This is a genomic window from Anaerofustis sp. NSJ-163 (assembly GCF_024135845.1).
In the GTDB taxonomy this organism is placed as follows: domain Bacteria; phylum Bacillota; class Clostridia; order Eubacteriales; family Anaerofustaceae; genus Anaerofustis; species Anaerofustis butyriciformans.
Window position 1 is genome coordinate 287,172 of record NZ_JAMYJV010000001.1, and the last position, 115,343, is coordinate 402,514.

Consider the following 115,343-nt stretch of genomic DNA (forward strand, 5'->3'; position numbering starts at 1 on the left):
TAATACTCGCATATCTTCCCACGATGCTGATAATCGAACACGACAAAACATTTATAAACAAAATAAATACAGAAATAATAAAACTTTAAACCATTACTAGAATAAAATAAAGGGAAAAGACATAAAGGAAGTAAAAGCTCAATTGACTAGGAGTAGTAAGGTGAAGGTTAAAGTAAAATTAAAAAATATTTCTCCATATTCAAAAGGGCAACAAGTGAATAAAGAAGATATAGCTTATAATGCCAAATATAATTACTTAAATGAAAAAATTCGGGTAAAGTTAACTTGTATAATGTTGATATAAATGCCATTATGATTAGTGAATGCAATAATTCTTGCGTTTATGTAAACTATATAGATTATCTGGGCGTGGAACACATTGTTATTATCAGATGAAATATAAAATGATATTTTGTAGAAATTAATTAATCATGATTTATTTAGAAAACAAGTACAAAATATTTCAAGCGGTTCAGCAAAGTCAATGTATAATATATCTAAAGAAAGATTAAAAAATCTTTTAATATATTTATCCTAATAGAACTACAAAATCAATTTGCCGATTTTGTAAAACAAACAGAAGAAAGCAAAGAAAATATAAAGAAATCACTTGAAGAAACGCAGGTGTTGTTTGATAAGTTAATGCAAGATTATTTTTAGGGGGTGGGGTAACTTTTCCATCCGTAAAATGCGGGGAGCATTTTGCGAGATATTGAAAAGCGTTTAATCCTCTTCGCCTAGAAGCGTCCTTTTTATTCAACTTTTTTATGCGAGTAAAAAAATCGTGGGTTATTAAGGGTTGAAAACCCTTAAGGAAATTAAATATGAGGTTTATAAGGGGCTAAGCCCCTTAATAAATTTGTTATTCCACTAAAAAACAGCAAGCCAAACTTGCTGTTTTTTTATTTGATTATTTGCTCAACAAACCTTCTTTTAAAAATTCAACACCGGTATCCGTTGCATCTGCTATTGTCTTTTGAATGTCTTCCATAAGTCTAGCAAAATACATTTGAGATTCCAAGAAATCTTTAATGTCTGAAATATTTGACATTGTAGAATATAATAAGTTAAATTCACTTATCATTTTTTCGTCAGGTTGTTCACCTTTCATTTGAGCAACATAAGATTTATACTGCATATCCATAAAATCTTTAATCATCTTTTTATGCTCTTCGCTTTTATCAATCTTTTCACTTGCACTTTTGTATCTTTTGAATTCATCGCTTTCTTTTATAGCTCTTGCAAGTTCGTTTGCTTTATCATATACATTCATACTAAAATCCTCCTTTAAATGCTAATCTACTCTTACATACATAAGTATAGGTAAAATCATAGGTCTTCTCTTTGTGCTGTCATATAAATACTTTTCAAGATCATATTTCATATCAGCTTTAATACTGTTATAATCAAACAATCTGTCTTTGTATTTATCAAGAACCTTGTTTGCAATTTCCTTTGCTCCGTTTAAAAGCTCTTCGCTTTCTCTCATATATACAAACCCACGGGAAACTATCCCCGGTCCGCTTACTACTCTTTCTTTTGTTAAGGAAACAACAACAATAAATAGTCCGTCTTCGCTTAATTTCTTTCTGTCTTTTAATACTATGTTACCTACATCCCCTATGCCAAGTCCGTCAATAAGAGTCATTCCGTTTGGAACTTCTCCCTTGATTTTAGCCTTTTCAGGTCCGATTTCCAAAATATCCCCGTTTTTCATTACAAAGATATTTTCTTCTTTCATGCCAAGTTCCATAGCAAGTTCCTTATGCTTTGAAAGCATTTTGTATTCGCCGTGTGCAGGCATAAAATATTTGGCTTTGATAATGGAATGCATAAGTTTAAGTTCTTCTTTTTGAGCATGTCCGGAAACGTGTATTCCTTCCGCTCCTTGATAAACAACTTCAGCGCCAAGTTCAAACAAGCTGTTAATAACTTCGGCAACTGTCTTTTCATTTCCTGGAATAGGAGTTGCTGAAATAATAACAAAATCTTCGTTTGAAATTTTAAATTGTCTGTGTTCTCCGTTTGCCATTCTGCTAAGTGCAGCCATAGGCTCACCTTGAGAACCTGTTGTTAATATTACTACTCTTTCAGGTGGGTAATTATCAACTTCATTTAACTCAATCATTATGTTATCGTTAAATTTTAAATATTTAAGTTCTTTTGCTACCGATATAACATTGACCATACTTCTTCCGCTTATGGCAACTTTTCTTTTGAATTTTTTGGCAGCATCAAATATTTGTTGAACTCTGTGTACGTTTGTGGCAAAAGTGGCAACGATAATTCTCTTATCTATACCTTCTTTAAATAAAGACATAAAAGTTCTTCCAACACTTGCTTCAGACTTTGTAGCACCTTCTCTTTCGGCATTAGTGCTGTCTGCGATTAATAAATCAACCCCTTGTGCACCTATTGCAGCCATTCTTTGAAGGTTTATTTGTTGATTGTCAACAGGAGTATAATCAACTTTAAAGTCTCCCGTATGGAATACTTTTCCGTAAGGACTGGTTATATAAAGTGCGCAGCTGTCTGGAATAGAGTGGTTTGATGTTACGAATTCCACGCTAAAGCCTTTTACATGAACCGTATGACCTCTTTTTACGATATGAAGCTTTGTGCTTTCGTCAAGTTTGTGTTCAACAAGTTTATTTTTCAATAAACCCATTGTAAGTTTTGTTCCGTATATAGGAATATTGATTTGTTTTAATAAATAAGGTATTGCACCTATATGGTCTTCATGACCATGAGTTAAAAATAAACCTCTTATTTTGTTTCTTTTTTCTATTAAATAAGTAAACTCTGGAATAACAATATCTATTCCATACATATTTTCATCAGGGAATTTAAGCCCGCAGTCAACCAAAATTATATCTTCTTCAGTTTCAAAAACAGTAAGGTTTTTCCCTATTTCTCCAAGACCTCCAAGAGGTATTACTTTTAGTTTTCCGTTTATATTTGACACGTTATTCTCAGCTTTCTTTTGATTTTTGGTAGCTTTACGTTGAATATTATTCCTTTGTATTTTATTTTTGTTATCTTTATGCTCTAAATATTTACTCGAAGAAGAAAGCAGCTTTTTTTCTTTGCTTTCTATTCTTTTTACTCCCGATAAAGGAGTAGCTTCAAAATTATTTTTTCTAAAAGCCATTTCTTCCCCTATTAAAGCTCATTGTCATAATATTCACTTACTCTGTTAAATTCGTCTTCGTCAACAACTTCCATAACTACCAAATTTCCGTCTTCATCTTCATCAACTGTAAACAAATATGCATCTTCATCGTTATCTTCTTCATATAAAACTAAATATGATTTGTCTTCAAACTCAAACTCGTCTTCAACAAGGAAAGATATTTCTTTACCCTCCTCATCTTTTAAAACGATGACTTCTGTGTTTTTTTCTTCGCTCATTTAAAAACCTCCTAAATTATTATTATAATCAAGATATGACGATAAAATTATTTGTGCTGCCATCATATCAATAACTTCTCTTTTTTTTCTCCAGTTTACTCCCCCGGCTTCAAGGGCTCTTTCAGCCTCTTTGGTTGAAAGTCTTTCATCCCAAAGCTTAACTGGCACGTCTAATTCTTTTTTTAAAATTTCATAAAATTCTTCGGTGATTTGAGCTCTGGTACCTTTTTCTCCATTCAAATTAAGAGGATTACCTAAAATAACAAGCCCTGCGTCATAATCCTTGATGTGTTTTTTTATTTTTTCTATATCCTCTTGTATGTTTTTTGTTCTTTTTAAAACACATATACCCTGTGCGGTAATATGTAGTGCATCACTTACGGCTACCCCAATACGGGCTTCACCGTAATCAAGTGCCAATATTCTTTTATTCAATATATACTCCTTTTCCCCATTTGCAACTAAAACCTACTTATATTAAATAAGTAGGTTTTAATTAAATAAATCTTTAGTTTTCAAACGTACTGTATTTATTTTAAATCATTAAAATATTTTAATACTATTAATTCCAAAATTTCATCTCTTTCAACTTGTCTGATAAGTTTTCTTGCATCTTTATAAGAGGTAATATATGTTGGGTCACCACTCATAATATAACCTACCAACTGATTAACAGGATTATATCCCTTTTCCTCTAATGCTGTTTCTACTTTTTTTAATGTCTCTTCGATAAGTTTAGAACGATCGTTTTCTAAACTAAATTGCATAGTAAAATTACTGTTACTGTTATTTGTTCCCATAATATCACCACCTATATATAAATTTTAACCTATAAATTACGATTATTCAAGTTTTTTATTTATTAATTAATAATTATAATGTTTCTTTAATGAAATCTTTGGCATTATCAAGTGCCATATCGGCTTTAGAAATATCTTTAAGTCCGGCTTGAGCCATATCTGGTCTTCCGCCGCCGCCGCTTCCGATGCTTTGCGCTACTTTCTTGATGAATTGTCCACAGTTAAATCCACCTTTTACTGTTTCTTTATCGGCAGAACAAATCATAAATCCTTTTTCACCTTTAACGCTTACAAGGAATACGATAACTTTAGCTTCTTTGTCTTTTATTTTGTCGCTGAAATCTCTAAGTTCGTTCATGTCAAGACCGTCAACTTTTGCCATAACGCATTTAATACCATTTACGTCAAATGCTTCGTCAATGATATTTCCAACCTTATCTTTGTTAGCTTCTTTCTTAAATTTATCAAGTTCTTTTTCCAAAGATTTGTTTTTATTTATAAGTTCTTCTACTTTTTCAATTATATTATTGTTATTAAGTCTTAATTTGTCTTTTATTGTAAGAAGTTCATCATAATTTTTCATATTTTCTTCTATTGCAGCTTTACCTGTAATAGCTTCAATTCTTCTTACCCCGCTTGCAACTGAAGTTTCTGAAACAATTTTAAATAAACTTATGTCATTTGTGTTTTTAACATGACATCCACCGCAAAGCTCAGTTGAGTAATCACCCATTTTTACAACTCTTACAATGCTTCCGTATTTTTCTCCGAATAATGCAGTAGCACCAAGCTTTCTTGCTTCGTCAATGCTTGTTTCAAAATATTCAACTTTATCTTGATTTAATATTTCTTCATTTACTTTTCTTTCAACTTCTTTTAACTCTGCATCTGTCATTTTTTCAAAATGAGAGAAGTCAAATCTAAGTCTTTCACTGTCTACATAAGAACCTGCTTGGTTTACATGTTCCCCTAAAACTTCTTTTAAAGCTTTGTGAAGAAGATGTGTTGCAGAGTGGTTTCTTTGTATGTTTAGTCTGTCGGCTCTGTTTACTTTGAAGTTATATTCATTTCCTGCTTTTAATACGCCGTCTTTTACTAATACTTCATGAACGAATTTATCCCCGCTTTTTGTTACGTTTAATACTTCTCCTTTAAAGTCTTCTGATTCAATGATACCTGTATCATTTACTTGACCACCGCTTGTTGCATAGAATGAAGTCTTATCAAAAATAACAAGAGCTTTTCCTTCGTTTAACTCTTTAACCATTTCACCGTCTTTAATTATTTCGATAACTTTTCCGCTTCCGTTTAAATCTTCGTATCCGATGAATTTTGTGCTTTCAAGATTTGCGATAAAGTTTGTTAAATCCCCTTTATAACTTACTATATCTTTGCTTGATCTTGCGCTTCTTGCTTTGTCTTTTTGTTCTTTCATGGCTTTTTCAAAGCCTTCTTTATCAACTTTAATTCCCTTTTCTTCAAGGATTTCCATTGTAAGTTCAAGAGGGAATCCATAAGTATCGTAAAGTTTGAAAGCATCGTCACCTTTTAATGTGTCGCCTTCTAAGTTTTCCATTAATTCTTCGATTAAAGATAAACCTTCTTTTACGGTTTCGTTGAATTTTTCTTCTTCTATATTTATAAGTTTTAATATAGTTGTTTCTTTTTCTCTTAAAGCAGGATAAGCTTCTCCGGAAATTTCGATTACCTTTTTGGCAACCCCTTCCATAAAATGACCTTCAATACCAAGAAGTTTACCGTGTCTCATTGCTCTTCTTAAAATTCTTTTAAGAACATATCCTCTTCCTTCGTTTGAAGTTAGGATACCGTCACTTGCCATAAATACACTGCTTCTGATATGGTCTGTTATTACTCTTATTGAAATATCGTCTTTTTCATTTTCACCATATTTTTTACCTGATATTTCACAAATGTAATCAAGGATATATCTGATTGTATCAACTTCAAAAATATTATCAACCCCTTGAACGTATGCAGCAAGTCTTTCAAGCCCCATTCCTGTATCGATGTTTGGATGTTCAAGTCTGTTGTAGTTTCCGTCTTTGTCTTTGTCGAATTGTGTAAATACAAGGTTCCATACTTCCATGTATCTGTCGCAGTCACAACCTACACCGCAGTCAGGAGAATCACATCCGTATTCTTCTCCCCTGTCTACATAAATTTCACTACATGGTCCGCATGGTCCAAGACCGATTTCCCAGAAGTTATCATCTTTACCAAGTCTTGTAATTCTATCATCAGTTAAACCGATATCTTCTTTCCAAATTTGAGCTGCTTCATCATCATCTTCATAAACAGAAACATAAAGTTTATCTTTATCTATTCCTATTTTTTCTGTTAAAAATTCCCATGCAAAGTTAATTGCTTCTTTCTTGAAATAATCTCCAAAAGAGAAGTTTCCAAGCATTTCGAAGAATGTACCGTGTCTTGCTGTTTTACCTACGTTATCAATATCAGGTGTTCTGATACATTTTTGACAAGTTGTAACTCTCTTTCTTGGTGGAACTTCTTCCCCTATAAAATAAGGTTTCAAAGGAGCCATTCCTGAGTTAATTAAAAGCAGACTCTTGTCGTTGTGAGGAACAAGAGAAAAGCTTTCAAGTCTTAAATGTCCTTTGCTTTCATAAAATTCCAAAAACATTTTTCTTAGTTCGTTTAATGAGTATTTTTCCATATCTATCTCCCTGTGTTAGTATGTTATTTTATATCTCCTGATTTTTTAAGGCCCTGTGCCGTTAGGATAGGACCGACTATTTCAAAAACAAATGTTGCACCCATAATTATATTTAAAAACAGTGTACTGTATTCAGGCATCATTTTTGATGCCGCAACCGCGAGCCCTACTCCGACTCCGGCCATAGGCATAAGCCCCATTCCAAGATAATTCCTTGTAACTTTATCTGTCCTTGCCATACCGCACCCAAGAAAAGCACCAAGAATTTTACCTATAAATCTTGAAATTACAAAGGCTATTCCGATTGCACCTATACTTACTATTACATTTAAATCCAAACTGTATCCGGCAAGCACGAAAAATATAACGTAAATCGGGTTTACAGCTTCTTCCGTCATGGAAAAGACTTTGTCGTATCTAAAGCATAGATTAGCTATCACACTTCCTGTTGCCATACAAACAAGAATTGAAGAAAGTTCAAAATATGTACCTATTCCTGAACCTAAAAGAACGCTTGCACAAGCAACAATAAGCACTTGAGATTTATCCCTTCTGACTTTCTTTTCAATAAAGCAGAAAACAAGCCCTATAACTCCACCTACTATTAAAGATAATACAATCTCTTTTAAAGGAGCAAGTAAAGCAGAATTTATATTAAAATGTCCGCTTATCATTGACTGTGAAACTGCACATGCAATACTGAAAAGGAATAAACATACGGCATCATCAAGGGCAACAACCGTAAGAATTGTATTTGTAAGTTTTCCTTTTGCCTTATATTCGTTAATAACATTAACCGTTGCGGCAGGAGCTGTGGCAGCAGATAAAGCACCAAAGACTATTGATAACGGTAAATCTCCCGTTACAATATAAACTCCGATGGTTACGGCGATTATAGTAACGGTAGCTTGAACTATCGTTATTAAAATAACGCTTCCGCCAAGGCTTTTTATTTTATCCAAGTTAAAACTTTCCCCTATGTTAAAGGCAATAAAGCCAAGGGCTACATCTTGCAGAAATTCAAGTTCCAAAAGGATATCTTTTGGCAGAATATCTATAAATGATACTCCAAGGATTAAACCTGCAAGCAAATATCCCGTTACAGCGGGAAGTTTTAATTTTGAACACACTTTACTAATAGCAAATCCTACAAAAAGGAATAACCCAAGAGCCAATAATTCATCCATTTTTCTTCCTCAACTTTAGATGAAAAACTCTATTGTCACATCATATATGATTCTATTTCATCCGTTTCTTTCATAATATTCTTTGTTAAATTAATGTTTCCTTCTTTTGTTATTAAAATATTATCTTCAATGCGGATTCCAATTCCTTCTTCTTGTAAATAAAGTCCCGGTTCAACGGTAATAACATTACCGGCTTTAAGAGGTTTATCTTTATCGAATGGATCATGACAGTTAAGTCCTACAAAATGGGAAACGAAGTGATAATAATAATTATTTACTTCTTCTCTTTCTTCTATCAAACCTATTTTTTTAAGTTCCTCTTCATAAATATCAATTACAATATCGTTAAGTTCTTTTAAGGTTACACCTTCTTTTGCATTTTCAATAACGGTTTTGTTCGCCTTTAAAACGATATTATATATTATCTTTTGGAAATCAGTAAATTTTCCGTTTACGGGATAAGTTCTGCTTACGTCTGCACTGTATTTATTTACCGCACTTCCGCAGTCAAGAAGAACAAGATCTCCGTCTTTTACTTTATCCTTTCCTTTGATGTAATGAAGAGTAGTAGCATTTTTACCGCTTGCAACAATTGTCGGGAAAGGCAGTGTATCGCCGTTTTTCCTTGTAATATAATCAATTGTAGCGGCAATTTCAGCTTCTTTCACACCGGGTTTGGTAATCTTCATTGCCATGTTTATGGCATTTTTTAAATTCTTTGCACCTTTGTGAATACAATGCACTTCGTATTCACTTTTTACTTCTCTAAGTTCATTAAGGCATCTTTTGATATTATAAAATTCCAAGTTATCAAATACTTTATACATTTGTTTAAACATTCTAAGGTTTAAGTTATAATTCTCGCTGGTATTTGTATCATCCAAAGCAAAATAAATCTTCTCTAAAGTTTCATCATTGCCAAGTTCGTTTATATATTCTTCAAACTCATCAAGATAAAAAACATCTTCCATGTCGCTAAGTGCCATAACTTCAGGAATAGATAATTTTATCCCCGTCCATTTTGAAGAATACTCGTTGTTTTCAGGAATAAATAATTGTTCTTTTATTTCCTTATCATTCTTTGTTAAAATAAGCACACAGTCTTCTTCGTCAATGTTTGTAAGGTAATAAAAATCTCTGTTTACTTCAAATTCATAATCATTTCCGTTTTCACTTCTTACAAGTTCTCCGGAAAAGAAAACCGCAGCCGAATTATCGTCCATGTATTCAAGTACTTTTTCTCTTCGTTTTTTTAAATTTAGATTATTCATAACCTGCCTCATTTACCTTTATAATAACTAATTTATTTTACCATAGTAAAAAAATTTTATCAATATTTTAAACTTCTACATTTGCCCTTTTATCAATATTTTTCCATATATAAATCATATTGTAATACAATAACTTAAAAATATCAAACATACAAAATTTATTAAATTAAAATCAATATATATTTATTTATAAAAACCTCTTATTTAGTTAAATCCCAAATAATATTAAATTAAAATTTAGAAAAAATTTCCAATATATATATTTGTTTTTGGGGAAAAATTAATATAGAAAAAACAAAGGAGAAATAAAATGGCTAAGAAAAAAGAAAACAAAAACAATAAGCAAAACATGAATAAAAACGAACAATCTTATAACAACAAAAACGAACAAAAACAACAAAACAAAAACGATAAAAATTGTAAATAACTAAAAAAGACACTTTAAAAAGTGTCTTTATTTTTTTCTTTAAAAATAAACAATTTACTAAAAATATAATTTAAAATAACAACAATTATACTTACAGTTACTTTAGCAACCATTCCCTCAATACCCAATAAAATACAATTTAAAACAATATATGCAATTTTTATTATACTTATAAAATATTACAAAACTATATATTTTTTAATTAAAAACAAAATAACAATAAAAAATATTGTCATTTTATCATAACTGTAAACTATACAAACTTACAAAATTTTCTCAAAAAAAGACTCTTAAAGAGCCTTTTTCTTTTTATCAACAAATATATAAATCAAACACCCTAAAGCCGTAATTAATGTAATTATACCCCCTTCTTTAATCCCTGGAGTACAGTATTTAAACACTACTTCATTTGCCCCTTTTTGAAGTTCAACTCCCATAGAATCAACGTTTGCCTGTAATACATCAACTTCCTTACCATTCACATACGCCTTCCAGCCTTTTGAATAAGGAATAGATAAAACCCCTATTTTATCTTCTTTCGTATTTACATTTAAACTTACTGTATTTCCTTTTATGGTAAAGTTTTCTACCTTATCTTCCTTTAATTCATTTACATATTTATCATAGTTATCCATAGACTGAGATACTACTTTTAAATCAGAGAAGTTAAATTTTCCTTTTTTCGTAAAATTAAGTTTAATTTCATGTTCTCCATCTTCATAATATCCCAAATTTAATACATAATCATTTATACCTACATAATAAGTATCCGTTGTAGATCTAATAATATACTTATCATTATATTTTTTTGAAGAATCTATATATATTTCTATGTCTGATTGAGTTTCACTTGAGGATAATAGATATTTAACCTTATCTTTTATACCTGCATTTTTCTTTTCTTTTTTTTCAATAACTAAATTTAAATCATCTAAAACTAAATATGTTTCACTGTTTTTAATAGGTTTTATATTTAATGTTATAGATGAATTATCCTTTTTAACATTTATGCAATCATCTTTTAATTCTATATTTTTTTCATTATATTGGGCATTTTGTAATATATCTTCAAAATTCATAATAATTTTTGATTTAGGATATTTTTTCTCAGTTTTCAAATCAGTATTTTTTTCTAAATACACGCTTTGAAGCATAGCATATTCTCTATCATATACACTTAATGAATTTAATTCATTAGTGCCAATAGCCGAATCATAAGTATAAAAAAGTCCTAAATTATTTGTATTTTCATATAAAGTTTTATCATCAAATTCTTTTACTTTTTTATAGTCTTTAAAAATGTCATGTTTATTATTATCATATGCAATATAATATTTTACCCCTTTAAGTTCATTACTTATAAGATGGTTATCATATCCATGATTACCGGATAAACTAATTTTTGCCAGCATACCGGTAGAAAAGAAATAATCTACAGAATGTTTATTTTGTATACTAAAATAAGATGAAAGTCCGTTTATATTATTAATTAACCCATAATTTAATCGTTCTTTACTACTGGATACTCTGTATATATTTTCATCATTTTGTTTAATAAAATCATATGCATCATTATAAAGTTGTGCCTGTAAACTTTTATTTGTTTTCTTATATTCTCCCATATATGAACTTCCTAATGGAGTATAAAGCAAATAGGTACTCATTACAATTTGAAATCCATATATTAAAATTAATATTAAGTTTATATTTTTTATACAAATTTCTTTGTTAATGGCAAATGCAATAAAGAAAAAGCTCATACAAATAAATAATAAATTATATATATACATTTCATTATTTAAATCAACAACTTTTATAATTGCATTTATAAAAAAGTTAATTAAAAATAAAGTTATTAAAATAACATATGAATATTTTAAATGCTTATGAATTAAATATTTTATATCACATAATATATAGAAGTTTATAAATGATATTACAAAAGATACAATAAAGCACCATCTATTTGATACATAGCTAAAACCATTCATAATATATCCAAATAAAGGAAATAGAATAACAATAAATAAAATAATCAAAATATATTTTAAATATTTTGCAGCTTTACTTTTTTCTTTAAAAACAAGAAAAGTTGTAAATATCATTATTGTATTAAACCCTAAAAAAGTCCACTCTCCTATACTACCTGCAACAAACATATATTTAAATATATTTATATAGTAACTTATATTATAAAATAATGTTAAATTAGAAACCTGCCCATTTGCCCTTGCACTTCCTAAAAAACCAATTAAAACAGGTAGTAAAATTATTGCAGATAACAATATACCTATAAAGTAATAAAAAAGGAATTTAAAGAAATAATATACTAATTTTTTTAAAAACAATCCTTTTTCTTTATAAATATACATTACTCTTATAAAAGCATAAATAATAGTAGCAATTGTTAACATATATAAAAAGTAAAAACTGCTTATTGCACTTATTGTTATCATAATTATAAATAAATATGGTTTTTTACCTCTTAAAACATTTTCTACTCCAATTAATATTAAAGGAAGATATATCATTGGATTTATAAAAAACGGATGTCTTATTGATGCATATAAAGAATATCCACAAAAAACATACCCAATGGCACTTAAAATTGCAGACATTTTATTTTTATTGAATTTAAAACAAAATAATATAAAAAATAATCCTGATAAATAAAGTCTAAATACAATAAGAAAAGAATACATATAACCTGTATACTTTTCAGGTGTAAATATATAAAATACATTTAAAATATCACCAAGAGCATAATAATTAAGAGATGTTAAAATATCATACCCCGTTCCTACTGTTAAATCCCACATAGGAATTATAAGTTCATGATTAAAGATTAAATTTTTTATTATATCTCTAAAATAATTACCTAAATATGCTGCGGATGCATAATGCTGAGTAAAGCCATCACCGGCATTCATACCTTGAGTATCCCAAATTAATAATCTTCCGGTTACAATAAAAGGAAGGAAAACAAATAAAGCTGAAACTAAAAATAAAACAGTATACACAACATACCATCTTTTATACCATACTTCACTATCTTTAAGATTATTCTTCTTATTTTCTTTTACTATCTCTCTTTTTTCTTCTTTTTCCTCTTTGTTCTTAAATACAAACTTTGTAAAGAAATAATTTAAAATAACTACTATTATCGCAACTGCTACCTTAACTACCCCATCATTTAACTTTATAAGCTCCACGCCTAAAAATAAAAGAAATGTCTCTATCAAAAAGGAAAATCCCCTTGAAGAGGTAAACATAATAAATTCTTTTATATAATTTAACAGTTGTGTGTTATTCGCATTAAATACGTATTTTTTATTTGTAAAAAACGCAAAAATAACAGCACCTATCCATGCTATAAAATTGCTTACAAGATAATTTATAGATAATACATTCGTAAATACAAAATATATTACAAAATTTACAAGTGTCGTAAGACCCCCAAAAATTATATATAAAATAATTTCTTTATATTTTTCATATAAACCATTAATTTTTTCTATCATTATTTTCTCCTATTTTTCTTCTTCCTTCGCTGTTTTTGATACTATATATCTTGGTCTGCCTTTTACTTCTTCATAGATTTTTGCTATATAGTATCCTATTATTCCAAGGGATAGCATAACGATAGCTCCAAGTATCAATATTAAAAGTATTACTGTTGTAAAACCACCAAGAGCAATTCCTACAAAATATTGGTATACGGCTCTAATTCCAATCACTATTGCTAAAATACAAAATATTATTCCTGCAAAAGAAACTATCTGCATAGGAGCTGTTGAAAATGTCGTTATGTTTCTAACTGCATATTTAACAAGAGAAGAAAATGACCATTTAGATTCTCCCCCGATTCTTTCCTGAACCTCAAATTCTACATATGTTGTCTTATATCCTACCCATGATGATAAAGCTCTAAAAAACAAATGTCTTTCAGGTAAACTTATTATTGAGTCAACAACTTTTCTGTCCATTAATTTAAAATCTGATGATGTTGACATGTCTATACCTGTAGCATCTGATATTATCTTATAAAAACTTTTTGCACCTATTTTATAAACAATGCCTTCTTTTCCTCTTGAAGCTTTTATCCCTTCAATTACTTCATATCCTTCAAGCCATTTTTGATACATCTCAACAAGTGTTTCAGGCGGATGCTGCAAATCCGAATCCATTACTGCAACGCAGTCTCCTTTTGCATATTGAAGTCCTGCAAAAATAGCTGCTTCTTTTCCAAAATTTCTTGAAAAACATATTCCATCTATACAATCATATTCTTTTGATATTTTTCTTATTTTTTCCCATGTGTCATCTTTTGATCCATCATTTACAAATAGAACTTTAAATGGTATATTTGCTTCTTTTAAAATATTTACGACAACTTTCGCTGTATTTTCTATTATTTCAGATTCGTTATACGCAGGTATAACTAATGACATAGTACCACTATTCATGTTTCCCTCTTTATTCTTTAATTTAGAAATTTATAAAATTCATAATTTATTCTATACAAATATAAAGATTTTGTCAAATTAATAAAAACAATAAATGTTCGTTTAAAAATAGTTTAAATTAAACTTATGTTGCTTTATTAATATAAGTTTTAAATATTTCTTTTCTTTTTATTAATAAAAATATAAATCATACATAAAAATGCTGTAACAAGCGAAACAATAGCCCCCACTTTAAGCCCCGGAGTACAATATGTAAACACAACCTCATTTTCACCTTTGTTTAACTCTATCCCCATAGAGTCAATGTTTGCTTGTAAAATTTCTACTTCTTTACCATTCACATAAGCCTTCCAGCCTTTTGAATAAGGAATTGATAACACCCCTATTTTATCTTCTTTCGTATTTACTTTTAAACTTACTGTATTTCCTTTTATGGTAAAGTTCTCTACCTTGTCTTCTTTTAACTCATTTACATATTTATCATAATCATCCATAGGCTGAGATACTACTTTCATATCGGAAAAATTATACTCTCCTTTTTCATCAAAGTTAATCTTTATGTTGTGCAACCCATTTTTATAATACCCAAGATTCAATACATAATCTTCTATACCAAAGTAATAAGTATTATCAGATGTTTTTATGGAATATCTAAAAGAACTCTCTTCGCTTCCGTCAATTTTTATGTTCATGTAAGAATATTTTGCAGGGGTATAAAGCAAATGTCTTATCTTTCTCTTTAAGGAAGCATCTTTACTAATTTCACTGTCTAAATTTAAGTCAAAATCATCTATTACAAGATAACATTCACTGTTATTTACATCTATATTAAAACTAAGGTCACTGTCATCTTCCTTTACTATTATTTTGTCCTTTTTAATTTCTATTTTGTCTTTGTCATGCTTTGCATTTTCCATTATATCTTCTACATCTAATAAAGTCTTTGAAGAAGAAATAATATTATCATTTGAAACTATACTGTCTTTATCCAGATAAACGCTTTGAAGCATTGCCATTTCTCTGTCATATATATTTAAAGAATTAAATGTGCTTTGATTAATAGCGCTGTCATAGGTATAAAATAGCCCAAGTGCATTTTCGTTTTTATATACTTTGCTGTCTTCATATTCCTTTATAACCTTGTAATCTTTATACAAATCGGCATTATAATTTTTACCTGCAAAATACTTAACTCCTTTAAGTTCATTGCTTATAAGGTGGCAGTCATAACCGTGATTACCCGATAATGTAGCCTGTCCAACCTGACCGGTTAAAAAGAAATAGTTTACGCTGTTATTATTTTGAACGCTGAAATAAGAAGAAAGACCGTTTATATCGTTTATAAGTCCGTAATTCAGCCTGTTGTTGTTTATATCAACTCTGTATAATTCTTCTTCATCAATGCTTTTTATATAATTAAATTCCTTTTGGTTTATGGCACTATTTAACTTATCATAAGACTTAAACTCTTTAGGATAATTTAGAGTAAAAGGCGAATATTTTATATAAGCAGAAAAAGGAATTTGTATAAGAACAATAATAAGTAAAGCCATATATATGGTTTTTACCCTGTACTTTCTGTTTTTAATAAAAAACATGAATACAAATCCCATAAATATAAAGATATAATTAAATAAAACATATTTTATATCTTTATCTAAGTATATATATAAAACTGTCAAAGAAATATTTAAAAACAAAACAACACCAAGAAATATATTTATAAACTTAATGTTATTTTTAAAATTCTTCAATTCTCCCATTATATAAACACTTATAAATGATATGACAAATGAAAAAATAAAGGTCCATCTGTTTGACACAAAACTAAATCCATTCATTATATATCCAAAAAATGGAACTAAAAGAGAGATAATACAAATGCTTAATATAAACTTTAAATATTTTCCCTTTTTGCTTTTGTCTTTATATATAATCCCACCGCAAATAATACTTATAATATTAAATCCTAAAAATGCCCAAAGCCCTATATCATTAGCAGCAAACATATTTTTTATAACGTTAATATAATAACTTAAATTATAAACCAGTGTCAGATTGTTAGCCTGACCGCTCTGCCTTGAGCTGTTAAAAAAAGATATTATAACAGGAAGAAAAATAACTGCCGAAAGCAGAATGCCAATAATATAATAAAAAAGGAATTTAAAGAAGTAATATCTAAGTTTTTTTAAAAACACTCCTTTTTCTTTGTAAATATACATTACTCTTATAAAAGCGTAAATAATAACGGCAATGGTTAACATATATAAAAAGTAAAAATTACTTATAGCGCTTATGGTAACCATTATTATAAATAAATAAGGCTTACCTCCTTTAAATACTTTTTCAATGCCTAAAAGAAGCAAAGGAAGGTATATCATAGGGTTTATAAAAAATGGATGACGAATAGAGCAATACAAACTAAACCCGCAGAATACATAGCATAACGCCCCAATAATCACAGGCGTTTTCTTCATTTTAAAATTAAAACAGAAAAATGAAAAAAATAATCCCGATAAATAAAGTCTTAAAAATATAACAAAAGAAAAGGTATATCCCATAAATTTTTCCGGTGTAAATATGTAGAAAATGCTAAGTGGATCTCCAAAAGCATAATAATTAAGAGATGTTAAAACGTCATACCCCGTTCCGATACTTAAATCCCACATTGGAATAACCAGTTCGTGACTTTTTAATAAATTAAGTATTATATCTCTAAAGTAATTACCAAAATATACGGCAGAGGTAAAATGCTGAACAAATCCGTCTCCGGTATTAAGCCCTCCCGTATCCCATACAAAACTCTTACCGCTTATAAAAAACGGTAAAAAAATAACGAAACACAAGGATAAAAAAATAAAGGTATAAACTACATACCATCTTTTATACCATACTTCTTTATTTTTTAATTCTTTTCTATTGTTATTTTCCATGCTTTTCCCTTTTATAAAATTAATTTTGTTCAAAACTTATTATCTAAATTTCTCATTAAAACTATATATTTAACAAATCAAATAATTATTTAAATATAATTTGATTTAGAATAACATATGGATTATAACAAAAAAAGTAAAGGCATTTTCCTTTATTTCAAAGGATTTACTTTGCTTTTACAAAGAATATACATAAATAAAAAAAGACTCCCTCGAGTCTTTTTTATTATATTAATTAAATTTAACCCTAAAATAAAATGACAATAGTAAATATATCTTACTACTTTCCATTTATAATATGTTAAATCGAATAATAAATTTTAAATATAATTTTTACTTTAATTTATCACTACTTCTACAATAAAAATATATTAAATTTATATTATTAAAATACAATCTAAAATTACAATAAAAAAAAGCCTCTATAAAGAGGCTTTAATTTTCTATTATATGAACAATGGAGCAAATACTAATGCAACGATTGTCATTAATTTGATTAAGATATTTAATGAAGGACCTGAAGTATCTTTGAATGGGTCACCTACTGTATCCCCAACTACTGCAGCTTTGTGAGCTTCACTACCTTTACCGCCGTGAGCTCCACCTTCAATATATTTTTTAGCGTTATCCCAAGCACCACCTGAGTTAGCCATTTGAATAGCCATTAATACACCTGTTACAAGTGCACCTGCAAGAAGACCACCAAGAGCTGTTGCACCAAGGAAGTAACCTACAAGTAATGGAACTACTACTGCAAGAAGACCAGGAACGATCATTTCTTTTAATGCAGCTTTTGTAGAGATTTCTACACATGTAGAATATTCTGGTTTAGCTTTACCTTCCATGATACCAGGAATTTCTCTGAATTGTCTTCTAACTTCTTCAATCATTTGGTTAGCAGCTTTACCAACAGCTTCCATTGTGATTGCTGAGAATACATAAGGAAGCATACCACCGATGAATAAACCTGCAATAACTTTTACATCAAGTAAGTCAATAGCTTTGATACCAACAGCTGTTGAGTAAGATGCGAATAAAGCAAGAGCTGTTAAAGCAGCTGAACCGATAGCGAAACCTTTACCGATAGCAGCAGTTGTGTTACCTACACTATCAAGTTTATCTGTAATTTCTCTTACAGAATCATCAAGTTCAGACATTTCAGCGATACCACCAGCGTTATCAGCGATTGGACCGTAAGCATCAACGGCAATTGTCATACCTGCAGTTGAAAGCATACCAACAGCAGCAAGAGCAATACCATATAAACCTTCTGTTGATAACATATAAGAAAGTAAGATAGCAGCTACGATTAAGATAATTGGAATAGCAGTTGACATCATACCAACAGCAAGACCAGAAATAATTGTTGTAGCAGCACCTGTTTCACTTTGACTAGCAATTTTCTTAACTGATTTGTAATCTTCAGATGTGTAAACTTCTGTAACTTTACCGATTAAGATACCACAAACAAGACCGGCAATAATTGCATAGAAGTATGTAATATCTTTAAGTAAAGAAGTTGTTAAGAAGTAAGCAGCGATAATTACAAGAATACCACTTACATATGTACCAAGATTTAAGCTCTTATGAGGGTCAGCATTTTCTCCGCCTTTAACGAATAAAGAACCGATAATTGAAGAAATGATACCAACTGCAGCAAGAGCCAATGGGAACATAACAGCTTCCATGCTTCCAAGTAAAAGTCCACCAAGAGTCATAGCAGAAATAATAGAACCAACATATGATTCAAATAAGTCAGAACCCATACCTGCAACGTCCCCTACGTTATCACCTACGTTATCAGCGATAACAGCTGGGTTTCTTGGGTCATCTTCCGGAATACCGGCTTCAACTTTACCTACAAGGTCAGCTCCAACGTCAGCAGCTTTTGTATAGATACCACCACCAACTCTACCGAATAAAGCGATAGAAGAAGCACCAAGACCAAAACCTGTGATGATGTTTACATCAGCAAAGATCATGTATACGATACTAACACCGATAGCACCAAGACCTACAACACATAGACCCATAACGCTACCACCGTTAAAAGCAACTTTTAACGCAGCCCCCATGCCTTTGTCTTTAGCAGAAGCAGCTGTTCTTGAATTAGCTTTAGTAGCAACTTGCATACCAAAGAAACCAGCTAAAACTGAGAATAAAGCACCAATTAAGAAACAAACTGCTGTTTCCCAACCTATTAAGCCAAATAAAATAGCGAATAATACTACAGCAAAAACAACGATATATTTGTATTCACTTGTTAAGAAAGCCATAGCACCTTCGTGAATGTGAGATGAAATTTCTTTCATTCTATCTGTTCCTTGATCAACTTTATTGATCGAAGAAGCAAGATATAACGCAAAAAGAAGCGCTATAATACCCGCAACAGGGGCAAAAAACATTAAAGTTTCAACACTCATTTTTCTCCTCCGAAATTAATTTTATATATTGTTTTATTTTGTTAGAAGGTCAAAAACAAAAATTGATATAAAAAATACTACTGCTGATATTAAAGTAATCTTATTTAAAAGTCCTTGCATACCATGAGCTTTTTTCTTACCAAATAAACCTTCGGCACCGCCTGAAATAGCACCACCCATGCCTGCAGTAGAACCTTCTTGCAATACTACACTTGCAATTAAGCCAAGGCTTGATACTATTATCAACACCAATAATACTGTTTCCATTTTATCCTCCTAAATATAAATCTTGCAGTTTAGTATTATATCATACAAACCGCCTAAATCAAAGTATATTTTTATTTTTTTGAATAAATTTTTTATATTTTTTTCATAAATCCCTTTAAATATGCAAAATTTATGTTTTCCCTTTGATTTAGATACTTTTATTTATTTAATTATAATATTTTTTTATATTCCACAAATAGATTTTATAAATTTTATATATTTTTTTCATAAAACAAATCACTATTTTTCAAATTTTTATTTTATCTAAACTCTTACAAATAAAAAAAGATACCTTATACAAGGTATCTTTTAATTTACTTTAACAAAACTATTTACTAGCTTCTTCGATTGCAACAGAAACAGAAACAGTTGCACCAACCATAGGGTTGTTACCCATACCGATAAGTCCCATCATTTCTACGTGAGCAGGAACTGATGAAGAACCGGCGAATTGAGCGTCAGAGTGCATTCTTCCCATTGTATCTGTCATACCATAAGAAGCAGGACCTGCAGCCATGTTATCAGGATGAAGTGTTCTACCTGTACCACCACCGCTGGCTACTGAGAAGTATTTTTTACCTTCTTGGATACATTCTTTTTTGTATGTACCTGCAACTGGATGTTGGAATCTTGTTGGGTTTGTTGAGTTACCTGTAATAGATACATCAACACCTTCTTTGTGCATGATTGCAACACCTTCTCTAACATCGTCAGCACCGTAACATCTTACTTTAGCTCTTGGGCCGTCAGAGTAAGCTGTTTCGTTAACGATTGTTAATTCTCCTGTGAAGTAATCAAATTGAGTTTGAACATATGTAAATCCGTTGATTCTTGAAATGATTTGAGCAGCGTCTTTACCAAGACCGTTTAAGATAACTCTTAAGTCTTTGCTTCTAACTTTGTTTGCTGAGTTAGCGATACCGATAGCACCTTCAGCAGCAGCGAAAGATTCATGACCTGCAAGGAAAGCGAAACATTCTGTTTCTTCAGAAAGTAACATACTTGCAAGGTTACCATGACCAAGACCTACTTTTCTGTCATCAGCAACAGAACCAGGAATACAGAATGCTTGTAAACCTTCACCAATAATTTTTGCAGCTTCTACAGCAGTAGTAGCTCCTCTTTTAATAGCAAGTGCCGCACCTACTGTGTAAGCCCAACATGCGTTTTCAAAACAAATAGGTTGGATTCCTTTTACGATACCTGCAACATCGATACCTTTATCATCACAGATTTGTTTAGCTTCTTCTAATGATTTGATACCGTCTTTATTTAAAACTTCTTCGATTTGTTTAATTCTTCTTTCGTAACTTTCAAATAATGCCATTTTATTTCCTCCCTCCTACTCGTTTCTTGGGTCGATTGTTTTTACTGCATCGTCAAATCTACCGTATTTACCGCTAGCTTTTTCGATAGCTTCCATAGGATCGACACCTTTTTTAATGTTTTGCATCATAACGCCAAGATTTACATATTTGTAACCGATGATTTCATCATTTTTATCTAAACCGATTTCTGTTATGTAACCTTCAGATAATTCTAAGTATCTAGGTCCTTTTTTGCTTGTAGCATAGCAAGTACCTGTTTGACTTCTATGTCCTTTACCTAAATCTTCAAGACCAGCGCCGATAGCAAGACCACCTTCAGAGAAAGCAGATTGGCTTCTTCCGTAAACGATTTGTAGGAATAATTCTCTCATAGCTGTGTTGATAGCATCACAAACTAAGTCTGTGTTTAATGCTTCAAGTAAAGTTTTACCAATTAAAATTTCACTTGCCATAGCAGCTGAGTGAGTCATACCTGAACATCCAAGTGTTTCAACCAAAGCTTCTTCTATGATACCGTCTTTGATGTTTAATGTTAGTTTACAAGCTCCTTGTTGAGGTGCACACCAACCTACACCGTGTGTAAGACCGCTTATATCTTTGATTTCTTTTGATTTAACCCATTTACCTTCTTCAGGAATAGGTGCAGGGCCATGATTTGCGCCTTTTTTAACTACGCACATGTTTTCTACTTCTTGTGTATAAATCATATTAACCTCCTAAAAAAACTTCACAAATATCTATTTGTCTGTTAAAGTCAATTTATTTTAACATAATATTTAACTACTTGCAAATAATCTTTTGTCAAAAAAATAAAAAACAAAGAAAAACCCTTTGCTTCTTATTTATATATACATTTATTCTTTTATGAAATCACCGGCATGTTCTTTTATTTTTTCAAAGCTTTCTTTGCTTATAACATGCTCTATTCTACAAGCATCTTCAAATGCTGTTTCTTCACTTACTCCAAGTTTCATAAGCATATTACCGATTATTGTATGTCTTTCATAAATAGATTTTGCTACTTTTTCTCCAAGATCAGTAAGCTTTATTAGCCCGTTTTCTTCAACGGTTATATACTCATTTTCTTTCATCAATTTTATCGCTCTTGAAACACTTGGTCTTGAATAGTTAAGCTCGTTTGCAATATCTATGCTTCTTACGTTTCCAAGTCTTTTCTTTAAAATAAGTATAGTTTCCAAATAATCTTCTCTGGATTCATGTGTTTTCATACAAATCTCCCAATATTTTTGTTTTTATGATTTTCTATATATTTATATATTTTATTTACGTTTTCTATATATTTTATATTATCTCATAAAAAAAAACAATATTTTATTTATAAGATATTAAAACATTAAATTTAATCACTTTTATATTGTTATCAAAAATAAGATGCAGAAAAGTTTCTGCATCTAAGTAATTATATATTTTAGGGGGTTAAATTAAACAAGAGCTTTTCCAAGAGCTTTTAAATCTTCATTAGCTGAATCATCAGGAGCTCCACAGCATATTACACTTTCATGTGCCATAGTTGCACCGTCAGATGAACACTCATCTTCCCAGTTTCTCATCCACTCACCATCTCCCCAACCGTAAGAACCAAATAAAGCAATTTTCTTTCCGCTTAATTTGTCTTCTACTTCTCTAAACATTGGTTCAAATTCGCTTTCTTCAAGTTGTTCACTTCCCATTGAAGGACATCCAAATGCAATAGCATCGAATTCATCTACCATATCAGATGTAAATTCTGCGCTTGTCATCACACTTGCACTACCGCCTGCTTCAACAATACCTGCTTCAACCATTTGAGCCATCATTTCTGTATTACCTGTTCCGCTCCAGTATACAACTGCCACTTTACTCATTATATTTTATACCTCACTTATATTTATTTTAAATGCCAACAGCAAGTTTAGAAATTGACCTGCCGCCGTTAAAAAGCATTGAGTATACTTTTTTGCATTTATTGAACTTGTTAAACATTTTTATTTTTTCACACTCGTTTGAATAAACTTTCCAGCACCCCGAGCATTTTGAATTCTTACCGAGATTTTCTATAAATCCCTTAACATCTTCAAGGGGATAACCAAGAAACAAACCTATTTCATGAGGAAAATTATCGCTAAACTTAAGCCTTTCTTTTAATGTGTTTATTGCATAATCAATATTAGTGTTTTTATATCCGTAAATATTTAATATCTCACCTACTCCGTCCTTTTTTAAATCTTCTTCAAGTTTTTTTCTTCTGTATACATAAACAAGGGCTAAGTTATTTTTCACATTTAGCAAAGATAAATATATACCTTTTTCATTAAGCTCATAATTCCATGCCCTTATACTTTCATTTAATGTTTTAATGTCACCAACTTTAAATGAAAACAAATTTGCAGTTTTAAGATTTGCAAGAGTTGGAGAACAATGTTCAATTAAATATTTTTCAATCATAATAACCTCCATTTATAGAAAGTCATGGTACCGTGAAGGGAATAATTGGAAGGCTAAAACATATATGTCACGGTACCTTGAATTCTATAATGTAATGAAAAGAAATTTTTATAAATCGAAACATATCCGATTCATATATAAAAGAGATAAATATTGTTAGTCTTTGCTAACATGCGGTTAAAAAAATATGGGTATAATTCTTTCACCTTTATTTTTTTGTTAGTCATTGCTAACTTGTATATAAGATATCATTATTTTTAACCTTTGTCAACTGTTTTTTTAATTTTTTTTATAATATAAAATTTATTAATAAAAAGTTTATTCTATAAATACATTTCTATATGTACTTTATTGTTTTTAATGATAAAACATATTTTTTATTTACTTTTTTATTTACTTATAAAAAAGCATGATATCAAATAAATATCTTCTTTTAAATTCACAAACATACATTGTAAACATATCTTATAAATATAGTCAAAGTAATTATAAACTGTAATCTATTATTTACCTTATCCTTTATATCATTTATTTATCATAAAAACATTAAATTAACCTCATACATAATTTATATACAATAAAAAAAGAGGAGATCTCTCCTCTTTTTATAAACTGTAAAATCCAACTTTCTTTTTAACTTTTCTAAGTGTTTTGTTTGCAATGTAGCTTGCTTGTTCACTGCTTTTTTGTAAAACTTCGTTAACATATGCTTTATCTTTACAAAGTCTTTCAAATTCATCTTGAATAGGAGTAAGCCTGTCTGCGATACTTTCCCCTACAGCTGTTTTAAAGTATGCGTAATTCTTTCCTTCAAAATCTTTTACGGCTTCTTCTATTGTTTTGTTTGTAGCACAAGAATATATTTCAAGAAGATTTGAAACTCCAGGTTTGTTTTCTTTGTCGTAAATAATATTCATATCAGAATCTGTAACGGCTCTTTTACATTTTGCCATAATTACATCTTTTTTGTCTATCATTGAAATAAATCCGTTTTTGTTTTCGTCTGATTTAGACATTTTCTTACTTGGATCTTGAAGAGACATTATTCTTGCCCCGCTTTCACCATAATAACCTTCGGGAACTTTGAAAGTAGGTGAAAATGTATTGTTAAATCTGTTTGCTATTGTTCTGGTAAGTTCAAGATGTTGTTTTTGATCATCTCCCACAGGAACAAGATCCGCTTGATATAAAAGTATATCAGCAGCCATTAAAACAGGATAATCAAAAAGTCCTACTTTTATGTTTTCACCTTGATTTTTTGATTTATCTTTATATTGTGTCATTCTTGAAAGTTCGCCCATATGAGTAAAACAGTTAAGTATCCAGCCAAGTTCTGCATGTTGATGAACATGAGACTGAATGAATAAAAGAGATTTTTCAGGGTCAATACCGCTTGCAAGAAGCATTGCCGCACATTCAAAAGATCTCTTTCTTAAAGTCGCAGGAACTTGATTTACCGTTATTGCATGCATATCTGCTATAAAATACATACAGTTATAATCATCCTGACGTTCAACCCAGTTTTTTATTGCTCCGAAATAATTTCCTATTGTAAATTCTCCGCTTGATTGTATACCGCTTAAAATAGTTTTTTTATCTTCAGACATATCTATACCTCAATTTTTATTTGTTCAAAATGTTTTCTATAATAATAACAATATTTTTATGAATATGCAATATTGATTTGTTTTAATGTGTATTGATGTTTACGATGAGAGTATTATTTTATTTTTTTTTAATTAAATTAATATCAAAATCACTAAACAATGAATTGCTATTTACTGATAACTTACCATTATAAATAAAATTTATAAATTAAAAAATTTTATTCGGCAAACTGATTTTTATCTAAATCCAGCTTCATATATATTGAAGTATCCATAGGAGAATTATTGTAACTTTCAATCTCATAAAAACCAAATTTTTTATATAAATGAATAGCACTTTTTAAAAAAGGCAGAGTATCCAAAAACATATGCTTATACCCTATATGTACTGCATCATCTATAATTTTATTTATAAGTTTTTCGCTTATTTTCTTACCTCTGTATTCTTTTCTTACATAAAGCCTTTTCATCTCACAGTTTAACTTATCTATTTTTTTTAGCGCAATACACCCGCCAGGTTTATCATCACAAAAAAAATATAAAGCCTTCCCCATGGTTTAGAATATTTTAACTCTAAATCATGTAACTCTTCATCGTAGTTTTGAATTTCAAGATAATTTTTTAATTCTTCATCATTTTCCACAAGCATATTTGTATCTTCCCTAAAAAGTTCCTTTATTTCCTCTTTATACAAATATCCTTCTTCTATTCTAATATTCAAAATAAACACCTCTTTATATTATAATTTTATTAAATTTTTTTAGTTTTGTAAAATTTTGATTGATTTTAATAAATTTTTAATGTAAAATCTATAAAAGCGTAACAAATGTTACGGAATTTATTTCTATAATTTGTTACTATATAGAAAATTCATTAAACATGCTTTATGGTATTTGGGAGAAAAAGATGGATTATGGTTTAATAGCAAAATCCGAATTGTTTTATGATATTGACATAAAATCAATAGAAGAAATGATGATATGTTCAAAATCAAAAATAAAAGAGTATGCAGAAGATGAAATCATATTTAAAGAAGAAGACAAACCTAATTACTTATACGTTCTCTTAAAAGGCGAAGTAATGATAGTAAAAGATTATCCGTCGGGAAACAGAAACATATTTTATGAAATAAATGACGGAGAAATATTTGGAGATTTGTTTCAAGGTGAATCTAATGATTACAATTATTATGATGCAATATCAACAAAAAAATCAAAAGTACTCATAATTCCTTGGAATTTCTTCTTTAACGTATGCGAAAGAGCCTGTAAGTTTCATAAAATGTTAATAAGAAACATAATGCATCTTCAGGCAGATAAATCTCTTGCTCTTATGAAAAAAATACATATTCTCTCAGCAACGACTTTGGAAGAAAAAATATCTTTGTATTTACTTGAAAACAAAGATAGAAACAACAAAGTAAGAATATACATGACAAGAGAGGATATGGCTGATTTCTTCGGAGTAAAAAGGCCGTCTTTATCCAGAAGCTTAATGAAAATGCAAAAAGAAAATTTAATAAAAGTAAGCAAAAAGCATATAGAAATTTTGAATTTGGAAAAACTAGAACAACTATGTTTAAACAGTTAAGGGAAAGGAAATTTGTAAATTATGAAAAATGTCAGAAAAGTAAAAGAAGATTTATATTTTATTGGAGTAAACGACAGAAGAATTGAATTATTCGAAAACATTTATCCTGTTGAAAACGGAGTTTCTTACAACTCATACGTTTTACTTGATGAAAAAAATGTATTATTCGATACTGTTGACAAAACAGCAGGAGAAGATTTCATTGAAAATTTAACAGCAGTTTTAGACGGAAAAAATCTTGATTATATCGTTGTAAATCATATGGAACCTGACCACTGTGCTATGCTTAGCGAAGTAGTATACCGCTACCCTGAAGCAAAAGTTGTATGCAACCAAAAAACAGTTAACATGATTAAACAATTCTTTGATTTTGATATTGATTCAAGAGCTTTAATCGTAAAAGAAAATGATACTTTAAACACAGGTAAACATACTCTTGCTTTCGTTATGGCACCAATGGTTCACTGGCCAGAAGCTATGGTAACATATGATGTAACAGATAAAATTTTATTCTCAGCAGATGCTTTCGGTACATTCGGAGCAATTGACGGAAACTTATACACAGACGAAGTAAATTATGAAAACGGCTGGATTGATGAAAACAGAAGATATTTCACAAACATCGTTGGTAAATACGGTCCACAAGTTCAAGCTCTACTTAAAAAAGCTGCAACACTTGATATTGAACTAATTTGCCCTCTTCATGGACATCTTTGGAGAGATAAAGACGATATCGGAATGATTTTAGACAAATACAATCACTGGAGCACATATGAAGCAGAAGAAAATTCTGTAATGGTTGTTTATGCATCAGTTTACGGAAATACAGCTAAGGCTGCAAATGCTCTTGCAGACAAAATCGCTGATAAAGGCGTTAAAAATGTAAAAGTATACGATGCATCAAAAACTGATCCTTCATATATCTTATCTGATGCTTTCAAATATAAAACAATTGTATTTGCATCAGTAACTTACAACAACGAAATCTTCCCTAAAATGGAAACACTTCTTCATGAAATAGCAGCTCATAATCTTCAAAACAGAAACGTTGCATTCATTGAAAACGGAACATGGGGTCCAATGGCAACAAAGAAAATGAAAGCAATAGTTGAAAAACTTAAAAATATCAACTACATTGATGGAGATATTACAATAAAATCTGCATTAAGTGATGAAAATGTACAACAACTTGACGTATTAGCTGAAAACATAGTAAATGAAATTAATAAATAGCTACATTTATTAAAAATAAAAAATTAAGAAAAGGATGGGAATAAAAATGGAAGCTAAATTTTTTAAATGTAAACATTGTGGAAACATCGTAGTATTTGCAGTAAACAAAGGAGTACCTGTAATGTGCTGCGGAGAAAAAATGGAAGAATTAAAACCGGGTCAAACAGACGGTGCTTTTGAAAAACACGTACCAGCTGTAACAGTTGACGGCAACAAAGTAAGCGTACAAGTAGGTGAAGTTGAACATCCAATGCTTGAAGAACACTTCATCGAATTCATTTGGATTGAAACAAAACTTGGTCACCAAGTTAAAAACTTAAAACCAGGTGATGCACCAAAAGCTGAATTTATCCTTGCTGACGGTGATGAATTCGTAGCAGCTTACGAACATTGTAATCTTCACGGATTATGGAAAAAATAGTAAAACATTAAAAAGGAGCTAAGGCTCCTTTTTTTATTAAATAAAAAACTTAAGTAAAAAATATTATATAAGAATATAACAATTTACATTCATTTTTAACATAATATTATATAAAATAAAAAAGAGGATTTCTCCTCTTTTTTTTATAGACACATCTTATAAATATTTAACATATCTTCCTTATTTAAAGGTTTATAAGCTCCTTTTATTTCCCCTACTTTTTCTGCCATTTCTTCCAAGTGAGTTTCATCAATCCCAACTTCTTTTAAAGTCATTGGAATATCAAGTTCTTTAAAGAAATCATATGTATTTTTTATTGCTTCTTTAGCAATTTCTTCTTTTTCTTTATGAGGAGCAATTCCCCAAACGTTTATTCCGTATTCAACAAATTTATCAAGAGTATTTTCATTTAAAACATATTCCATCCATCTTGGAGTAAGAATTGCAAGTCCTACACCATGGGTTATGTCATAGAATGCGCTAAGTTCATGTTCCATAGGATGAACACACCATTCAACCTCGTTTCCTGAGCTAAGTAATCCGTTTATAGCCCATGAAGAAGCCCACATAAGATTTGCTCTTGCTTCATAATTTTCAGGATCATTATAAGCAATAGGACCGTATTTTATACAAGTCTTTAATAATGCTTCTGCCATTCTTGATTGCATAAAGCCTTCTTTTACGTTTGAAAAATAATTTTCAAAAATATGAGACATTATATCGGCAGTTCCGGCAGCCGTTTGATTTTTAGGAACAGAACATGTATAACTTGGATCCATAATTGATGCTTTAGGTTTAAAAAGCTCACTGGTAACCCCTATTTTCATATTCTCTTTCATATTGCTTATAACTGCAAATGGGTCCATCTCAGAACCTGTTGCAGAAAGAGTTAGAATATCAACGATAGGAAGAGCATCTTTTATTTTATCTTGATGTATTACAAGTTCCCAAGCATCTTCTTCGCTTTTTGCTGCAGCAGCAATCATTTTTGCACAGTCTATTGTACTTCCGCCACCAGCTGCCAAAACAACATCAATATTATTTTCTTTACAAATTTTTACCCCTTCTCTTACAGACTCAACTCTTGGGTTTGGATCAACCCCCGAAAGCTCGAACAATTCAACACCGCTTTGTTTACATAAAGATAAAACTTCATCATAAAGTCCGCTTCTTTTAATACTTCCTCCCCCGTAAACTAACAATGCTTTTTTACCTAAGCCGGATAAAATTTCAGGTAAATTTTTTATCTGTCCTTTACCAAAATAAACCTTTGTAGGTAAATGAAAATAAAAATTATTCATACTTTTCTCCTCTGATTCTTTTCGTTTTTTATTAATTAATATTATACTATAAAAATTAAAACTTTTTATAATAATAAATAGTTAATATGTGAAAAATTAATATTTTTTTATAGGCACTTTTATATGCACTAATCCTGGTTTTTAACAAAGCAAATCGTAAATTAACATTTTAAATAAATATAGTTAAAAATTATTTTATCGGTTATTTATATTAATTTATATTTTTAAAGTTTTATTCTTAATATTATTATTTATAAAACACAATAGAGTGAAAAATAATATTATTTTTAATTTTAAATTTCTATAAACATTAAATAAAATACCCATAGGATATCTAAAACGTGTATTTATATTATAAATAATAAATCGAAAATATTTATATAAATAATAAAAAAAGAGAGTTTCCTCTCTTTTTATAATTCTTCTTTATATTTACATTCTTTGTTTTTGCAAAATAAACTTTTCTTTTTACCTTTGCTTTCGTATAAAATTTCTCCGCATTTAGGGCAAAGTTTTCTCGTTGGTTTTTGTGAAGAAGCAAAATCACAGTTAGGATAGTTCTTACATCCGTAAAATACACTTCCCTTTTTGCTTTTTCTTTCAACAATTTGACCGCCGCATTTTGGGCAAGAAGCATCAATTTCTTTAACGATAGCCTTTGTGGTCTTACATTCCGGATAACCGCTACAAGCCATAAACTTTCCAAATCTACCGTATTTTATAACCATAGGTTTACCACAGTTTTCGCATACTTCATCGGTTTGTTCTTCCGGAAGTTTTATTCTTTCAATTTCCTTAACATGTTCAAGTTCTTTTTCAAGTCCTTTGTAAAAATCAGATATTACGTCTTTCCATTTTTTGCTTCCTTCTTCAATATCATCAAGGTTACTTTCCATGTTCGCCGTAAAATCTATATCTACTATATCCTCGAAATTCTCCCTTAAAAGTTTATCAACGGCTTCCCCTATCATTGTTGGAACAAATCTTCTTTGGTCAAGTTCAACATATCCTCTGTTTTTTATTGTATTGATTATTTGAGAATATGTAGAAGGTCTTCCTATTCCCTCTTCTTTTAAAACCTTAACAAGACTTGCCTCGTTATATCTTGCAGGAGGCTGTGTGAATTTTTGAGCAGGTTTTAATTCTTTTAATAAAACCTCTTCGCCCTTTTCAACAAGTGGTATACTTTCATTTTCATCTTCTTTCTTTGAAGCATAACTGTAAACTTCAAGATAACCTTTGAATTTTACCCTTGAACCTGTTGAACGGAATGTGTAACTTCCGTTTTCTATATCAACCCTTAAAGTATCATAAACAGCAGGGCTCATCAAAGATGCCAAAAATCTGTTATAAACTAAAGTATAAAGTTTTAACTGATCAGCAGTAAGAGATGTTTTTAATTTTTCAGGAGTTAAGTTTACATCAGTAGGTCTAATTGCTTCATGGGCATCTTGAATTTTACTGTTGCTTTTGCCTTTAGGACCTGTATATCCAAGATATTCATCTCCATATTTATCTTTTATAAACTTACTTCCCGCTTCAACTGCTTCTTTTGAAAGTCTTGTAGAGTCAGTTCTAAGATAAGTGATAAGACCTATTTGTCCTATTCCCTCAACTTCAACCCCTTCATATAATTGTTGAGCAAGCATCATTGTTTTGGAAATTGAAAAACCAAGTTTATTGCTTGCATCTTGTTGAAGAGAACTTGTTTCAAAAGGAGGCGGTGAATTTTTCTTCTTCTCTCCTTTTTTAACATCTTTTACAATAAAAGCATTTTTCTTTAATTCTTCTATTATTTTATCGCTTTCTTCTTTATTATTTATTTGGGCTTTTTTACCGTTTATTAAAGCAAGCTTACTGAAAAATTCTTCTTTTGTATCTTTTTTTTTAAAAATACCGTCCATTATCCAGTATTCTTCACTTACAAAGTTTCTTATTTCATTTTCTCTATCAACAATCATTCTAAGAGCAACAGATTGAACTCTTCCCGCACTAAGTCCACGAAGTACTTTACTCCAAAGTACAGGGCTTATTTTATAACCAACAAGCCTATCAAGAACTCTTCTTGCTTGTTGTGCATCAACGATGTTCATATCTATTTTTCTTTTATGATTAATGGCGTTGTTTATTGCTGATGGAGTAATTTCCAAAAACTCCATTCTGTTTTTATCATTCAAATCAAGACCAAGATAGTTGGCGATATGCCAAGAAATAGCTTCTCCTTCTCTATCGTTATCAGTTGCGAGAATGACTTCATCGGCTTTTTTTGCATCAGATTTAAGTTTTTTAAGTCTTTCCCCCTGACCTCTTATAGTCTTGTATTCAGGTTCAAAATTATTTTCAATATCAATTCCAAGTTTTGATTTTGGAAGGTCTATAACGTGTCCTTTTGAGGCTACAACCTTACAATCCTTTGGAAGATATTTTTGTATTGTCTTCGCTTTAGCAGGTGATTCGACTATTACTAATCTATAAGACATCTACTGCTCCTTTCAAGTAATAATAGACTTCAAAGCCTATCTTAATTCAAGCTTTGCGCCTGTGCTAATAACAATACCTCTTATTTCTAACATTGTCAAGGTTGAATTTATAAAGTTTATTTCTTTTGAAAGCTTTCTGCTTATTAAATCAGCCGTATTGTCACCATCTCTTATAAGTTCACATATAAGCTTTTCTTCTTTTGTTAAATTATATTTATTCAAAATATCATCATAAAAATCTTCTTCTTTTATAATTTCCGTCACCTTATGCATAACAGGTCTTTTTAAAATATAATATAAATCTTCCAAAACATCATTTGCGCTTAAAATAATTTTGGCACCGTCTTTTAATAATGCATTACTGCCTTCGCATACTCTGGAAGTTATATTTCCCGGAACTGCATAAACTTCTCTTCCCTGTTCGTTAGCATATTTTGCAGTTATCAAAGACCCGCTTTTAAAGGATGCTTCTATAACAACAGTTCCTTGCGAAAGCCCGCTTATTATTCTGTTTCTTGCAGGGAAATGATGACTTAAAGGTTCCGTTCCTGGCAAATATTCGCTAACAACCATACCTCTTCCTTCTATTATTTCATCATATATCTTCCTGTTTGATTTAGGATAAACTTTATCTACCCCGCATCCTAAAACAGCTATGGTATCCCCCATTCCCTCTAAGGCTCCTTTATGGGCATATGTATCTATTCCTATTGCCATACCGCTTACAACATCAAGACCGTTATTTGAAAATTCTCTTGCAAACTGCTTTGCGACATTCATACCGTAATTGCTTGCTCTTCTTGTTCCAACCATTGAAATCATTGGATTATCTTCCATAAATAGATTCTTTCCTTTATAAAAAAGCACAGGAGGATAATCGTATGTATCCATTAAAGCACAAGGATAATACTTATCGTCCATGGTAATATAGTTTATGCTTTCATTATACATTTTATCTATTATTCTATCGTATTTCTTCAAATCCTTGTCGGTAACCATTCTTGTAGCAGTATCCATATTTATGCCCTTTATTTTCATATATTCGCTTATATTATCATTTTCATATACCGCATCAATTGAACCGAAATAATCATATAAATCAATTGCTCTTTTTGCACCGATATTTTGAGTTGAAATAAGCCATAGCCATTTTGATATGTTCATTTTTCTCTCCTCTTTATATGTATATGTTAAAGATAATATATTTTTAGGTAAATTGCAATAATATTAGAACATTTGGTCACATTTTAGTCACAAAAAAACTTCCTCAAATATTAAGGAAGTTTTAAAAATCATCAAAGAACCTTTCTTTTTCGTGTCTCATACTTTTTTCAAAATATTTTTTTCTCTTTTTTATAAATTCAACAGTAACCCCAAAAGTATCACTGGCTTCATAATAATTAAAAGAGCCATAAGAATTATAAGACTCTTTATAAAAACTCTCAAACAAATCATCGGGAATTAGAAAATACAAAGAAAAAGCATCAGCCTGAGCTTCTTCTTTATTAAGGGATAAGTCTAAACTTTCAAGCTGATTTATGCTGTGACAGAACAAATGCCCTGCTTCATGAGCCAAAGCCTCTCTCCTCTTTTTTGTCTCATCACTTAGTGTAGAATTTTTCCTTAAAAATTCTTCTTCATCCATTGAAGTATTACCTACAATAAGCATATTTCCGATAACGCATGACTTATCGCAATTATCAAAAAATTTCACTTTATAGTGTAAATCTTCAAATATTTCATCAAATTTATCAAAACTTACGGGATAAGTATCAACAAAATATTTCTCTCTTACATAATCTGCTTTTTCATATATATTTTCATACAAATGTTTCGCCATAAATCTCCTCAAAAAAAGCCTCTGATAAAAGAGGCTTTAAAACTAAATATTTTCGTTTAAATCATCAACAAGTTCGTCAACGTTGATTCCGTGAGCCATAGCTCCTTCTTCTAATGTTTCAAATCTTGCTGCCATACATCCTACACATCCCATTCCGTATGCTTGAAATACTGAAACAGCTTGAGGATATTTGTTTACTATATCCATAATTCCCATTTCTTTTGTTATTTTCATTTTCTTACCTCCAAATAATTAAATTGTTTAAATTTTTCAATAAAGAATTTATTTAAACTTTAGATTAAGGTTATCACAAATTAAGCTTCTTCAGATTCTTTTGTGTCTAAGTCTACATCTTTATCGCTTGCCATTGCTTCGCTTATTTGAGTTTCATCTTCCATATCTGCAACTTTTGTTTTGCATGCACCTATAAAAATAGCACCTTCATCAATGATGATGTTATCAACATAAACGTCTCCGGTTAGTTTACCGGTAGATAATATTTTTAATTGTTCACATGTAACAATTCCTTCCACCGTACCTATTATATGAACATTTTTAGCATTAATGTTACCTGCAATAAACGCATTTCTTCCGACAATAATATTACCGGCTAAATTAACATTACCTTTTAAGTTACCTTCATATCTTACGTTTCCACCGGCTGCAAGATCTCCGATAAAAGTTATATCACTTCCCACAATAGTATCAATTTGTTCGTAATTAACCCTTTTATTAGATACTTGAAGCTTGCTTTTTGCCATTATATCAACCTCTCTTTAAATAATCTTTAGAAATTGTCTAATCATTTATTAATTATACCCTAACTAAATTTAAAATACAAGAAAAAATACCAAACCTCTGTTTTTTATTAGATTTTTTTAAAAAATTGTGTTACACTAAATTATATATGATACGTGTGGAGGTAGAAAAATGTATGCTCTGTTTATCATTTTAAACGATATGTATTTGGTGGATGATGTGCATGAAATATTGTCCAGATGTGAAGTGGGAGGAACATTGTTTAATTCAACGGGACTTGGAAAAGTAAACATGCATTATAATAATGAAGATTATACATTTACTTCTATCAGAAAAATTTTAAACGGAAACAAACCAAAAAACGTTACAATAATTTCAATTATCAAAAGCGAAGAAAAGCTTGATGAAGTAAAAATAGAAATTATGAAACTCCTTGGCAATATAGAAACCAAAGGGCTTGGATTTATGTTCGTAATCCCTGTAATGGAAGTAATTGGTTATAAAGGAAAGGATTTAAAATAATTAAAGAAAAATGAATTCTAAAATTAACTTAAATTTCAAAAAAAAATATATTCCATTTATTGCTATAGGAATAATACTAATTTTAATTTTGTTTCTGACTCCGAAGATTGCAAAAAACAGCATGCTATCTTCCGTAATGGATAACCAAATAGCCGGTAAAGAAATAACAAAAATAGAATACATTAAATACAAAGGCGAGCCTTTCATGTCAGTTGTGGAAGAAAAAAAATCCATAAGCGGAAATGACAACGAAGTAACAAAAATAATAAGATCTTTGGACAGTTATAAAATTAAAATTCTTGGGAACAACGAATCCACCAGCGAAATCTTATATGTATATTTCAAAGATTCAACAAAGCTTATTTGCTATATTGACGGAAATAAACTTGGTGTTGACAATGGAAATATATGGATAAAAGATGTAAACATCGAATACATAAAAAAACAAATGAAAGATGTACAAATCATCAACGAAGTTTAAAAAAAAGAAAGTATAAATACTTTCTTTTTTTATTTATAGTAAAGTTCTTTTAAAGTTTTCATAACTTCAACAACTCTCATATCACTTATATGATAAAAAACACTTAATCCCTTTTTCTCGCTTTCTACAATACCCGCAAGTTTAAGTGCGTTTAAATGCTGTGAAATTGCAGCCATGGAAATGGAATCAATTTTTTCGCTTAATTGACCTACACTTAATTCTCCCTCTTCCAAATAGCATAGAATAAGAAGACGATTTTTATTTGATATTATTTTTAAAACATCACTTACTTTCTGCGCTTTTAATTCCACTAAAACCACCTTCCTTTATTTTACACACACTGTGTCATTGTTCCCATAGGACAGTACACACACCAGCTTCTAGGTCTAAAAAATAACATCGTAACAAAACCTAAAATAGAAGATGTAAGCATCATGCCATACATTCCAAATGCAAACTGTGCTACAAAGTCTGGGAAAATAGACGAAGTATAAGAAAATCCAAAAGGAACCTTAAAAGTCCATAAAATTTTTATTACTTCCTTTAAATCATTAACTCCCCAAAATACGTTTATGGTGTTTATTATCATTAAAACAAACATACTCATAAAAAATAATAAAAATGAATATCTAAACCAATTAGACGATAAAAATTTTGGAGGAACTTTTTTTCTTGATAAATTTAACTTATTACCAAGTATATCAAATAACTGCCCCCTTGCACAATATTTATTGCAAAAAGCTTTTCCTCCTCCAAATAATGCAATAAAAAGAGGAATTAAAAATTCAATCATTCCAAGCCATGCAAATAATATGTTAAATAAACCTAAAATCAAATATAGTGGTGTATATATCCACAAATAATCATACCAATGTTTTTTCTTATTCATCTTTTCCCCTTTCTACTTTGCTGATTACTCCCGCAGGGCAGGTATTGACACAAAGCCCGCATCCAACGCATAAAGACTCATCAACAAAAGCTCTTACTCCTTTTTTTACTTTTATGGCCTCTCTTGGACATACTTTCATACAAGCACCGCAGGCCACGCAATTATTTGAAACAACCGCATAAAATTTACTTTTCATTAACTTCTCCTAATTTTTTTATTTAAGTATATTCTTAAATACTTAAATTGTCAAAAAAAAATAAAAACACGGTAACAACCGTGCTTTATTCTTCAATAATATATTTAATAAATTTTGCGGGAACTCCTCCTACGATTGAATTTGCTTCAACATCTTTTGTTACAACAGCCCCTGCGGCAACTATTGCTCCGTCTCCTATGGTTACTCCCGGTACTATTGTAGAATTTGCGCCAACCCATACGTTTTTACCAATTTTTACAGGTTTTGGATGCATATCGCTTCTTTTATTTGGATTAAAATCGTGATTAAGGGTTGCTATTACAACGTTATGCCCAAGAAGTGAACCGTCCCCTATTTCAATACCTCCTTGATCTTGCAGACAGCAGCCGGAGTTGAAAAATACATTTTTACCAACGGTTATATTTTTACCACAGTCAGAATAAAAAGGTGGAAACAAAGCAAATGTTTCATCAACTTCTTTTCCAATAAGTTTTGAGAATAATTCTCTTATTTCATCGTTTGTATGATACTTTCCATTTATTTGTGATGTAATTCTTCTTGCCTCATCGCTTACTTTATGCATATATAAATGTACGTCGCTTCCGCCTTTAACTACCTTACCTTCGTTTAAATGATTTAAGTAATCTTTTAATTCCATGTTATCTCCTTTTTAATAAACTACTTCTCTTTTAATTATAAATCCTAAATGTTATAATATCAAATATATATATTATATAAGATAATATACTTTAAAAGTATACTAATAAAGGAGCGTTTAAATGGATATAAAAGTACTAAATTATTTTTTAACCGTTGCAAAAGAAGAAAGTATCTCTTCTGCCGCAAAAGTCTTAAATATGACCCAGCCTCCTCTTTCAAGACAAATCAAAGAACTGGAAGAGGAGCTTGGAAAAACTCTTTTTATCAGAGGAAGGAAAATAACATTAACAGAAGAAGGAAGAATTTTACAAAAACGAGCAAAAGAAATAATAGAGCTTACAAACAAAACAAAAGAAGAAATGTTATATTTAGGACAAAATTTAAAGGGAGAGATATATATAGGCTGTGGTGAATCATACTCTGTAAGAATGATAGCAAAAGCAATGAAAAACTTCTCTAAACAACATGACGTAAAGTTTCACATAACCAGCGGAAATTCCAACGACATAAGAGAAAAACTGGATAAAGGTCTTTTGGACTTTGCCCTTTTCATTGAGCCTGTAAACATAAAAAAATATAACTACATAAAACTTCCTTATCATGATACATGGGGAATTTTAGCAAAAAAAGATAGCGAAATCGCAAAAAAAGAATATATAACAAAGGAAGATTTAAAAAAACTTCCTCTTATAATATCATCTCAGCAAATAGTAAAAAATGAATTCAGCGGTTTTATTTCCGGTGATTTTGAATCTTTAAACATAAAAGCAACATATAATCTTTTATATAATGCATCTTTAATGGTTATGGAAGACATAGGATATGCTCTTTGCTTAGATAAGATAATTCAAGGCACAAAAGAAAACAATTTGGTTTTTATTCCCCTAAAACCCAAAATGGAAGTAGGAGTGGTTTTTGCATGGAGAAAACAGGAAATTTTTTCAAAAGTAAAAGAAAAATTTTTACAAGAAATTGAAAAAGAAATAGCTAAAATCAAAAGGTAATATGAATTTATAAAAAAAACAAAAAAAATAAACATATATTACAAACAAAACTCTCGTAAACCTTGAATTTCTCGTCATTTATGATATAATACTATTTTGATTAGATGGGACTTAGGAGGTAAAATTATAAATGAGTTCAATATTAGATAAAAAAGAAAACAATGTGGCAACAATTACAATTACTGTTTCCGCAGAAGATTTTAACAAAGCTATCGATGCTGCATACAAAAAAAACAAAGGTAAATTCAGCATTGACGGTTTTAGAAAAGGAAAAGCCCCAAGACAAATTATTGAAAGAAAATTCGGTGAAGGAATATTCTTTGAAGATGCTTTAGACGAAGCTTTCCCAGCTGAATACGAACAAGCTATCAAAGAACATGATTTAAAACCAGTAAATATGCCTTCAATGACAAAATTAGACAGCATAAGCAAAGAAGAAGGTGCTACATTTACTATTGAAGTTGAATTAGAACCTGAATTTGAACTTGGCGAATACAAAGGTATCGAAATATACCCTATCGAATACGAAGTAACAGAAAAAGACGTTGAAGACGAACTTAACAGAGTAAGAGAACAAAACGCAAGATTAGTAAGCGTTGAAGACACAGAAAGTAAAGAAGGAGATACAGTTGTTATCGACTTTGAAGGTTTCGTAGGAGATGAAGCTTTTGAAGGCGGAAAAGGCGAAAACTATCCATTAGTTCTTGGAAGCAACTCTTTCATTCCTGGATTTGAAGATCAACTTATCGGTAAAAAAGCAGGTGAAGAAGTTGATGTTAACGTAACATTCCCTGAAGAATACCATGCTCCTGATTTAGCAGGAAAAGACAGTGTATTCAAAGTAAAAATCCATGAAGTAAAAGCAAAAGAACTTCCTGAACTTGATGATGATTTCGCAGCTGACGTAAGCGAATTCGATACTCTTGATGAATACAAAGAAGACTTAAAAGCAACAATCAAACAACAAAGAGAAAACAATTTAAGAGGAGCAGCTATCAACACAATCGTTGAAGAAGTTTGCAACAACACTGAAATTGATATTCCAAAATGCATGATCGAAAGAAAAGCAGAAGACGTAAAAGCTCAATTTGAACAACAAATCATGCAAAGCGGAATTGACCCTAAAACATACTATGATGTAATGAAAAGTCAAAACGGCGGCAAAAACGAAGATGATTTCATGAAATTATTCGAAGAACAAGCTGAACATGACGTAAAACAAGAATTGGTACTTACAAAACTTATGGAAGTTGAAAACTTTGAAGCAACAGATGAAGAAGTTGAAGAAGAAATCGCAAACTTTGCAAAAGCTTATAATCAAAAAGTTGAAGACTTCAAAAAAACAATGGATGATACAACAAAAGATTATATCAACAACTTCATCAAACAAAGAAAATTATTTGATTTCCTAATTGAAAATGCCAAGGTAAAAGAAGAAGAAGCAAAATAATTCTACAATACGGAGGTACTTTTTATGCCATTAATTCCAATGGTAGTGGAAAATGAAGGTAGAGCAGAACGCTCTTATGATATCTACTCAAGATTACTTAAAGACAGAATTATATTTTTAACCGGAGAAATAAACGACGAGGTTGCAAACCTTGTTGTTGCAGAAATGTTATTTTTGGAAGCTCAAGACAGCTCAAAAGACATTCAACTTTACATCAACTCTCCGGGAGGAAGTGTAACTGCCGGTATGGCTATATATGATACAATGAATTACATCAAATGCGATGTATCTACAATATGTATCGGTATGGCAGCATCAATGGGTGCATTCTTGCTTGCTTGCGGAACAAAGGGAAAAAGAATTGCCCTTCCAAACAGTGAAGTTATGATTCATCAGCCTCTTGGCGGTTTCCAAGGTCAAAGCAGCGATGTTGAAATCCATGCAAGAAGACTTTTGAAAATTAAAGAAGACATAAACAAAATACTTAGCAAACAAACAGGAAAAACATTAAAAACAATCGAAAAAGATACCGACAGAGATAACTTTATGAGTGCAAAAGAAGCTATGGAATACGGCTTAATAGATAAGGTCTTTGAAAAAAGATAATAAAGGAGGGCTATTATAATGAGTGACGAAAATAACAATTACGAAAACCAAAACCATTGTTCGTTTTGCGGTAAAAGTCAATCTGAAGTTAAAAGTTTAGTAGCCGGACCTGGAGTTTTCATCTGTAATGAATGTATCGCTTTATGCAGCGAAATGTTCAACGAAACATTATATGACGATGAAGAATTTACAGATACTCTAACTCCAAATCTAAATGAAGTTGAAAAACCAAAAAGAATAAAAGAATTACTTGATGATTATGTTATCGGACAAGACGAAGCAAAGAAAACTTTAGCGGTTGCAGTTTATAATCACTATAAGAGAATAAACGTTACCGATAAACAAAAAGAAGATAACGAGGTTGAACTTCAAAAAAGCAATATCTTGCTTACAGGACCTACCGGAAGCGGTAAAACTCTTCTTGCATCTACCCTTGCAAAAATACTTAAAGTTCCTTTTGCAATAGCTGATGCAACGGCACTTACAGAAGCAGGATATGTTGGAGAAGACGTTGAAAACATCTTACTTAGACTTATCCAAGCAGCAGATTATAATATTGAACTTGCTCAAAAAGGTATAATATATATAGATGAAATCGACAAAATCGCAAGAAAAAGCGAAAACACATCAATAACAAGAGATGTAAGCGGTGAAGGTGTTCAACAAGCACTTCTTAAAATACTTGAAGGAACTGTTGCAAACGTACCTCCTCAAGGAGGAAGAAAACATCCTCATCAAGATTTCATTCAAATTGATACAAAAGATATCTTGTTTATCTGCGGCGGAGCTTTTGACGGACTTGACGAAGTAATCAAAAAAAGACTCGGTACCCACTCAATGGGCTTTGGAAATGATATACAAGGAAGTAAAGATAAATCATCTGATGAACTTTTAAGCATGGCACAACCTCAAGACTTTGTAAAATACGGTTTGATTCCTGAACTTGTGGGAAGACTTCCTATAAGTGCATCTCTTAAAAAACTTGATGAAGAAGCACTTATAAATATCCTAACAAAACCTAAAAATGCTTTAATCAAACAATATAAATACTTATTAAGTCTTGATGATGTAAATCTTCATTTTGATAAAGATGCAATAGATTTAATTGCCAGCGAAACAGTTAAAAGAGAAACAGGAGCAAGAGGACTTAGAAGCATACTTGAAGATATTATGCTTGATGTTATGTACGAAGCTCCAAACAATGAAGATGTGAAAGATATTACCATTACTAAAGAAATGGTTAAAGAAGCTTTTGATAAAAAAGCACAATAAAAAAGACCGATTAATCGGTCTTTTTTTAATATCCATAAATTTTATACATAAGTATTGCACCGCTTACATTTGCATTTAAAGATTCGCACTTTCCGCTCATTGGAATCTTTACTTCTTTAGTTGCATATGTAAGACATTCATCGCTTATTCCGTTTCCTTCGTTCCCTACAATAAGCACATTCTTTTTACTATTAAAATCATTCTTCTCACTTCCCTTTAAAGTAGAAGCAATAATCTCAAAACCTTTTTCTTTTAATTCATTTAAAACAACATAATCTTCATCTTTAATTATTTTTGTATTTAAAATACTTCCTGCACTGGCTCTTACTGCCTTTGCAGAAAAAGGAGAAGCGGTTGTTTTTGTTATTACAACACCGTCAAAATCAGCACAAACACTGCTTCTTATAAGCCCTCCGACATTTTCGCTGTCTTGCAGATTATCAAGGTATAATATATTAGCACTTTCCTTTATATCATCTAACGTTTTATACTCTATTTCTAAAACTGCAAGAACCCCTTGAGGTGTTTTGGTGGTTGAAATATAATCAAAAACCTCTTCGCTTACTTCTATTGCATCTTTATAGTCTTTCACATAATCAGGGGTTGCAATGATATATTTAATATTCCCTCCCCCGTTTATTGCATCAAGAACAAACTTCCTTCCTTCAAGAATATACATATTGTTCTTATCTCTATATTTTTTCTTTTCTAAACTTTTTATAAGTTTAATTAATTTATTTGTTTTAGATGTTATCATTTTTATCCTCTTTTATTATTTGATTATTTAATTATACTTTTTATTTTATTAAAAGTAAATGTATTTTTCATTGCAATCATAATGATTGCATATAAACCTAAAACCATATGACAAAACATAATCAAATAAAAAACGAAACTTTATAAAATTTTATATGTTCTTATATAAAACAAAAAATATATTACATTACAGGTATAATTTTAAACTATATCAAATCCATAAATTTATATATTATACAAACAAAAAAAATAGGAGTATAATAAATAACATATTAACTCGGAGGTATTAAAAATGACAAAAGGACCATTCAGATATGACCAAGTAGGAAGCCTACTTAGAACAAATACACTTAAAGAAGCAAAGAAAAATTTAGAAAATGAAAGTATTTCTTTTGAAGATTATAAAAAAATCGAAAGAGAAGAAATAAAAAAAATCGTTGAAAAACAAAAAGAAATCGGCTTAAAAGCAATTACAGACGGAGAATTTAACAGAGAATACTGGCATTATGATTTTATCGCTCACTTAAATGGCATAAAGACTTACGTTTTAGATATGCAAGGTAAATTTCAAGGAACAATGAACAAATTAAAATCTTACTATGTTAAAGATACAATTTCTTTCCCAAAAGACCACCCATTCCTTGATGACTTTAAATATTTAAAAGAATTATGCGGGGATGATGCTGTTGCAAAAATAACAATTCCGGGACCTAACATGATTTATTATTCCGGAGTTGTAAATTCTGATTTATTTAAAAAAGACACAAATTATACATCTATTGAAAAATTAAAAGAAGATATAGCAAAAGTATATCAAGATGCAATACAAGCATATTATGACGCAGGATGCAGATATCTTCAATTTGATGATACTGCTTGGGGTGCATTATTTAGCGAAGGACAAAGAAAAGCTTTGGAAGAAAAAGGAATAGATACAAAAAATTTAGTAAAAGACTTCGCAGAAATCACGGTAAACTCTCTTAAAAATAGACCTGACGATATGACAATAACTACACATTGTTGTAGAGGAAACTTCAAAAGCAGCTGGTTATATGAAGGAGATTATTCTTTCGTTGAAGATTATATATTTAAAGCTCCATTTGACGGATTTTTCCTTGAATACGATACAGACAGAGCAGGCTCTTTTGAACCAATAAAGAAATTAAAAGAAGGTAAACTTGTACTTGGTCTTATTACAAGTAAAGAAGGAACTTTGGAAGATAAAGAAGTAATAAAAGAAAGAATAAAAGAAGCAAGCAAATACATTCCTCTTGAAAGATTATGTTTAAGTCCACAGTGTGGTTTCTCTTCAACAGAAGACGGAAATAACATAACAGAAGAAGACCAATTTAAAAAATTACAACTTGTAAAAGAAATAGCAACAGAAGTTTGGAAAGATGCTTAAAAAATCCTCATTTGAGGATTTTTTTATTTTTTTCCAATTTTGCCAATTTTATCTTTATGTTGTAATCAAAACTTTTTTATGTATAATTCAATTTACAAATATAAAAGGAGTTATACATAATGAAAAAAAGAATAGCTATATTACTTATTATCTTGTTAATGATTCCAAGTTTAAACGTAGAAGCACAGGATTTATATAATATTGAAATACCCGATTTCGTAAAAAACGAAGCACAAAATGAACAATATTACAAAACAGACAAAATACCAAAAGAATATTTAAACTCTAATGCAAAAAGAACAAAAGAAATATCAAATAGTTTTTATGTTGCATATGCATACTCTGCAAAAAACAAACAAAGCGATGAATACAACAGTATTGTAAAATTTGAAAAAATAAAAACCTTTGATACTTTTACAAATGCAAAAAATTATATGGATAATACTTATAACGAATATATAAATATAAATACAAGCGAATACATAAAAAAAGCTAAAGGACTTGTTATTTTAAATGAAGATGAAGAAGTAATAGACATGAAAACAGGAAGAGCTTATATTTCTGCCCCATCGGCTATGCTCGTTCTTGATAATGCTTACGGCTCAAGCAATCCATATATCACAAACAACCAAGAAGTATTTTATTTAGGTGCGGAAAATAATGAAAATTACACATCTTCAAAATGCAAAATAGGAATAAGCGGAATAACAAATTATACATCTTCAGATAATCTTACATTTGTTCCGGAAGTCTTATTTGACGATTTGTATGTATCAGGTTCATCTAATACAAAAAAATACAATATGGGTTATTACAGCGTAAATTCAAACTCAGATTTATATCACTATGTATCGGTATTAAGTGACGCAGTAAATTCACAAAGATATGAAAACAGCGAAAAATCTATGCTGCAAAGTTTTGTTGTAGATAAAGCACCTTCTTTTATGAAAAGCGGCACTAAGTATTATAGCATGGACGGAGTAAACTTTTATACTTCAAAATACCTTACTTCATCAAGTAAAGCAGGAACACATTATCCTTACTTTACATATCTTTCATATAGAACTAAAACAAGCTACACAGCAGCAGAAATAAATAAAAGAATAAACACCTACCCTACAAATTCAAAACTTAAAAATATGGGTGAAACCTTAATAAACGTTCAAAATAAATACGGTATAAATGCTCTTATGGAACTAGGCTTTGCAAACCTTGAAAGCGGATACGGAACAAGCTCTTATGCACAAACAAAAAATAACCTTTTTGGAATTGCCGCATATGATGAAAATCCCGATAATGCTTATAGCTTTTCAAGCCCCGCAAAGTGTATAGAAGAACATGCGTATAGACACTTAAGCAGAGCATATTTTGACGCAAACTCTGACTTTAGATATTATGGAACTTCTCCCGGCAATAAAAAGATTGGAGTAAACGTAAAGTATGCCTCAGACCCATATCATGGTGAAAAAATAGGCGGTAACGTATATCTTCAAGATAAAAACATGGGAAGCAAAGACTATGAAAAATACACAATAGCCATAACCAACAAAACAACAAACGTATATCAAAATGCAGATAGTAGCAGCAAAACTTACTATAAAATGGCAAACAAAAACTCCAGTACACCTACTGGAATGCCTGTTGTTATAATCGGAGAAAAAGGTGATTATTATAAAATACAAACTGACATAGGAGTTGTAAACTCTTCTGTTCACTATGAAAATTTATATAATCATACTTCTTCAGTTGGATACATCAAAAAAAGCGATGTTGATATTGTAAGAAAAGGAAAAACAAGCATAACTCAAGATAATGCCACAACACCTAAAATATCAATATCCTCAATTAAGATATACCCTGCCTTAAGCTACGGTTTTACTCCTGGATATGCAAATAACTTAAGAGTTGACATAAGCGCATATTCAAATATAAAAAACGCAAAAGTAGAACTTCAAGTTTATAATTCAAAAAAACAACTTGTTGCAAAGAAAAGTTTAACAAAATCAAAAACAGGAACAACAACAGAAAAAATTTACTGGGACGGAAAAGCAACAAAGGGTAACAAAGCAGGATATAAAACGGGAAGCTATGTAAATAGAAGTTCAAAAGGAACTAATTATACTATTAGAGTCATATTATCTGTTTCAGGAAAAAGCACAAAAACAAAAGATTATACCATTAAGGTTTACTCAAAAGCTACCAAGCTTTCTACGGGAATAACCAAAACATCAATAAAAAGAAAGTATTCAACAACATTATATATGACTCCAAACAGACCTGGAACAAGTATGGTAAGAATCTATGACAGTAAAAACAGGCTGGTTTTTAAACAAGTATTTTACTACAAAAAGGCAAATACAAAAAACTCCGTAACTTTTAAAGGATACGGAAATTATGATAAGTATAATAAAAAACTTCTCCCTAAAGGAAAATATAAAGTTAAATTCACCCATGGAGATTATACTTATACTTATCCAAAAACAATTACACTTAAATAAATCTATAAAGAAGCAATTTTTAAATTGCTTCTTTATATCCTACTATAAATCGTGTATAATATTAGTATCTTATAATATACTACCAAAAAGGAAAAAAGTATGGGAACACTAATAGACTTATATGATGGTCAAAAAAAACATAAAGAAAAAATATCAAAATGTTTATCTATTATGGAAAATAGCCATGAAATTTTTAAAATAGGAGAAAAACAAGCCGACAAAATAATAGTTTCAATAGGAAAACTCTTAAATTTAAGTCTTTTTAATTTGGATGAAAAAGAATACTTTAATTTATTAAATATTTATGCTGATATATATGAGTTGAAAGAAAATTTAAACTATGAATATGCTGATTTAAAAATATTTATTAAGGAAAAATATTCATCATATTTTGAAAACAAAGAAATACAAATGGAAATGGTAGTTAATTATTGTATATTAAATACAATGGATAATACTTTTTTTATTGATACAAACAAAGATTTAAAGATTATAAGTGCAATACCTGAAATTTTAGAAGAATCCATGAATGGCGGAGATTATGAAAATGATAATCAAGAAGATGAAAGTTTCGGTTTAAATGTAAATTCTCCTATTCCATGTAAGGGAATAAATGAAGCATATGATTATTTAGACAGACTTAAAACCGATTCTAATATGGAACTTTATTATAAAAGAACAGGAAGTTTTGAAATAGAATCAAGTGACTACTTAATAGACGAATTTATTACATATACAAAAGACAATAAAGAATATAAAAAAATATATCTAAACATTTACTCAAAAGAAACAACTAAAAAAGCTCCAAAAGGTTTCATATTAAAAGAAAAATAAAAAAGCACTTTAAAAGTGCTTTTTTTATCTTAATTTTGCATTTAATGTTTCTGATAGAGCTTTTACAATATTATCAAATCTTACATCTATTTCTTCATCTGTTAATGTTCTGTCTTCAGCTCTAAATTCAAGGCTTACAGCTACGGATTTTTTACCTTCGCCTACTTGTTTTCCTGTAAATACGTCAAATACTTTACTTGATACAAGATATTCTCCGCCTGCTTTCTTAATTTCATCAAGAATTTCACCTGCATAAATATCTTCATCAACTACAACTGCAATATCTCTTTGGAGAGATGGGAATTTTGCAAGTTGTTTAAATTCGATTTCTTTGTCGTAATTTTCTGTGATTGTTTTTACGTCAATTTCAGCAACAACAACATCTTCTTTTAAGTTGTATTTCTTAAGTAAAAGAGGATGAACGTTTCCTACATAACCGATTACTTTATCATTTACTGAAATGTAAGCGCTTCTTGTAGGGTGAAGCATCTTTTCTTCTGCTTTTGTGAATTTAACGTTTTTAATTCTAAATTTGTTGAAAATATATTCAACAATTCCTTTAATTTCAAAATAATCTGTATTGTATTTACCAATAACAAGTTTTTCTTCTTGTAAAGGTAGTCCCAATTCATCATATTTAGCATCAAAGAATACATTACCTATTTCAAATAAAACTCTTTCTTTATTCTTTCTGCTGTAGTTAAATGATAATGACTCAAGCATGCTTATCATCATAGAAGTTCTCATGTATCCTGTATCTTCCCCAAGAGGATTTATTACTTTTACATATTTGCTTCTAATATCTTTATCTTCAAATCCAAGTTCATCAAGTTTTTCTTTTGATGTAAATGTATAAGTAAGAGTTTCAAGTCCTCCTATTGCAATTAATGCTTCCTTAATTTTGTTTTTATCACTATAGTAAACATTCTTTTCACTTATATAATTTGATGTTTCCATAAGTGTACTTGGAATATTGTTGTATCCATACATTCTTGCAATTTCTTCAACAACATCTTCTTTTATGTTTATGTCATCTCTTAAAATAGGAGCTGTAATGCTTATTATATCCCCGTTTACTTTTGGTTCAAAGTTTAGTAAATCAAGAAGTCTTGCTTGTTCTTCTACTGAAATATCGCTTCCTAAAATTCTGTTAACATCTTTTGAATCAATATCCATTTTTACAGGTTCTTTTTCATAGAAGTTTTCATCAATTAAGCCTTCTACAAGTTCACAAGCACCGATTTCAACAAGTAATGATGCTGCTCTGTCTATTGCATATCTTGTTACTAAAGGATTAATTCCCTTTTCATAATGTGCTGAAGCTTCACTTCTAAGTCCAAATACTCTTGATGTTCTTCTTATTGAGTTTTTGTTAAAGTTTGCAGATTCTATTACAATATTTTTTGTATCATCATCTACAACTGAGTTTAAAGCACCCATAACCCCTGCTACACAAACACCTTTTTTTGCATCGTTAATAAGTAAGATTTGATCATCTAAATCTCTTTCAATATTGTCAAGAGTAACCATTTTTTCACCGTTTTTTGCAGTGTCAACAATGATTTTATGTCCTTCTAATTTATCATAATCAAACATATGAAGTGGTTGACCAAGTTCTAACATAACATAGTTAGAAACGTCAACGATATTTGATATAGGTCTAATACCACAAGCCATTAATCTTTGTTGCATCCAAAGTGGTGATTGTTCAACTTTTTTAACTTTAAGCATTCTTGCACAGTATCTTTTACATAAGTCTGTATTTTTTACTTCAACGCTTAATTTATCATTAATATCATTAGCTTTATCTTCGATTTTAAAATCAGGCATAACAAATTTTTTACCAAGTGTTGCACCTGCTTCATAAGCCATACCTAAAATACTGTTACAATCTTGTCTGTTATTTGTAAGTTCAAAATCAATTACATATTCATCAAGACCCAATACTTTTTTTGCATCTTCCCCTAAAGGTACGTCTTCAGAGAAAATATAAATTCCATCTTCCAAATGTTTTGGAACAATGCTTGAACTCATGCCAAGTTCAGCACCTGAACAAAGCATCCCGTAAGATTCAACTCCTCTTAATTTTGCTTTTTTAAGAGTCATTCCATTTGGAAGTTTTGCACCAACTTTTGCATAAGGAACAATATCTCCGACTTTTACATTTTTAGCCCCTGTAACAACTTGATATTCTTCGCTTCCGTCAAACATTGTGCATATAACTAATTTTTCCGCATCTTCATGTGGTTTAATATCTTTAATCTTCGCCGTTACAACACCTTCAATTCCTTCTCCAAGATAAGTTACGGTTTCAACCATAGAACCGCTTACAGTCATCATTTCGGCAAATTCATTTATATCTTTATCTACATTTACATATTCTTTTAACCAGTTTATAGGTAATAACATTCCAAGTCCTCCTTAAAATTGAGTTAATAACTCAGTATCGTTTGCAAATAATAATCTTAAATCTTTAATACCGTATTTAAGCATAGTCATTCTGTCAAGTCCCATTCCGAAAGCAAAACCGGTATATACATCAGGGTCTATTCCACAGGCTTTTAGTACGTTTGGATGAACCATTCCGCAACCTAAAATTTCAATAAATCCTGAACCTTTGCAAACATTACATCCCTTTCCGTGACAAGCTATGCAAGTTGCGTCCATTTCGGCACTTGGTTCCGTAAAGTAAAATTGATGTGGTCTGAATCTTGTTTTTGTTTCTTCTCCGTAAAGTCTTTTTACAACATATTCAAGTGTTCCCTTAAGGTCTGCCATTGTAATCCCTTTATCTACAATTAAACCTTCTATTTGGTGGAACAAAGGTGAATGAGTTGCATCAATTTCATCTGTTCTATAAACTTTTCCTGGAGCAATAACCTTGATTGGAACATCTTTTGCTTTCATTGCTCTAATTTGAACAGGTGAAGTTTGTGTTCTAAGGCAAACTTCATCATTTATATAGAAAGTATCGCTTTTATCTCTTGATGAATGGTCAAGAGGAACGTTTAAGTTATCAAAGTTATATCTTACAAGTTCTATTTCAGGACCTTCTGCAACAGAAAAACCAAGAGATGCAAAGATTTCTTCAAGTTCTCCTATGATATTATATAGAGGATGATGATGTCCCACTTCTACTTCCTTACCAGGAAGAGTAATATCTATTTTATCTTTTTCAAGTTTTTCAAGTAAGATTTTTTCTTCAATGCTTGTTTTCATTTTTCCAAGCTCTGATTCTATGGCTTCTCTTACTTCGTTTGCAAGTTTACCTATTATAGGTCTTTCTTCTTTACTTAATCCTCCCATTCCTCTAAGTATTGCCGTAAGTTTTCCTTTTTTACCCATAAATTCAATTCTGAATTTTTCTAAATCTTCCAATGAATGAAGATTTTGTATTTTTTCTTTTGCTTCGTTTTGTATATTTAGTAACTGATCTTTCACTTTATCCTCCAAAATAGTTTTATTTGATATTTTTAACTACTCCCTCTTTGATTGCTTGATCGTATACCGCTTTTGCAACTGCATCAGCAACATTTTTATCAAGTGCACTAGGAAGTATATTATGTTCGTTTAACTCATCTTCTTTTATAAAGTTTGCAATGGCATATGTAGCTTCAACTTTCATACCTTCTGTAATCTTTGTTGCATATGCACCAAGAGCACCTTTAAATATTCCAGGGAATGCAAGAACGTTATTTACTTGATTTTCAAAATCGCTTCTTCCCGTTCCAACAACTCTTGCCCCGCCTTTTTTTGCAACGTCAGGCATAATTTCAGGCACAGGATTTGCCATGGCAAAAATAATTGCATCTTCACTCATGCTTCTTACCATTTCTTCATCAACAAGATTTCCCTTTGAAACTCCTATAAAGACATCTGCATTCTTTATAACGTCTTTTAAAAGTCCTTCTTCTTTATTTGGATTTGTTATTTTTAAAAGTTCTCTTTGAACATAATTATCATCTCTGCCTTCTTTTAAGGCACCGTTTATTCCGCATACCACAACATTTTTTGCACCTAAGTTTATAAGCATTTTTGTTATGGCATATCCCGCAGAGCCGTCTCCGTTTACAACGATTTTTATTTTATCTATATCTTTTTTTACTATTTTTAAAGCATTTGTTATTCCTGCCCCAACTACAATGGCTGTTCCGTGTTGGTCATCATGAAATACAGGAATATCAAGTTCTTCTTTTAATCTGTTTTCTATTTCAACACATCTTGGAGCTGATATATCTTCAAGGTTAATTCCCCCAAAAACAGGAGAAATAAGTTTTACGGTTTTTACTATTTCATCAACATCCTTTGAATCCACGCAAATAGGGAAAGCATCAACACCGCCAAACTCTTTAAATAAGATGGCCTTTCCCTCCATTACGGGAATTGCTGCTTTAGCACCTATATCACCAAGTCCTAAAACTGCTGTTCCGTCACTTACTACACCTACAAGATTTTTCTTAACCGTATATTTATATACGTCATCTTCATTTTCATGTATCTTTACACAAGGCTGAGCAACGCCCGGTGTATATAAAAGTGATAAATCTTCGTTTGTTTTTACTTCTTTTTTGCTTATAACTTCAAGTTTCCCGTTTAACTGTTCATGAAGTTTAAGAGATTTTTCTTTTACATCCATAATTTTCCTTCTTCCGTTATTTCTTTTTTCTTAATATACTGCCAAAATTTTCTGTATTATAATCTTCCCCAAGCTCTTCTTTCAAAGTCGGATTTGAAAATACAAAAGCTATTCTTTTGACTAATTCTTCATCCACGGTATTTATCACAAAATCATTTTCTTTTGTTATTATTGGAACAAATTTTATTTTATTATTTTTTGCAGCTGTCTCACTTATAAAGCACACATCAAACCTGTCTGATAACAAAGCTGACAACAATACCGTTTCATTTTTATATATATTATCCTCAAAACCCTTTATATCTTTATAGTTTATTTTTTTGTTTTTAAGTAAGGTTTCAAGTATTTTTCTGGAAAAATCATTTCTCGGAAGATTTCCAAAAACTATATTCTTTTTAGCCAAATCTTCAACATCGGTTATTTCAAGGTATTTTTTGTTTACGGCAAAACCATATCTTTCCCTTACACCTTGAATTATAACTTTTCCTTTTATAAGCTCATCTTTAAAATGCTCGCTTTTTCCTTCAAATTCTCCAAGCACATATTCATTTGATGTAATACTGCCCTTTAATTCATTTACATTTGAACTTTGAATTATATTCATTTTGTCAAAAGAAGAATATTCTATTATTTTAGAATTTATTAAATTCTTTCTTCCTACAAACAATACGTTATTATCCGTATCCTTTAAAGGCTTAAATAAATGAACCTTTATGTCCTCTCCTTTTTTGATGTTTTTTACATTTTCGTTTATCACAAAATATCCGTCTGCACCAAAAAAGTCATACATTGAAGCATTTTTCACTTGAAGAGGAAGAGCCTTAAAACCGTCGGAATTATTAAATAAATTTACATATACAAATTCTTTATAATAAAAACTTGAATCCACATCTTCCATAAGCTTCGCCATAATGGTATTTTCTTTTTCTTCTCCTACCCTTGTAAGCAAAGATATGTATTTTTTTATAAACATATTATAAAGGAATATGTTTGAGAATATATCTCCAGGGAAAGCAAACACATCACATCCCAAAACTTTTCCATACATAAAGTTAGTAGCCGGTATTGTGTTCATTCCTTTTATATATACACTCCCAAGCTTTTCTATAACTTCATAAGTATGGTCATTGCTTCCTTCTCCGGTTCTTCCGATTACAATAACCAAATCATTTTTTAAAGAAGCTTCCTTTACCCTCTTTTCAAAGTCTCTTTTGTCTTCTCTTTCATGAGGATATAAATTTATTTGTACTCTTTCGTTTTGTATTTTGTTTTTTAAAACCATAAAGATGGTTTCAGGACTGTGTTTTCTTTTTTCATGTTTGTACTTTTCTTCATTTAAAGTAAGCACAAATCCTATTTTAAGTTTTTTATAAACACTTACCTTATCAACTCTCGCTTCCAAAAGAACTCCTATTTTTTCGCTATCTAAAAGAGTGTCTTTTGCATATAAATAACTGCCTTTTTGTCTTTCCTGACCTTTAAACTTTATACCATAAAAAAGGTTAGGCATATAATTTACATAAATAAGATTTCCTTTATATATAATATCGTGCTTATCTATTACAATATTATATTTATCATCAACAAAATCACCTTTGTTTACTTTCTTGTATTCCCTTATTTTATATAGGTTTTCTTTCTTTTCAATATCTTTTATGTTTACCGCTACACCGTCATATAAAGAATAAGAATAACTTGGCACATCTTCCTTTGCATAAACATTATCAAATAAAACTCTGTTAAAAGAATCATATACATCTACATACTCACTTTGAAGATGCTTTGTTTCTTTTAATAATCCAAGGAAAACCTCTTTCATCTGTTCAAAAGAAATATCTTTATAACAATCCATACTTATACCTCTATAAAAGCGTAACCTTTACGGTTTCGTCCTTTTCAATTTTATCTTTGTTTTTAGATATTTCTATATATCCATTTGCATCTCGCATTACCTCGCTGTAAGATGCATCAAAGTCAATGGCTTCAAAATATGTTTCGTCTTTTTCTTCCATTATTTTAACAAAAACATACTCGTTAATTCCCTTTCTTGCAGGAATATTATAAAGGCTTATTGCATCTATATAACCTTCACTGTCTTTAATATCAAGCATATAATTCATTACAGGATTTACAAGCTCCCTAAATCCTATAAGTACATCTTTAGGCATTGAGTCAAACACGTAAACAAAAGTGGAATTTATATTGTATATCAAAGCATTTTTTGAAGGAGAAATCAAAATATCTTCAAAATAGCATTTTCCACTTTCTAAGAAAAATTTATTTTTATCGTAATTAAGTATAATTACAATATCACATTCTTTTGTAGCTTTATCAAGAACTTCCTTATGGGCATTTTTATATATTCCATAAGAAATTCCAACACATCTTTTCTTTTCAAGTTCCGAAAGCAAAATATAAGAGCATATGTCTATATCTTTGTTTATGTCTTTATCTCTTACTCTAATAATGTTATTTCCGGTAGAGATAATTCCTACCTTAACCTTTTTATAAACTTCAACCATAAATTCATTTAAACTCGCAAGAAGTCCTATATGAAAACTGTTTAAAAGTGTATTTTTTCGTAGCACCACATCATTTTCTTTTACTGTGCTTCCTTTAAGACAAACACCGCTATTTTTGTTTATGGGTCTGTTTATTGTTACATAACTTCCGTATTCTTTAACATACTTTATATCAATAACACTGTCTGCTCCAAGAGGAAGCTTATCTCCTTTTGAAACTTTCTTTATTTGTGTTAAATTTATTTCATTTTCATTTACTATATCAAAACGTATAGGTTCGTAATAATCAACTCCATATAATCCTTCGTGATTTATGGCATACCCGTCGATTTGTGCTATATCACTTTCAGGAATATTTACTTTTGATACTACGTCTTTTGCAAGAACATGATTTAAACTATCTTCAAGCATTATAACGTGACTTTTTATTTTAATATTTCCACAGTCATCTTTAAGCATTTTCAATACTTCGTTTTTTGTATAAGAGTTAAGCATTTTTTTCTCCCAAAATAAGTATTTTCAACAAAATTCATACAAAAAATTATAACACAATCCCCTATCAAATACAAGGAAAAGGCTTATAAGGGAATAAACAAAAAGCTAAATAAAATTAATAAAAAAACAACGATAATATTATATTTTTTCATTAATTTACATTTATTTTATTTAAGAAGAAATTAAATATTTTATACCTTAATTTGTCGAAAATTGCAGAAAAAGAAAATAATTTGCCATAAAAAGACATAATTTGTAATAAAAAAACAAAAAAACATATTAAAAACGTATTTATAAAATATGTAATATATATTAGAATATAATAAAAAAATATAAAAATTATAAGTATTTTAAAGTAAAAATTTGATTAATTATAAAAAATACTTTGAATTAATCACTTTTAAATGATATAATCTTGATTTATGAAATTTTATAAGAAAAAAAGTAAAATAAATAAAACTTTTTCAAATTAATTTTCTTTTCTTATAAAATAAAATTAATCAAAACATATATTAAATATTTAGATAAAGAGGTTTTAAAATTGGCAAATATACAAAACATTATGAATACATACACAAGCAATATGGGAAATATGACTCTGCCGGCAATTTCAATAAGAGATTTATCTTTAATTACCGGAATGAATGCAAACTTTGACGTTTCAAGAAGCGAATCATTAGTGGCTTTGGAAGAAAGCGTTAAAGAAGACAGCCTAATCTATTTAATTGCTCAAATAGATGCCGATAAGGAAGAAATCAGCCTTGAAAACCTACGTGAAGTTGGGGTTTTGGCTAAAATTACAAACCTTATAAGACTTCCTTATAACGCAATAAAAGTTTCAGTTAAAATTTTAAACAGAGTAAAAATAAAGGAATATATACAAGCAAGTCCTTATATTTTGGCAAATGCGGATATAATAAATTATTCTGAGGAAGAATTAACCGAAGAAGAAATTGCAATGACAAATATATTAAAAGAAAAATTCAACAAATATTCTGCATATAAAATGTCTACGGCAGAATTTGAACTTTCTTCATTTCTTTCTTCAATCAAAAATCCAAACGAACTTATAGACCTTATTTTACCGCCTTTAAATCTTGATTATGATACTTTTCAAGATATACTTTGTATGACGGACACAAAACAAAGATATAAAGAAGTATATAAGGTTTTGGAAAAAAGAATTTCTGTTTTATCTCTTGAAAATGAAATAGAAAAAGAAGTTAAAGAAAAAATGGAAAAACTTCAAAAAGAAGTTTATTTGAGAGAAAAAATTGAAGTTTTACAAGACAGACTTCATAATGCCGACGGAAGTGCAAGCGGAAGTGACTATACAAAAAAATTAGAAAAACTTCCTATTCCTGAAGAATACAAAGAAAAAATACAAAAAGAAATAGACAGACTAAATACAATACCTGTCGGCTCAAGTGAAGCGGGAGTAATCCAGACTTATATTGAAACAATACTTGACTTACCTTGGGAAAAAGAAGAAAAACCGGATATTGACTTAAAAGAAGCACAAAAAACTTTAGATGAAGACCACTACGGTTTAAAAGAAGTTAAGGAAAGAATAATAGAATACTTATCAGTATTAAAACTTACAAACTCCCTAAAAGGACCTATCGTTTGCTTAGTTGGACCTCCGGGGGTTGGTAAAACATCAATCGCAAAAGCAATAGCAAAAGCATCAAAAAGGAAATTCGTTCGTCTGTCAGTTGGCGGAACAAGAGACGAAGCAGAAATAACAGGTCACAGAAGGACTTATATAGGCGCAATGCCTGGAAGAATTATTGCGGGAATAAAACAGGCAAAAACAAATTCTCCACTATTTCTTCTTGATGAAATAGATAAAATCGGTTCTGATTTTAAAGGAGACCCTGCAAGTGCTCTTCTTGAAGTATTGGACCCTGAACAAAACTCAAACTTCTCTGACCACTACCTTGAAATTCCTTTTGATCTTTCAAATGTATTATTTGTTGCAACAGCAAATACGGCAGCAACAATTCCTCCTGCTCTTTTAGACAGAATGGAAGTAATAGAAATACCTGGTTATATGCCAAAAGAAAAAGTTGAAATTGCAAAAAAACACTTAATCAAAAAAGAACTTGAAGCACATGGACTTACTAAGGATAACCTTAAATTTACTCCTGCCGCTTTGGATAAAATAGTGTCAGACTATACTTTGGAATCAGGTGTAAGACAACTTGAAAGATTAATAGCTAAAATATGCAGAAAATGCGCAAAGAAAATCGTGTTAAACGAAGATGAAAAAATAGAAGTTACAGTAAAAAATCTACACGAATATTTAGGAAAAGAATTAATAACATTCAACAAACAAAGCAATAAAAAATATGTGGGAAAAGTTACCGGACTTGCTTATACAAGTTACGGCGGTGACACATTAAAAATAGAAGCCGTTCTTACTGAAGGTAAAGGAAGAATTGAACTTACTGGAAATCTTGGAGATGTTATGCAGGAATCGGCAAAAACTGCACTAACTTACGTTAGAACAATAGCCGATAAGTTAAACGCCGATAAAGATTTCTATGAAAAGAAAGACATTCATATCCATGTTCCTGAAGGTGCAACTCCAAAAGACGGTCCAAGTGCAGGGATAACTCTTGCGACTGCAATAATATCTGCCCTAACAAATATGAAAGTTGCAGAAGACATCGCAATGACCGGTGAAATAACTCTATCAGGTGATGTTCTTCCAATAGGAGGACTAAGAGAAAAACTTCTTGCAGCAGCAAGAGCAAGAGTAAAAAAAGTCTTAATTCCTAAAGAAAATGTAAAAGACCTTGAAGAAATAAGTGAAGACATCAAAAAACACCTTGAAATAACTCCTGTAAAACACATGAAAGAAGTATATAAAATAATTTTTGAAGAGGAAAATAAATGATTATAAAAAGTGCCGAAATAGTAACCAGTGCAGCAAAATTTAATCAGCTGCCACCGGAAGAAAAACTTGAAATAGTTTTAATCGGAAAATCAAACGTAGGCAAATCCAGCTTTATAAATAATCTTCTTGGAAGAAAATCTCTTGCAAGAACAAGTTCTGTACCGGGAAAAACCAGAACAGCAAACTACTATAACATAAACAACGAATTTTATATTGTGGATATGCCGGGATACGGATATGCAAAAGTATCCAAAAGCGAAAAAGCACAATTCAGCAAAATAATATTCGACTATTTACAAAAAAGAAATACGGATTTTATAGTTTTTTTCCTTGTGGATATCAGGCATAAACCAACAAATAACGACATAAAAATGTATAACGATATTTTAGCAAATGATATTTATCCTGTAATTGTTCTTACAAAAGCAGATAAAATCAGCAAAAACAAAAGAAAAAAGAATATAGATATAATAAAACAAACCTTAGAATTAGATGATGATGATAAAATAATAATTTATTCAACACAAGAAAATCTCGGAAGAGATGAAACACTTGATTTTATAAGTGAATTTATTTAATTAATGTGAGGTAAAAATGGCTATAGGTATTGCAGTTTTAATTATTATGGGTATTTTGCTTTTATCATGGATAATAATTTGTTTTGTATTATGTATGAAACGAAACAAAAAGATAATAGAAAGTTTAGATACTAAAGTTCATGTTAAATGTGAAAAATGCGGTTTAGAATATGATGTACAGCCAAAGGAAATTACAAAAACTTATCTTTCAAAATCAAAAAGTATAACAAAAACCAAGATGAAAGATGGAGCACTTATTAATAAACCGGAGTATGGTTATTATTCAAAAAAATTCTTTTGTCCAAATTGCAACAAAATGGAATACGCAAAAGTACAAAATGTAAATGAACTAAATGATAAAATATTAAAAAGCACATCAAAATCTTATATTAAGTGTTTTATAATGATGATTATGGGAGGGCTTATTATCCTTCTTATTACAAGTATTCCAATGATTATTTTAAACAAAACGCAACAAAATAAAATAGAAGATTTGAAACAACAGCAATACGAACAATTTTTAGATAATTATAATTTAAATTAAAAAAGTCCATTATTTACATGGACTTTTTAGTTAAATTCAAAATATACTGTTAAATATTAAAGGAATTTCTATAATACACATTATAAAAAAACAAAAAGTAAAGTATATGTAAAATTTATATAAAATATATGTTTTGTATTGCAATTTTATATAATAAAGATTAAAATCCATATATATTTAATTTAATTGGTAAAATAGAGACTTATAAGGGATAATAAGGATGAACAGCATTTTAGGGAAAAAAATCAGTTACACACAAATTATAGCATTAGGATTTTTATTAATAATATTTACGGGAGGGACTCTTCTTTCTTTGCCGATATCGTCAAGAACCGGGGAATTTACTCCTTTTTTAAATGCTCTTTTCACGGCAACATCTGCCACATGCGTAACGGGACTTGTAGTGTATGATACATTCACACATTGGTCTGTATTCGGGCAAATAGTAATCATAAGCCTTATTCAAATAGGCGGTATTGGATTTATGACGATAATAACAATGTTATCTATTTTTTTAAAAAGAAAAATAGGTTTGAATGAAAGAAAACTTTTGATGCAGTCTGCGGGAAGCAATCAAATCGGTGGCGTAGTTGCTCTAATTTTAAGAATAGTTAAAGGAACTATTTTATTCGAAGGAATAGGCGCCATTTTACTGGCAACAAGATTTATTCCAGATATGGGAATTGCAGAGGGAATTTACAATGCCGTATTTCATTCAATATCGGCGTTTTGTAATGCAGGATTCGATTTAATGGGGAAATTCGGGCAATTCTCATCATTAACAACATATTCAGACGATATAATCGTAAACGTAACTATAATGTCACTTATCGTCATAGGCGGTATAGGATTTGTAGTTTGGAGTGATATATTAAAACACAAATTAAAATTTAGCAGATATGAATTACATTCAAAAATTGTATTAATTGCAACAACTTGTCTGATTATAGGCGGAGCATTAATTTTCTTTATATTTGAAAACTCAAACGGAGTAATTGCAGACAGTTCGGTAAAAGAAAAAATATTAGTTTCTTTTTTCCAATCGGTTACACCGAGAACTGCCGGATTTAATACGATAAACTGGGTAGACATTCATCAGGGAACTGCGTTGTTTACGGTATTTCTAATGTTGGTCGGAGGGAGTCCCGGCTCAACCGCAGGTGGTATGAAAACCACAACTTTAGTTGTTCTTATAATGAGTGCCGTTGCATCTTCAAGACAACAAAACGGCATTACCATTTTCAAAAGGAAATTAGAAAATGAAACGGTAAAACAAGCAAGTGCCGTTTCAACATTATATATATTCGGATTTTTATTGGGATGTATGATTCTTTGTTATTTTGAAAACAGTTCGGCTTTGGCAATAATGTTTGAAGTTTCTTCAGCAATCGGAACCGTAGGTTCATCAATGGGTATTACGGCCGGATTATGTCCGATTTCGAAAATAGTAATAATTTCATTGATGTACGCTGGAAGAGTAGGCATTTTAACATTAATGATAGCATTAAACGCCAAGAAAAAATCAGCACCTATAGAAAGACCGACTGAAAAAATATTAATAGGTTAAAAATTTACATATATTATTTTAAAGAAAGGGATAAAAAATGAAATCAGTTTTAGTAATAGGAATGGGAAGATTTGGAAAACATCTTTCAAGAAAAATGCAGGAGCTCGGAAACGATGTAATGATAATAGATAAAGATGAAGAAAAAATTACGGAATATGCATCGGAATTTACCGACTCTCAAATCGGCGATTGTAGAATTGAGGCAGTGCTACAATCAATTGGAGTAAATAATTTTGACATATGTTTTGTTGCCATAGGAGAAGACTTCCAATCATCTTTGGAAATAACAGCACTTCTTAAAGACTTAAATGCAAAATGGGTTGTAACAAAGGCAAGCAGTGATATACAAAAGAAACTTCTTTTAAGAATAGGTGCAGATGAAGTTGTATACCCTGAAAGAGATACGGCAGAAAAATTGGCAATAAGGTCAAATGCAAAAAATATTTTTGATTATATACAGTTAACAGATGAATATTCAATATATGAAATTCCAATTATTAACTCATGGGTTGGAAAAACAATTATAGAACTTGCCATAAGAAGAAAATATAAAGTAAACATCATTGCAGTAAAAAATGCTAACTCTTTAGATCCTGTTCCGAGTCCTTTATACACTTTTAAAGAAGGGGATCATATAATTGTTATAGGGAAATCATCAGATGTTTTTAAACTTACATCATTAACATAAAAAAGACTCTTTATGAGTCTTTTTAATTTTGATTTTTTAAATATTCAACCAATACTTTACTGTTATGCCTTATCACTCCATCTACATAGCTGACAAGATCCAATCCGGTAAACTTATATTTTTTCTTTATTTCATTGGTTAAATTTGCCTCTACAGCTTTAGAATGTTTTTTTCTGTAATTCTTTAAAACTTCTTTATCTATTTTTTCCGTATTGTATATTACTTCATCAAAAATTCTAAGATCTGACGGAATATGTCTTTCAACCTCTGTTACATGTTTTGTAACATCAAACCCATCGGTTTCACCATGCTGAGTCATTATGTTTGTTACAAAATATTTTTTAGCTTTTCTGTTTTTGCTTATAGCATAAGGTATATCAGTAATAAGAAGATTTGGAATAATTGATGTATACAAACTTCCTGGGCTTAAAATTATAATATCCGCATTATTTATCTTTTCAACTGCATAATCATTTACCTTTGCACTGGTTGGAGATAAAAATACCCTTTTTACTTTTGTTTTCATTTTTATTGCCTGCTTAGGTATCTTTGATTCTCCGCTTACAACAGCTGTATTTTCAAGAAGAGCACATAAAGTTACATTATCATTCTTTGTAACAGCAACTACCTCACCTTTAATAGCGAGAACATCGCTTATATCCTTTATGGCTTTAGGGAAACTTTCGCTTATTTCATTTAAAGCTGCAAGAAATAAATTACCAAAAGAATGTTTTTTCAATGCCCCTTTTGTAAATCTATATTCCATAAGTTTTGTCATAGTGGATTCATCTTCTGCAAGAGCGGTAATGCAGTTTCTTATATCCCCTACTGCTAAAATACCAAGATCCCTTCTTAATTTACCGGTACTTCCGCCGTCATCAAAAACTGTTACAATGGCACTGATATTATCTGTATGTTTTTTAAATTCCTTTAATAAAACACTGTTCCCAGTCCCTCCGCCTATTATAACAATATTTTTATTCTTAAATTTCATATAATCACCTTCTTATAAATATTAATATTGGTAATTATCCTTACTTATGTCTCTATGCTCTTCTGTCACCATGTAATTATCTTCGGATAATCTTCTAGCTAACTCACTTGCAATGGCAACAGAACGGTGTCGTCCTCCCGTACATCCTATTCCAATAACAAGTTGAGCCTTACCTTCCTTTATGTAATAAGGAATGGTAAAAGAAATAATGTCATATAATTTGTTCATGAATTCTTTGGTCTGATCAAATCCAAAAACATAATCGGAAACTTCTTTGTTTTTCCCCGTTAAAGGCTTCAAATCCTTTTCGTAAAAAGGATTTGGAAGAAATCTTACGTCAAAAACTATATCTGCATCATGAAGTATTCCATATTTAAACCCAAAGGAACTAACATTAATGGTAAAAATAGACGGAATATCATCAAACCTGCTGTAACAATCATGAAGAATCTTTTCAAAATCTCTTTCTTTAAGCTTTGAAGTATCAATTATAAGGTCAGCCCTTCTTCTAACCTCTTCCATTGATTTCCTTTCTTTTTTTATGGCAACTTCTATTCTGTCATTTCCGGAAATCAAATGTTTTCTTCTGTTCTTTTTATATCTTGAAATAAGTACATCATCATCAGCATCAATAAATAAAATTTCCGCATTTCTTTCTTCTTTTAAATTATCTAAAATAAGACCTATATCATCGAAAAAAGCACTTCCTCTTACATCAAGTACAATAGCTATATTTTCTATTTTAGGCTCGCTTTTATCCAGTAGCTCTATAAATGTATCTATAAGTTTCGGAGGAAGATTATCTACACAATAAAATGCTCTATCTTGAAAAAATCTTAGAGCAACACTCTTTCCTGCCGCCAACATTCCCGCAACAACTATTATTCTCATTTCATACCTCCTTTACTGTTTTATTATATAATTAATTAAGCATCAAAGTAAACTTTAAAATACATATTTAATATAAATTTTAATTTTTTTTTCACTGCATTTTAACTTATAAATGTTAATGTATAATAAATAAATTGTATTAAAAGGCATAAAATGGAAGAATATATTAAAATTATTACTGATGAACTTTTAAAAGGTTTTGACTTGTCTCATATTTATGAAGACATTATAGTAATACTTATTATAATAATTACAATAATGTTAATAATAAAATTAATAAAAATATATATAACCAGTTTAAAATAAGTAAGTATATTTTTTGCTTTTTATATAATAAAAAAATCCATAACAAAAGTTATGGCTTTTTAAAATGGAAAAAGAAAATGAAGAGGTCCGTAAAACAAATACCCCATAACACCCGACAATATAATAAGCATAATAGGATGCATTTTCTTGAATTTAAATTTTAACATTAAAATTATTATTAAAATTATTATTCCAATGTAATTTGTAACTTTTCCGTTTGTAATAAATATTGATGCAAATATGGTAAAAGCAGAAGAAGCAATTGTCCCAACAACTGCAGGTCTAAGTCCTGCAAGAACTGCTTTTACATATTTATTATCTTGAAAATCAAAGAAAAATTTACTTATTATAAGTATTATTATTAGAGATGGCAGAACAACTCCAAGTGTTGCGGCAGCTGCTCCTAAAATTCCTTCTTTGTTAAAACCTATAAATGTTGCAATGTTTATAGCAAAAGGACCGGGAGTAGACTCGCTTATTCCTATAAAATCAATTATATCTGAAACGGTTGCCCAATTATGAGATATAACTTCTGCTTTTATAAGAGGAATCATCGCATACCCCCCTCCAAAAGTAAACAAACCTATTTTAAAAAACACCGTAAAAAGCTGCATTATCATTTTATTCAATGCCTCCTTTTACAAGGTTTAATCCATGAACCAACACACCAAGCAAAGCACATGCAATAAGTACATAAATTACGTTTATCCCAGTAAAAGCGGTTATTAAAAACGAAACTATCAATAACGTAAGATTAAACCAATTGTTTTTTATCTGCTTTGAAAGCTTTAAAGCGGCTTCCAAAATAAGAACTATAACCCCGGCTTGTATACCTGAGAAAATATTGTTTACTATAACATTGTCTCTGAACATGTTAAACAAAACAGAAACTACAATAATAACAAAAAAAGACGGTAACACAACACCCAAAGTGGCAACTACGGAGCCAATCACTCCCTCTATTTTATAACCAACAAAAGTGGCACAATTTATTGCAAGAGGTCCCGGTGTGCTTTGTGAAATTGCCGTTATATCAAGCATTTCTTTTTCACTAATCCATTTTTTATTTTCAACTACTTCCTTTTGTAAAAGAGGAATCATTGCATATCCTCCCCCAAAAGTAAAGGCTCCTACATTTGCAAAAGCCAAAAATAACTCCAATTTTTTGTTTTTCAATTTAAACTCCTTTAGAAAAATATTATGAGAAATAGTTTAAACGAATTTTAGCTTATATATTATAACATAGATATATATATTTATTTTTGTTTATACAAACTTTTTACATAATAAAAAAAGATGAATGTCTAAACATTCATCCTTTAATTATTTATTAAAAATAACCACAGCTTTAAATAAATCTCCGTCAATATCTATTGAAAAACTTCCGCCTTGAGCTTCAACAAAGCTTTTTACTATTGCAAGCCCAAGCCCGCTTCCACTTTCATGTCTTGATTTATCACCTCTAACAAATCTCTCTACAATTTCATCACTTGTAAAATTCATTTGGGCTGCAGAAATATTCTTAAGAGAAATTATAACCTTGTCATCTTCTTCAGTTATATCAATATATACCCTTGTTCCTTCCATGGCGTATTTTGATATATTATTAAATAAATTCTCAAACACCCTGTAAGTTTTGTTACCATCAAGCAAAAGATTTATATTCATATCATAAGTATTCATTATTACATCGAGATTTCTGCTTTCAAATAAATCACTACACTCACTCTTTGTCTGCTCTATTAAAGATACTATGTTAAGTTCCATTAAATCAAGCTTTATATCTCCGCTGTTTACTTTACTTACTTCAAATAAATCTTCTATTAAATTGCTTAATCTGTCGATATATTGGTTTAGCATTTTAAGATATTCTTCTTTTTGTTCATTTGGAATACCCTCCTGCCCCATAAGTTCAACATAATTTTTAATTCCCGTTAAAGGTGTTTTTAAATCATGACTTACATTACTTATAAGTTCTGTTTTCATGTTCTGGGATTTTGTTTCTTCTTTAACAGCTTCTTTAAAACCCTCTTCAATATTTTTAAATTCATCTCTTAATGAATTAAATACTCCCATATCTTCATTCATTTCGTCATTAAAATTGCCTTTTGCAAGTTCATGAGTTGAACTTAAAAGAGTATTATAATTATTATGAATCTCATCTGTCTTCTTTTTAAGCATGAAGAATAAGAAAACAGAATAAATTATTGCAAGTATAGAACCAAATCCCCATAAGAAAGTTAAGAAAATTATTATTAGCATATTCATAAATAAAAATTTCATTAACTTTTTATTTACAGGATACTTTAAATCAATACTTATTAAATTGTTTAATACCTCTTTAACTTTTCTAACAAGAAGAGAAATCAAAGTATCTTCTTTTATAAATCTCCATATACCTTCAACAAATATATATTTTATATCGAAACATCCTATTGCAATAGATAAAAATGTAACTACCCATACAAGAATATTTGAAACCAGAACCATAAAATTAGGATATCTAAGTCCTATTTTATTCATAAGGCTTAAAAACATTCCGTTAATTGAATATCCAGCACAAACAAAACAAGCCATACAGCACATAGTAATAATAAATGAAATTAAAAATAAATTTACCTCTCCTTTAAAACTTATAAATGTTTTAAAAGGTTTAACCTCTTTTACTATATTTGTAGGAGCAAATAAAATAAATATTGCTATTATAGCACTTCCTATAAGAAGACATACTCCGGTAAATGGATTATAATTTTCCCATGAATTAATATAATAGGATATTGCTCCTCCATTATCAGAAAGAACCTTTGGAATTGCATATGTAAAACTCATATTCTTAGGAATATTCATTTTAATTTGATCATACGGTATTGTGTATCCATCAATATAGTAATATTCAACTCCATCTTCAACAACAAAAGCAGAATCTCCATACATTGAAGAAATATAATTATAAGCAGGATACTTTGAAAAATATGAAGCAGAATAATTTGTATCGCTTTTCAAATTACCTTTACTGTCATATGAAAATGACACATAATAAATATTATCATTTTCTTTACTGGCATCAATATCACTTTTTACATAATTACCATTTTCTTTGTTTTTTACGTAATATATAAAATTACTGTCATTTTCAAGTAGTGAAACACTGCTTGTCATATTATCTTCAAAACGTTCATATATGCTGTTTTGCACATTTTCAGGAACATCTTTACCAAAAGAAAAAATCTTAAAATCAGGATCTAATTCCATTGTTTTAGCCAAAGTAAAATATTTCATATCCTCTACTAAATATGAATTGATTACATAAGATTTATCTGTTATTTTTCCTTCAACATTATCATATAATCCAATGGCTATACTACTTAAAAAAACAATCAATACCGTTAACAACGATATAAAAATATATTTTTTTTTCATTAAATATCACCCATAATTATAATTTTTCGATTTTATATCCTACACCCCAAACTACTTTAATGTATTGTGGTTTTTTAGGATTAACTTCTATTTTTTCTCTAAGTCTTCTAATATGTACCATTATGGTTTCAGTACTGATTGCTTTTTCATTCCATACAAGTTCATATATCTGTTCTGCAGAATAAACTCTTCCTGGATTTTTTATAAGAAGTTTTAATATTTCATATTCTTTAACAGTTAATTTGACCTTTTTACCGTTAGCAAAAACCTCTTTTGTGTAGTCGTCAAGTTCAAGTCCACCGACAATATATTTATTGCTTTCTTCTTCTTTTGGAGCATTATTTTTTAAATTTAAAATTTGTTCATATCTTCTAATTTGCGAATTTACTCTTGCAATTAATTCCATTGAAGCAAATGGTTTTGTAACATAATCATCGGCACCTATGTTTAATCCTGTAATTTTATCAATATCTTCAGATTTTGCACTTAAGAATATTACAGGGAAATCATATTTTTCTCTTACTTTCATAACCATGGTAATACCATCCATAACAGGCATCATTATATCTACTATTGCTAAATGGATGTCATTATTTTGTATTATTTCAAGTCCTTCTTTTCCGTTTTCTGCTTCAAATACATTATACCCTTGATTTTTCAAATATATTATTATGGCGTCTCTTATACCTTTTTCATCTTCAACAATTAAAATATTATGTTCCATTTCTCTTCCCCTTTTGTTTTTTATAATTATATTTTATACAACATAATCAACTTTTTGAAGTATTATTTAATTTTTTATAATAAAAAAATCCAAAAACTACTAAAAAAACGGTAATAACACCTACAATAATCGCCATTAAATAATTTTGCTCTCTAATAGAACCTGTTATAAAAGTAGATGTTATAATACTTGGAATTCTTCCGATAGTAGTAACAATAAGCCATCTGTAAAGTTTAATATTGGTTAAAGAAACAAGGTAGGTCATAACGTCCTTTGGTGTTCCCGGAATTAAAAATAAAATGAAAATCCACATTAAATTTTTCTTTTTTTCGAAAAGTCCTTCAACCTTTTTTATTTGTTCTTTTTTAAACATAAGGTTTATTACTTTACTTCCAAAAGTTTTAACAAGATAATATACAACTATTGTCCCTAAAAACGAGCCAATCAAGCATATTATAGTTCCCCATAGGGAGCCAAACATATATCCTGCCGCAAGTTCAATAGGTTCTCCCGGAATAAAAGCAATGAATATTTGAAGAGTTACAATTAAAATCATAAACAATTCTTTTATTCCATGAGGCATTGACTTAGCGTATTCTAAAATCTTATTTATATCTAACGTAAAAAAAATACCAAGCAAAACCAAAACCGCAATTGAAATTATAGAAATTAAAGCTATTTTCTTTTTATTCATAGTTGTATACCAAATTTAGATTATCTTCAAAAGAATAATTCCAAACCCTTTGTGTATTATATAAATTGTTGAGTTCGTAAACACTTCCTTCAAAAACCGTTTCAAACTCATCTCTAAATGCAATTTCACTTGGTCTGATATGCTTACTACCTTTTTCAAAATCTATAATTTCATTCATGTTTAAAATTTCACTTACAAATTGAGAACAAAATTTATAATTTTGTCTGTTTAAAGTAATATTTTTGTTACAAAACATTAATCCTAAAATATCATATTTATATTTAAATCTGTTTTTATACATCATTTCAATAGTATTATTAATTTTGTCAAATTGATGTTTATTTATATTAATTGATACAATTTTTATTTTTATATCTTGATTTCTTTTATATAAACCATCAAAAGGTGATTCCTTTGCAAATCCTGCGGGAAGCATAAAATTTGTATATCTTCTCCCAAAAGAATAAAATTCCCTAAAGTTTTCATCAGTCGAAATCGCAACATGTGTATAAGGCTCTTTTGTCCTTTGATATATTGCCTTTGAAAGCAAAGTATTTGATCTTGAAAACATTAAATAAACTTTATAATTTTTTTCAAAAATTCTCATAATATCACCTCTTTACACGGATATTATAAAAATTATTTCTTATAAAAAACTTGTCAATTTTATTAAAATTTTCTTAAATATTTTTATAATCAAAGTTTTTAAATTAAGACAATAAAATTTTAAACAATAATTTACATATTATTTTTATTTGAATATTAAAACTATTTTTAAGAAAAAATAAAACAAAAGGAGGTTGAAATGGAATTTAAAAATTCTAAAACAGTTAAAAACTTAATGAGTTCTTTTATAGGTGAAAGCGGCGTTTACCAAAGATATTCATATTATGCCAAAAGAGCAAAAGATGACGGATATAAATATATAGAAGATATATTTAACGAAACTGCCATGAATGAACTATATCACGCAAAAAGATTTATGATGCTAATAAATAAAGAACTACCGGGAGCAAAAATAAGAATAAGCGAAAGCGACTATCCGGCATTTCTTGGAACAACTCTTGAAAATTTACAGTTTGCAGCAAAAGGCGAACACGAAGAAGCAACGGCAATTTATCCTTCTTTTGCAAAAACAGCAAAAGAAGAAGGCTTTAATGATGTAGCTGCTTACTATGAACTTATAGCAAACGTTGAAAAATTTCACCATGAAAGATTTGAAAAGCTTAAAAACGAAGTTGAAAATGGATTCTTTACAAGAGAAGATGATACAACATGGGTTTGCCTAAAATGCGGACATAGATATCAAGGAAAAACTTCTCCTAAAGTCTGCCCTATTTGTGCTCATGAACAAGCATATTTCAAACCTATTTTAAATTGTAATAATTAAAAAAAGTGCTTTTAAAGCACTTTTTTTATTCTTCTATTTGACTTTCAATTTCTTCATATACACTGTTTAAAATCTCTTCACTGTACCCTTTATTATAAAAAAATGAATATACTTTATATTTAACGGATTTTATATCTTCACCTTTGTTTAAATATTTATAAAATCTTTTTCTTATTTTTTCTTTTATTTTTTCATTTTCTACTAAGGAATCTTCTTCAGAAATATATTCATCAATAAGAGAATTTACAAGTTTATAATCATATCCTTTTCTTATAGCAGAATTTATTATCTTATCTTTCTTTTCTCTTAAGAAAAGCTCTTTGTGTTTGTTATTTTGTTTTGTAATAAATTCAATTAAATTTTCTCTTTCTTCCTCTTCGCTAAAATACTCATTTAAGGAAGAATATACAATATCAGGTTTTATTCCTTTATTTATAAGGTCATTTTTTATTTTGTTTCTACCCGTAAGTGATGATACTTTTGTTCTTATGAAACTTTGAGAATAATCATAGTCATTTACATATTTAAGCTCAAGTAACCTGTTTAAAATATCATTAATGACAATTTCAGGAAAATGTTTTTTTTCTAAATAAGTAATAATCTCCATTTCACATCTTATGGCATAAGAAAGATAATTAAGACTTAAGTTAAGTCCGCTTTCATATAAATAATCATAGCTTTCTTTTACAAGCTCTTCCATCTCCACTTCATCCATAACAGCTAATTTGTCTATTACTTTTTTGTCAAGCCTTAAAATTATTTCATCATTTAATGTTACGTTATATTCTCTTTTTGTTTTAGATATATTTGTTACTACATCCATAATCTACCTGTCATACTACATTGCTTTTATTATATCGCAAAGAAGAATTGCGCAGTTATCACTTGCTTTTTTCAAGTTATCTCTAAAATCAGTATTTGCACCTTCGTCCGCACTGTCACTTATTCCTCTAATCCCTGCAAAGTTTATTTTGTTTACATAACAAACTTCACCAAGAGAAGCTGTTTCCATATCTGTACAATATCCATCAAATTTTTCAATTAAATATTCTTTATCTTCCTTTGAAGAAACAAATTTATCGGCAGTCATTATGTTTCCAAAGTAAACTTTAAAATCATAATTTTGAACAAATTCTTTCGCTGTTTCGTTTATTTTTTCATATTGTTTAAAATCTTTTATTTCAATGTCAGGTACTTGTCCAATTTCATAACCAAGCCCCCTTACATCCATATCAGACTGGATAGCATTTGTTGCAAGGACAACATCTCCTATATGCATTCCGCCTTTCAATCCTCCTGCAACTCCGCAGTTAATAATCAAATCCAAATCAAAGTTATCGATAAGTTTTTGTGCTGTTAAAGCCATGTATACCTTACCTGTAAAACATCTTACAACTACAACGTCTTTACCATGTAAATTTCCAATAACATAATCCGTATTATTAATATTTTTTATTTTAACGTCTCCCATACTTTCTTTTATGTAATTAAGTTCTTCTTCCATTGAAGCAATTATTCCTATCATACTATTCACTCTCCTTTAATAATTCCTTAACATTATAAAATAAATCAATATTAAAAACAAATTATTTTTCTTTACTTTGTTACATAAAATAGTATACTACAAGTAAGAATATATCTTAGAGGTGAAAAATGGATTTTTTAATTAATTTTTTAACGCAGTCAGGTCCAATCGTTTATATGACGATTTTCTGCCTTAAAGTTCTTGAAATATCTCTTGACACAATAAGAATCGTTTTAATAAATAAAGGTCAAAAAGAACTTGGCAGTCTGGTTGGTTTTGTTGTTATCATTCTATGGATATTTGTTGCATCAAGTGTTTTATCTACACTTCAAGAAGATTTATGGAAAGCTCTATTCTATGCTTTAGGATATGCAGTGGGTATTTATGTTGGAATAGTAATTGAAAAGAAAATCGCTCTTGGATATGTAAGCATGGAAATAAACGTAAGAGGTGTTACAGGTGAAGACCTTGCAAAAACACTTAGAGATAATAAATTCGGCGTAACAATAATGAAAGGTGAAGGTTTTAATCATACAAGATATATTTTAAAACTTCATGTAAACAGAAAAAGAGTTGAAGAAGCTATGAATATTGCATATCAAAACGTTCCCGACTGTGTAATTACAATAAACGATATTGTAACAATGGAAGGTGGATATATGTATGGCGTAAGAAGACGTAGATAAAAAAAAGAAACCATTATGGTTTCTTTTTTATTCTTCCTTATTATCTTCTTCTATTATTCCTCTTTCCAAAGCTTTATCATGAACAAGATGTAAAAGTTCTATCTCTCCATCAATTTCTACTTCATAAGGATAATTCTTTCCAATAACTTTAAATGCATCAAGTTGTTCTCTTGCTTTTTCTTCATCTTTATTATATAAAAGTTCGTATGCATAAAGCTGTCTTCTTCTTGAAATATAATAATTCTGTGTTACAGCTATATATCTTTTTAAATCTTCATCGTATATCTGCGTAATTTCTTCATCCCTACAATCACCAATAAGTTCCAAAAAGAATAACTCGCTTTTTATTTCACTTTTATGAACGCTTAACATATCATCAACGTTATTTAATGAATATTCTATAAGCTCTCTTGCTTTATCAAATTCTCTTTTATCAATTAGATAACATACTCTAAAATTAAACATTGCGCTAACCAAAGGATTTTTACAATTTGCTTTTTCGTCTACTTCAAAAAGCCTTTCATCCATATCCTTATATCTTATGCCTTTTGTAAGAAGACCGTTAATTTTAAGCTGAGCATAAAACGCCTTTTTTGTATTCAAATCTTCATCAAGATAAAGTGCATTTGCACCATCATTGGCTATCCCTCCAACACGTCTTGGAATTCCGTTTAACATTGCAAAATATAAACTTAATGCACTTGCAACTATAAAACCTTCCGAAAGAACTATAATATAAGGAAGAAAAATATATAATAAAAAACAAATTATTCCAAATAATAAATTGAAAATCACACCCCCAAAGCTATATAAAACATAAGGGAAATCATAATCATCACTTTTTATATCAGGAGGAATCATTAAACATTGTCCGCCTGTTCCCGGTATATGATATTTTTTATATGTAAGCCTTTTTCCGCTTTTTATAAACATCATATTTGCTATTCTAAAAGAAGCAAACTTATACCCCGATAGTAGTCCAAAAACAAAATGTCCGCCTTCGTGAATGATAATTGAAACATAAACCAGTACACTTGCCCAAAGCATTAAGAAAAGCAGGCTTTCAAGTCCATGAAAAACTCCAATGCCTTTTATCATAACCATTCCCACAACCAAAGCAAGTGAAAGAATCATTGCTAAATCTGGAAGGAAATCTGCATTTGAATTTTTATTATCTTTTTGATAAATGTTATTTTGAATTTCTTTATCTTCGTTATTTTCTTCTATAAAAGACTTATTATCATCTTCGTAAAGGTTGTTTTCCTTTTTCTTTTCATCCTCTAACTGTTCAAAATATTTTTTTTGAATACTTATATCGTAATTTTCTTTCTCAAGAAGCATTTTATCTTTTTCGACACTGTCTTTTTCATCTAAAATATTCTTATCATCAGTTAAATAAGTCATCAAATAATCATCAAAAGTCTTTGCTTCTTCTCTGTTTTTATTTTCGTCCATACTTTTCACCAATAAATTTAATTTTTAAATATATTACCATATAAACGATTTATTTACAAATAATAAAAGATACCCCTAAAGAGTATCTTCATTTGGTAATATATTATTTTTCTTCTTAGAATTCTTTATTAAATAAATTGATGTTATAACAAATGTAGTAAAATCCGTAAGAGCAGTAGAAATATCTAAAATGCTTATTGAATACATAACCCATAAAAATAAATTTATACATAAACTCATTTTTGTTTCCCTTATGCCTTTAAAGTAAAAACTGCATATTGAATATTCACATGTTGCTATTATTGGCAGAAATCCTATAATACCTCTGTTATTTGATATTAACCCAAAAACAATGGTAGAAACAGTACAAATTATCATTAATTTTTTAGAGTATTTATCTATGGATATAGCATAATTTCTTACTGCTGTTGCAATTAATGCAATTATTCCTGAATATGCTCCCAAAAATAAAGATGAAATAATAAGTAAAAGAGCATTTATTGTTTGAAGAATAAAAAGTGTTTTTCTTTTATCAACTAAACTACTGCTTATCATAAAACAAGTAGCAATTAAAGATATTACATTTCCTATTATTATGTTCATTTATTCCCTCTCAATTTTGTATTTTGTAATATTTTAATTTACCTGTATTTCTTTATTTTCTTTTTTATATTTAAAAATTGATACTGTATTAATTACAAGAGTTGTAAAATCGGATATTCCCGTAGAAAAATCTAAAATACTAAAGGAATATATAACCCACATAAATAAGTTAATCCAAATACTGTACCTTGTTCCCTGTACATCTTTAATGTAATAACTGCAAAATGTATATTGCAGTGTTGCAAGAATCGGAAGAAAACCTATTAATCCCCTATTATTTACAATAATACCAATAACAAAAGACAGTATCATAAAAACAATCATTATATTTTTTGTAAATCTATCTTTTGAAACAATTAGATTTCTTATTGCAGATAAAATAAGAGATGCTACGCCTGCATAGGAAACAAAAAATATAGATGCTACCGCAAGCAATAAAGCATTTATAAACTGAAACATAAAAACCCTGCTTCTGTTATTTACAATACAGCTTAATATCATAAAAAGTGCTGCTATAAAAGAAATTATATTGCCTATTATTATATTCATACTACCTCTAAAAATAACAAAATCAAAAAGAATTATATCACATTATTTTATATAATTCTTTAAAATATTTTAAAAAATTAAAAAATTATTTTATAAAAAAAGAGCCTTTATGGCTCTTTTTAGTTACCCATTTTTTGTTGTTGTCTTTTTTTATTTTCAGCTTTAATTCTAAGTTGTTTATCAAGAATTTCTTTTCTTACTCTTAGATGATTTGGTGTTACTTCCAAAAGTTCATCGTCATTTATAAATTCAAGATATTGTTCCAAACTTAATTGTCTGTGAGGTGTAAGTCTTAATGCTTCATCACTTCCCGCAGCACGCATATTTGTAACTTGTTTTCTCTTACATACATTTACAGTCATATCGTCAGGTCTTGAGTTTTCCCCTACAACCATTCCTTCATAAACAGTAGTATTTGGTCCGATAAACAATGTACCTCTTTCTTGTGCATTGTATAAACCGTAAGTAATACTTTCTCCAGGTTCACTAGCAATTAAAGAACCTCTGCTTCTGCCTTCAAGATCTCCTTTGTATGGCATATATTTTTCAAAGTTTGAATTTACAACAGCAGTACCCTTTGTAGCTGTCATAAGTTCACTTCTGTATCCGATTAGTCCTCTTGAAGGAATCATAAATTCAAGTCTTGTATATTTATCACTTGATTTATCCATATTTAAAAGTTCACCTTTTCTTGTTGCACAGCTTTCTATAACTGTTCCTGTATATTCATCATCAACATCAACAACAAGTCTTTCAAAAGGTTCTAATAATTCGCCGTCTATTTCTTTTGTTATAACAGTTGGTTTTGATACCATAAATTCATAACCTTCTCTTCTCATATTTTCTATAAGAATTGAAAGATGAAGTTCTCCTCTTCCTGATACTTTGTAAGTATCTGCACTGTCAGTAGGTTTTACTTCTAGAGAAATATTTGATAGAAGTTCTCTGAATAATCTGTTTCTAAGATGTCTGCTTGTTACATATTTTCCGTCCATTCCGGCTAGTGGTGAAGTGTTTACGGAAAAGTTCATTGAAAGTACAGGTTTATCTATTTCAACAAAAGGAACAGCCTCTACATTGTCAACAGCTCCGATTGTTTCTCCTATGTTAATATCTGCAATACCTGCTATACATACGATTTCTCCGGCGCTTGCCTTTTGACAAGGAACTTTTTTAAGTCCTTCATAAGTATAAAGTTGAGAAATTTTACCTTTTGTAACATTTCCTTCTTTTCTTGCAATACTTACCATGTCATTTGCTTGAACATGACCTCTTTCAATTTTACCGATTGCAAGTCTTCCTGTGTATTCATCATATTCAATGTTTGATACAAGGAATTGGAAAGGCTTTTCTTCATCTCCTGTAGGACAAGGAATATTTTCTTTTATAGCCTTAAATAATACTTCAAGGTTATCATCTTTTTTTACAGGTGTTTCACTTGCCCAGCCTTGTTTTGCAGAAGCAAAAAGAACTTTTGAATCAAGATAGCTTTCATCAGCTTCAAGATCTATAAATAATTCCAATACATCATCGGCAATTTTTTCAGGTGTTGAATTTTCTCTATCTACTTTGTTTATAACTATTATTACAGGTAAGTTTTGTTCCAATGCTTTTTTAAGAACAAATCTTGTTTGAGGCATACAACCTTCAAAAGCATCAGCAAGAAGAATAACTCCATTTACAAGAGAAAGACTTCTTTCAACTTCTCCCCCGAAGTCAGCATGTCCAGGTGTGTCTACAATGTTGATTTTAATATCATCATAGTATACTGATGTATTTTTAGCTAAAATAGTAATTCCTCTTTCTCTTTCAAGATCATTTGAGTCCATTACTCTTTCATTTACATCTTCATTTTCTCTGAATGTACCGCTTTGTTTAAGCATTGCATCTATTAATGTAGTTTTACCGTGGTCTACATGGGCAATGATTGCAATATTTCTTATATTTTCTTTCTTCATTAATTCATCCTTCTAACTTTTTTTATTTTATAAAATGTGCATAAGCACGCTAATATTCATTAACTAAAAAATTATATCACTATATAAAATCAATGTCAATTTTAAGCACCAACAAAACCTTTAATAAACTTTATATATCCTTATTTTAAAAATTTTTTGAATAAAATCTTATAAAAAGGCAATAATAAAAATAAAATTTATTATTTATTAATTTTTTTATCATTTTAATTTAATATATATTATTTATAATGGCAATGTAAAATATAGAAATATAAAATTAATGTTTCCAAATTTTATATAATATATTTTTACCCTTTGAAATTGATATTGTTTTGTTTTAGGGAAAAAAGCACCGCAAGGTGTTTTTTTCTTTTTATAAACAAATACTATAATTAATCATAAAAATTAACTTTCTAAATATAATTTATTAGGAGGCTTTTTATGATTAATTTAAACGGTAAAAAAATAAAAATGTTTTTTTCTATTTTAATATTCATTATTTTTTTAACTACAATATTTATCCTTTTTTTACATAATATCAATGCCGGTATTGATAAAACTCAGTGGGGACTTGGAAATTATAAAGAAAATAAACAACCTGTAGGAAATGCAGATAAGGAAACATTAAAAAAATATAATGCGTACTATGTGGGAGATGAAAATCAAAAAGTTATTTATCTTACATTTGATGCAGGTTATGAAAATGGATATACATCTAAAATACTCGACACCTTAAAAGAAGAAAAAGTCCCTGCCGCCTTTTTTCTGGTAGGTAATTACATAGAAAAAAATCCCGATTTGGTAAAAAGAATGATTAATGAAGGTCATATAGTAGGAAATCATACATATTCACACAAAGATTTAAGATATGTAAGTGACGAAGAATTCAAAAAACAACTTACAGATTTGGAAGATTTATACAAAAAAACAACAGGTAAAGAATTAAAAAAATATTTAAGGCCTCCGGAAGGAACGTTCAACGAGCATACTCTTTCTATTGCAAACAGCATGGGATATAAAACAATTTTTTGGTCACTTGCATATGTTGACTGGAACAATAACGAACAAAAAAGTTTTAGCAGTGTATTTGAAAAAATAATGCCTAGAATGCATAACGGATGTGTAATGCTTTTACATTCAACATCAAAAACAAACAGCTTAGTTTTAAAGGATTTAATTACAACACTTAAAAAGGAAGGATATACCTTTAAAAGTTTAGATGATTTAACAAAATAAAATAATATTTTTATTTTTTCTTCACATACTAAATACGTAACCAAAAGTTACGATTTTAAAATATAGGAGGAAAAACATGAATAAAAATACTTCAATCGAATGCGATGTTAAAAGCTGCGAATATAACTGTAATGATTGTAACTATTGTTCTCTTGATTCAATCAAGGTAGGTACACATGAATCACATCCAACACAATGTGACTGTACTGATTGTCTTTCATTTAAATTAAAAGCCAAATAGGAAACCCTCCCTAATTATATTACCTCTCAAACTTAATATTATATGGTATAAAAAATTTATATCATACAAAAAAGGAAGAATGATTATTCTTCCTTTTTTAATTAATGTTTATTTTTATTGTTCGTCAACATCTATAATATTATCATTTTGGTTATCTTGATTATATTGGTTGTATTGATTATATTGATTATTATAATTTGTTTGACCATAAGGATTAGATTGTATCATATTTATAGCATTCATTAATTTCAATACATTCTTTTCTTTTGTATTTCCCATAATCATAAACCAATCTATTATAGTCCAGATACCACATCCACCAGCTGTAAGAAGTTTCAATACACCAAGTCCAACTTCACCAAGCATCATTCTATCAACACCAAAACCACCAACGAATAAAGAAACAACCAACATTACAACAGGTGATTTAAACTGCATTGTTGATAGTTGAACAAAACATTCATCAGGAAGCGCTTGCAACCTTTCTCTTATTAACATCATATTTTCTTCAGGAAAATATTCAGCATTTGACATTAAAAACATATCTACTTTATTTTGTTCCATAATTTTCTCCTCTCATTCTACATGTATATCGTAATTTAAGTATATAATGGTTAAAGGTTTTATGTCAATAAAAACCTTTATTATTTAGTTTTTCTTAGGAAATGGAAAAGGATAGTTTGACTAAAAAAATGTTTTATATTATATTAAAATAAAAAAGAAAGTATATTAAATTATATTATCTATGAAAAAGAAAAATATCAAAAAATACATTTTAATTTTAATAGTAATAGCCTTATACGCTTTTATTATAAATATAACAAAAATAAACTGTCCTATACGATATATTCTAGGACTACCTTGCCCTTTTTGCGGGACAACAAGAGCGTTAATTTCTTTTTTGAATGGTAATATAAAACAAGCTTTTTATTATCATCCTTTGTTTATATTATCTATTCCCTTTTTAATTTTACTTATTACTTCTAACGAAAAGTATTTTTTTAAAATGAATAGAAAAACCAGAACTTGCATTCTTTCTTTTATTGCTATTTTATATATTGCTATATATATTATAAGAATGATATTTTTTTATATTCCTTAATAAAATATTACAAATATTAAGAATTAATTAACTTTATGTTTTTTTGATGTTTATAAGAAAATATTGTGATATAATAATAAAAAATTTTATTACATACTTTTCAAATAGGGAATAAAAGAGAGTCTTACATTTTTGTAAGACTCTCTTTTTTTTCACAAAAAAAGGCTGTGATTAAAACCACAACCTTTTTTTATTTATTTTATAACAATATTGTAAATTCTACCTTTTACATAAATTTCCTTAACGATTTTCTTACCTTCAGGAATATTTTGTACAGCTTTTTGAGCATGTACTGCTTCTTTAACTTCTTCTTCAGAAGCATTTCTGTCTACAACTACTTTACCTTTAAATTTACCATTAATTTGAATTGGAATTTCAATTTCATCGGCAATTGTTTTTTCTTCATCATATTCAGGCCAAGAAGCTTGATGTAAATATCCTTCAAATCCTGCTCTTTGCCATAATTCTTCTGTTAGATGAGGAGCAACAGGGTTAAGTAAAATAAGGAATGTTCTAAATTCTGCTTTATTTATTTTTCCTTTGTCATAAACTTCGTTTGTAAGTTTCATAAGTTGAGCTATTGCAGTGTTAAATTTAAGAGTTTCATAATCTTCACTTACTTTCTTAATTGTTTGATGCATTAAAGTAGTAAGTTCTTTAGAATATTCTTCTCCATCAACCACTAAATCTTCCATTTTAGCAACTCTGTCTAAAAATCTCTTACAACCTTTAACTCCGTTTTCACTCCATGGAGCAACTTTTTCAAAGTCCCCTATAAACATTTCATATGTTCTTAAAGTATCAGCACCGAATTCGTCTACAACTTCATCAGGGTTAACTACATTACCTTTTGATTTAGACATCTTTTCATGATTTTCACCTAAAATCATACCATGACTTGTTCTCTTTTGATAAGGTTCTTTTGTATTTACAACTTCAATATCATATAAGAATTTATGCCAGAAACGAGAATATAACAAGTGAAGTGTAGTATGTTCCATACCACCATTATACCAATCTACATTCATCCAATATTTAATAGCTTCTTCGCTTGCAAGAGCTTCATCATTATCAGGATCTGTATATCTTAAATAATACCAGCTTGAACCGGCCCATTGAGGCATTGTGTCAGTTTCTCTTTCAGCATCAGCACCACATTTAGGACATTTAACCTTATACCACTCAGGCATATTTTTAAGTGGACTTTCACCGTCATCAGTTGGTTTATAATCTTTTATATCCGGAAGTGTAAGAGGAAGTTCGCTTTCATCAAGCGGAACGAATCCACAGTGAGGACAGTTTATAATTGGAATAGGTTCTCCCCAATATCTTTGACGAGAGAATACCCAGTCACGAAGTTTGAAGTTAGTTTTTCTTCTTCCGATTCCTCTTTCTTCAACGATTTGTGTCATTTTTTCTTTTGCTTCTTTAATATCTAAACCATCAATCAATGGAGAATTTACAAGCTTACCGTCTCCTGTGTAGGCTTCTTTTTCAATATCTCCGCCGCTTACAACTTCAACGATAGGTAAATCGAATACTTTTGCAAATTCATAGTCTCTTGTATCATGAGCAGGTACAGCCATAATTGCACCTGTTCCGTATGTCATAAGTACATAATCAGAAGCAAAAACGCTTATTTCTTTTCCTGTAATAGGATTTATAGCACTTATACCTTCAAGTTTTACACCTGTTTTTTCTTTATTAAGTTCTGTTCTTTCAAAATCAGATTTCTTAGCAGCTTCTTCTTTATATTCAACTACTTTATCATAATTTGTTATTTTATCTTTTAATGTTTCGATTACAGGATGTTCAGGAGATATAACCATATATGTTGCACCGTAAATTGTATCCGGTCTTGTTGTATATACAGTTAATTTTTCATCACTGTCTTTAATTTCAAAATTAATTTCAGCACCATAACTTCTGCCAATCCAGTTCTTTTGACTTGATTTTACTCTGTCAATAAAGTCAAGATCATCTAAATCGTCAATAAGTCTGTCTGCATATTCAGTAATTTTAAGCATCCATTGATTTTTAACTTTTCTTACAACTTCTCCCCCACATCTTTCACAAACGCCGTTTACGACTTCTTCATTTGCAAGACCAACTTTACAGCTTGTACAGAAGTTTATTGGGAATTCTTTCTTATAAGCAAGTCCTTTTTTAAATAATTGCAAGAAAATCCATTGTGTCCATTTATAATATTTTGGATCTGTTGTATCAATTTCCCTTTGCCAGTCAAAAGAGTAACCAAGAGATTTTAGTTGTCTTTTGAAGTTAGCAATATTGTTTTTTGTAACAATTGCAGGATGAACACCTGTTTTGATTGCATAGTTTTCTGTTGGAAGACCAAACGCATCAAATCCCATTGGGAAAAGTACGTTATATCCTTGCATTCTCTTTTTTCTTGAAACTATATCAAGAGCAGTGTATGGTCTTGGATGACCTACGTGAAGACCTTGTCCTGATGGATAAGGGAATTCAACCAAAGCATAATATTTAGGTTTGTCAAGTCCTGTTACTGCATGGAAACATTGTTCTTTATCCCAAATATCTTGCCATTTTTTTTCTATTTCTTTAAAGTTATAATTGTCCATTTATTTCTCCTTATTTATAACTATTTCGATTTAACATTAACATTTTTATTATAGTTAATTTATGGCACTTAAGTCAACTAAAATGTAATATTTTCTGTTTAATTTATATATTAAATAAGCTTTATGAAACTAATATATGTATAAAATTTGATTAATATAAAAACTTAATTATCATTTTAGCACATGGTTTTATCCCATAAATAATTTATATACTATTGCTTAAAATAAATGCATATATAAAAACTTTTAACCATATATTTTAATATATAAATTATGGAGGTTTTGCATGAATAGAAAAAATATCATATTTATATCCGTTACCGTACTACTTGTTATAATTCTTGCAATTTTTGGGATAATGTCAGGTATGAAAAATAATAAACCGGTAGATATAACAGGAGAATATAAACTTGAAAAAGTTAATGTAGACAAAAAAGAAATCGATTATTCAAATCTAAACTTCTATTATGTTTTTAACAGTGATTATACAGGAAGCATAATCTTTGAGGATGTTAAAAGCGATTTTAAATATGAAATAAAGGAAGAAGATAAACAACTACTTTTAGTAATAAAACAAAATGAGAAAGATGTATTAACTTATGCAGTCACAAAAGAAGAAAACGGAATAACAATAACCCACGATACTCTGGGAAGTTTATATTTAAAGACCGAAGCCGTTCCGGACAGTTTGAAAAAATAAAAAAAGAAGCATATGCTTCTTTTTTATTCCAAAGTATTATTTTCGCCTTTTTGAATTTCTCCCAAAATATCAAGACCTTTTTTTCTCATAAAATAATTTTGTAAATTCTCTGCACTTGCATTTATAATAAGTTCTTCAGGGAATCCCGCTGCTTCTATTATTCCTCTTGCTCTATCTATTTTACCTACTCCAAGACAAAAATGAGCATCTGAGTTAACAGAAATAGGCACTTCATATTTTTTACATAACTTTGCTATTTCAAGGCAATTTTCTTTGCTTCCCTTTCTTGCATAAAAAGAGTTATTGTTTACTTCAACAACTTTGTCATATTCATTACATTTTGAAATAACTTTTTCATAGTCAAATTTGAACGCAGGAGAACCTAAATGTCCCAAAATATCTACTCTTGGATTTTCAAGTACTTTAAGCATTATTTCGGTAATTCTGTCAGGATCTCTTTCAAGGAAAGTTTCATTATGAATTGATGCAACTACATAATCCAAAGTATCAAGCACATGATCCGGTATATCAAGCCTTCCGTCAGGTTGAAGTATATTTGCTTCAGCACCTCTTAAAACATATACGCCTTCAAGAATTCTTGGAATAAACATTTGAAGAGATTGAAAATGCCATTGATGAGCTCCGTCTTCCATTGCAGGACCATGATCTGTATTCCCTATAGCAATATGTCCTGCTTTTTTTGCCCCTTTGCACATTTCAATAATTGTAGAATATGCATGATGAGATACGTTTGTATGTGTGTGTAAATCTGCTACAATATTCACTTTAAATCACCTAACTTTCTTTTATATATATTTTAATTATATTACCCAAACATCTTTTTTTCAATAAAATATAATGTAAAATATATATGATTATTTTCATATATATAATTTTTCTTGCTAAAAATAAAATTTAATGATATAATATTTTGCGTATAATTTAAATCAATTTAATATTAAGAAAGAAAAGGTATTATATGCGGAGTAAAAAACTTTATAAAAAGAAACATGGTTCAATGTTTTTCGGCGTATTAAACGGAATTTGTGAATATATCGGAGTTGATACAATAATATTACGTTTTATATTTATACTTTCATGTTTAATTTTTTATGGTATACCATCAATAATGTTATATATCATTTTAGCATTAATTATTCCAAGTGAAGAAAAAATAGAATATTCAAATTATGATATAAATTAATAAACGAGGAAACAATGAAAAAGAAATTATACAAAACAAGATACGGAGCAAAATTTTGTGGTGTATTAAAAGGATTCAGTGAATACCTTAATATTGATGTTACAATTTTAAGAGTTATATATGTTATGCTTACATTGCTGACAATGACGATACCATTTGTAATTTTATATTTTGTTCTTTCATGGATTATGCCGGAAAAAGACACTTCGGGATATGACGATTATGAAATAAGATAAAACACATCATATTGATGTGTTTTTTTATTTTCCTTTTTTATTTAAAATAGTTCTTCACAGGTTCTTTCTTTAATAAAAAAGACCGCATATGCGGTCTTTCTATTTTTATTCAAAATCATTTCTATCTCTTCTTGATAAAGAATCTTTTAAGAAATCAGGAATATCTCCCCAGTCATTTTTGCTTTCTTTCTTCTTTACAGGTTGTTCTTTATCATCATCTTTATCTTCTTCAACTATATCAACAAGTTGTCCATTTTTTGCTTTCATGTTGAAACCTGTTGCGATAATTGTAATTTTAACACTATCTTCTAAGCTTGGATCAATAGCCGCACCAAAGATTACGTTAGCATCAGGGTCAGCTTCTTCTCTTGCTATTTCGGCAGCTTTGTTAATTTCGAACAATGATAAGTCTTCTCCACCTGTAATATTAATGATAACGCCCGTTGCACCTTTAATACTTGTTTCTAATAGAGGAGATTTAACGGCTTCAGTAACAGCTTCTACAGCTTTATCTTCGCCTGTACCATAACCAACACCCATATGAGCCATTCCGGCATCTTTCATTATTGTCTTAACATCAGAGAAGTCTAAGTTTACGATACCTGTAATACCGATTAAGTCACAGATACCTCTAACCCCTTGTGATAATACATCATCAGCTAATTTTAAAGCATCTTTAAATGTTGTGTTTTTATCTGCTAGTGTAAGTAATTTTTCATTTGGAATAACAACTAAAGCATCAACATGTTCTCTTAATAGTCTTATACCTAAATCAGAATTTGAAGCTCTAACTTTTCCTTCAAAGGCAAATGGTCTTGTTACAACGGCAATAGTTAAAATACCAAGATCTTTTGCAATTTTTGCAATTACATGGCTTGCTCCTGTACCTGTACCACCACCCATTCCTGCTGTGATGAATAAAAGGTCTGCTCCTTCTACGATTTTCTTTAAATCATCTGTGCTTTCTTCTGCAGATTCTTGTCCAACTTGAGGGTTAGCGCCTGCACCAAGTCCACCTGTTGTTCTTTCTCCGATTTGAACTTTATTTTCACTTAAAGATTCACTCAAGGCTTGTGCATCAGTATTAACTGCAACAAATCTTACGCCTTGAAGTCCTCCTTCTATCATTCTATTTACAGCGTTGTTTCCACCTCCGCCAACGCCGATTACTCTTATATCAGCAAAATTACCCATATGTATATCTTCCATTTCGTATGGCATAATAACTCCTCCTAAACATAGTAAACTAATTATATTCTATTTTAATATTATTTTTAAATATATGCAATACTTTTTTGTTATTTTTACTACATATCTGACACCATATTTTATATTTTACTATATATTGGATTTACCCCTTCAATAAGCTCTACTTTCTGCTTCATATCCATGTTTTGTATAAAATATTTTACAAAATCTTCATGATATGAAAATGCTGTATAGTTTGCAAACTGAAGAACGCTTCCGTTTGTAAAATATAAATTATATTCTCCGTCTTTATTTACATAAAACTGAGAAACATTTTTTAACAGATCATTTTCTTTTAAAAATTCAAATACTTGTTTCAAAGTTTGAATTTTCACATCATCCATATCAAATAAATTTGTTCCTTCTTCTATATCTTTAACTTCTATACCGGTTACAATCGGAACATCATACCTCACTAAAGTATTTGAAGAAGATATAACTTTTCCATCTTCATCTACATCATAATATGTTTTACTTTGTTGTAGAATGAAAAAAGGAGATCTTTCCTCTATGTCTATAACAATAGTATTAGGATATTTTCTGTGAATATTTGCCTTTTTTACAACTGTAATTTGCTCTATTGCTTCCTCTGCTTTTGATGCGGAAAAAGAGTATATATTCTCTCCTTCCAAAATACCGCTTCTGGCAATAATCTCCTCTTTGGTAGCTATTTGATTATTTTCAACTTCAATACTTTCTATATTAAATAAATCCGATGTAGTTATAAAAATAGCCCCTGTTACAACAATTAAAAGTACGAAAATAATAAGAAGTGATTTAGAATTAAAAAACCTGCTTCTTCTTTTTCTTCTTTTTTTTCTTGGTCTGTAAGTTTTAGCTTCATAATAGCTTCTGTTCATAACTACACCTTAACTTTTTTTATTTTCCCTCCAAGAGAGTTTATTATATTATCTATATTTTCGTAACCTCTTTTTATATGATGTATATCACTTACTATACTTTTTCCCTCTGCCGCCAAAGCAGCAATAATAAGACTCGCTCCGCCTCTTAAATCAGGAGCATATACCTGTGCGCCGTAAAGTTTATCTACGCCTTCAACAACAAGTGTACTTCCCTTTACATTCATTTTTGCCCCCATTCTTATAAGTTCCAAAGTATATTTAAATCTATTTTCAAATATCGTTTCGTTAATTATACTTACCCCATTCGCAATTGATAGCATTGCTCCCATTTGAGACTGCATATCCGTAGGGAAACCTGGATAAGGAAGAGTAATAAGAGATTTTAAAGGCTTAATATTATCACTGCCTCTTACCAAAATACCGTCACTGTAAATTTTAAAATTTTCACCTGTTTCAAGAAGTTTGTAATAAACAGCTTTCATAGTATCAAGCTTTGCATTTTTTATAAAGAAACTTGAAGAGGTCATATTTGCAAGACACATAAACGTCCCACATACTATTCTGTCACTCATTATTGTATATTCGGTATTTTTTAAGCTTCTAACCCCTTCTATATATACGGTATTTCCTCCTGCACCGTAAACTCTCGCTCCCATACTGTTTAAGAAATTTTGTAAATCAATTATCTCTGGTTCTTTTGCAGGGTTTCCTATTGCCGTAACACCTTCTGCCAAAACAGAAGCAAGAATAATATTTTCCGTTACGCCGACACTTGGAAAATCAAGCTGAATATTCCTGCCTTTAATTTTTTCACCCTTTAATGTGATTACGCCATTTTCCTCTATCATTACACACCCAAGTTGTTTTAAAGCCTTAATATGTAAATCTATGGGTCTAAGTCCTATATCACATCCGCCGGGCATAGAAAAACTACATTCCCTTTCAAGAGACAATACAGCTCCCATTAAAATAAGAGAAGAGCGCATTTTCCTTAAAAGTTTATCATTTAATTTTACTTTATTTATATCTTTAGAATTAACAATTACACTATGACCTTTCTTTTCGACATAACAGCCTAAATCCTTAAGCATTTCAATCATAGTATTTACATCTTCTATATCGGGAACATTATGAATAATACTTTCCGATTTATTTAAAACCGATGCTGCCAAAATAGGTAAAGCAGCATTTTTGCATCCCTGTAAATCAATCTCACCGCTTAATCTTTTTCCGCCTTCAATAACGAAACTTTCCATAAACTACCTCCAAAGCCATTTAGTTTATAATATTCATATTATTTTATTATTGTGAATACATAGCTTTGAAGGTTATATAATTTTTATTTGTTTTTAGTAAGCTTTTCCACTTCGTCCACAATACGTTCTGCACTGTCTTTTATTGATAGAAGTTTTGACATATAACTCATTTGTTTAAAATAACTTTCGTTACATATAATCTTCTTAACTTCATCAATAAGTCTGTCCCCGTTTAATTCATCATCAAGTATCATAATACCCGCTCCGGCACTTTCTACCTCTTCAGCATTTTTTCTTTGATGATCATCGGCAGCCAACGGATAAGGAATATATATTCCCGCTAATCCCACATATGTAATTTCCGCAATAGCACCTGCTCCGCTTCTTGCTATAACAAGATCAGCAGCATTTAAAAGTACAGGCATATCATAAACATAGTCTTTTATTTCAACGTTATGAATTTCTCCGAAATTCAATCCTCTTTTCTTTGCATTTTCAAGGAAATCTTCATATCCGTTTTTACCGGTTACATGACAAATATAGATATCATCATCATTTTTATATTCATCAATTAAAGAAAGCATGGCATCATTTAAATTTTTAGCACCAAGGCTTCCCCCGAAACATACTATAACTTTTTTATCAGAATCTATTCCCAAAGTCTTTCTTGCAATTTCTCTGTTATATAACCCAAACTCTCTTCTTACTGGATTACCTGTATATACAACCCTTTCAGGATGTTTTACATATTCTTTTGTATTTTCAAAACTTGAACATACGATGTCTGCCCATTTTGAAAGTGTTCTTGTAGTAAATCCGGGAACTGCATTTTGTTCATGTATAAGAGTAGGTTTACCTTTTAAAGCTCCTGCCAGCACAACAGGACCGGAAACAAACCCTCCGGTACCTATAACAATATCAGGATTAAAACTATTTACAAGCTTTCTTGCGTCGTTATAGCCTCTAAACATTTTGAAAAATACAGATAATTTTTTTAATTTAGAATAGTATCTTTCAAAACCGTATATTCTTATGTTATTAAGTTCATAACCTGCCTTTGGAACTATATCAGCTTCCATACAGTCATTTCTTCCAGCAAAAACAATTTCAGCATCAGGATATTCATATTTTATCTGATTTGCTATGGCAACAGCAGGATAAATATGTCCGCCTGTTCCACCGCCTGCAATTAAAATTTTCATTTCTTTTCCTCTCTATAAGAACAATATTATATAACTCTTAATTATTTTTTGATAAATTTAAAATTAAAAAACTATTAAATAACTTTATTTTATAAAAGGATTAATTTTAACATTAATCCTTTTATAAAAATTATTTTCCATAATTTACTTATATACGGCAGTGTTTTGATATATTAAGAACTACCCCCATACCGCACATCAGAGAAATAAGTGAGGAAGCACCCGCACTTACAAAAGGAAGAGGCATACCTGTTACAGGTAAAAGCGCTGTTGCAACACCGATATTGATAAATACCTGCATTCCAAGCAACCCTGCCATTCCCCCACTAAATAACATTGAGAAAGAATCCGGAGCATTTAAAGCTATAACGATACATCTCCATATTAAAAATAAATATACCGCAATAAGTATTATTCCACAAATAAGCCCCATTTCTTCTCCTATATGAGCAAAAATAAAGTCATTTTGAGGTTCCGGCATAAAAAGAAGTTTTGCTTTTCCTTCTCCAAATCCTCTACCAAGTAAACCTCCAGAACCAAGAGCCATTAAAGATTGACAAATCTGCCAACCAGAACCTTGTATATCTTCCCATGGATCTAAGAAAGTAAGCATTCTGGTAATTCTCCAAGGAGTAGTTATAATCATGAATATAATACCCGAAACACCCAGTCCGGCAATTGGAATAAACCATTTTAAATTCATTCCACCGATTATTAACATACCTACAATAAGTGCACCAATAATCGTTGCAGTACTAAGGTTAGGCTCCAAAGCAATAAGTCCGCATACAATCATTGCAAGACCTATATAAGGTAAAATTCCGTATTTAAAAGTTCCTATAAGTTCTTTTTTCTTTTCAATCGAATAAGACAAATATAAAATAAGTGCAACCTTTGTAAATTCACTTGGTTGAATCGTACCGATTTTTATATCAATCCATCTTTTTGCACCATTAACATCAACACCTATAAACAAAACCAAAATAAGAAGTAATATTGCACCTATCATTACTATTGGCGCAAAATGTTTTACCACTTTATAATCTATATTTGAAATGGTAATCATAAGAAAGGTTCCTATGATGGCAAATATAAGCTGCTTTGTAAAATAGGAAAAAGGACTTCCTTCAAGACCCGAATTATACATACTTGCAGAAAAAATAGATATTATACCAAAAACAGTTAAACCTATTACTGTAAGAAGAAGCCAATAATCCATTGTCCCTTTTCTTTTTCTTACTTCTCTCATATAATTATCCTTTCAGTTTGTTTACGTATTCTTTAAATACTCTTCCCCTTTGCTCATAATCATCAAACATATCAAAACTTGAAGTCGCAGGAGAAAGAAGAACGCATTCCCCTTCATTTGCAAGTTTTGTAGCTTCTTCACAAGCTTTAATAAAATCATCTTCTACAACAACATAATTTTTATATCCGTATTTATCAAATGTATCCTTTATTTTGTTTTTTACAACTCCATAAAGAACACTACATTTAATATTATCATTAAGGTTTTGTGCCAAATCGTCGAAAGGTGTCTGTTTGTCATACCCTCCAAGCATTAAAACCGTTTTTTTCTTCATTGCCTTTATTGCCGTTACGGTCGCATCTACATTTGTGCCTTTAGAATCGTTTATATATTCTATTCCGTCAACCGTATCAACATATTCAATTCTATGTTCAACACTTTTGAAATTTTCTAAAGTATTAACAAGATTTTCTTTTTTTACGCCTTTTACAATTCCTGCCAAAGATGCACACATAACATTCATTACATTGTGAAGTCCATATAATTTAAGCTTATTTATGTTTATAAGTTCAAAAACTTCGCCTTTAAAGTTAATCATTATATTTTCGTTTTCCAAATATGCGTTTGCATCTTTATCGTCTTTTGTAGTAAAAGTCAAAACATTGCTTTTAGCTTTTTTGCTAAGTTCCATTACAACATTATCTTCTTTATTTACGATAAGATAATCATTTTCGTCTTGATTTAAAAATACGTTTCCTTTAACTCTGACATATTCTTCAAAGCTTCCGTGTCTTTCCAAATGATCAGGAGTAATATTTGTAATTATAGCAACATTAGGTTTAAACTTATCTGTCATTTCAAGTTGATATGAACTTATTTCAAGAGAATAAACGCTGTTTTCATCTCCCTTTGCCGCATCGTTAATAAATGCATCTCCGATATTTCCGTTTACATATGTTTCATACCCGGCATTTTTAAATATTTCACCAACAAGTGTAGTAGTTGTTGTCTTACCGTTTGTACCTGTTATTGCAACTTTATAACCTTTGCAAAAGCTGTTTGCAAATTCAAATTCACTGTAAAAAGGAATATTATTTTTCTTTGCTGTAACAATAGGAAAAGCCTTTGGAGGAACAGATGGTGAAACTATAACCATTTCACACTCTTTTATTTCCTCTTCACTTGGTTGTCTTCCAAGAATAAATTTAATATTTTCATCATCAACCAAAGTGTCTATTCCAAATCCAAGCTTTGCTATATCTTCATATTCTTTTGTATCTGTTAAATATACTTTCTTATTTTGAGATGAAAGAAATCTTGAAACGGAAACACCGCTTCTGCCTCCACCTACAACCATATATATTCCATTTTTTAATTCCATTTTTTTCTCCTTAACCAAACATAATTGGAAGTGACAGCAATGATATTAAAACAAGTACTGCCGTAGTAATCCAAAAACAAGTTACTATTTTTGTTTCATGATGTCCCAAAAGTTCAAAATGGTGATGTATAGGTGCCATTTTGAAAAGTCTTTTACCGCCTGTTTTCTTAAAATAGAAAACTTGTAATATAACCGATAATGCTTCTATAAGATATATTCCTCCTGCGATTAAAATGTAAAGTTCTGATCTTGTAAAAATAGAAACTATTACAACCGCACCGCCAAGAGCCATTGAACCTGTATCTCCCATAAAAATCGAAGCAGGGTGAGCATTATAGCATAAAAAGCCAAGGCATGCTCCTATTACGCTGGCAGTAAATATATTCATAGAAGTAAATCCGTTTGCAAGAGAAAATACCAAGAAAAAGAATAATATTATCATGGTAACTCCGCATGCAAGTCCGTCTAATCCGTCTGTCAAATTCGCCGCATTAACGACAGCAACTATTGCTATAATAACAAACGGAATATAAAATATACCCATATTCCATACAATATTGGTAAAAGGTATTACAATACTTGTTCCTATTGTTGGATGAAATGCTGCATAAACTGCAACAGCACCCGCAGCCGAAAATTGTAAAAGCAATTTCTGTATTGGAAGCATTCCAAGATATGGAACAAGAACTCCACCCTCAGAATTTAATCTGTTTTTTTGAACCATTTTTATATAATCATCCAAAAAGCCTATAAGACCGAAAATCAATGTTACAAATAAAGCAAATATCAAATCTCCGTCAGCTTTTGTAAAAAATAATGCACATGTAACTAAAATACCAAGCATCATTACAAGTCCGCCCATTGTAGGAGTACCTGCCTTTTTATAATGACTCTTAGGACCAAGCTCCCTTATCGTCTGCCCCATTTTTAGTCTTTGTAAAAAAGGAATAAATTTAGGTGTTAATAATACTACTATTGCAAATGAAATCAGAGTTGAAAGAATTACATATATCATTATAAATTACCTCCCCTTTTTAGGCTAGCGATTACATCTTCAAAAGCCATTCCTCTCGATGCTTTAAATAAAATATAATCTCCTTTAAGTGTTAACTTTTCAATTTGCTTCATTAAGTCTTCTTTTGAATCAAAATGTTTTATATTATTTCTGTCAAAACCGTAATAAACGGCGCCCTCTCCTATTTGCCTGCTATGTTCTCCCGCAGTAATAAGAAAGTCAACTTCGTTTTTTACTATATCTTTTCCACATTCAAAGTGTAGTTTTTCACTTTTTTCTCCAAGTTCAAACATATCTCCGAGAACCGCTACTTTTCTATTATTGCCACTTATGTTCTTAAGTAAACCAAGCGCCTCTCTTAAAGCATCAGGGTTTGAATTATAGGTATCATTTATAAGAGTCATTCCATCATAATCTTCTATATCCATTCTGTTTTTACTTGCTTTAAAACTTTCAAGTCCTTTTTGTATCTGCTCATAAGTAAGTCCAAAAGCAAATCCTGTATATATTGCTACAAGTCCGTTATAAACGCTGTATTTTGCAGGAGTTTTCAATTTAAAAGAATATTCTTTATCGTTATATTTAACTTCAAAACTCACACCGCTTTTATCATAAACAATATCGTAAGCTTTAAAATCTCCGTTTTCTATTCCTATTTTTACAATATTGAATTCATTGTTTTTATAATCTTTAAAGAACTCATTATCTGCGTTTACAACAAGAGTACCGCCTTTTTTAAGTCCTTTTGTAATTTCCATTTTTGCTTTAAAAATATTCTCTTTGCTTCCCAAATTTTCAATATGGGTTACACCTACATTTGTTATTATTCCAAAATCAGGTTCAACAAGTAAGCTTATTTTTTCAATTTCACCTTTATGGTTCATTCCCATTTCAACAACTGCAATCTCATGTTCTTTATTTAAGTTAAATAAAGTAAGAGGAGCACCCGTTGTGCTGTTATAATTGCCTATTGTTTTCATGGTATTATACTTACTTGATAAAACACTGGCAACCATATCTTTTGTGGTTGTCTTACCGGCACTTCCCGTTAAAGCTATAAATGGAATCTTAAATTCACTTTTATAACTTTTTGCCATATCATAAAGAGCCTTTAGAGTATCTTCAACCTTAATTTGATAACAGTCTGCGTCTTCAACAAGTTTAGTAACGACACAACAGCAAGCTTTATTCTCGACTGCTTTTTTAACGAAATCATGTCCGTCAAATGCAGTTCCGGGAAGTGCAAAGAATACACTTCCCTCTTTTGCAAGCCTGCTGTCTATTACCACATCGGTTATTATTTTATTATTACCCTCTTTAATAATTTTGCCGTCAAGCATTTTTTCTAATTTTAATATATCAATACTATGCATTTTCTACCTCAAACTTCAATATCCGCATTATTATATCACTTTTTGGCTTTTGTTAAAATATCTTATATATAAAATACAAAATAATTAATCAACATATTCAAAGGTTACTGTTACTTTTGTTCCCTTCTTAACTTTTGTACCGGCTTTAACACTCTGTTTCGTTGCAATACCTCCGCCTTTAACTTCTATGGTAAGTCCCAGCTTCGTCAATGCTTCGTTTGCGCTTTGAACACTCATACCCGTTAAGTCAGGCATAGTTACTTCCGTCGAAGAAGAGCTGTCAACAGTAATGGTAATTTTCTTACTGTAAGTTTCCTGTACATTAGTTTGACTGATTACTATTGCATCATTATCCTTTATATTTTTAGTCTTGTATTTTACTTCATAATCTATGTTTAATGAATCAAGAAGACTCTTTGCATCGGTTAAGCTTTCACCTCTTACATCAGGAACAACAACCTTTGCATTTAATGTCTTAACATCTTCACTGTCAGAATCAGATTTTGTATTCAAATAGTTAAGTGAATTTTCAAGAATTTCTGCTGCAATCGGAGTAGCAGTGGTACTTCCGGAACTTCCGTTTACAGGTTCATCCAAAATTACAATAACTGCAATTTGAGGATTATCATATGGTGCAAATCCAAAAAGGCTTGTTACATATTTTGAGTGAGAATATTTACCATCTATTATCTTTTGTGCCGTACCTGTTTTACCACCCATTTTTAAATCATCTGAATCATACTGTGATAATACACTGGATTTTGTTACAACACTTCTTAGATATTTCCTCATGGTAGTGGAAGTATCACTTGAAATAATTTGTCTTACTACTTCTTTATCATATGTTGTGGTTATTTCATTATTTTCCCCTTCTGTTACGTATTTAACAAGTTGAGGTTTTAATAAATATCCACCATTAATTACAGCGCTTAATGCCATAGACATCTGTATCGGTGTAGTTGATAAACCTTGCCCAAAAGATTTTGTTACATAATCTACTATATTTACATTTTCATTTGGAGATAAAATACCGCTTTCTTCTCCTCCCAAATCTATTCCCGTTTTAGAACCAAATCCATAATTATATATATAATCATAAAAAACATCAGGTCCCATACGCATTGCTATTTCCATCATAGCAGGGTTACAAGAGTTAACAAGAGTTTCTTCTAAAGATTCACTTCCATGAGCATTTGGATATACGGAACATCTTATCTTTGTTCCCGCAACTACTTTATACCCAGAACAGTAAAATCTTGAAGATGTAGTAAATGCACCTTCTTCAAGTGCTGCAGAAACAGTTATCGGTTTAAACGTAGAACCAGGTTCATAGTTTAAACTGATGTTTGGGTTATCCCACATTAAAGCAAGCTTTTCACTTTCTGTCATTTTTCTTTTCTTACCATTATCATCAGTTGTATAAAAATCAGAACTAAAGTTTTCTTCAAAATCTTCATCAAGTTCCCATGGGTCATTCAAATCGTAACTTGGATTTGATGCCATTGCAAGCATCTCTCCGGTTGACGGATCAATGGCAATAGCCAAAGCTCTTTTCGCTTTTGTCTTTTTTATACCTGTTTCAAGAGCATTCTCAGCATACATTTGTATAACACTGTCTATTGTAAGAACAAGATTACTTCCATCTGTAGCTTCTTGCCTTATTTCACTTCCAGATGCAATCTTTCTTCCGCTTCCGTCTGTTTGATATAAAACAACACCGTCTTTTCCTGAAAGAACATCGTTATAACTTGCCTCAAGACCGTATAATCCTTGATGATCTGTTCCCGTAAAACCAAGAAGATGTGCAGCAAAAGTACCGTTTGTATAGTATCTTTTTTTATCTTCAGTTACGGAAACACCGGCATAACCTTTATTTTTTATCTCTAAACCTATACTGTTATCAACTTTACTTTTTATAAGCTCATTACTTGAAGAAGAGTTATTTACTTTTTTATAAACATCATCATAATCTAAATCAAGCATTTCACTTAAATATTTTGCAACCTCTTCCTTATCTTCTTTTTCTATGCTTGCAGGAGAAACATAAATACTCGAACAAGTTGCGTCTTTTGCAAGTAAAGCCATGTTTCTGTCATAAATATCTCCCCTACTTGCCGTAATAGGAAGACGCTGCATCAACATGGCTGATTGTTTATCTCCGTATTCAACTGCTTTAAATCCTTGTATGTATACAAGCTTTGCAACCAGTGCAACAAACAGCACACATACAAAGGAAAATATAAATAAAATTCTTTTCTTTCGTTTTAAATCTAAAAAAGTTTTCAAATGTTACCACCTTCATTAGTTGCTGACGAAATTACTAAAAAGTTTAGAGAAAGCACTTTCGTCTTCAGTATTTTGAGCACTTGCACTCTTTGTTGAAGAAATTGAATCAGTTTTATCTGTTACATCTACTGCAACAAAAGAGCTACTGCTTGGTTTAATCATACCATATTTTTTTGTCGCAATCTTTTGAACTTCCTTCAAATCTCTTTTTGCCAGCAATTTCCCCTCTAAACTGTCGTTTAGCATTTGAACCTCTTTTAATTCACTTTCAAGATTAGATATTGCAATATCCGTTCTGTTTATTCTGTAACTTTGCCAAGTGATAAGAGAAACACATATCGAAGCAACTAAAAACAAAAATAAAACAGTATCAATTGTAAAAATCTTTTCTTCTTTATTAACATTTTTTCTAATCTGCGCATTATTATTTCTTCTTGTCATTTGCTGCTCCTTAAATTATATTTGAAAAATTTTCTTATTATTACTTAAAGTTTCTCTATTGCTCTAAGCTTTGCACTTCTTGAACGTGGGTTATTTTCTATCTCTTCACCTGTAGGAAGAATAGGTTTACCCGTTAGAACTTTCACTTTTGGCTTATTCCCGCATACACATACTGGAAAATCTTTAGGGCAGGTGCAACCCTTCTTTTTATCATTAAACACTTTCTTTGTGATTCTGTCTTCTAAGGAATGAAAGGTTATTACCGCAAGCCTTCCTCCTTTATCTAAAACATCAATCATATCCTCCACAGATTTTTTAAGTGCATCTATTTCGTTATTTACTTCTATCCTAATAGCCTGAAAAGTTTTTTTCGCTGGATGTTTTTTTGCGTGAAACTTTTTTGGAATTGCAGCTTTTATTATTTCTACAAGTTCAAAAGTTGTTTCAATCGGATTCTCTTCACGTCTTTTTATAATATGTTTTGCAATATTTCCTGCAAATTGTTCTTCACCATATTCACTTATGATTCTTTTTAAATCTTCATAGGAATATGTATTAACAAGCATCTTCGCATCAAAATCACTGGTTCTATCCATTCTCATATCAAGTGGACCGTCATGCCTAAAAGAAAATCCTCGTTTTTCATCATCAATTTGGAAAGAAGACACTCCAAGGTCAACCATCATTCCGTCAACCTTATCAATTCCAAGCTCTTGTAAAATATTTTTTACATCGTGGAAATTACCTTTTACAAAATATTTTTTACATTTATAAGGTGACAATCTTTCTTTTGCTCTGTCAAAAACAAAATCATCTCTGTCAATTCCGATAAATGTCCCCTTATCAGATAATCTTTTGCATATTCCTTCACTATGACCTGCTCCACCCATTGTTCCGTCAACATAAATACCATCGGGTTTTATATTTAGGATATCAAGGGTTTCATTATATAAAACGCTAATATGTTTCATCTTAAATATTTATCCCCGCTTCATACATTTCTTGAGCTACATCATTGATATCATCATCAGACATATCATTGAAACTATCCCACTGAGCTTTATCCCAGATTTCAACTTTATCTTCAACACCAACAACAACAATATCCTTAGTTATTCCGGCATATTCTATAAGAGCCTGTGCAACTTTTGTTCTGCCTTGTTTATCAGGGGAACATTCGCAGGCACTTCCTAAAATAAATCTTGAAAATCTTCTTGCATTTCTATCGGTAGTTGGTAAGCTTTTGATTTTTGCTGCAAGTTCTTCCCAAGCATCCTGTGGATAAACCCAGATACATTTATCTAGACCTTTACACATAATAAAAGAATCCCCAAGTTCATTTCTGAATTTGGCAGGCACATTAACTCTTCCTTTACTGTCAACTGTGTGATTATATTCTCCTATTAGCATAATTCTTACCACTCTATACCCGTTTATGTTCTCATTTTACCACTTGATACCACCCTTGGCAACCAAATTTGCTTAAAATTTAAACTTTTTTGATAATTTTAATATTTATAGAACATATTTTCTAAACAATCTGTGGACAAGTTGTGAATAACCCTTATAAAAATATTTATTTATAAAAATCACTTATCTTGTAAGAATATTTTGGGTATGATATAATATATAAAGTGGCGCAGTATCCTAGTCAGACTTATTTTGATTGAAGGCGGGGCTAAAAATCCGTCAAAGGGCACATCGATGAAGTTTCTTGTTTGGGCTTCTTACGCCCAGTAAGGGGTTCTTTCAGGAAGTAAAGGAAATGGGGCGATCTGCAACGGCATGTGGGCGATGACCCTATTTCCGCGGAGGCTCATAAGAATATTCTTATGGGAGAAACCTATGGATGTGGTAATCCGGGGGATCTCGTGATTATTACTGAAATAGCGTAGCCTGTTTTGAGTGATGCAGGGGGAGTTGGAAACCAACTTTTTATCAATATGAGCTCAAAGATAAGAAAGTATTGCCAATGAAACCTGTGTTGCAAAAGAAACTATGTCATCTTAAGCCTGCCGAGGAAAGCTCCTAGGCTGTTTCAACAGAAGATAATTTAGGGATTACAGTGTGAACTAAGTGGTAATTTGGTCCTGCCCGCAGCAATGAGGCAGGAAAATATTGAAAGGGAAACCGCAATTACGGCGACGTTTTTGTATATTTTCGGGAAATCCTACCAAACCTAAGTCGCAAAGTTTACTTAAGTTATTGCCACTAAAAAAAGACAGGTGTTAACCTGTCTTTTTTATTACCATAAACCACATTGTACAATAAGAACTTCACTCCAAAAACCCTATACATATGTAAAACCCGTCAAACTTAAGAATCTTTATCTTTTATACCAAATTTTTTAGGATAAACAAAAAAGAATGAAATTATACACTTGTGTATCCATAAGAAAGTAATTTTAACTTTTTGTCTGCAGCCCCTATAAATTTGCCCGATACATAGAATATGATTTTTTACAACCCCATTGATGATAATAGACGTTAATTCCCGCATTTCCATATACTTACAAATAACGTTGAAGAAGCGGAAAAATACCTACTACCCTATTCATAAATATAAACATCGTATTGTTCAGAATTGGCAGACTCTGTCAATTCCTTTTACCCCGATTCATACTCGGCGTATAGTTACAAAAATCTTTCATGACTTATCGCTTCATTAATATCGCCGGTTAAGTTCGGTAATCGCTTTACTTATCTATCCCCAATTATTTTCTGTCACTTCATTTCATTAGCTTTTCCATTCGTTCTTTACTTTGTAATGAAATAAGTTTCTTAGCAAGTATAAAAAGAATATCTTTCCCTAAAAATGTATTGTACTTTGCTTATTAGATAGGAAATTCCCAAAGTCTTCTGACTTTTTTTCTCTCTGCTTGCAACACAATACAAAGTGTTTTTGCCGAAGTATTGAAAGAAATGTTATAAAAATATTTCTTACTTTTAATAATAATGATAAAAGTTAAAAAATACCAACGCCATAAACATGGAATAAAATCTACAAATTTTTAACTATTGACAAATATTTTGATTTATCATATAATATAACAGTGATATATAACAGTGTTATACAAGGATGAGAATATGAGTGAAAACAAACAAACAACACTAAATCTGATTCTTTCAACGGCAATGCAGGAATTTCTTGAAAAAGGTTATAAGTCGGCTTCTTTGAGGAATATTGTCAAAACAGCAGGCGTAACAACGGGTGCGTTTTATGGTTACTATAACAGCAAAGAAGATTTATTTGAAGCTTTGGTAGGCGAACATTACAATTTTTTATTGAATCGTTTCTGTAAAGCTCAAAAAGAATTTGCAGAAATACCACCGGAAAAACAGCCCGACAATCTTAGCTCTGTTTCCGGAGAATGTATGTATGAAATGCTTTTGTACATATATGAACATTTAAATGAATTTAAGCTCATACTTTGTTGTTCGGAGGGAACTCGTTTTTCAAAACTGATCGATGAAATGGTAAAAATAGAAACAAAAGGTACACATGATTATTTGACGGTTCTTGAAAAGCTAGGGAAACCTGCACCTCCAATCGATAAACGTTTAGAGCATATTTTGATTACAGGAATGTTTAATACTTTTTTCGAGCTGGTTATACATGAAATGCCCCTTAAAGAAGCAAAGCATTATCTGAAAGAAATGAGAGCTTTTTATACTGCCGGATGGATGAAAATCATGGGGCAGTCAGAACAATCCAAACTGTAATTTTTAATAAAACTATAATTGTTAATAATGGAAAGTGTACACTTTCCATTATATTTGGCACTTAAGTTAGCAATGACTAACTCGTAAAATAATATTATCACAATAAGGATATTCGAATTCGGTTATTTAACATTCTATATCATAAAAAATTTCTAAGGAGACTTTTATAATGAAAAAACAGTCAAATCTATCAAGATTGATGGACTATGCCGGAAAATACAGGATATTAACTTATCTTTCTTGGGTATTGTCTGTAATAAGCGCATTATTGGCACTTGTACCTTTTTGGTACATATGGCGTATCATTCACTGCATACTGGAAGTTTCACCGAACTTCTCAGAAGCAGCGAATGTCACGGAATACGGTTGGTTTGCCGTATTGTTTGCGATTGTTTCCATAGTTATCTACATAACTGCATTGATGTGTTCACACATAAGCGCGTTTAGGATTGCTGCAAATATCCGAAAAGAACTTATGCATCATATTGCGTCCCTACCGCTTGGAATAACAGAAAAATACGGAAGCGGGAAACTGCGAAGAATTGTAAACAGTTCCAGCGCCGCTACGGAAACATACCTTGCACATAGACTTCCCGACAAAGCGGGCGCAATTGCTACTCCCATAGGATTGCTTTTCTTGTTGCTTGTTTTTGACTGGCGATTGGGGCTTTTAAGTCTTGTTCCTGTTGTTCTTGGCTTTTTGATTATGATGAAAATGACAGGAAAAGAAATGGAAAAACGCATGGAACAATATCAGAATGCACTTTCGGATATGTCAAACGAAGCCGTTGAATATGTAAGGGGGGTGCCCGTAGTAAAGACTTTCGGACAGACGGTCTTTTCTTTCAAACGTTTTAAAAAGGCAATAGATAACTATGAAACATGGGTCATAGCATACACAAAATCCTTGCGTATGCCTATGCTGTTCTATACAACAGCAATTAATGGAGTATTCGCATTTCTAATTGCCGGAGGTATCATATTTACCGGAAACGGCGTAACAAATGAACTGTTACTGAATCTTATTTTCTATATTGTGATTACTCCAGTCATTGGCACAACACTTACAAAAATCATGTTTATGAGTGAGGATACAATGATTGTGGATGACGCTTTCGGCAGAATTGACGAAGTGTTAAACGAACAACCATTGTCTGAAAGTCGCATAAATAATATCCCCAAAGACAATGGTATTACATTGGAACACGTCAGTTACAGTTATGATGGAAAGAAAAATGCGCTCAACGATATATCACTTTCCATAAAGCCGGGACAGGTAGTAGCATTGGTCGGGCCGTCTGGTGGAGGTAAAACAACGCTTGCAAATATCGTTACAAGATTTTTTGACCCTCAAAAAGGACGTATACTGATAGGAAATATTGACATACGCAATATTCCGAAAGAAACATTAATGAACAGAGTATCTTTTGTTTTTCAGAACAGTCATCTTATCAAAGCGTCCATATTAGAAAATGTACGCATGGCAAAACCCGATGCCACACGAAAAGAAATCATCCATGCTTTGGAGGCGGCTCAGTGTATGGACATTATCGAAAAATTACCGAATGGTATAAATACGGTTGTCGGAACAAAAGGCGTATACTTGTCAGGAGGAGAACATCAAAGAATAGCCATTGCACGCGCAATTTTGAAAAATGCACCTATCCTGATTCTTGACGAAGCCACCGCATTTGCCGACCCAGACAATGAAGTACGGGTACAGCAAGCTTTATCGGCTCTCTCAAAGGGGAAAACAGTTATTATGATTGCACACAGACTATCATCAATCACAGAAGCCGATTGTATTTATGTGTTGCAAAATGGTGAAATCATCGAAAGTGGCACACACAGTGAGCTGGTAGAAAAAAATAGCGTATTCGCAAAAATGTGGAAGAATTATTCCGAAGCTGCGGAATGGAAAATTGCAAAGGAGGTAAACACATGATTAAAATACTTCAAAGACGCTTTGCGTTATCAAGACAAGGGGCTATTGATTTAATAAAAGGTTGTATTGCTTGTGTTGCACAGGATTTATCGTTTATGTTTCCAGTTGGACTACTCTATTATTTTGTCATTGATACTATGAATGGAGGGGTAACCGGAAACCGCATCGTCTTTTATATAATCGGAGTGTTGGTTTGCTTATGCCTTATATTCATTGCAACTTGGTTTCAATATAACACCACCTATTTGGCAACTTACGTGGAAAGCGGTGTAAGACGTATATCTTTGGCTGAACAACTCCGAAAAATCCCTTTATCGTTTTTCGGTAAAAAAGACCTTGCCGATTTGACAAATTCAATTATGGGCGACTGTGCCACACTGGAAACAACATTTTCTCATTACGTTCCAGCTTTGGCAGGTTCCCTTATTTCAACAACACTGATTTCCCTAGGACTTTTTATCTATGATTGGCGTATGGCTCTTGCTGCAGTTTGGGTTTTGCCGATTGCATTTGCTATTACATTTTTTTCAGCTCGCATACAGGAGTACTTCAACAAAAAATCCGTTGCAGCAAATGTTGCTCTTGAAAGCGGAGTTCAGGAGTGTATCGAAAGTCTGCAAGACCTGAAATCAAACAATGCAGAAAAAAGCTATTTAAGAAAGCTTGATAAAAAAATCGACCATGTAGAAAAACGTCACATTATAACAGAACTCGGAACTGCTCTTTTTGTTGTTTCTTCAACGCTTATATTAAAATTTGGAATTGCGACGGTTGCTCTAGTTGGTTCTACGTTACTCATTCGCGGAGAAATCGATATTCCACTGTTTTTTATGTTTCTACTTGTAGCTTCAAGATTATATGCTCCCCTTGAAGGTGCATTACAAAATCTTGCTGCGGTAATTTCTTCAAAAACAAACATAAATCGTATGAATGAAATTTTTGATCAACCTATACAAACAGGCAACAATCGGTTATCAAACAAAGGATATGACATTGTATTTGACCATGTGGGATTCGCATATCATACGGGAGAAACAGTATTAAAAGACGTATCCTTTACCGCAAAACAAGGAGAAGTCACTGCTTTAGTCGGACCGTCCGGAGGAGGGAAAACTACAGTGTCACGCCTTGCCGCACGTTTTTGGGATATCAATAAAGGAAAAATCACGGTTGGTGGTATGGATATATCCAAAATAGAACCGGAAACATTGCTGTCACTATACTCTATCGTATTTCAAGATGTGACTCTGTTTAACAATACAATAATGGAAAATATCAGAATAGGAAGAAAAGATGCGACCGATGAGGAAGTTCTTGCAGCGGCAAAACTGGCAAATTGTGAAGAATTTGCAATGAAACTACCGGACGGATATAACAGTATGATCGGTGAAAACGGATGCGAATTATCCGGCGGCGAAAGACAACGTATTTCAATAGCACGTGCTTTTCTCAAAAATTCTCCTATCATTTTACTTGATGAAGCAACTGCAAGCCTTGACGCAGAAAACGAAACCTTGATACAGGCTGCTTTATCAAAGCTTATAAATGATAAAACCGTACTTGTTATCGCACACCGTATGCGTACAGTAAGCAATGCTGACAAAGTGGTTGTACTTTCGGACGGTTATGTTGCCGAACAGGGTACACCGGAAAACCTTATGAACACAGGTAAAATTTATCCACATATGGTAAAATTGCAAATGACCGGTATGGATTGGGGCATCTAAAATGAATACTGAATGGATAATATGTCCTATGTGTCAAGGAAAAACAAGGTTGAAAATACGAAGCGATACCGAACTAAAAAATTTCCCGTTATATTGTCCGAAATGCAAACAGGAAATTCTGATTAACGTATATCAGATGAATATATCAGTTATCAAAGAGCCGGACGCACAGACGCAGAGCCGATAACAAGCAAATTTTGAAATGCTGTTATCCGCTCTTTTTTTATAAAAATCAATACGACGATATCGGGAGGTATCGTCGTGTTACTTTTTTTATCAGAAAAATCAAACAGAATATCTTTTATCAAAAAATTCGATATTCATTTAGATAATATATTATTACGAGCATGAAATGATAATTCACACGATATATATAGATAAATCACATAACAAGTAACGGTCTTTAAACTCAATAATTATATATTACACAAACGCTCATTCAACTTGATTTTTTATGGGCGTTTGTCGTAATAAGCCCTACCTGGAATAATTAGAAACAGTTATGATGAAATATACAGAGCAATCCATAAACATACCGAGTGTACCTTTCTCCTTTTCTGTAAAGGCGTCCTCCGCAATAATGCAATTAACACATCCCCATAATAAAACACAAGCATAAAGTATAACCTGACTGTACAATGAAGAAAACATTTAATAAACCTTTTACAATCGACAACTACTATGAGTAATGTATCTGCGAAGAGGCGACGTTTTTGTATATTTTCGGGAAATCCTACCAAACCTAAGTCGCAAAGTTTACTTAAATTATTGCCACTTTTAAGACAGGAATTATCCTGTCTTTTTTTACATTCAAAAAATATTCATCTCGATTTTCTTTACCAATGTTCTTATTTCAATGTTTTTTATGTTATAATCCGTTTAAAATTATAAACAAAGGAGTCATTATGAATAAATGTATAATAAAAAAACAAATTATAGCCAATGACCTAAACAAATGCCAAAACCTATTTATAGCACTGGGAAATGAAACCAGACTTAATATAATCAATACAATGCTCACAAATGAAAATACGGGAATGCGAGTTGGAGAAATAACTAAACAGACACATCTTTCAAGACCTACCGTATCCAACCATCTGAAAATACTCAAAGAATCCGGCATTATCTCATTAAAGAAAAAAGGCACAATGAATTTTTATTATATAAATACACAAACTTCAAAATGGAAAGAATTAAAAAAATTAATAGACGATATTTCCTTAATCATAAAAAGCATTGACAATCAGGAATATCAAAAAAACATATAAAAAGGAGAAGTAATATGAACTTAAAAGAAGCTGCACAAAAAAGACATTCAGTAAGGAGCTATCTTAACAAAAAAATAGAAGATAACAAGATACAAAAAATTCAAAATATAATAAATGAATGTAACAAAAAAAATGATTTTAACATACAATTTTTTACAAATGAACCAAATGCTTTTAACTGTTTTATGGCTCATTACGGAAAATTTGAAAATGTAAGCAACTATATTTTATTAATAGGGAAAAAAGGAGAAAATACAGAAGAAAAACTTGGATATTACGGAGCAAAAATTGCTCTTGAAGCACAATGTATGGGACTTAATACCTGTTTCGTTGCAATGACATACTCAAAAAAGAAATCACCTTGTAAATTAAAAAACAACGAAAAAATATACTGTGCAATTTCAATAGGATATGGAAAAACGGAAGGAATAAAACATAAGTCAAAATCATACGACGAAGTAACGGAAATAAAAACAGAAGAAAAAAACTGGTTTAAAGAAGGCGTAAATACCGCCTTACTTGCCCCTACCGCAATGAACCAACAAAAGTTCAAAATTATTTTAAACGAAGACAACAGTGTTTCATTTAAAAGAGGAAAAGGAATTCTTACCAAAATGGATATTGGAATAGTAAAATATCATTTTGAAATAGGTTCCGGAAAATAAAAGAAAATGGATATATCCTCAAGTAATGTTAAGCCATATAATATTTTCAGGGAAACAAATTAAAGGTTAAGTTATTAATAAACATATCAAATTTGTAAAAGACATTAATACCTAAAAAAGAATATTTTTACTGAAATCAACAATATATATAAATGATATCAATTCATAGCTTTATATTAAAAACAAAATCTTACATAAATATAAAATAAAAAGAGTGCATAAGCACTCTTTTTATTTTTCTATATTAAGAAAGAAGCATTCTGTCGTTTGCAAACTCACCGCCGGAACACATTTCAAATTTTTCAAGTAAATCTTTTACTTGAAGATTTTTCTTTTCCTCTCCTCTAACATCATAAATAATATGTCCGTCATACATCATAATAAGTCTGTTTCCATATTTAATAGCATCTCTCATGTTATGTGTTACCATTAATGCTGTTAAATTATCTTTATCTATGATTTTTTGAGTAAGCTCTAAAACTTTTGCTGCTGTTTTAGGGTCAAGAGCAGCTGTATGTTCATCAAGAAGAAGAAGTTCAGGTTTTTTAAGTGTTGCCATTAATAAAGTTAATGCTTGTCTTTGTCCACCTGATAGTAAACCTACTTTATCGCTTAATCTGTCTTCAAGTCCTAAATCAAGAGTTTTTAGAAGTTCTCTATATTCATCTCTTTCTTCGTTTTTAATTCCCCAGCCTAGACCTCTTTTATCTCCTCTTCTATATGCCATAGCAAGATTTTCTTCAATCATCATATCTGCGGCAGTACCTCTCATAGGATCTTGGAAAACTCTGCCTATCCATCTTGCTCTTTTATGTTCATCAAGAGTTGTAATCAAGTGGTCAGCTAATGTAATCTTACCGCTGTCAACAGGATAAACACCTGCTATCATATTTAACATTGTTGATTTACCGGCACCATTACCACCAATAACCGTAACAAAATCTTGAGGGTATAGATGTAAGTTTATATCTATTAATGCTTTCTTTTCATTTATAGTACCTTCATTGAATGTCTTATTTATATTTTGAAGTTTAAGCATTTTCTACACCTCCCCGCCATTCATTTCTTTGTTTAATTTTATTTTTTTCTTTTCGTTTATCTTTCCTTTAATTATAGGAAGAGATAATGCAAGAGCAACTATTATTGCTGTTAATAATTTTAAATCGTTTGGATTCATACCAAGTCTTAAAACAACTGCAATTATTACTCTGTATATGATACTACCAAGAACTACACTTATAAGCTTTGTTTTAAATGATATAGCCTTATTTAAGATTACTTCTCCGATAATAATAGATGCAAGACCAATTACGATTGTACCTGTTCCCATACCTACATCACCATATCTTTGAGATTGTGCAACCATTGCACCTGACAATGAAACAAGACCATTTGAAATAATAAGACCGATAATTTTCATTGTGTCTGTATTAACACCAAGAGCTCTTACCATATCCCCATTATTTCCAGTAGCTCTTATGGCGCATCCTATTTCTGTTCCAAAGAACCAGTATAAAATAACCATTGCTAAAATTACAATAACTAGTCCGAATAATAATGTTGCATTTGAACTTGAAAGTCCTGTTAAATCACAAACATAGTCTATTACTGTTTTAACATTTCCTCCTCCAAGTTGTGGCATTGCTAAGTTTGATTTACCTGCCAAAACTTTTAAGTTAATTGAATAAAGTGCAAGCATAGACAAGATACCAGAAAGAATTGCAGGAATTTTAAGTTTAGTATGTAAAAATCCTGTTACACATCCGGCAAGCATACCGGCAATAGTAGCAACTATTAAACTTAAAATAGGATTAATGCCGTTAACAACAAGAGTTGCTGTAACACATCCTCCAAGAGCAAAAGTTCCGTCAACTGTCATATCTGCTATATCCAAAATTTTGAATGTAATGTATACTCCAAGACACATTACACCCCACAAAATACCTAAGCTTATGGCATCCGGCAGGTTTTTAAGTATACCTGTAAGAAGTTCCATATTATACCCCCTGAAATTTGTATAATTTAATATTTAAAAAAAATGAAATTTTCTCAATTTTCACTATTATTTTATTTTACTATTATTTTATTAACTTTTCAATATAAAAATAATATTTCTATGATGTATATTAAATCAAAAAAATAAATATTTATAAATAAAAAAAGAGGTATATAAATACCTCTTTAATTTTTTTTTATTTTACCAGTTTATCTTCTAAACTTGAAGGAATTTCCATATTTAATGTTTTTAATGTATCGTTATTAACAACAAGTTTTAAATCATCCCCGCTTAAGTATTCAATAGGCATAGTAGAAACATCTGCTTCTCCTTTTAGAACTTTTACGGCTTGAAGACCTGTTTTGTATCCAAGATCATAATAGTCAATACCATAACAAGCAAGACCACCGTCTGTTGCCATTGCTTGTGCTCCACAGAATACTGGAACTTTTGCTTCATTTGTTACAAGAGCAACTGTAGCCATACCTGCTGCAAATGTGTTGTCTGTAGGTATGTAAATTGCATCAACTTTATCAATTACAGAAGAAACAACTTGTTGAATTTCATTTGAGCTTGAAACAGTTGCTTCAACTAAAGTAAGACCAAGTTTTTCTGCTTCTTCTTTAGCTATCTTTGCTTGTAAAACTGAGTTCGCTTCATTTGAAGAATATAAAAGTCCTACTGTTTTTGCTTCAGGACAAAATTCCTTTAATACTTCAAGTTGATCTTTAACAGGTGTCATATCACTTGTACCTGATACGTTTGTTTCAGGTTTTTCGTTTGATTTAACAAGTCCCGCATCTGCAGGATCTGTAACTGCTGTTACTAAAATAGGAATATCACTTGTTTTGCTTGCTGCTGCTTGAGCTGCAGGTGTTCCGATTGCTAAAATCAAATCTTTATTGTCATTTACAAATCCATCTGAAATTGTTTGACAGTTTGATTGATCCCCTGCTGCATTTTGGAAATCAAGTTCAATATTTTTTCCATCTTCATATCCGTTATCCTTAAGTGCTGCAACGAAACCTTCATAAGCAGAGTCCAAAGATTCATGTTGTATTAATTGAATAACTCCGATTTTTTTCACTTCGTCATTAGAACCGCCTGAACCGCAAGCACTAAATCCAAGGACAACTCCAAGGCAAAGTAATACTGAAATAATCTTTTTTAACATTATTTTCCCCTCCAAAAAATAAATAAGAATTACAATTATTATATATTTATATTATTTTTTTATTTGACTCATAATACTATCAGGTATTGTTATACCAAGAGTTTTGGCAGCTTCTTCATTTACAGCCATTTCCAAATCTTCTTCTGCTAAATATTCAATAGGCATATCTTCAACTTTCGCTTCACCTTTTAAGATTTTAACGGCTTGAAGACCTGTTTTGTATCCAAGATTATAGTAATCAATACCATATGTTGCTAAAGCACCACCTTCAAGCATACCTGATTCACCACAAATAATAGGAACATTTTTTTCATTTGCAACCATAGCTACTGTGGCTATACCTGCAGAAACCATATTATCAGTAGGAACATAAAGCACATCAGCTTTATCTACCAAAGAAGATGCAACTTGTTGAATTTCATTTGAATTTGATACTGTTCCTTCAACATATGTCATTCCCTTTGCTTCAATAGCTTTTTTTGCAATACCAGCTTGTAATATAGAGTTTGATTCGTTTGAACAATACATAACTCCAACTGTTTTTGCGTCAGGAACAATTTGTTTTAATAAATCAATTTGTTCCTCAACAGGAGTTAAATCGCTTGTACCTGATACATTTGTTTCAGGTTTTTCATTTGATTTAACAAGTCCCGCATCAGCTGGATCTGTAACCGCTGTTACTAAAATAGGAATATCTTTTGTTTTATTTGCAACAGCTTGAGCTGCAGGAGTGCCTATTGCTAAAATCAAATCTTTTCCGTCATTTATAAAACTATCAGAAATAGTTTGACAGTTTGATTGATCTCCTGCTGCATTTTGATAATCAACTTCGATGTTTTCACCATCTTTAAATCCATTATCTTCCAATGCTTTCATAAATCCTTCGTTAGCTTTATCAAGAGCATCATGTTGAACTAACTGAAGAACGCCGATTTTGTATACTTTATTACTTCCGTCATTAGAACCACAACCGCTAATTCCTAGAAATAACGCTAAACAAATCGTAATTGCCAATAATTTTTTTGCCATTTTACTTCTCCCCTATAATTTAATTTATATTAAAAATTATTGTACTATAACAATTAATATAATGTCAATAATTTTCTGAAAATTTAGGAGATTTAACTTATTTAAATAAAAATATTATATTTGATTTTATAATTTCAATATAAGAAATAAATTTTTCACAATTATATATAATGCTGTTTCTATCTTTAATATTCATATGATTTCTGATTACTTCTCTTTTCTCCATTCTTTTTAAATTCTGCTCGTATTCTTCTAATTTTTTTTCATTATAAAAAGAATTTTTTGAAACATATACTTTAGTATTCATATTTACTTTTCTTTTAATATCACATCCCATAAAAGCTCCATACCCTATATATTTTAATTCACTCTCTTTTTCAAAACTTAAAACTTTTAATTTATTACTGGAACAAAAACTTTGAGTACATATAACCTTTAAAGTTTTAGGAAGAAAAATCTTTTTAATATTTGTATTGTAAAAAGCATTCATCTCAATAATTTTCAAAGTACTTTCAGATGAAAAAGTAACATATTCTAAATTTATACAATCTTTAAAAGCATTTATTTCTATTAATTGTATATTTTTTGAAATATTAACTTTTATTAGATTTTTATTATTTAAAAAGGCATTTTCACATACTCTAGTTACTTTAAAATAATTATTGTCATAAAAAATACAACTTGGAATATCAACTTCTCTTTCATATTCTTTCAAATAACGAACCACCCCAACCTCTTTATTTCTCCTACTCAATATAACAAATTCAAAATTCTCATTTACAAATTTTTCTTCAAATATATTTATCGGAAAAACAATTTCATCACAGTAAAAAGTAAAATTAATTTTATAACTTTTAATTAAAAAAACAGAAATACTAAAAACAAAGAAAATAATAAATAAAGAAACAAATATTTTAATAATTTTACCCATAGCCACATTTCCTTTTTAGCAATATTCACACTTTTTGTAACTTTTATGGTATATTGACTTTATTACATAAATTTACATATTTTTATACAATATAAATTTTAGTTTTGTTATAAAATTTAATTAACATATACAAAAAATTACACTTCATTCTTGTTACAAAAAGTGTAGTTTTTTTGACATATTATTTAAAAATTAAATAAAAAATATAATTAATGTAAAATATGGACTTTAAAAGTTTGTAATGTTATATTATATACAAAGAAATTAAAAGAAGGGAAAAAATGAAATTTTTAGATAAACTATTTAGCAGAATTGTTATTTTCGGCATATTACTTATATTACAGGTATTCATGTTATTTTTCGTTGTAGTAAAATTCAGCGAAGTAACCAACCAAATTTACGGATTATTTTTAATTGTAAGTATTATAGCGGTTGCTTATGTAAATACTAGGAACATAAACCCTGCATACAAGCTGGGTTGGGCAATAGTTATAATGGCTTTCCCAATGTTTGGTATAATGTTTTACTTCTTTGTCGGTAACAAAAAACCTGCAAGAAAACTTATAAAAAAATTAAACAGATCTCAAGTTTTTACACAAAGAATGTTAAACCAAGATACTTCAATTATCGAAGAAATAATAAACGATGATCCTTATGGTGCCGGAAACATTATGTATATAGAAAACTACGGCCCATATCCTATTTACAAAAACACCAAAACAAACTTTTTTAAATTAGGTGAAGAAGCTTTTGAAGATATGCTTATTGAAATAAAGAAAGCAAAAAAATATATTTTCATTGAATATTTTATTGTTCATGAAGGCAAAATGTGGAATTCAATTTTGGATATACTTGAACAAAAAGTTAAAGAAGGTGTAGATGTAAGATTTATTTATGATGATATAGGTTCTGTTACGGTATTGCCGGCAAAATACAAAAGAATACTTGAAAAGAAAGGCATTAAGACAATAGCTTTTAATCCATTTGTTCCTTTCTTGTCTATGGTAATGAATAATCGTGACCATAGAAAAATAATGGTAATAGACGGAAAAGTCGGATATACGGGAGGAATAAATTTATCTGACGAATATATAAATGAAATCGAAAGATTTGGTCATTGGAAAGACAATGCAATTAAACTTGAAGGTGAAGCCGTTTGGAGTTTTACAATGATGTTTCTTGAAATGTGGAACGGACTAAGACCTACCGACAACGAACTTGAATATGAAAAGTTCAAACCTGATTACAATTTTGCAAAAGAGTACGAAAATGAAGGTTACGTTCAACCATACAGCGACTCCCCTCTTGACAATGAAATTTTATCAGAAAATATATATATCAACATTTTAAATGCAGCAAAAGATTATGTCTATATCTACACGCCATATTTAATTATAGACAATGAAATGACCACTGCGCTAATTCTTGCAGCAAAAAGAGGTGTAGATGTAAGAATCGTAATTCCGGGAATACCCGATAAAAAAAGTGCTTTCGAACTTACAAAATCATTTTGTCCGGAACTTATTGAAAACGGAGTTAAAGTTTATCATTATACACCAGGATTTATTCATGGAAAATGCTTCCTATCTGATGATAAAGTTGCAACTGTAGGAACTGCAAACATGGATTACAGAAGCCTTTATTTACATTTTGAGTGTGGTGTGTACTTATATAAAACAAACAGTATAAAAGAAATAAAAAAAGATATGCTTCAAACTTTTGAAGTAAGTACAAAAAGATACAACAAAAAAACAAAACTTCCGTTTTTATTTAGATTATACAGAAGTTTACTTAGATTATTTGCACCGTTAATGTAATAAAAAGAAAGGAATAACAAAATATGAAATTTGCATTTTTAATAATGGGTAATTTTAATTCAAAAAATGACACAGCATACATCCATGATGGAGATGCAAGAATAATTGGAGTTTCTAATTTAAAAGAAGCTTGTATCATTGCAAAAAAACTTTACGAAGAAGGAATAAACTGTATTGAACTGTGCGGAGCTTTTAACGAAGAAGGCGCAAGAGAAATCATTAAAGCAACAAATAATGAAATTCCAATTGGATATGTAACTCACCTTAAGGAACAAGAAGAAATTTACAATAAAACATTTAATAAATAAAAAAAGGACCATCTTAAAGATGGTCTTTTTTTATTATTTAATTTTTCATATAAACTATTTAAGTGAGCCTTTACCAGCACAACCAAATACTTGCATTTTGTGAGCAACCATATCTTTAACAGCTGTTCTTGCAGGAGCTAAGTATCCTCTTGGGTCGAATACTTCTGGTTGTTCAACAAATACTTTTCTGATAGCAGCTGTCATTGCTAAACGGATATCTGTATCAACGTTGATTTTAGCAACACCAAGTTTAGCAGCTTTTGCTAACATTTCTTCAGGAACACCTTGAGCTCCAGGGATTTTTGCACCATATTTGTTGTTAAGTTCAACAAATTCTTGAGGTACAGAAGAAGCACCATGAAGTACGATTGGGAAGTTTGGAATAAGTTCACAAACTTTTTCAAGTCTAGCATAGTCTAAGCTTGGTTCTCCACTGAATTTGTATGCACCATGAGAAGTACCGATAGCGATTGCTAAAGAGTCAACACCTGTTTTAGCTACGAATTCAGCAGCTTCTTCAGGATCTGTGTAAGTAGCATCTTTTGCAGCAACTTTAACAGCATCTTCAACACCTGCTAATTTACCAAGTTCAGCTTCAACTGTTACGCCATGATCATGAGCGTATTCAACAACTTGTTTTGTAATTTCAACGTTTTTGTCAAAATCATATTTACTTGCATCGATCATTACTGATGTGAATCCATCATCAATACAAGATTTACAAATTTCAAAGCTATCACCATGGTCAAGATGTAATACAACATCAACACCTGTGTCTTTGATTGCAGCATCAACTAAAGATGTTAAGTAAGCTGATTTTGCATATTTTCTAGCACCTGCTGATACTTGTAAAATTACAGGAGCATTTTCTTGTTGTGCAGCTTCAACGATACCTTGGATAATTTCCATGTTGTTTACATTGAAAGCACCTACTGCATATTTTCCTTCTTTTGCTTTTTGTAAAATTTCTTTACTTGAGATTAAAGCCATTATTGTTCTCCTTTGTTTTCTTTTTTTACTATTTTTTTTACTTCCGCTTCCAGTTGTTTTTCTAAAAGAAGAAGTTGTAGGGTGTCATCTTTTTCAGATAACTTATTAAATATTTTAACATATTTATTCCCTAATTCCAAATACCCCATCTTATTTAGATAGGATATATATTGACTTGTCATTAATGTGGCATTTTTACTTGCCATAAATACTTTTTGAGCATGCATTACTTCATCACGTATTGCACTCATTTCCTTATCTAACTCTTCAACTTTTTTTGCTGCTGCTTTCAGTCTGTTGGAAAGCTCCTTTGGTATATCCCCCTCATATTTATAATTAAGGGAATGTTCTATGGTAGCCCAAAAGTTGATAGCTAAAGTTCTTATTTGTATTTCACATAGAATATCCTTAACCCCAAATGCTGTATTAACATGATATTCTATAATTAAATGAACGGAACGATAACCGCTTTCTTTCGGATTTGCAAGGTAGTCTTTTTTTATAACCACCTTCATATCATTCCTTTTCATTATATCACTGACAACCTTTGTTATATCTTCTTCAAATTGGCATATTATTCTTACACCTGCAACATCGGTTATCTTTGTTGAAATATCATTAATATTATAATGATTTTTTTCTAATTTTTCCAGTATGCTTTTTACTTTTTTTACTCTTCCGTGAACTTCTTCAATTTCTGAATACTGACCAACTGTTATCTTTTGATCTCTTATTGTTTTAAATTTTAAAACAAGTTCGTCAACAGCTTGCCTATACGGATATAAAAAGTCATCCCAATTCACGCCTGTTTCAAGCACAATATCATTCCTTTATTTAAACTTATCAAGCAAACCTTTGTTATATATATTATATTTTTTCCCTTGATAAGTATTTTGTTTTTTCATCTCATCCAGAATCATATCCTGTATTACCCAGTGAGATCTATCCCAGTTTAAAAAGAGGACATCTTCTTCTTTTGGTACTCTGGATACCAGTCTTTCCACTGCAATATTTTCATCCAAGTTTTCTAAAAATAAAACTACTCTCCTTACATAATCTTCGATTGAAAGCATTTTTATTTTTCCATCTAAATACATTTTACCCAAAATTGTATTTCTTTCTACATATAATGAATGAATTTTAACACTATCTGTTTTTAAAATACTAAGTATTTTTGCAGCTTCTATTATATCTTCATCGCTGTCATATGGTATTGAAGCAATTATATGCGTACTTACTTCAAAACCATAACTTTTTATCATTAAAACAGCTTTAATATAATCCGCTAAAGTATGTCCTCTATTTAATTTTCTAAGTGTTTCGTTGTTTACGGACTGTAAACCAAGTTCGATTATTATATCAAGATGATACTCATTTTCTACTTCTTTCAAAAAGCTTAAATAATCATTGTCAATACAGTCGGGTCTTGTTGAAATAGACACCGCAACAACATTATCTAATGCATTCACAGCTTCCAAAATGTTATTTTTAAAAGTAGAAAGTTTAATATACGTATTGGTAAAATTTTGAAAATATAATATAAATTTTTCGGCT

General features: G+C 30.3%; 109 protein-coding genes (2 of these 109 cut by a window edge). 35 read left to right on the plus strand and 74 right to left on the minus strand.

Translation table 11 applies throughout. The features are described 5' to 3' along the window. Window positions 1-89 carry the 3' end of a ribosomal protection-like ABC-F family protein gene (gene abc-f / locus M6G78_RS01360; RefSeq protein WP_253229402.1) on the plus strand. The gene continues 1,393 nt to the left of window position 1, outside the view, so only the last 89 of its 1,482 coding nucleotides appear in the window; the start codon falls outside the window, past its left edge; it ends in the stop codon at window positions 87-89. Window positions 90-910: 821 nt separating this feature from the next. Here abc-f and M6G78_RS01365 read toward each other — a convergent pair. The 21 genes from M6G78_RS01365 to M6G78_RS10325 all read right to left on the minus strand — a co-directional run bounded on the left by M6G78_RS01365 (window position 911) and on the right by M6G78_RS10325 (window position 25,981). After that, window positions 911-1,273: a YlbF family regulator gene (locus M6G78_RS01365; protein WP_253229403.1), complete on the minus strand. Its 363-nt coding sequence runs from the start codon at window positions 1,271-1,273 to the stop codon at window positions 911-913. 21 nt (window positions 1,274-1,294) lie between these two features. Next, window positions 1,295-3,151 (minus strand): ribonuclease J, encoded by a 1,857-nt coding sequence (locus M6G78_RS01370; protein ID WP_253229404.1) that lies wholly within the window; start codon window positions 3,149-3,151, stop codon window positions 1,295-1,297. 11 nt (window positions 3,152-3,162) lie between these two features. Beyond that, window positions 3,163-3,411: a DUF1292 domain-containing protein gene (locus M6G78_RS01375; protein WP_253229405.1), complete on the minus strand. Its 249-nt coding sequence runs from the start codon at window positions 3,409-3,411 to the stop codon at window positions 3,163-3,165. Beyond that, on the minus strand, window positions 3,412-3,846 hold the full coding sequence (gene ruvX / locus M6G78_RS01380; RefSeq protein WP_253229406.1) for a Holliday junction resolvase RuvX: 435 nt from the start codon (window positions 3,844-3,846) through the stop codon (window positions 3,412-3,414). A 95-nt stretch (window positions 3,847-3,941) separates the two neighbouring features. After that, on the minus strand, window positions 3,942-4,211 hold the full coding sequence (locus tag M6G78_RS01385; RefSeq protein ID WP_138268954.1) for an IreB family regulatory phosphoprotein: 270 nt from the start codon (window positions 4,209-4,211) through the stop codon (window positions 3,942-3,944). A gap of 73 nt (window positions 4,212-4,284) precedes the next feature. After that, the gene (gene alaS, locus M6G78_RS01390) at window positions 4,285-6,906 is read right to left on the minus strand and encodes an alanine--tRNA ligase (protein WP_253229407.1); all 2,622 of its coding nucleotides are present in this window, start codon (window positions 6,904-6,906) and stop codon (window positions 4,285-4,287) included. Between the two features lie 23 nt (window positions 6,907-6,929). Beyond that, complete coding sequence (locus tag M6G78_RS01395) at window positions 6,930-8,093, minus strand: cation:proton antiporter (protein ID WP_253229408.1); 1,164 nt, start codon at window positions 8,091-8,093, stop codon at window positions 6,930-6,932. Between the two features lie 35 nt (window positions 8,094-8,128). Next, on the minus strand, window positions 8,129-9,364 hold the full coding sequence (locus M6G78_RS01400) for an aminopeptidase P family protein (RefSeq protein ID WP_171020614.1): 1,236 nt from the start codon (window positions 9,362-9,364) through the stop codon (window positions 8,129-8,131). A 717-nt stretch (window positions 9,365-10,081) separates the two neighbouring features. Then, complete coding sequence (locus tag M6G78_RS01405) at window positions 10,082-13,312, minus strand: GtrA family protein (RefSeq protein ID WP_253229409.1); 3,231 nt, start codon at window positions 13,310-13,312, stop codon at window positions 10,082-10,084. Window positions 13,313-13,321: 9 nt separating this feature from the next. Further along, entirely contained in the window at window positions 13,322-14,257 is a 936-nt protein-coding gene (locus M6G78_RS01410) for a glycosyltransferase family 2 protein (RefSeq protein WP_253229410.1), read from the minus strand. A gap of 149 nt (window positions 14,258-14,406) precedes the next feature. Continuing rightward, on the minus strand, window positions 14,407-17,190 hold the full coding sequence (locus tag M6G78_RS01415; protein WP_253229411.1) for a YfhO family protein: 2,784 nt from the start codon (window positions 17,188-17,190) through the stop codon (window positions 14,407-14,409). Window positions 17,191-17,636: 446 nt separating this feature from the next. Continuing rightward, on the minus strand, window positions 17,637-19,613 hold the full coding sequence (locus M6G78_RS01420) for a sodium-translocating pyrophosphatase (RefSeq protein WP_253229412.1): 1,977 nt from the start codon (window positions 19,611-19,613) through the stop codon (window positions 17,637-17,639). A gap of 33 nt (window positions 19,614-19,646) precedes the next feature. Next, entirely contained in the window at window positions 19,647-19,880 is a 234-nt protein-coding gene (gene secG, locus M6G78_RS01425; RefSeq protein WP_138269070.1) for a preprotein translocase subunit SecG, read from the minus strand. A 328-nt stretch (window positions 19,881-20,208) separates the two neighbouring features. Continuing rightward, window positions 20,209-21,207, minus strand: coding sequence for a GGGtGRT protein (locus tag M6G78_RS01430; RefSeq protein ID WP_138269069.1), 999 nt, complete (start codon window positions 21,205-21,207; stop codon window positions 20,209-20,211). A 15-nt stretch (window positions 21,208-21,222) separates the two neighbouring features. After that, window positions 21,223-21,915 carry an iron-sulfur cluster assembly scaffold protein gene (locus M6G78_RS01435; protein WP_138269068.1) on the minus strand — a complete coding sequence of 231 codons (693 nt, stop codon included), beginning with the start codon at window positions 21,913-21,915 and terminating at the stop codon, window positions 21,223-21,225. A 147-nt stretch (window positions 21,916-22,062) separates the two neighbouring features. Then, window positions 22,063-22,437 (minus strand): metal-dependent transcriptional regulator, encoded by a 375-nt coding sequence (locus tag M6G78_RS01440; RefSeq protein ID WP_138269067.1) that lies wholly within the window; start codon window positions 22,435-22,437, stop codon window positions 22,063-22,065. Window positions 22,438-22,650: 213 nt separating this feature from the next. Next, on the minus strand, window positions 22,651-23,073 hold the full coding sequence (locus tag M6G78_RS01445) for a flavodoxin (protein WP_253229413.1): 423 nt from the start codon (window positions 23,071-23,073) through the stop codon (window positions 22,651-22,653). Between the two features lie 28 nt (window positions 23,074-23,101). Further along, window positions 23,102-23,653 carry a DUF3793 family protein gene (locus M6G78_RS01450; protein ID WP_253229414.1) on the minus strand — a complete coding sequence of 184 codons (552 nt, stop codon included), beginning with the start codon at window positions 23,651-23,653 and terminating at the stop codon, window positions 23,102-23,104. Window positions 23,654-24,258: 605 nt separating this feature from the next. Further along, a complete protein-coding gene (gene trpS, locus M6G78_RS01455) occupies window positions 24,259-25,260 on the minus strand; it encodes a tryptophan--tRNA ligase (RefSeq protein ID WP_253229415.1) in 1,002 nt (333 codons plus the stop codon). Window positions 25,261-25,478: 218 nt separating this feature from the next. Beyond that, complete coding sequence (locus tag M6G78_RS01460) at window positions 25,479-25,814, minus strand: GNAT family N-acetyltransferase (protein ID WP_371922816.1); 336 nt, start codon at window positions 25,812-25,814, stop codon at window positions 25,479-25,481. Then, complete coding sequence (locus M6G78_RS10325; RefSeq protein WP_371922817.1) at window positions 25,757-25,981, minus strand: hypothetical protein; 225 nt, start codon at window positions 25,979-25,981, stop codon at window positions 25,757-25,759. The genes M6G78_RS01460 and M6G78_RS10325 overlap by 58 nt, the downstream gene beginning before the upstream one ends. 185 nt (window positions 25,982-26,166) lie before the next feature. Here M6G78_RS10325 and M6G78_RS01465 point away from each other — a divergent pair, with 185 nt between their 5' ends. From M6G78_RS01465 to M6G78_RS01475, 3 genes are read left to right on the plus strand one after another with little or no spacing between them, the layout of a single operon-like run. Next, a complete protein-coding gene (locus tag M6G78_RS01465; RefSeq protein WP_253229416.1) occupies window positions 26,167-26,850 on the plus strand; it encodes a Crp/Fnr family transcriptional regulator in 684 nt (227 codons plus the stop codon). A 21-nt stretch (window positions 26,851-26,871) separates the two neighbouring features. Then, a complete protein-coding gene (locus M6G78_RS01470) occupies window positions 26,872-28,083 on the plus strand; it encodes an FprA family A-type flavoprotein (RefSeq protein WP_253229417.1) in 1,212 nt (403 codons plus the stop codon). A 46-nt stretch (window positions 28,084-28,129) separates the two neighbouring features. Continuing rightward, a complete protein-coding gene (locus tag M6G78_RS01475) occupies window positions 28,130-28,504 on the plus strand; it encodes a desulfoferrodoxin family protein (RefSeq protein ID WP_253229418.1) in 375 nt (124 codons plus the stop codon). A gap of 143 nt (window positions 28,505-28,647) precedes the next feature. On the opposite strand, the gene M6G78_RS01480 is transcribed toward M6G78_RS01475, so the two are convergent. The 6 genes from M6G78_RS01480 to M6G78_RS01505 all read right to left on the minus strand — a co-directional run bounded on the left by M6G78_RS01480 (window position 28,648) and on the right by M6G78_RS01505 (window position 34,886). Beyond that, complete coding sequence (locus tag M6G78_RS01480) at window positions 28,648-29,805, minus strand: iron-containing alcohol dehydrogenase (protein WP_253229419.1); 1,158 nt, start codon at window positions 29,803-29,805, stop codon at window positions 28,648-28,650. Between the two features lie 413 nt (window positions 29,806-30,218). Then, window positions 30,219-32,285 carry a type I DNA topoisomerase gene (gene topA, locus M6G78_RS01485; protein ID WP_138269059.1) on the minus strand — a complete coding sequence of 689 codons (2,067 nt, stop codon included), beginning with the start codon at window positions 32,283-32,285 and terminating at the stop codon, window positions 30,219-30,221. A gap of 36 nt (window positions 32,286-32,321) precedes the next feature. Beyond that, entirely contained in the window at window positions 32,322-33,449 is a 1,128-nt protein-coding gene (gene dprA / locus M6G78_RS01490) for a DNA-processing protein DprA (protein ID WP_138269058.1), read from the minus strand. Window positions 33,450-33,570: 121 nt separating this feature from the next. Then, on the minus strand, window positions 33,571-34,125 hold the full coding sequence (locus tag M6G78_RS01495; protein WP_138269057.1) for an ImmA/IrrE family metallo-endopeptidase: 555 nt from the start codon (window positions 34,123-34,125) through the stop codon (window positions 33,571-33,573). A gap of 42 nt (window positions 34,126-34,167) precedes the next feature. Then, window positions 34,168-34,359 (minus strand): DUF1858 domain-containing protein, encoded by a 192-nt coding sequence (locus tag M6G78_RS01500; RefSeq protein WP_138269056.1) that lies wholly within the window; start codon window positions 34,357-34,359, stop codon window positions 34,168-34,170. 80 nt (window positions 34,360-34,439) lie between these two features. Then, a complete protein-coding gene (locus M6G78_RS01505) occupies window positions 34,440-34,886 on the minus strand; it encodes a polymer-forming cytoskeletal protein (RefSeq protein WP_138269055.1) in 447 nt (148 codons plus the stop codon). Between the two features lie 169 nt (window positions 34,887-35,055). Between M6G78_RS01505 and M6G78_RS01510 the strand changes: the two genes are divergently transcribed. After that, window positions 35,056-35,406 (plus strand): hypothetical protein, encoded by a 351-nt coding sequence (locus tag M6G78_RS01510; RefSeq protein WP_138269054.1) that lies wholly within the window; start codon window positions 35,056-35,058, stop codon window positions 35,404-35,406. A gap of 10 nt (window positions 35,407-35,416) precedes the next feature. Next, the gene (locus M6G78_RS01515) at window positions 35,417-35,887 is read left to right on the plus strand and encodes a hypothetical protein (protein ID WP_253229420.1); all 471 of its coding nucleotides are present in this window, start codon (window positions 35,417-35,419) and stop codon (window positions 35,885-35,887) included. A gap of 29 nt (window positions 35,888-35,916) precedes the next feature. Here M6G78_RS01515 and M6G78_RS01520 read toward each other — a convergent pair whose 3' ends face one another. The 4 genes from M6G78_RS01520 to M6G78_RS01535 all read right to left on the minus strand — a co-directional run bounded on the left by M6G78_RS01520 (window position 35,917) and on the right by M6G78_RS01535 (window position 37,630). After that, window positions 35,917-36,198 (minus strand): helix-turn-helix transcriptional regulator, encoded by a 282-nt coding sequence (locus M6G78_RS01520; protein ID WP_171020622.1) that lies wholly within the window; start codon window positions 36,196-36,198, stop codon window positions 35,917-35,919. Between the two features lie 20 nt (window positions 36,199-36,218). Next, window positions 36,219-36,776, minus strand: coding sequence for a 4Fe-4S binding protein (locus M6G78_RS01525; protein ID WP_138269051.1), 558 nt, complete (start codon window positions 36,774-36,776; stop codon window positions 36,219-36,221). After that, window positions 36,769-36,972: a 4Fe-4S binding protein gene (locus tag M6G78_RS01530; RefSeq protein WP_138269050.1), complete on the minus strand. Its 204-nt coding sequence runs from the start codon at window positions 36,970-36,972 to the stop codon at window positions 36,769-36,771. Before M6G78_RS01530 ends, M6G78_RS01525 begins: the two co-directional genes overlap by 8 nt. An 85-nt stretch (window positions 36,973-37,057) precedes the next feature. Next, window positions 37,058-37,630 (minus strand): DapH/DapD/GlmU-related protein, encoded by a 573-nt coding sequence (locus M6G78_RS01535; RefSeq protein WP_138269049.1) that lies wholly within the window; start codon window positions 37,628-37,630, stop codon window positions 37,058-37,060. A 121-nt stretch (window positions 37,631-37,751) separates the two neighbouring features. On the opposite strand from M6G78_RS01535, the gene M6G78_RS01540 reads away from it, so the two are divergent. The 4 genes from M6G78_RS01540 (at window position 37,752) to clpX (ending at window position 41,964) form a co-directional block, all read left to right on the plus strand. Then, window positions 37,752-38,636, plus strand: coding sequence for a LysR family transcriptional regulator (locus M6G78_RS01540; RefSeq protein WP_138269048.1), 885 nt, complete (start codon window positions 37,752-37,754; stop codon window positions 38,634-38,636). Between the two features lie 130 nt (window positions 38,637-38,766). After that, complete coding sequence (tig, locus tag M6G78_RS01545) at window positions 38,767-40,086, plus strand: trigger factor (RefSeq protein WP_138269047.1); 1,320 nt, start codon at window positions 38,767-38,769, stop codon at window positions 40,084-40,086. A 24-nt stretch (window positions 40,087-40,110) separates the two neighbouring features. Beyond that, window positions 40,111-40,692, plus strand: a complete 582-nt coding sequence (gene clpP, locus M6G78_RS01550; RefSeq protein ID WP_138269046.1) for an ATP-dependent Clp endopeptidase proteolytic subunit ClpP — start codon at window positions 40,111-40,113, stop codon at window positions 40,690-40,692. Window positions 40,693-40,710: 18 nt separating this feature from the next. After that, the gene (gene clpX, locus M6G78_RS01555; protein ID WP_138269045.1) at window positions 40,711-41,964 is read left to right on the plus strand and encodes an ATP-dependent protease ATP-binding subunit ClpX; all 1,254 of its coding nucleotides are present in this window, start codon (window positions 40,711-40,713) and stop codon (window positions 41,962-41,964) included. Between the two features lie 25 nt (window positions 41,965-41,989). On the opposite strand, the gene M6G78_RS01560 is transcribed toward clpX, so the two are convergent. Then, window positions 41,990-42,721 carry an RNA methyltransferase gene (locus M6G78_RS01560; RefSeq protein ID WP_253229421.1) on the minus strand — a complete coding sequence of 244 codons (732 nt, stop codon included), beginning with the start codon at window positions 42,719-42,721 and terminating at the stop codon, window positions 41,990-41,992. A gap of 291 nt (window positions 42,722-43,012) precedes the next feature. On the opposite strand from M6G78_RS01560, the gene M6G78_RS01565 reads away from it, so the two are divergent. From M6G78_RS01565 to M6G78_RS01575, 3 genes are all read left to right on the plus strand, one after another. After that, a complete protein-coding gene (locus M6G78_RS01565; RefSeq protein ID WP_253229422.1) occupies window positions 43,013-44,125 on the plus strand; it encodes a 5-methyltetrahydropteroyltriglutamate--homocysteine S-methyltransferase in 1,113 nt (370 codons plus the stop codon). Between the two features lie 119 nt (window positions 44,126-44,244). After that, on the plus strand, window positions 44,245-46,623 hold the full coding sequence (locus M6G78_RS01570) for a glucosaminidase domain-containing protein (RefSeq protein WP_253229423.1): 2,379 nt from the start codon (window positions 44,245-44,247) through the stop codon (window positions 46,621-46,623). A 99-nt stretch (window positions 46,624-46,722) separates the two neighbouring features. Continuing rightward, window positions 46,723-47,457, plus strand: coding sequence for a hypothetical protein (locus M6G78_RS01575; RefSeq protein WP_253229424.1), 735 nt, complete (start codon window positions 46,723-46,725; stop codon window positions 47,455-47,457). Window positions 47,458-47,481: 24 nt separating this feature from the next. Here the strand turns inward: M6G78_RS01575 and pheT are convergent, their stop codons facing one another. From pheT to M6G78_RS01600, 5 genes are read right to left on the minus strand one after another with little or no spacing between them, the layout of a single operon-like run. Then, a complete protein-coding gene (gene pheT / locus M6G78_RS01580; RefSeq protein WP_253229425.1) occupies window positions 47,482-49,866 on the minus strand; it encodes a phenylalanine--tRNA ligase subunit beta in 2,385 nt (794 codons plus the stop codon). Window positions 49,867-49,878: 12 nt separating this feature from the next. Continuing rightward, window positions 49,879-50,898, minus strand: coding sequence for a phenylalanine--tRNA ligase subunit alpha (gene pheS, locus M6G78_RS01585; RefSeq protein ID WP_138269314.1), 1,020 nt, complete (start codon window positions 50,896-50,898; stop codon window positions 49,879-49,881). 19 nt (window positions 50,899-50,917) lie between these two features. Next, the gene (locus M6G78_RS01590) at window positions 50,918-52,093 is read right to left on the minus strand and encodes an NADP-dependent malic enzyme (RefSeq protein WP_253229426.1); all 1,176 of its coding nucleotides are present in this window, start codon (window positions 52,091-52,093) and stop codon (window positions 50,918-50,920) included. 16 nt (window positions 52,094-52,109) lie between these two features. Beyond that, window positions 52,110-53,945, minus strand: coding sequence for a substrate-binding domain-containing protein (locus M6G78_RS01595; RefSeq protein ID WP_253229427.1), 1,836 nt, complete (start codon window positions 53,943-53,945; stop codon window positions 52,110-52,112). Window positions 53,946-53,955: 10 nt separating this feature from the next. Then, on the minus strand, window positions 53,956-55,110 hold the full coding sequence (locus M6G78_RS01600) for a molybdopterin molybdotransferase MoeA (RefSeq protein WP_138269311.1): 1,155 nt from the start codon (window positions 55,108-55,110) through the stop codon (window positions 53,956-53,958). A 541-nt stretch (window positions 55,111-55,651) separates the two neighbouring features. Here M6G78_RS01600 and lon point away from each other — a divergent pair. The 5 genes from lon to M6G78_RS01625 all read left to right on the plus strand — a co-directional run bounded on the left by lon (window position 55,652) and on the right by M6G78_RS01625 (window position 61,389). Beyond that, window positions 55,652-58,012, plus strand: coding sequence for an endopeptidase La (gene lon / locus M6G78_RS01605; RefSeq protein WP_243112236.1), 2,361 nt, complete (start codon window positions 55,652-55,654; stop codon window positions 58,010-58,012). Continuing rightward, entirely contained in the window at window positions 58,009-58,590 is a 582-nt protein-coding gene (gene yihA, locus M6G78_RS01610; protein ID WP_138269310.1) for a ribosome biogenesis GTP-binding protein YihA/YsxC, read from the plus strand. Before lon ends, yihA begins: the two co-directional genes overlap by 4 nt. A gap of 16 nt (window positions 58,591-58,606) precedes the next feature. Next, window positions 58,607-59,134 carry a hypothetical protein gene (locus M6G78_RS01615; RefSeq protein WP_138269309.1) on the plus strand — a complete coding sequence of 176 codons (528 nt, stop codon included), beginning with the start codon at window positions 58,607-58,609 and terminating at the stop codon, window positions 59,132-59,134. A 220-nt stretch (window positions 59,135-59,354) separates the two neighbouring features. Beyond that, complete coding sequence (locus M6G78_RS01620; RefSeq protein WP_138269308.1) at window positions 59,355-60,701, plus strand: TrkH family potassium uptake protein; 1,347 nt, start codon at window positions 59,355-59,357, stop codon at window positions 60,699-60,701. 37 nt (window positions 60,702-60,738) lie between these two features. Beyond that, the gene (locus M6G78_RS01625; RefSeq protein ID WP_138269307.1) at window positions 60,739-61,389 is read left to right on the plus strand and encodes a TrkA family potassium uptake protein; all 651 of its coding nucleotides are present in this window, start codon (window positions 60,739-60,741) and stop codon (window positions 61,387-61,389) included. Between the two features lie 22 nt (window positions 61,390-61,411). On the opposite strand, the gene yvcK is transcribed toward M6G78_RS01625, so the two are convergent. Next, the gene (yvcK, locus tag M6G78_RS01630) at window positions 61,412-62,383 is read right to left on the minus strand and encodes a gluconeogenesis factor YvcK family protein (RefSeq protein ID WP_253229428.1); all 972 of its coding nucleotides are present in this window, start codon (window positions 62,381-62,383) and stop codon (window positions 61,412-61,414) included. Between the two features lie 21 nt (window positions 62,384-62,404). Further along, window positions 62,405-63,274, minus strand: coding sequence for an RNase adapter RapZ (gene rapZ, locus M6G78_RS01635; protein WP_138269305.1), 870 nt, complete (start codon window positions 63,272-63,274; stop codon window positions 62,405-62,407). 153 nt (window positions 63,275-63,427) lie between these two features. Here rapZ and M6G78_RS01640 point away from each other — a divergent pair, with 153 nt between their 5' ends. Then, window positions 63,428-63,580, plus strand: coding sequence for a hypothetical protein (locus tag M6G78_RS01640; RefSeq protein ID WP_171020640.1), 153 nt, complete (start codon window positions 63,428-63,430; stop codon window positions 63,578-63,580). 59 nt (window positions 63,581-63,639) lie between these two features. Here M6G78_RS01640 and M6G78_RS01645 read toward each other — a convergent pair whose 3' ends face one another. The 6 genes from M6G78_RS01645 to M6G78_RS01670 form a co-directional block, all read right to left on the minus strand. Further along, a complete protein-coding gene (locus M6G78_RS01645; RefSeq protein WP_253229429.1) occupies window positions 63,640-64,200 on the minus strand; it encodes a chromate transporter in 561 nt (186 codons plus the stop codon). Between the two features lies 1 nt (window position 64,201). Continuing rightward, window positions 64,202-64,756, minus strand: a complete 555-nt coding sequence (locus M6G78_RS01650; protein WP_253229430.1) for a chromate transporter — start codon at window positions 64,754-64,756, stop codon at window positions 64,202-64,204. A gap of 147 nt (window positions 64,757-64,903) precedes the next feature. Then, window positions 64,904-67,000, minus strand: coding sequence for a sensor histidine kinase KdpD (locus M6G78_RS01655; RefSeq protein WP_253229431.1), 2,097 nt, complete (start codon window positions 66,998-67,000; stop codon window positions 64,904-64,906). 16 nt (window positions 67,001-67,016) lie between these two features. Further along, window positions 67,017-67,724 carry a response regulator transcription factor gene (locus M6G78_RS01660; protein ID WP_138269301.1) on the minus strand — a complete coding sequence of 236 codons (708 nt, stop codon included), beginning with the start codon at window positions 67,722-67,724 and terminating at the stop codon, window positions 67,017-67,019. 46 nt (window positions 67,725-67,770) lie between these two features. Beyond that, window positions 67,771-68,418 (minus strand): TVP38/TMEM64 family protein, encoded by a 648-nt coding sequence (locus M6G78_RS01665; protein WP_253229432.1) that lies wholly within the window; start codon window positions 68,416-68,418, stop codon window positions 67,771-67,773. Continuing rightward, window positions 68,411-69,025, minus strand: coding sequence for a hypothetical protein (locus tag M6G78_RS01670; protein ID WP_138269299.1), 615 nt, complete (start codon window positions 69,023-69,025; stop codon window positions 68,411-68,413). Before M6G78_RS01670 ends, M6G78_RS01665 begins: the two co-directional genes overlap by 8 nt. Window positions 69,026-69,223: 198 nt before the next feature. Between M6G78_RS01670 and rbr the strand changes: the two genes are divergently transcribed. Then, complete coding sequence (gene rbr / locus M6G78_RS01675) at window positions 69,224-69,808, plus strand: rubrerythrin (protein WP_253229433.1); 585 nt, start codon at window positions 69,224-69,226, stop codon at window positions 69,806-69,808. A gap of 25 nt (window positions 69,809-69,833) precedes the next feature. Here the strand turns inward: rbr and M6G78_RS01680 are convergent, their stop codons facing one another. Together M6G78_RS01680 and M6G78_RS01685 are read right to left on the minus strand one after the other, a co-directional pair. Then, window positions 69,834-70,631: a RecX family transcriptional regulator gene (locus M6G78_RS01680; protein ID WP_138269297.1), complete on the minus strand. Its 798-nt coding sequence runs from the start codon at window positions 70,629-70,631 to the stop codon at window positions 69,834-69,836. Window positions 70,632-70,646: 15 nt separating this feature from the next. After that, window positions 70,647-71,333: a 5'-methylthioadenosine/adenosylhomocysteine nucleosidase gene (locus M6G78_RS01685; RefSeq protein ID WP_253229434.1), complete on the minus strand. Its 687-nt coding sequence runs from the start codon at window positions 71,331-71,333 to the stop codon at window positions 70,647-70,649. A 128-nt stretch (window positions 71,334-71,461) separates the two neighbouring features. On the opposite strand from M6G78_RS01685, the gene M6G78_RS01690 reads away from it, so the two are divergent. Beyond that, the gene (locus M6G78_RS01690) at window positions 71,462-72,019 is read left to right on the plus strand and encodes a DUF2179 domain-containing protein (RefSeq protein ID WP_138269295.1); all 558 of its coding nucleotides are present in this window, start codon (window positions 71,462-71,464) and stop codon (window positions 72,017-72,019) included. Between the two features lie 27 nt (window positions 72,020-72,046). Here M6G78_RS01690 and M6G78_RS01695 read toward each other — a convergent pair whose 3' ends face one another. The 4 genes from M6G78_RS01695 to typA all read right to left on the minus strand — a co-directional run bounded on the left by M6G78_RS01695 (window position 72,047) and on the right by typA (window position 76,584). Next, window positions 72,047-73,474 (minus strand): M50 family metallopeptidase, encoded by a 1,428-nt coding sequence (locus tag M6G78_RS01695; protein WP_253229435.1) that lies wholly within the window; start codon window positions 73,472-73,474, stop codon window positions 72,047-72,049. 75 nt (window positions 73,475-73,549) lie between these two features. Beyond that, window positions 73,550-74,077 carry a YgjV family protein gene (locus tag M6G78_RS01700; protein ID WP_253229436.1) on the minus strand — a complete coding sequence of 176 codons (528 nt, stop codon included), beginning with the start codon at window positions 74,075-74,077 and terminating at the stop codon, window positions 73,550-73,552. A 33-nt stretch (window positions 74,078-74,110) separates the two neighbouring features. Continuing rightward, window positions 74,111-74,626 carry a YgjV family protein gene (locus M6G78_RS01705; RefSeq protein WP_253229437.1) on the minus strand — a complete coding sequence of 172 codons (516 nt, stop codon included), beginning with the start codon at window positions 74,624-74,626 and terminating at the stop codon, window positions 74,111-74,113. A gap of 119 nt (window positions 74,627-74,745) precedes the next feature. Then, the gene (typA, locus tag M6G78_RS01710) at window positions 74,746-76,584 is read right to left on the minus strand and encodes a translational GTPase TypA (RefSeq protein ID WP_253229438.1); all 1,839 of its coding nucleotides are present in this window, start codon (window positions 76,582-76,584) and stop codon (window positions 74,746-74,748) included. Window positions 76,585-77,025: 441 nt separating this feature from the next. Between typA and pdaA the strand changes: the two genes are divergently transcribed. Further along, the gene (gene pdaA / locus M6G78_RS01715; protein WP_253229439.1) at window positions 77,026-77,820 is read left to right on the plus strand and encodes a delta-lactam-biosynthetic de-N-acetylase; all 795 of its coding nucleotides are present in this window, start codon (window positions 77,026-77,028) and stop codon (window positions 77,818-77,820) included. Window positions 77,821-77,896: 76 nt separating this feature from the next. Continuing rightward, complete coding sequence (locus M6G78_RS01720) at window positions 77,897-78,061, plus strand: DUF1540 domain-containing protein (RefSeq protein WP_138268460.1); 165 nt, start codon at window positions 77,897-77,899, stop codon at window positions 78,059-78,061. Between the two features lie 114 nt (window positions 78,062-78,175). Here the strand turns inward: M6G78_RS01720 and M6G78_RS01725 are convergent, their stop codons facing one another. Further along, on the minus strand, window positions 78,176-78,625 hold the full coding sequence (locus M6G78_RS01725; RefSeq protein ID WP_253229440.1) for a TM2 domain-containing protein: 450 nt from the start codon (window positions 78,623-78,625) through the stop codon (window positions 78,176-78,178). A 181-nt stretch (window positions 78,626-78,806) separates the two neighbouring features. Between M6G78_RS01725 and M6G78_RS10330 the strand changes: the two genes are divergently transcribed. After that, window positions 78,807-79,163: a DUF2752 domain-containing protein gene (locus M6G78_RS10330; RefSeq protein WP_371922818.1), complete on the plus strand. Its 357-nt coding sequence runs from the start codon at window positions 78,807-78,809 to the stop codon at window positions 79,161-79,163. Between the two features lie 194 nt (window positions 79,164-79,357). Here the strand turns inward: M6G78_RS10330 and leuS are convergent, their stop codons facing one another. Next, entirely contained in the window at window positions 79,358-81,763 is a 2,406-nt protein-coding gene (leuS, locus tag M6G78_RS01730; protein ID WP_253229441.1) for a leucine--tRNA ligase, read from the minus strand. A 286-nt stretch (window positions 81,764-82,049) separates the two neighbouring features. On the opposite strand from leuS, the gene M6G78_RS01735 reads away from it, so the two are divergent. Beyond that, on the plus strand, window positions 82,050-82,463 hold the full coding sequence (locus M6G78_RS01735; protein ID WP_253229442.1) for a hypothetical protein: 414 nt from the start codon (window positions 82,050-82,052) through the stop codon (window positions 82,461-82,463). 23 nt (window positions 82,464-82,486) lie between these two features. On the opposite strand, the gene M6G78_RS01740 is transcribed toward M6G78_RS01735, so the two are convergent. Beyond that, window positions 82,487-83,248, minus strand: a complete 762-nt coding sequence (locus tag M6G78_RS01740; RefSeq protein ID WP_138268465.1) for a phosphatase — start codon at window positions 83,246-83,248, stop codon at window positions 82,487-82,489. Between the two features lie 194 nt (window positions 83,249-83,442). On the opposite strand from M6G78_RS01740, the gene M6G78_RS01745 reads away from it, so the two are divergent. Then, window positions 83,443-83,667, plus strand: a complete 225-nt coding sequence (locus M6G78_RS01745; protein WP_138268466.1) for a PspC domain-containing protein — start codon at window positions 83,443-83,445, stop codon at window positions 83,665-83,667. Window positions 83,668-83,681: 14 nt separating this feature from the next. Beyond that, window positions 83,682-83,903 carry a PspC domain-containing protein gene (locus M6G78_RS01750; RefSeq protein ID WP_253229443.1) on the plus strand — a complete coding sequence of 74 codons (222 nt, stop codon included), beginning with the start codon at window positions 83,682-83,684 and terminating at the stop codon, window positions 83,901-83,903. A gap of 105 nt (window positions 83,904-84,008) precedes the next feature. Here the strand turns inward: M6G78_RS01750 and ftsZ are convergent, their stop codons facing one another. From ftsZ to mraZ, 12 genes are all read right to left on the minus strand, one after another. Further along, entirely contained in the window at window positions 84,009-85,124 is a 1,116-nt protein-coding gene (ftsZ, locus tag M6G78_RS01755) for a cell division protein FtsZ (protein WP_138268468.1), read from the minus strand. A gap of 107 nt (window positions 85,125-85,231) precedes the next feature. After that, on the minus strand, window positions 85,232-86,011 hold the full coding sequence (locus tag M6G78_RS01760) for a cell division protein FtsQ/DivIB (protein WP_253229444.1): 780 nt from the start codon (window positions 86,009-86,011) through the stop codon (window positions 85,232-85,234). A gap of 2 nt (window positions 86,012-86,013) precedes the next feature. Further along, a complete protein-coding gene (gene murA / locus M6G78_RS01765) occupies window positions 86,014-87,270 on the minus strand; it encodes a UDP-N-acetylglucosamine 1-carboxyvinyltransferase (protein ID WP_253229445.1) in 1,257 nt (418 codons plus the stop codon). 83 nt (window positions 87,271-87,353) lie between these two features. Beyond that, window positions 87,354-88,472, minus strand: coding sequence for an undecaprenyldiphospho-muramoylpentapeptide beta-N-acetylglucosaminyltransferase (murG, locus tag M6G78_RS01770; protein ID WP_253229446.1), 1,119 nt, complete (start codon window positions 88,470-88,472; stop codon window positions 87,354-87,356). A gap of 148 nt (window positions 88,473-88,620) precedes the next feature. Beyond that, window positions 88,621-89,721, minus strand: a complete 1,101-nt coding sequence (gene ftsW / locus M6G78_RS01775) for a putative lipid II flippase FtsW (RefSeq protein ID WP_253229447.1) — start codon at window positions 89,719-89,721, stop codon at window positions 88,621-88,623. Between the two features lie 4 nt (window positions 89,722-89,725). Beyond that, window positions 89,726-91,102, minus strand: coding sequence for a UDP-N-acetylmuramoyl-L-alanine--D-glutamate ligase (murD, locus tag M6G78_RS01780; RefSeq protein ID WP_253229448.1), 1,377 nt, complete (start codon window positions 91,100-91,102; stop codon window positions 89,726-89,728). A gap of 10 nt (window positions 91,103-91,112) precedes the next feature. Beyond that, window positions 91,113-92,117 (minus strand): phospho-N-acetylmuramoyl-pentapeptide-transferase, encoded by a 1,005-nt coding sequence (gene mraY / locus M6G78_RS01785; protein WP_253229449.1) that lies wholly within the window; start codon window positions 92,115-92,117, stop codon window positions 91,113-91,115. Further along, the gene (murF, locus tag M6G78_RS01790; protein WP_253229450.1) at window positions 92,117-93,490 is read right to left on the minus strand and encodes a UDP-N-acetylmuramoyl-tripeptide--D-alanyl-D-alanine ligase; all 1,374 of its coding nucleotides are present in this window, start codon (window positions 93,488-93,490) and stop codon (window positions 92,117-92,119) included. Before murF ends, mraY begins: the two co-directional genes overlap by 1 nt. Window positions 93,491-93,574: 84 nt before the next feature. Further along, window positions 93,575-95,776: a penicillin-binding transpeptidase domain-containing protein gene (locus tag M6G78_RS01795; RefSeq protein ID WP_253229451.1), complete on the minus strand. Its 2,202-nt coding sequence runs from the start codon at window positions 95,774-95,776 to the stop codon at window positions 93,575-93,577. A 15-nt stretch (window positions 95,777-95,791) separates the two neighbouring features. Beyond that, complete coding sequence (locus M6G78_RS01800; RefSeq protein ID WP_253229452.1) at window positions 95,792-96,217, minus strand: hypothetical protein; 426 nt, start codon at window positions 96,215-96,217, stop codon at window positions 95,792-95,794. 44 nt (window positions 96,218-96,261) lie between these two features. After that, on the minus strand, window positions 96,262-97,188 hold the full coding sequence (gene rsmH / locus M6G78_RS01805) for a 16S rRNA (cytosine(1402)-N(4))-methyltransferase RsmH (RefSeq protein WP_253229453.1): 927 nt from the start codon (window positions 97,186-97,188) through the stop codon (window positions 96,262-96,264). A 1-nt stretch (window position 97,189) separates the two neighbouring features. Beyond that, entirely contained in the window at window positions 97,190-97,627 is a 438-nt protein-coding gene (gene mraZ, locus M6G78_RS01810) for a division/cell wall cluster transcriptional repressor MraZ (RefSeq protein ID WP_253229454.1), read from the minus strand. 1,676 nt (window positions 97,628-99,303) lie between these two features. Between mraZ and M6G78_RS01815 the strand changes: the two genes are divergently transcribed. The 6 genes from M6G78_RS01815 to M6G78_RS01840 all read left to right on the plus strand — a co-directional run bounded on the left by M6G78_RS01815 (window position 99,304) and on the right by M6G78_RS01840 (window position 105,544). Next, window positions 99,304-99,939 carry a TetR/AcrR family transcriptional regulator gene (locus M6G78_RS01815; RefSeq protein WP_138268480.1) on the plus strand — a complete coding sequence of 212 codons (636 nt, stop codon included), beginning with the start codon at window positions 99,304-99,306 and terminating at the stop codon, window positions 99,937-99,939. 169 nt (window positions 99,940-100,108) lie between these two features. Continuing rightward, window positions 100,109-101,884 carry an ABC transporter ATP-binding protein gene (locus M6G78_RS01820; protein ID WP_253229455.1) on the plus strand — a complete coding sequence of 592 codons (1,776 nt, stop codon included), beginning with the start codon at window positions 100,109-100,111 and terminating at the stop codon, window positions 101,882-101,884. Then, window positions 101,881-103,611, plus strand: a complete 1,731-nt coding sequence (locus tag M6G78_RS01825) for an ABC transporter ATP-binding protein (protein ID WP_253229456.1) — start codon at window positions 101,881-101,883, stop codon at window positions 103,609-103,611. The genes M6G78_RS01820 and M6G78_RS01825 overlap by 4 nt, the downstream gene beginning before the upstream one ends. Window position 103,612: 1 nt before the next feature. Further along, on the plus strand, window positions 103,613-103,798 hold the full coding sequence (locus M6G78_RS01830) for a cysteine-rich KTR domain-containing protein (RefSeq protein WP_138268483.1): 186 nt from the start codon (window positions 103,613-103,615) through the stop codon (window positions 103,796-103,798). A 718-nt stretch (window positions 103,799-104,516) separates the two neighbouring features. After that, complete coding sequence (locus M6G78_RS01835; RefSeq protein ID WP_253229457.1) at window positions 104,517-104,879, plus strand: helix-turn-helix transcriptional regulator; 363 nt, start codon at window positions 104,517-104,519, stop codon at window positions 104,877-104,879. A 14-nt stretch (window positions 104,880-104,893) separates the two neighbouring features. Further along, on the plus strand, window positions 104,894-105,544 hold the full coding sequence (locus M6G78_RS01840) for a nitroreductase family protein (protein ID WP_253229458.1): 651 nt from the start codon (window positions 104,894-104,896) through the stop codon (window positions 105,542-105,544). A 244-nt stretch (window positions 105,545-105,788) separates the two neighbouring features. Here M6G78_RS01840 and M6G78_RS01845 read toward each other — a convergent pair whose 3' ends face one another. The 5 genes from M6G78_RS01845 to M6G78_RS01865 all read right to left on the minus strand — a co-directional run bounded on the left by M6G78_RS01845 (window position 105,789) and on the right by M6G78_RS01865 (window position 110,674). Next, window positions 105,789-106,583: an ABC transporter ATP-binding protein gene (locus M6G78_RS01845; RefSeq protein WP_138268485.1), complete on the minus strand. Its 795-nt coding sequence runs from the start codon at window positions 106,581-106,583 to the stop codon at window positions 105,789-105,791. A gap of 3 nt (window positions 106,584-106,586) precedes the next feature. Then, on the minus strand, window positions 106,587-107,540 hold the full coding sequence (locus tag M6G78_RS01850) for an ABC transporter permease (protein ID WP_253229459.1): 954 nt from the start codon (window positions 107,538-107,540) through the stop codon (window positions 106,587-106,589). 196 nt (window positions 107,541-107,736) lie between these two features. Beyond that, a complete protein-coding gene (locus M6G78_RS01855) occupies window positions 107,737-108,714 on the minus strand; it encodes an ABC transporter substrate-binding protein (protein WP_253229460.1) in 978 nt (325 codons plus the stop codon). 51 nt (window positions 108,715-108,765) lie between these two features. Further along, window positions 108,766-109,743: an ABC transporter substrate-binding protein gene (locus tag M6G78_RS01860; RefSeq protein ID WP_138268488.1), complete on the minus strand. Its 978-nt coding sequence runs from the start codon at window positions 109,741-109,743 to the stop codon at window positions 108,766-108,768. 97 nt (window positions 109,744-109,840) lie between these two features. Further along, complete coding sequence (locus M6G78_RS01865; protein WP_253229461.1) at window positions 109,841-110,674, minus strand: leucine-rich repeat domain-containing protein; 834 nt, start codon at window positions 110,672-110,674, stop codon at window positions 109,841-109,843. Between the two features lie 281 nt (window positions 110,675-110,955). On the opposite strand from M6G78_RS01865, the gene cls reads away from it, so the two are divergent. Both cls and M6G78_RS01875 read left to right on the plus strand, forming a co-directional pair. After that, a complete protein-coding gene (cls, locus tag M6G78_RS01870; RefSeq protein ID WP_253229462.1) occupies window positions 110,956-112,491 on the plus strand; it encodes a cardiolipin synthase in 1,536 nt (511 codons plus the stop codon). A 23-nt stretch (window positions 112,492-112,514) separates the two neighbouring features. Continuing rightward, window positions 112,515-112,799 (plus strand): DUF6506 family protein, encoded by a 285-nt coding sequence (locus M6G78_RS01875; RefSeq protein ID WP_138268492.1) that lies wholly within the window; start codon window positions 112,515-112,517, stop codon window positions 112,797-112,799. Between the two features lie 54 nt (window positions 112,800-112,853). On the opposite strand, the gene fba is transcribed toward M6G78_RS01875, so the two are convergent. The 3 genes in view from fba to M6G78_RS01890 are tightly spaced (at most 12 nt apart) and all read right to left on the minus strand, a layout consistent with a single transcriptional unit that may run on beyond the window. Then, entirely contained in the window at window positions 112,854-113,789 is a 936-nt protein-coding gene (gene fba, locus M6G78_RS01880; RefSeq protein ID WP_138268493.1) for a class II fructose-1,6-bisphosphate aldolase, read from the minus strand. Next, a complete protein-coding gene (locus M6G78_RS01885; protein WP_138268494.1) occupies window positions 113,789-114,607 on the minus strand; it encodes a GTP pyrophosphokinase family protein in 819 nt (272 codons plus the stop codon). The genes fba and M6G78_RS01885 overlap by 1 nt, the downstream gene beginning before the upstream one ends. A 12-nt stretch (window positions 114,608-114,619) precedes the next feature. Then, a protein-coding gene (locus M6G78_RS01890; RefSeq protein ID WP_253229463.1) for a TIGR01212 family radical SAM protein crosses the window boundary here: on the minus strand, window positions 114,620-115,343 show its 3' portion. 224 nt of this gene lie beyond the right edge of the window; the window shows 724 of its 948 coding nt (coding positions 225-948); the start codon falls outside the window, past its right edge; the stop codon is at window positions 114,620-114,622.

What these genes read in the sequence shown, in the direction of transcription:
- M6G78_RS01365 (WP_253229403.1), bottom strand. Translation starts at nt 1,273, where the DNA reads ATGAATGTATATGATAAAGCAAACGAACTTGCAAGAGCTATAAAAGAA.
- M6G78_RS01370 (WP_253229404.1), bottom strand. Translation starts at nt 3,151, where the DNA reads ATGGCTTTTAGAAAAAATAATTTTGAAGCTACTCCTTTATCGGGAGTA.
- M6G78_RS01375 (WP_253229405.1), bottom strand. Translation starts at nt 3,411, where the DNA reads ATGAGCGAAGAAAAAAACACAGAAGTCATCGTTTTAAAAGATGAGGAG.
- M6G78_RS01385 (WP_138268954.1), bottom strand. Translation starts at nt 4,211, where the DNA reads ATGGGAACAAATAACAGTAACAGTAATTTTACTATGCAATTTAGTTTA.
- alaS (WP_253229407.1), bottom strand. Translation starts at nt 6,906, where the DNA reads ATGGAAAAATACTCATTAAACGAACTAAGAAAAATGTTTTTGGAATTT.
- M6G78_RS01395 (WP_253229408.1), bottom strand. Translation starts at nt 8,093, where the DNA reads ATGGATGAATTATTGGCTCTTGGGTTATTCCTTTTTGTAGGATTTGCT.
- M6G78_RS01400 (WP_171020614.1), bottom strand. Translation starts at nt 9,364, where the DNA reads ATGAATAATCTAAATTTAAAAAAACGAAGAGAAAAAGTACTTGAATAC.
- M6G78_RS01405 (WP_253229409.1), bottom strand. Translation starts at nt 13,312, where the DNA reads ATGATAGAAAAAATTAATGGTTTATATGAAAAATATAAAGAAATTATT.
- M6G78_RS01410 (WP_253229410.1), bottom strand. Translation starts at nt 14,257, where the DNA reads ATGAATAGTGGTACTATGTCATTAGTTATACCTGCGTATAACGAATCT.
- M6G78_RS01415 (WP_253229411.1), bottom strand. Translation starts at nt 17,190, where the DNA reads ATGGAAAATAACAATAGAAAAGAATTAAAAAATAAAGAAGTATGGTAT.
- M6G78_RS01420 (WP_253229412.1), bottom strand. Translation starts at nt 19,613, where the DNA reads ATGAGTGTTGAAACTTTAATGTTTTTTGCCCCTGTTGCGGGTATTATA.
- secG (WP_138269070.1), bottom strand. Translation starts at nt 19,880, where the DNA reads ATGGAAACAGTATTATTGGTGTTGATAATAGTATCAAGCCTTGGCTTA.
- M6G78_RS01430 (WP_138269069.1), bottom strand. Translation starts at nt 21,207, where the DNA reads ATGGCATTATTTGAAAGTTACGAAAGAAGAATTAAACAAATCGAAGAA.
- M6G78_RS01435 (WP_138269068.1), bottom strand. Translation starts at nt 21,915, where the DNA reads ATGATTTATACACAAGAAGTAGAAAACATGTGCGTAGTTAAAAAAGGC.
- M6G78_RS01440 (WP_138269067.1), bottom strand. Translation starts at nt 22,437, where the DNA reads ATGAAAACACATGAATCCAGAGAAGATTATTTGGAAACTATACTTATT.
- M6G78_RS01445 (WP_253229413.1), bottom strand. Translation starts at nt 23,073, where the DNA reads ATGAGTAAAGTGGCAGTTGTATACTGGAGCGGAACAGGTAATACAGAA.
- M6G78_RS01450 (WP_253229414.1), bottom strand. Translation starts at nt 23,653, where the DNA reads ATGATTGAAAAATATTTAATTGAACATTGTTCTCCAACTCTTGCAAAT.
- trpS (WP_253229415.1), bottom strand. Translation starts at nt 25,260, where the DNA reads ATGTCTGAAGATAAAAAAACTATTTTAAGCGGTATACAATCAAGCGGA.
- M6G78_RS01460 (WP_371922816.1), bottom strand. Translation starts at nt 25,814, where the DNA reads ATGGGGAAGGCTTTATATTTTTTTTGTGATGATAAACCTGGCGGGTGT.
- M6G78_RS01465 (WP_253229416.1), top strand. Translation starts at nt 26,167, where the DNA reads ATGGATTATGGTTTAATAGCAAAATCCGAATTGTTTTATGATATTGAC.
- M6G78_RS01470 (WP_253229417.1), top strand. Translation starts at nt 26,872, where the DNA reads ATGAAAAATGTCAGAAAAGTAAAAGAAGATTTATATTTTATTGGAGTA.
- M6G78_RS01475 (WP_253229418.1), top strand. Translation starts at nt 28,130, where the DNA reads ATGGAAGCTAAATTTTTTAAATGTAAACATTGTGGAAACATCGTAGTA.
- M6G78_RS01480 (WP_253229419.1), bottom strand. Translation starts at nt 29,805, where the DNA reads ATGAATAATTTTTATTTTCATTTACCTACAAAGGTTTATTTTGGTAAA.
- topA (WP_138269059.1), bottom strand. Translation starts at nt 32,285, where the DNA reads ATGTCTTATAGATTAGTAATAGTCGAATCACCTGCTAAAGCGAAGACA.
- dprA (WP_138269058.1), bottom strand. Translation starts at nt 33,449, where the DNA reads ATGAACATATCAAAATGGCTATGGCTTATTTCAACTCAAAATATCGGT.
- M6G78_RS01495 (WP_138269057.1), bottom strand. Translation starts at nt 34,125, where the DNA reads ATGGCGAAACATTTGTATGAAAATATATATGAAAAAGCAGATTATGTA.
- M6G78_RS01500 (WP_138269056.1), bottom strand. Translation starts at nt 34,359, where the DNA reads ATGAAAATAACAAAAGAAATGGGAATTATGGATATAGTAAACAAATAT.
- M6G78_RS01505 (WP_138269055.1), bottom strand. Translation starts at nt 34,886, where the DNA reads ATGGCAAAAAGCAAGCTTCAAGTATCTAATAAAAGGGTTAATTACGAA.
- M6G78_RS01510 (WP_138269054.1), top strand. Translation starts at nt 35,056, where the DNA reads ATGTATGCTCTGTTTATCATTTTAAACGATATGTATTTGGTGGATGAT.
- M6G78_RS01515 (WP_253229420.1), top strand. Translation starts at nt 35,417, where the DNA reads ATGAATTCTAAAATTAACTTAAATTTCAAAAAAAAATATATTCCATTT.
- M6G78_RS01525 (WP_138269051.1), bottom strand. Translation starts at nt 36,776, where the DNA reads ATGAATAAGAAAAAACATTGGTATGATTATTTGTGGATATATACACCA.
- M6G78_RS01530 (WP_138269050.1), bottom strand. Translation starts at nt 36,972, where the DNA reads ATGAAAAGTAAATTTTATGCGGTTGTTTCAAATAATTGCGTGGCCTGC.
- M6G78_RS01535 (WP_138269049.1), bottom strand. Translation starts at nt 37,630, where the DNA reads ATGGAATTAAAAGATTACTTAAATCATTTAAACGAAGGTAAGGTAGTT.
- M6G78_RS01540 (WP_138269048.1), top strand. Translation starts at nt 37,752, where the DNA reads ATGGATATAAAAGTACTAAATTATTTTTTAACCGTTGCAAAAGAAGAA.
- tig (WP_138269047.1), top strand. Translation starts at nt 38,767, where the DNA reads ATGAGTTCAATATTAGATAAAAAAGAAAACAATGTGGCAACAATTACA.
- clpP (WP_138269046.1), top strand. Translation starts at nt 40,111, where the DNA reads ATGCCATTAATTCCAATGGTAGTGGAAAATGAAGGTAGAGCAGAACGC.
- clpX (WP_138269045.1), top strand. Translation starts at nt 40,711, where the DNA reads ATGAGTGACGAAAATAACAATTACGAAAACCAAAACCATTGTTCGTTT.
- M6G78_RS01560 (WP_253229421.1), bottom strand. Translation starts at nt 42,721, where the DNA reads ATGATAACATCTAAAACAAATAAATTAATTAAACTTATAAAAAGTTTA.
- M6G78_RS01565 (WP_253229422.1), top strand. Translation starts at nt 43,013, where the DNA reads ATGACAAAAGGACCATTCAGATATGACCAAGTAGGAAGCCTACTTAGA.
- M6G78_RS01570 (WP_253229423.1), top strand. Translation starts at nt 44,245, where the DNA reads ATGAAAAAAAGAATAGCTATATTACTTATTATCTTGTTAATGATTCCA.
- M6G78_RS01575 (WP_253229424.1), top strand. Translation starts at nt 46,723, where the DNA reads ATGGGAACACTAATAGACTTATATGATGGTCAAAAAAAACATAAAGAA.
- pheT (WP_253229425.1), bottom strand. Translation starts at nt 49,866, where the DNA reads ATGTTATTACCTATAAACTGGTTAAAAGAATATGTAAATGTAGATAAA.
- M6G78_RS01590 (WP_253229426.1), bottom strand. Translation starts at nt 52,093, where the DNA reads ATGGATGTAAAAGAAAAATCTCTTAAACTTCATGAACAGTTAAACGGG.
- M6G78_RS01595 (WP_253229427.1), bottom strand. Translation starts at nt 53,945, where the DNA reads ATGGATTGTTATAAAGATATTTCTTTTGAACAGATGAAAGAGGTTTTC.
- M6G78_RS01600 (WP_138269311.1), bottom strand. Translation starts at nt 55,110, where the DNA reads ATGCTTAACTCTTATACAAAAAACGAAGTATTGAAAATGCTTAAAGAT.
- yihA (WP_138269310.1), top strand. Translation starts at nt 58,009, where the DNA reads ATGATTATAAAAAGTGCCGAAATAGTAACCAGTGCAGCAAAATTTAAT.
- M6G78_RS01615 (WP_138269309.1), top strand. Translation starts at nt 58,607, where the DNA reads ATGGCTATAGGTATTGCAGTTTTAATTATTATGGGTATTTTGCTTTTA.
- M6G78_RS01620 (WP_138269308.1), top strand. Translation starts at nt 59,355, where the DNA reads ATGAACAGCATTTTAGGGAAAAAAATCAGTTACACACAAATTATAGCA.
- M6G78_RS01625 (WP_138269307.1), top strand. Translation starts at nt 60,739, where the DNA reads ATGAAATCAGTTTTAGTAATAGGAATGGGAAGATTTGGAAAACATCTT.
- yvcK (WP_253229428.1), bottom strand. Translation starts at nt 62,383, where the DNA reads ATGAAATTTAAGAATAAAAATATTGTTATAATAGGCGGAGGGACTGGG.
- rapZ (WP_138269305.1), bottom strand. Translation starts at nt 63,274, where the DNA reads ATGAGAATAATAGTTGTTGCGGGAATGTTGGCGGCAGGAAAGAGTGTT.
- M6G78_RS01640 (WP_171020640.1), top strand. Translation starts at nt 63,428, where the DNA reads ATGGAAGAATATATTAAAATTATTACTGATGAACTTTTAAAAGGTTTT.
- M6G78_RS01645 (WP_253229429.1), bottom strand. Translation starts at nt 64,200, where the DNA reads ATGATAATGCAGCTTTTTACGGTGTTTTTTAAAATAGGTTTGTTTACT.
- M6G78_RS01655 (WP_253229431.1), bottom strand. Translation starts at nt 67,000, where the DNA reads ATGAAAAAAAAATATATTTTTATATCGTTGTTAACGGTATTGATTGTT.
- M6G78_RS01660 (WP_138269301.1), bottom strand. Translation starts at nt 67,724, where the DNA reads ATGGAACATAATATTTTAATTGTTGAAGATGAAAAAGGTATAAGAGAC.
- M6G78_RS01665 (WP_253229432.1), bottom strand. Translation starts at nt 68,418, where the DNA reads ATGAATAAAAAGAAAATAGCTTTAATTTCTATAATTTCAATTGCGGTT.
- M6G78_RS01670 (WP_138269299.1), bottom strand. Translation starts at nt 69,025, where the DNA reads ATGAGAATTTTTGAAAAAAATTATAAAGTTTATTTAATGTTTTCAAGA.
- rbr (WP_253229433.1), top strand. Translation starts at nt 69,224, where the DNA reads ATGGAATTTAAAAATTCTAAAACAGTTAAAAACTTAATGAGTTCTTTT.
- M6G78_RS01680 (WP_138269297.1), bottom strand. Translation starts at nt 70,631, where the DNA reads ATGGATGTAGTAACAAATATATCTAAAACAAAAAGAGAATATAACGTA.
- M6G78_RS01685 (WP_253229434.1), bottom strand. Translation starts at nt 71,333, where the DNA reads ATGATAGGAATAATTGCTTCAATGGAAGAAGAACTTAATTACATAAAA.
- M6G78_RS01690 (WP_138269295.1), top strand. Translation starts at nt 71,462, where the DNA reads ATGGATTTTTTAATTAATTTTTTAACGCAGTCAGGTCCAATCGTTTAT.
- M6G78_RS01695 (WP_253229435.1), bottom strand. Translation starts at nt 73,474, where the DNA reads ATGGACGAAAATAAAAACAGAGAAGAAGCAAAGACTTTTGATGATTAT.
- M6G78_RS01700 (WP_253229436.1), bottom strand. Translation starts at nt 74,077, where the DNA reads ATGAACATAATAATAGGAAATGTAATATCTTTAATTGCTACTTGTTTT.
- M6G78_RS01705 (WP_253229437.1), bottom strand. Translation starts at nt 74,626, where the DNA reads ATGAATATAATAATAGGCAATATAATTTCTTTTATAGCAGCACTTTTT.
- typA (WP_253229438.1), bottom strand. Translation starts at nt 76,584, where the DNA reads ATGAAGAAAGAAAATATAAGAAATATTGCAATCATTGCCCATGTAGAC.
- pdaA (WP_253229439.1), top strand. Translation starts at nt 77,026, where the DNA reads ATGATTAATTTAAACGGTAAAAAAATAAAAATGTTTTTTTCTATTTTA.
- M6G78_RS01720 (WP_138268460.1), top strand. Translation starts at nt 77,897, where the DNA reads ATGAATAAAAATACTTCAATCGAATGCGATGTTAAAAGCTGCGAATAT.
- M6G78_RS01725 (WP_253229440.1), bottom strand. Translation starts at nt 78,625, where the DNA reads ATGGAACAAAATAAAGTAGATATGTTTTTAATGTCAAATGCTGAATAT.
- M6G78_RS10330 (WP_371922818.1), top strand. Translation starts at nt 78,807, where the DNA reads ATGAAAAAGAAAAATATCAAAAAATACATTTTAATTTTAATAGTAATA.
- leuS (WP_253229441.1), bottom strand. Translation starts at nt 81,763, where the DNA reads ATGGACAATTATAACTTTAAAGAAATAGAAAAAAAATGGCAAGATATT.
- M6G78_RS01735 (WP_253229442.1), top strand. Translation starts at nt 82,050, where the DNA reads ATGAATAGAAAAAATATCATATTTATATCCGTTACCGTACTACTTGTT.
- M6G78_RS01745 (WP_138268466.1), top strand. Translation starts at nt 83,443, where the DNA reads ATGCGGAGTAAAAAACTTTATAAAAAGAAACATGGTTCAATGTTTTTC.
- M6G78_RS01750 (WP_253229443.1), top strand. Translation starts at nt 83,682, where the DNA reads ATGAAAAAGAAATTATACAAAACAAGATACGGAGCAAAATTTTGTGGT.
- ftsZ (WP_138268468.1), bottom strand. Translation starts at nt 85,124, where the DNA reads ATGCCATACGAAATGGAAGATATACATATGGGTAATTTTGCTGATATA.
- M6G78_RS01760 (WP_253229444.1), bottom strand. Translation starts at nt 86,011, where the DNA reads ATGAACAGAAGCTATTATGAAGCTAAAACTTACAGACCAAGAAAAAAA.
- murA (WP_253229445.1), bottom strand. Translation starts at nt 87,270, where the DNA reads ATGGAAAGTTTCGTTATTGAAGGCGGAAAAAGATTAAGCGGTGAGATT.
- murG (WP_253229446.1), bottom strand. Translation starts at nt 88,472, where the DNA reads ATGAAAATTTTAATTGCAGGCGGTGGAACAGGCGGACATATTTATCCT.
- ftsW (WP_253229447.1), bottom strand. Translation starts at nt 89,721, where the DNA reads ATGAGAGAAGTAAGAAAAAGAAAAGGGACAATGGATTATTGGCTTCTT.
- murD (WP_253229448.1), bottom strand. Translation starts at nt 91,102, where the DNA reads ATGGAATTAAAAAATGGAATATATATGGTTGTAGGTGGAGGCAGAAGC.
- mraY (WP_253229449.1), bottom strand. Translation starts at nt 92,117, where the DNA reads ATGATATATGTAATTCTTTCAACTCTGATTTCATTTGCAATAGTAGTA.
- murF (WP_253229450.1), bottom strand. Translation starts at nt 93,490, where the DNA reads ATGCATAGTATTGATATATTAAAATTAGAAAAAATGCTTGACGGCAAA.
- M6G78_RS01800 (WP_253229452.1), bottom strand. Translation starts at nt 96,217, where the DNA reads ATGACAAGAAGAAATAATAATGCGCAGATTAGAAAAAATGTTAATAAA.
- rsmH (WP_253229453.1), bottom strand. Translation starts at nt 97,188, where the DNA reads ATGAAACATATTAGCGTTTTATATAATGAAACCCTTGATATCCTAAAT.
- mraZ (WP_253229454.1), bottom strand. Translation starts at nt 97,627, where the DNA reads ATGCTAATAGGAGAATATAATCACACAGTTGACAGTAAAGGAAGAGTT.
- M6G78_RS01815 (WP_138268480.1), top strand. Translation starts at nt 99,304, where the DNA reads ATGAGTGAAAACAAACAAACAACACTAAATCTGATTCTTTCAACGGCA.
- M6G78_RS01820 (WP_253229455.1), top strand. Translation starts at nt 100,109, where the DNA reads ATGAAAAAACAGTCAAATCTATCAAGATTGATGGACTATGCCGGAAAA.
- M6G78_RS01825 (WP_253229456.1), top strand. Translation starts at nt 101,881, where the DNA reads ATGATTAAAATACTTCAAAGACGCTTTGCGTTATCAAGACAAGGGGCT.
- M6G78_RS01830 (WP_138268483.1), top strand. Translation starts at nt 103,613, where the DNA reads ATGAATACTGAATGGATAATATGTCCTATGTGTCAAGGAAAAACAAGG.
- M6G78_RS01835 (WP_253229457.1), top strand. Translation starts at nt 104,517, where the DNA reads ATGAATAAATGTATAATAAAAAAACAAATTATAGCCAATGACCTAAAC.
- M6G78_RS01840 (WP_253229458.1), top strand. Translation starts at nt 104,894, where the DNA reads ATGAACTTAAAAGAAGCTGCACAAAAAAGACATTCAGTAAGGAGCTAT.
- M6G78_RS01845 (WP_138268485.1), bottom strand. Translation starts at nt 106,583, where the DNA reads ATGCTTAAACTTCAAAATATAAATAAGACATTCAATGAAGGTACTATA.
- M6G78_RS01850 (WP_253229459.1), bottom strand. Translation starts at nt 107,540, where the DNA reads ATGGAACTTCTTACAGGTATACTTAAAAACCTGCCGGATGCCATAAGC.
- M6G78_RS01855 (WP_253229460.1), bottom strand. Translation starts at nt 108,714, where the DNA reads ATGTTAAAAAAGATTATTTCAGTATTACTTTGCCTTGGAGTTGTCCTT.
- M6G78_RS01860 (WP_138268488.1), bottom strand. Translation starts at nt 109,743, where the DNA reads ATGGCAAAAAAATTATTGGCAATTACGATTTGTTTAGCGTTATTTCTA.
- M6G78_RS01865 (WP_253229461.1), bottom strand. Translation starts at nt 110,674, where the DNA reads ATGGGTAAAATTATTAAAATATTTGTTTCTTTATTTATTATTTTCTTT.
- cls (WP_253229462.1), top strand. Translation starts at nt 110,956, where the DNA reads ATGAAATTTTTAGATAAACTATTTAGCAGAATTGTTATTTTCGGCATA.
- M6G78_RS01875 (WP_138268492.1), top strand. Translation starts at nt 112,515, where the DNA reads ATGAAATTTGCATTTTTAATAATGGGTAATTTTAATTCAAAAAATGAC.
- fba (WP_138268493.1), bottom strand. Translation starts at nt 113,789, where the DNA reads ATGGCTTTAATCTCAAGTAAAGAAATTTTACAAAAAGCAAAAGAAGGA.